105 protein-coding genes, 5 tRNA genes, 3 pseudogenes and 1 riboswitch (2 of these 114 only partly in view) are annotated in these 114,607 nt (G+C 71.8%); of the genes and pseudogenes, 79 read left to right on the forward strand and 34 right to left on the reverse strand.

Going from position 1 to position 114,607, the window contains the following annotated elements; genetic code table 11:
- Positions 1–1,550, reverse strand: partial view of a phosphocholine-specific phospholipase C gene (locus OG982_RS21805; RefSeq protein WP_266784202.1) — the 5' portion only. It extends 478 nt beyond the left edge of the window; 1,550 of the gene's 2,028 nt are visible here — the first part of the coding sequence; its start codon is at positions 1,548–1,550; the stop codon falls past the left edge of the window.
- 119 nt (positions 1,551–1,669) lie between these two features.
- Positions 1,670–2,683, reverse strand: coding sequence for an NADP-dependent oxidoreductase (locus OG982_RS21810; protein ID WP_266949127.1), 1,014 nt, complete (start codon positions 2,681–2,683; stop codon positions 1,670–1,672).
- A 100-nt stretch (positions 2,684–2,783) separates the two neighbouring features.
- On the opposite strand from OG982_RS21810, the gene OG982_RS21815 reads away from it, so the two are divergent.
- From OG982_RS21815 to OG982_RS21835, 5 genes are all read left to right on the forward strand, one after another.
- Entirely contained in the window at positions 2,784–3,683 is a 900-nt protein-coding gene (locus tag OG982_RS21815) for a LysR family transcriptional regulator (RefSeq protein WP_266949128.1), read from the forward strand.
- 261 nt (positions 3,684–3,944) lie between these two features.
- Positions 3,945–4,073, forward strand: a complete 129-nt coding sequence (locus OG982_RS21820) for a hypothetical protein (protein ID WP_266784196.1) — start codon at positions 3,945–3,947, stop codon at positions 4,071–4,073.
- An 80-nt stretch (positions 4,074–4,153) separates the two neighbouring features.
- A complete protein-coding gene (locus OG982_RS21825; protein WP_266949130.1) occupies positions 4,154–5,194 on the forward strand; it encodes a 3-isopropylmalate dehydrogenase in 1,041 nt (346 codons plus the stop codon).
- Positions 5,195–5,423: 229 nt separating this feature from the next.
- A complete protein-coding gene (locus OG982_RS21830; RefSeq protein WP_266784192.1) occupies positions 5,424–6,509 on the forward strand; it encodes a branched-chain amino acid aminotransferase in 1,086 nt (361 codons plus the stop codon).
- Positions 6,510–6,677: 168 nt separating this feature from the next.
- On the forward strand, positions 6,678–7,109 hold the full coding sequence (locus OG982_RS21835; RefSeq protein WP_266784190.1) for a type IV pili methyl-accepting chemotaxis transducer N-terminal domain-containing protein: 432 nt from the start codon (positions 6,678–6,680) through the stop codon (positions 7,107–7,109).
- Positions 7,110–7,185: 76 nt separating this feature from the next.
- On the opposite strand, the gene OG982_RS21840 is transcribed toward OG982_RS21835, so the two are convergent.
- Positions 7,186–8,619 carry a cytosine permease gene (locus tag OG982_RS21840; RefSeq protein WP_266949132.1) on the reverse strand — a complete coding sequence of 478 codons (1,434 nt, stop codon included), beginning with the start codon at positions 8,617–8,619 and terminating at the stop codon, positions 7,186–7,188.
- A gap of 167 nt (positions 8,620–8,786) precedes the next feature.
- On the opposite strand from OG982_RS21840, the gene ureA reads away from it, so the two are divergent.
- The 5 genes from ureA (at position 8,787) to cimA (ending at position 14,939) form a co-directional block, all read left to right on the forward strand.
- Positions 8,787–9,545 carry an urease subunit gamma gene (ureA, locus tag OG982_RS21845; RefSeq protein WP_266784186.1) on the forward strand — a complete coding sequence of 253 codons (759 nt, stop codon included), beginning with the start codon at positions 8,787–8,789 and terminating at the stop codon, positions 9,543–9,545.
- Positions 9,542–11,275: an urease subunit alpha gene (locus OG982_RS21850; RefSeq protein ID WP_266949134.1), complete on the forward strand. Its 1,734-nt coding sequence runs from the start codon at positions 9,542–9,544 to the stop codon at positions 11,273–11,275. The genes ureA and OG982_RS21850 overlap by 4 nt, the downstream gene beginning before the upstream one ends.
- 26 nt (positions 11,276–11,301) lie before the next feature.
- On the forward strand, positions 11,302–12,336 hold the full coding sequence (locus OG982_RS21855; RefSeq protein ID WP_266784182.1) for an agmatine/peptidylarginine deiminase: 1,035 nt from the start codon (positions 11,302–11,304) through the stop codon (positions 12,334–12,336).
- Between the two features lie 30 nt (positions 12,337–12,366).
- Positions 12,367–12,987: a TetR/AcrR family transcriptional regulator gene (locus OG982_RS21860; protein WP_266784180.1), complete on the forward strand. Its 621-nt coding sequence runs from the start codon at positions 12,367–12,369 to the stop codon at positions 12,985–12,987.
- Between the two features lie 326 nt (positions 12,988–13,313).
- Entirely contained in the window at positions 13,314–14,939 is a 1,626-nt protein-coding gene (gene cimA, locus OG982_RS21865) for a citramalate synthase (protein ID WP_266784178.1), read from the forward strand.
- A gap of 12 nt (positions 14,940–14,951) precedes the next feature.
- Here cimA and OG982_RS21870 read toward each other — a convergent pair whose 3' ends face one another.
- Entirely contained in the window at positions 14,952–15,443 is a 492-nt protein-coding gene (locus OG982_RS21870) for a hypothetical protein (protein ID WP_266949136.1), read from the reverse strand.
- A gap of 110 nt (positions 15,444–15,553) precedes the next feature.
- On the opposite strand from OG982_RS21870, the gene OG982_RS21875 reads away from it, so the two are divergent.
- Positions 15,554–16,891, forward strand: coding sequence for a hypothetical protein (locus tag OG982_RS21875; RefSeq protein ID WP_266949137.1), 1,338 nt, complete (start codon positions 15,554–15,556; stop codon positions 16,889–16,891).
- Positions 16,892–16,952: 61 nt separating this feature from the next.
- On the opposite strand, the gene OG982_RS21880 is transcribed toward OG982_RS21875, so the two are convergent.
- Positions 16,953–17,570, reverse strand: coding sequence for a YceI family protein (locus OG982_RS21880; protein ID WP_266784172.1), 618 nt, complete (start codon positions 17,568–17,570; stop codon positions 16,953–16,955).
- A 264-nt stretch (positions 17,571–17,834) separates the two neighbouring features.
- Here OG982_RS21880 and OG982_RS21885 point away from each other — a divergent pair, with 264 nt between their 5' ends.
- Both OG982_RS21885 and OG982_RS21890 read left to right on the forward strand, forming a co-directional pair.
- Positions 17,835–19,418, forward strand: coding sequence for an acyl-CoA carboxylase subunit beta (locus tag OG982_RS21885; RefSeq protein WP_266949138.1), 1,584 nt, complete (start codon positions 17,835–17,837; stop codon positions 19,416–19,418).
- Positions 19,419–19,442: 24 nt separating this feature from the next.
- Positions 19,443–19,646: an acyl-CoA carboxylase subunit epsilon gene (locus tag OG982_RS21890; protein WP_266784168.1), complete on the forward strand. Its 204-nt coding sequence runs from the start codon at positions 19,443–19,445 to the stop codon at positions 19,644–19,646.
- Between the two features lie 201 nt (positions 19,647–19,847).
- On the opposite strand, the gene OG982_RS21895 is transcribed toward OG982_RS21890, so the two are convergent.
- From OG982_RS21895 to OG982_RS21930, 8 genes are all read right to left on the reverse strand, one after another.
- The gene (locus OG982_RS21895; RefSeq protein WP_037792108.1) at positions 19,848–20,429 is read right to left on the reverse strand and encodes an ATP/GTP-binding protein; all 582 of its coding nucleotides are present in this window, start codon (positions 20,427–20,429) and stop codon (positions 19,848–19,850) included.
- Positions 20,410–20,952 carry a DUF742 domain-containing protein gene (locus OG982_RS21900; RefSeq protein WP_266784166.1) on the reverse strand — a complete coding sequence of 181 codons (543 nt, stop codon included), beginning with the start codon at positions 20,950–20,952 and terminating at the stop codon, positions 20,410–20,412. The genes OG982_RS21895 and OG982_RS21900 overlap by 20 nt, the downstream gene beginning before the upstream one ends.
- Before the next feature lie 93 nt (positions 20,953–21,045).
- On the reverse strand, positions 21,046–21,459 hold the full coding sequence (locus tag OG982_RS21905; protein WP_008739857.1) for a roadblock/LC7 domain-containing protein: 414 nt from the start codon (positions 21,457–21,459) through the stop codon (positions 21,046–21,048).
- 10 nt (positions 21,460–21,469) lie between these two features.
- On the reverse strand, positions 21,470–24,670 hold the full coding sequence (locus tag OG982_RS21910) for a nitrate- and nitrite sensing domain-containing protein (protein ID WP_266784164.1): 3,201 nt from the start codon (positions 24,668–24,670) through the stop codon (positions 21,470–21,472).
- Positions 24,671–25,004: 334 nt separating this feature from the next.
- Complete coding sequence (locus OG982_RS21915; protein ID WP_073776607.1) at positions 25,005–25,589, reverse strand: ATP/GTP-binding protein; 585 nt, start codon at positions 25,587–25,589, stop codon at positions 25,005–25,007.
- Positions 25,570–25,962 carry a DUF742 domain-containing protein gene (locus tag OG982_RS21920; protein WP_266784162.1) on the reverse strand — a complete coding sequence of 131 codons (393 nt, stop codon included), beginning with the start codon at positions 25,960–25,962 and terminating at the stop codon, positions 25,570–25,572. The genes OG982_RS21915 and OG982_RS21920 overlap by 20 nt, the downstream gene beginning before the upstream one ends.
- 151 nt (positions 25,963–26,113) lie before the next feature.
- On the reverse strand, positions 26,114–26,527 hold the full coding sequence (locus OG982_RS21925) for a roadblock/LC7 domain-containing protein (RefSeq protein WP_008739864.1): 414 nt from the start codon (positions 26,525–26,527) through the stop codon (positions 26,114–26,116).
- A 9-nt stretch (positions 26,528–26,536) separates the two neighbouring features.
- Positions 26,537–30,301 (reverse strand): sensor histidine kinase, encoded by a 3,765-nt coding sequence (locus OG982_RS21930; protein ID WP_266949139.1) that lies wholly within the window; start codon positions 30,299–30,301, stop codon positions 26,537–26,539.
- 564 nt (positions 30,302–30,865) lie between these two features.
- On the opposite strand from OG982_RS21930, the gene OG982_RS21935 reads away from it, so the two are divergent.
- From OG982_RS21935 to OG982_RS21980, 10 genes are all read left to right on the forward strand, one after another.
- Positions 30,866–31,051: a hypothetical protein gene (locus OG982_RS21935; RefSeq protein ID WP_008739867.1), complete on the forward strand. Its 186-nt coding sequence runs from the start codon at positions 30,866–30,868 to the stop codon at positions 31,049–31,051.
- A 98-nt stretch (positions 31,052–31,149) separates the two neighbouring features.
- Entirely contained in the window at positions 31,150–31,926 is a 777-nt protein-coding gene (locus OG982_RS21940) for a fumarylacetoacetate hydrolase family protein (protein WP_266784158.1), read from the forward strand.
- Positions 31,919–33,394 carry a glutamate--tRNA ligase gene (gene gltX, locus OG982_RS21945; RefSeq protein ID WP_266784156.1) on the forward strand — a complete coding sequence of 492 codons (1,476 nt, stop codon included), beginning with the start codon at positions 31,919–31,921 and terminating at the stop codon, positions 33,392–33,394. Before OG982_RS21940 ends, gltX begins: the two co-directional genes overlap by 8 nt.
- 156 nt (positions 33,395–33,550) lie before the next feature.
- On the forward strand, positions 33,551–34,222 hold the full coding sequence (locus tag OG982_RS21950) for a DUF4241 domain-containing protein (protein WP_266784154.1): 672 nt from the start codon (positions 33,551–33,553) through the stop codon (positions 34,220–34,222).
- A gap of 10 nt (positions 34,223–34,232) precedes the next feature.
- Complete coding sequence (locus OG982_RS21955) at positions 34,233–34,961, forward strand: HAD family hydrolase (RefSeq protein ID WP_266784152.1); 729 nt, start codon at positions 34,233–34,235, stop codon at positions 34,959–34,961.
- Positions 34,962–35,048: 87 nt separating this feature from the next.
- Positions 35,049–35,120: transfer RNA gene (locus OG982_RS21960), tRNA-Gln, on the forward strand.
- A gap of 27 nt (positions 35,121–35,147) precedes the next feature.
- Positions 35,148–35,220: transfer RNA gene (locus OG982_RS21965), tRNA-Glu, on the forward strand.
- A 64-nt stretch (positions 35,221–35,284) separates the two neighbouring features.
- A tRNA-Glu gene (locus OG982_RS21970) sits at positions 35,285–35,357 on the forward strand.
- A 24-nt stretch (positions 35,358–35,381) separates the two neighbouring features.
- Positions 35,382–35,453: transfer RNA gene (locus tag OG982_RS21975), tRNA-Gln, on the forward strand.
- A 22-nt stretch (positions 35,454–35,475) separates the two neighbouring features.
- A tRNA-Glu gene (locus OG982_RS21980) sits at positions 35,476–35,548 on the forward strand.
- 175 nt (positions 35,549–35,723) lie between these two features.
- Here the strand turns inward: OG982_RS21980 and ndgR are convergent.
- The gene (gene ndgR / locus OG982_RS21985; protein ID WP_007266782.1) at positions 35,724–36,440 is read right to left on the reverse strand and encodes an IclR family transcriptional regulator NdgR; all 717 of its coding nucleotides are present in this window, start codon (positions 36,438–36,440) and stop codon (positions 35,724–35,726) included.
- A gap of 119 nt (positions 36,441–36,559) precedes the next feature.
- On the opposite strand from ndgR, the gene leuC reads away from it, so the two are divergent.
- The 4 genes from leuC (at position 36,560) to OG982_RS22005 (ending at position 39,762) form a co-directional block, all read left to right on the forward strand.
- A complete protein-coding gene (leuC, locus tag OG982_RS21990; RefSeq protein ID WP_266784150.1) occupies positions 36,560–37,984 on the forward strand; it encodes a 3-isopropylmalate dehydratase large subunit in 1,425 nt (474 codons plus the stop codon).
- Between the two features lie 3 nt (positions 37,985–37,987).
- Positions 37,988–38,581, forward strand: coding sequence for a 3-isopropylmalate dehydratase small subunit (gene leuD, locus OG982_RS21995; protein WP_266784148.1), 594 nt, complete (start codon positions 37,988–37,990; stop codon positions 38,579–38,581).
- A gap of 137 nt (positions 38,582–38,718) precedes the next feature.
- Positions 38,719–38,946 (forward strand): hypothetical protein, encoded by a 228-nt coding sequence (locus tag OG982_RS22000; RefSeq protein ID WP_008739877.1) that lies wholly within the window; start codon positions 38,719–38,721, stop codon positions 38,944–38,946.
- Between the two features lie 144 nt (positions 38,947–39,090).
- Positions 39,091–39,762 (forward strand): HU family DNA-binding protein, encoded by a 672-nt coding sequence (locus OG982_RS22005; protein WP_266784146.1) that lies wholly within the window; start codon positions 39,091–39,093, stop codon positions 39,760–39,762.
- A gap of 321 nt (positions 39,763–40,083) precedes the next feature.
- Here the strand turns inward: OG982_RS22005 and cofC are convergent.
- Positions 40,084–40,683 (reverse strand): annotated as a pseudogene (gene cofC, locus OG982_RS22010) (2-phospho-L-lactate guanylyltransferase); the annotation flags it as partial.
- A 242-nt stretch (positions 40,684–40,925) separates the two neighbouring features.
- On the opposite strand from cofC, the gene OG982_RS22015 reads away from it, so the two are divergent.
- From OG982_RS22015 to OG982_RS22025, 3 genes are read left to right on the forward strand one after another with little or no spacing between them, the layout of a single operon-like run.
- Positions 40,926–41,678 carry a 1-acyl-sn-glycerol-3-phosphate acyltransferase gene (locus OG982_RS22015; RefSeq protein WP_266784144.1) on the forward strand — a complete coding sequence of 251 codons (753 nt, stop codon included), beginning with the start codon at positions 40,926–40,928 and terminating at the stop codon, positions 41,676–41,678.
- Complete coding sequence (locus tag OG982_RS22020; RefSeq protein ID WP_266784142.1) at positions 41,675–42,685, forward strand: NAD(P)H-dependent glycerol-3-phosphate dehydrogenase; 1,011 nt, start codon at positions 41,675–41,677, stop codon at positions 42,683–42,685. The genes OG982_RS22015 and OG982_RS22020 overlap by 4 nt, the downstream gene beginning before the upstream one ends.
- A 39-nt stretch (positions 42,686–42,724) precedes the next feature.
- On the forward strand, positions 42,725–43,882 hold the full coding sequence (locus OG982_RS22025) for a D-alanine--D-alanine ligase family protein (RefSeq protein WP_266784140.1): 1,158 nt from the start codon (positions 42,725–42,727) through the stop codon (positions 43,880–43,882).
- Between the two features lie 94 nt (positions 43,883–43,976).
- Here the strand turns inward: OG982_RS22025 and OG982_RS22030 are convergent, their stop codons facing one another.
- Positions 43,977–44,468, reverse strand: coding sequence for a DUF3515 domain-containing protein (locus OG982_RS22030; protein ID WP_266784138.1), 492 nt, complete (start codon positions 44,466–44,468; stop codon positions 43,977–43,979).
- A 23-nt stretch (positions 44,469–44,491) separates the two neighbouring features.
- Entirely contained in the window at positions 44,492–44,725 is a 234-nt protein-coding gene (locus tag OG982_RS22035) for an Lrp/AsnC family transcriptional regulator (RefSeq protein WP_030028650.1), read from the reverse strand.
- Between the two features lie 245 nt (positions 44,726–44,970).
- Between OG982_RS22035 and OG982_RS22040 the strand changes: the two genes are divergently transcribed.
- Both OG982_RS22040 and thiD read left to right on the forward strand, forming a co-directional pair.
- Positions 44,971–45,954 carry a thiamine-phosphate kinase gene (locus OG982_RS22040; RefSeq protein ID WP_266784136.1) on the forward strand — a complete coding sequence of 328 codons (984 nt, stop codon included), beginning with the start codon at positions 44,971–44,973 and terminating at the stop codon, positions 45,952–45,954.
- The gene (gene thiD, locus OG982_RS22045) at positions 45,951–46,754 is read left to right on the forward strand and encodes a bifunctional hydroxymethylpyrimidine kinase/phosphomethylpyrimidine kinase (RefSeq protein ID WP_266784134.1); all 804 of its coding nucleotides are present in this window, start codon (positions 45,951–45,953) and stop codon (positions 46,752–46,754) included. Before OG982_RS22040 ends, thiD begins: the two co-directional genes overlap by 4 nt.
- A gap of 161 nt (positions 46,755–46,915) precedes the next feature.
- Here the strand turns inward: thiD and rpmB are convergent, their stop codons facing one another.
- Positions 46,916–47,101 (reverse strand): 50S ribosomal protein L28, encoded by a 186-nt coding sequence (gene rpmB / locus OG982_RS22050; protein ID WP_007266795.1) that lies wholly within the window; start codon positions 47,099–47,101, stop codon positions 46,916–46,918.
- Positions 47,102–47,351: 250 nt separating this feature from the next.
- Between rpmB and OG982_RS22055 the strand changes: the two genes are divergently transcribed.
- The 9 genes from OG982_RS22055 to mutM all read left to right on the forward strand — a co-directional run bounded on the left by OG982_RS22055 (position 47,352) and on the right by mutM (position 56,314).
- Positions 47,352–49,007 (forward strand): DAK2 domain-containing protein, encoded by a 1,656-nt coding sequence (locus tag OG982_RS22055; RefSeq protein WP_266949141.1) that lies wholly within the window; start codon positions 47,352–47,354, stop codon positions 49,005–49,007.
- Between the two features lie 26 nt (positions 49,008–49,033).
- Positions 49,034–51,226: an ATP-dependent DNA helicase RecG gene (gene recG, locus OG982_RS22060; protein WP_266949143.1), complete on the forward strand. Its 2,193-nt coding sequence runs from the start codon at positions 49,034–49,036 to the stop codon at positions 51,224–51,226.
- A gap of 62 nt (positions 51,227–51,288) precedes the next feature.
- Positions 51,289–51,867 carry a 16S rRNA (guanine(966)-N(2))-methyltransferase RsmD gene (rsmD, locus tag OG982_RS22065; protein WP_266784128.1) on the forward strand — a complete coding sequence of 193 codons (579 nt, stop codon included), beginning with the start codon at positions 51,289–51,291 and terminating at the stop codon, positions 51,865–51,867.
- A 14-nt stretch (positions 51,868–51,881) separates the two neighbouring features.
- Positions 51,882–52,361, forward strand: coding sequence for a pantetheine-phosphate adenylyltransferase (gene coaD / locus OG982_RS22070; protein ID WP_266949958.1), 480 nt, complete (start codon positions 51,882–51,884; stop codon positions 52,359–52,361).
- Between the two features lie 103 nt (positions 52,362–52,464).
- Positions 52,465–53,517, forward strand: coding sequence for an ATP synthase F0 subunit B (locus tag OG982_RS22075; RefSeq protein WP_266784126.1), 1,053 nt, complete (start codon positions 52,465–52,467; stop codon positions 53,515–53,517).
- Positions 53,518–53,585: 68 nt separating this feature from the next.
- Positions 53,586–54,296 carry a DUF177 domain-containing protein gene (locus OG982_RS22080; protein WP_266784124.1) on the forward strand — a complete coding sequence of 237 codons (711 nt, stop codon included), beginning with the start codon at positions 53,586–53,588 and terminating at the stop codon, positions 54,294–54,296.
- A gap of 2 nt (positions 54,297–54,298) precedes the next feature.
- A complete protein-coding gene (gene rpmF, locus OG982_RS22085; protein WP_003965982.1) occupies positions 54,299–54,472 on the forward strand; it encodes a 50S ribosomal protein L32 in 174 nt (57 codons plus the stop codon).
- 19 nt (positions 54,473–54,491) lie between these two features.
- On the forward strand, positions 54,492–55,322 hold the full coding sequence (rnc, locus tag OG982_RS22090; protein ID WP_266784122.1) for a ribonuclease III: 831 nt from the start codon (positions 54,492–54,494) through the stop codon (positions 55,320–55,322).
- 131 nt (positions 55,323–55,453) lie between these two features.
- Positions 55,454–56,314: a bifunctional DNA-formamidopyrimidine glycosylase/DNA-(apurinic or apyrimidinic site) lyase gene (gene mutM, locus OG982_RS22095; RefSeq protein WP_266784120.1), complete on the forward strand. Its 861-nt coding sequence runs from the start codon at positions 55,454–55,456 to the stop codon at positions 56,312–56,314.
- On the opposite strand, the gene OG982_RS22100 is transcribed toward mutM, so the two are convergent.
- A complete protein-coding gene (locus OG982_RS22100) occupies positions 56,287–56,700 on the reverse strand; it encodes a helix-turn-helix domain-containing protein (protein WP_266784118.1) in 414 nt (137 codons plus the stop codon). The two genes, mutM and OG982_RS22100, sit on opposite strands and share 28 nt — an antisense overlap.
- A gap of 74 nt (positions 56,701–56,774) precedes the next feature.
- The gene (locus OG982_RS22105; RefSeq protein ID WP_266784116.1) at positions 56,775–57,707 is read right to left on the reverse strand and encodes a CAP domain-containing protein; all 933 of its coding nucleotides are present in this window, start codon (positions 57,705–57,707) and stop codon (positions 56,775–56,777) included.
- A 131-nt stretch (positions 57,708–57,838) separates the two neighbouring features.
- On the opposite strand from OG982_RS22105, the gene OG982_RS22110 reads away from it, so the two are divergent.
- The 4 genes from OG982_RS22110 to OG982_RS22125 all read left to right on the forward strand — a co-directional run bounded on the left by OG982_RS22110 (position 57,839) and on the right by OG982_RS22125 (position 64,678).
- Entirely contained in the window at positions 57,839–58,120 is a 282-nt protein-coding gene (locus OG982_RS22110; RefSeq protein ID WP_008739932.1) for an acylphosphatase, read from the forward strand.
- 349 nt (positions 58,121–58,469) lie between these two features.
- The gene (locus OG982_RS22115; protein ID WP_008739933.1) at positions 58,470–58,685 is read left to right on the forward strand and encodes a hypothetical protein; all 216 of its coding nucleotides are present in this window, start codon (positions 58,470–58,472) and stop codon (positions 58,683–58,685) included.
- A gap of 141 nt (positions 58,686–58,826) precedes the next feature.
- On the forward strand, positions 58,827–63,008 hold the full coding sequence (locus OG982_RS22120) for an AAA family ATPase (protein WP_266949144.1): 4,182 nt from the start codon (positions 58,827–58,829) through the stop codon (positions 63,006–63,008).
- Positions 63,009–63,247: 239 nt separating this feature from the next.
- Entirely contained in the window at positions 63,248–64,678 is a 1,431-nt protein-coding gene (locus tag OG982_RS22125) for a sugar porter family MFS transporter (RefSeq protein WP_266784112.1), read from the forward strand.
- A 48-nt stretch (positions 64,679–64,726) separates the two neighbouring features.
- Here OG982_RS22125 and OG982_RS22130 read toward each other — a convergent pair whose 3' ends face one another.
- Together OG982_RS22130 and OG982_RS22135 are read right to left on the reverse strand one after the other, a co-directional pair.
- Entirely contained in the window at positions 64,727–65,713 is a 987-nt protein-coding gene (locus tag OG982_RS22130) for an LLM class flavin-dependent oxidoreductase (RefSeq protein ID WP_266784110.1), read from the reverse strand.
- Positions 65,714–65,776: 63 nt separating this feature from the next.
- Positions 65,777–67,237 (reverse strand): cytosine permease, encoded by a 1,461-nt coding sequence (locus OG982_RS22135; protein ID WP_266949146.1) that lies wholly within the window; start codon positions 67,235–67,237, stop codon positions 65,777–65,779.
- A gap of 144 nt (positions 67,238–67,381) precedes the next feature.
- Here OG982_RS22135 and ftsY point away from each other — a divergent pair, with 144 nt between their 5' ends.
- Positions 67,382–68,599, forward strand: a complete 1,218-nt coding sequence (gene ftsY / locus OG982_RS22140) for a signal recognition particle-docking protein FtsY (RefSeq protein ID WP_266784106.1) — start codon at positions 67,382–67,384, stop codon at positions 68,597–68,599.
- A gap of 85 nt (positions 68,600–68,684) precedes the next feature.
- Here the strand turns inward: ftsY and OG982_RS22145 are convergent, their stop codons facing one another.
- Positions 68,685–69,353, reverse strand: coding sequence for a bifunctional DNA primase/polymerase (locus OG982_RS22145; RefSeq protein ID WP_266949148.1), 669 nt, complete (start codon positions 69,351–69,353; stop codon positions 68,685–68,687).
- Positions 69,354–69,791: 438 nt separating this feature from the next.
- Between OG982_RS22145 and OG982_RS22150 the strand changes: the two genes are divergently transcribed.
- The 5 genes from OG982_RS22150 to ffh all read left to right on the forward strand — a co-directional run bounded on the left by OG982_RS22150 (position 69,792) and on the right by ffh (position 77,563).
- On the forward strand, positions 69,792–71,276 hold the full coding sequence (locus OG982_RS22150) for a hypothetical protein (protein ID WP_266784102.1): 1,485 nt from the start codon (positions 69,792–69,794) through the stop codon (positions 71,274–71,276).
- 318 nt (positions 71,277–71,594) lie between these two features.
- Entirely contained in the window at positions 71,595–72,941 is a 1,347-nt protein-coding gene (locus tag OG982_RS22155) for an ammonium transporter (protein ID WP_266784100.1), read from the forward strand.
- On the forward strand, positions 72,938–73,276 hold the full coding sequence (locus OG982_RS22160) for a P-II family nitrogen regulator (RefSeq protein WP_266784098.1): 339 nt from the start codon (positions 72,938–72,940) through the stop codon (positions 73,274–73,276). Before OG982_RS22155 ends, OG982_RS22160 begins: the two co-directional genes overlap by 4 nt.
- A gap of 17 nt (positions 73,277–73,293) precedes the next feature.
- On the forward strand, positions 73,294–75,732 hold the full coding sequence (locus OG982_RS22165; RefSeq protein WP_266949150.1) for a [protein-PII] uridylyltransferase: 2,439 nt from the start codon (positions 73,294–73,296) through the stop codon (positions 75,730–75,732).
- Positions 75,733–75,994: 262 nt separating this feature from the next.
- On the forward strand, positions 75,995–77,563 hold the full coding sequence (gene ffh, locus OG982_RS22170) for a signal recognition particle protein (protein WP_266784094.1): 1,569 nt from the start codon (positions 75,995–75,997) through the stop codon (positions 77,561–77,563).
- Here the strand turns inward: ffh and OG982_RS22175 are convergent.
- From OG982_RS22175 to OG982_RS22200, 6 genes are read right to left on the reverse strand one after another with little or no spacing between them, the layout of a single operon-like run.
- Positions 77,553–78,770, reverse strand: a complete 1,218-nt coding sequence (locus OG982_RS22175) for an alanine racemase (protein WP_266949152.1) — start codon at positions 78,768–78,770, stop codon at positions 77,553–77,555. The two genes, ffh and OG982_RS22175, sit on opposite strands and share 11 nt — an antisense overlap.
- On the reverse strand, positions 78,770–79,882 hold the full coding sequence (locus OG982_RS22180; RefSeq protein ID WP_266949153.1) for an aminotransferase class V-fold PLP-dependent enzyme: 1,113 nt from the start codon (positions 79,880–79,882) through the stop codon (positions 78,770–78,772). The genes OG982_RS22175 and OG982_RS22180 overlap by 1 nt, the downstream gene beginning before the upstream one ends.
- A complete protein-coding gene (locus OG982_RS22185; protein WP_266949155.1) occupies positions 79,873–80,922 on the reverse strand; it encodes a phosphotriesterase in 1,050 nt (349 codons plus the stop codon). The genes OG982_RS22180 and OG982_RS22185 overlap by 10 nt, the downstream gene beginning before the upstream one ends.
- A complete protein-coding gene (locus tag OG982_RS22190) occupies positions 80,919–82,265 on the reverse strand; it encodes a YhfT family protein (RefSeq protein WP_266949157.1) in 1,347 nt (448 codons plus the stop codon). The genes OG982_RS22185 and OG982_RS22190 overlap by 4 nt, the downstream gene beginning before the upstream one ends.
- A 6-nt stretch (positions 82,266–82,271) precedes the next feature.
- A complete protein-coding gene (locus OG982_RS22195; protein WP_266784086.1) occupies positions 82,272–82,631 on the reverse strand; it encodes a DUF2620 family protein in 360 nt (119 codons plus the stop codon).
- 49 nt (positions 82,632–82,680) lie between these two features.
- Positions 82,681–83,064 carry a transcriptional antiterminator gene (locus tag OG982_RS22200; RefSeq protein WP_266784084.1) on the reverse strand — a complete coding sequence of 128 codons (384 nt, stop codon included), beginning with the start codon at positions 83,062–83,064 and terminating at the stop codon, positions 82,681–82,683.
- 182 nt (positions 83,065–83,246) lie between these two features.
- Here OG982_RS22200 and ftsH point away from each other — a divergent pair, with 182 nt between their 5' ends.
- Positions 83,247–85,172 (forward strand): ATP-dependent zinc metalloprotease FtsH, encoded by a 1,926-nt coding sequence (gene ftsH, locus OG982_RS22205; RefSeq protein ID WP_266784082.1) that lies wholly within the window; start codon positions 83,247–83,249, stop codon positions 85,170–85,172.
- 4 nt (positions 85,173–85,176) lie between these two features.
- Here the strand turns inward: ftsH and OG982_RS22210 are convergent, their stop codons facing one another.
- Complete coding sequence (locus OG982_RS22210) at positions 85,177–85,851, reverse strand: class I SAM-dependent methyltransferase (protein WP_266949159.1); 675 nt, start codon at positions 85,849–85,851, stop codon at positions 85,177–85,179.
- Between the two features lie 131 nt (positions 85,852–85,982).
- Between OG982_RS22210 and proS the strand changes: the two genes are divergently transcribed.
- From proS to OG982_RS22305, 18 genes and pseudogenes are all read left to right on the forward strand, one after another.
- Complete coding sequence (gene proS / locus OG982_RS22215) at positions 85,983–87,395, forward strand: proline--tRNA ligase (protein WP_266784078.1); 1,413 nt, start codon at positions 85,983–85,985, stop codon at positions 87,393–87,395.
- A 229-nt stretch (positions 87,396–87,624) separates the two neighbouring features.
- The gene (locus OG982_RS22220; protein ID WP_136213352.1) at positions 87,625–88,224 is read left to right on the forward strand and encodes a hypothetical protein; all 600 of its coding nucleotides are present in this window, start codon (positions 87,625–87,627) and stop codon (positions 88,222–88,224) included.
- A 275-nt stretch (positions 88,225–88,499) separates the two neighbouring features.
- On the forward strand, positions 88,500–88,940 hold the full coding sequence (gene rpsP, locus OG982_RS22225; protein ID WP_266784074.1) for a 30S ribosomal protein S16: 441 nt from the start codon (positions 88,500–88,502) through the stop codon (positions 88,938–88,940).
- Between the two features lie 2 nt (positions 88,941–88,942).
- Positions 88,943–89,182, forward strand: coding sequence for an RNA-binding protein (locus OG982_RS22230; protein WP_030011889.1), 240 nt, complete (start codon positions 88,943–88,945; stop codon positions 89,180–89,182).
- Positions 89,183–89,271: 89 nt separating this feature from the next.
- Positions 89,272–89,847: a ribosome maturation factor RimM gene (rimM, locus tag OG982_RS22235; RefSeq protein WP_266784072.1), complete on the forward strand. Its 576-nt coding sequence runs from the start codon at positions 89,272–89,274 to the stop codon at positions 89,845–89,847.
- Positions 89,847–90,668: a tRNA (guanosine(37)-N1)-methyltransferase TrmD gene (gene trmD, locus OG982_RS22240; protein WP_266784070.1), complete on the forward strand. Its 822-nt coding sequence runs from the start codon at positions 89,847–89,849 to the stop codon at positions 90,666–90,668. Before rimM ends, trmD begins: the two co-directional genes overlap by 1 nt.
- A 133-nt stretch (positions 90,669–90,801) precedes the next feature.
- Positions 90,802–91,152, forward strand: coding sequence for a 50S ribosomal protein L19 (gene rplS / locus OG982_RS22245; protein ID WP_008737520.1), 351 nt, complete (start codon positions 90,802–90,804; stop codon positions 91,150–91,152).
- Between the two features lie 44 nt (positions 91,153–91,196).
- Entirely contained in the window at positions 91,197–91,979 is a 783-nt protein-coding gene (gene lepB / locus OG982_RS22250; RefSeq protein WP_266784068.1) for a signal peptidase I, read from the forward strand.
- 313 nt (positions 91,980–92,292) lie between these two features.
- Positions 92,293–93,222: pseudogene (gene lepB, locus OG982_RS22255) on the forward strand (signal peptidase I); the annotation flags it as partial.
- Positions 93,176–94,078 carry a signal peptidase I gene (gene lepB, locus OG982_RS22260; protein ID WP_266784066.1) on the forward strand — a complete coding sequence of 301 codons (903 nt, stop codon included), beginning with the start codon at positions 93,176–93,178 and terminating at the stop codon, positions 94,076–94,078. The pseudogene lepB (OG982_RS22255) and the gene lepB (OG982_RS22260), both read left to right, overlap by 47 nt.
- A 41-nt stretch (positions 94,079–94,119) precedes the next feature.
- Entirely contained in the window at positions 94,120–94,995 is an 876-nt protein-coding gene (gene lepB / locus OG982_RS22265) for a signal peptidase I (RefSeq protein ID WP_266784065.1), read from the forward strand.
- Positions 94,985–95,494 carry an NUDIX hydrolase gene (locus OG982_RS22270; RefSeq protein ID WP_266784064.1) on the forward strand — a complete coding sequence of 170 codons (510 nt, stop codon included), beginning with the start codon at positions 94,985–94,987 and terminating at the stop codon, positions 95,492–95,494. The genes lepB (OG982_RS22265) and OG982_RS22270 overlap by 11 nt, the downstream gene beginning before the upstream one ends.
- A 55-nt stretch (positions 95,495–95,549) precedes the next feature.
- The gene (locus tag OG982_RS22275; RefSeq protein ID WP_005311352.1) at positions 95,550–95,858 is read left to right on the forward strand and encodes a DUF2469 domain-containing protein; all 309 of its coding nucleotides are present in this window, start codon (positions 95,550–95,552) and stop codon (positions 95,856–95,858) included.
- 104 nt (positions 95,859–95,962) lie between these two features.
- The gene (locus OG982_RS22280; RefSeq protein ID WP_266784063.1) at positions 95,963–96,394 is read left to right on the forward strand and encodes a YraN family protein; all 432 of its coding nucleotides are present in this window, start codon (positions 95,963–95,965) and stop codon (positions 96,392–96,394) included.
- Positions 96,394–98,028, forward strand: coding sequence for a YifB family Mg chelatase-like AAA ATPase (locus tag OG982_RS22285; protein ID WP_266784061.1), 1,635 nt, complete (start codon positions 96,394–96,396; stop codon positions 98,026–98,028). Before OG982_RS22280 ends, OG982_RS22285 begins: the two co-directional genes overlap by 1 nt.
- 677 nt (positions 98,029–98,705) lie before the next feature.
- Entirely contained in the window at positions 98,706–99,857 is a 1,152-nt protein-coding gene (gene dprA / locus OG982_RS22295; protein WP_266784059.1) for a DNA-processing protein DprA, read from the forward strand.
- Positions 99,858–100,066: 209 nt separating this feature from the next.
- Complete coding sequence (whiG, locus tag OG982_RS22300; RefSeq protein WP_266784057.1) at positions 100,067–100,903, forward strand: RNA polymerase sigma factor WhiG; 837 nt, start codon at positions 100,067–100,069, stop codon at positions 100,901–100,903.
- Positions 100,904–100,964: 61 nt separating this feature from the next.
- Positions 100,965–101,522: a TetR/AcrR family transcriptional regulator gene (locus tag OG982_RS22305; RefSeq protein WP_266791790.1), complete on the forward strand. Its 558-nt coding sequence runs from the start codon at positions 100,965–100,967 to the stop codon at positions 101,520–101,522.
- Positions 101,523–101,588: 66 nt separating this feature from the next.
- Here OG982_RS22305 and OG982_RS22310 read toward each other — a convergent pair.
- Positions 101,589–102,029 (reverse strand): annotated as a pseudogene (locus OG982_RS22310) (murein hydrolase activator EnvC); the annotation flags it as partial.
- A gap of 251 nt (positions 102,030–102,280) precedes the next feature.
- Between OG982_RS22310 and rpsB the strand changes: the two are divergent.
- From rpsB to OG982_RS22355, 9 genes are all read left to right on the forward strand, one after another.
- Positions 102,281–103,174 (forward strand): 30S ribosomal protein S2, encoded by an 894-nt coding sequence (rpsB, locus tag OG982_RS22315; protein WP_266784055.1) that lies wholly within the window; start codon positions 102,281–102,283, stop codon positions 103,172–103,174.
- Positions 103,175–103,309: 135 nt separating this feature from the next.
- Positions 103,310–104,146 carry a translation elongation factor Ts gene (tsf, locus tag OG982_RS22320; RefSeq protein ID WP_266784053.1) on the forward strand — a complete coding sequence of 279 codons (837 nt, stop codon included), beginning with the start codon at positions 103,310–103,312 and terminating at the stop codon, positions 104,144–104,146.
- Positions 104,147–104,308: 162 nt separating this feature from the next.
- The gene (gene pyrH, locus OG982_RS22325) at positions 104,309–105,088 is read left to right on the forward strand and encodes a UMP kinase (RefSeq protein WP_266784051.1); all 780 of its coding nucleotides are present in this window, start codon (positions 104,309–104,311) and stop codon (positions 105,086–105,088) included.
- A gap of 86 nt (positions 105,089–105,174) precedes the next feature.
- Positions 105,175–105,732 carry a ribosome recycling factor gene (frr, locus tag OG982_RS22330; RefSeq protein ID WP_266784049.1) on the forward strand — a complete coding sequence of 186 codons (558 nt, stop codon included), beginning with the start codon at positions 105,175–105,177 and terminating at the stop codon, positions 105,730–105,732.
- Complete coding sequence (locus tag OG982_RS22335; protein ID WP_266784047.1) at positions 105,732–106,808, forward strand: phosphatidate cytidylyltransferase; 1,077 nt, start codon at positions 105,732–105,734, stop codon at positions 106,806–106,808. The genes frr and OG982_RS22335 overlap by 1 nt, the downstream gene beginning before the upstream one ends.
- 132 nt (positions 106,809–106,940) lie before the next feature.
- Complete coding sequence (gene rlmN, locus OG982_RS22340; RefSeq protein ID WP_266784045.1) at positions 106,941–108,056, forward strand: 23S rRNA (adenine(2503)-C(2))-methyltransferase RlmN; 1,116 nt, start codon at positions 106,941–106,943, stop codon at positions 108,054–108,056.
- Positions 108,057–108,114: 58 nt separating this feature from the next.
- Positions 108,115–108,223, forward strand: a riboswitch (TPP riboswitch).
- Between the two features lie 84 nt (positions 108,224–108,307).
- Entirely contained in the window at positions 108,308–109,408 is a 1,101-nt protein-coding gene (locus OG982_RS22345) for a thiamine ABC transporter substrate binding subunit (RefSeq protein ID WP_266784043.1), read from the forward strand.
- A gap of 53 nt (positions 109,409–109,461) precedes the next feature.
- Entirely contained in the window at positions 109,462–111,078 is a 1,617-nt protein-coding gene (locus OG982_RS22350) for an iron ABC transporter permease (protein WP_266791789.1), read from the forward strand.
- Positions 111,078–112,100, forward strand: a complete 1,023-nt coding sequence (locus OG982_RS22355; protein ID WP_266949161.1) for an ABC transporter ATP-binding protein — start codon at positions 111,078–111,080, stop codon at positions 112,098–112,100. The genes OG982_RS22350 and OG982_RS22355 overlap by 1 nt, the downstream gene beginning before the upstream one ends.
- A gap of 178 nt (positions 112,101–112,278) precedes the next feature.
- Here OG982_RS22355 and OG982_RS22360 read toward each other — a convergent pair whose 3' ends face one another.
- The 3 genes from OG982_RS22360 to OG982_RS22370 form a co-directional block, all read right to left on the reverse strand.
- Positions 112,279–113,193, reverse strand: coding sequence for a hypothetical protein (locus OG982_RS22360; protein ID WP_266784039.1), 915 nt, complete (start codon positions 113,191–113,193; stop codon positions 112,279–112,281).
- A 125-nt stretch (positions 113,194–113,318) separates the two neighbouring features.
- Entirely contained in the window at positions 113,319–114,419 is a 1,101-nt protein-coding gene (locus OG982_RS22365; RefSeq protein WP_266949163.1) for an LOG family protein, read from the reverse strand.
- Positions 114,420–114,445: 26 nt separating this feature from the next.
- A protein-coding gene (locus OG982_RS22370; protein WP_266949165.1) for a hypothetical protein crosses the window boundary here: on the reverse strand, positions 114,446–114,607 show its 3' portion. Its footprint extends 912 nt past the window's final position; only the last 162 of its 1,074 coding nucleotides appear in the window; its start codon lies off the right edge, out of view; its stop codon occupies positions 114,446–114,448.

The raw sequence follows: 114,607 nt of genomic DNA on the forward strand, positions 1-114,607 counted from the left end.
ATCGAGAAGTGCGCCGGCCGCTTGGCCTGCGCGCCCTGGTTGGTCATCGAGAACCAGGCCAGGATCTTCCCCGCCGCCCCGAACTCGAAGCGGTCCAGGTTGCCGTTGACCTGGTACGGGAGCGCCCGCGCCGGGCGCGTACCGGACTCCTGCGCCGGGAGGGCGTTGTCCTGCGGCGCCGGGTTGGGCAGCGGGCCGCAGGTCGCCTGGCCGATGACCTTCGCGGTGGAGGGCAGGCCGGCGGGGACCCCGTAGACGGGGTGCGCGAAGTCGAAGACGCCCGTCAGGTCGCCCACCACCTTGCGCCGCCACTCGCTGATGTTGGGGCAGGCCGCCGGGGTGCCGAGGGCGGTCGTCCAGGTCTCCATGAAGCGCAGCACCGAGGTGTGGTCGAAGACCTCCGAGCTCACCCAGCCGCCGCGGGTCCACGGGGACATCACGAGCATCGGCACGCGGAAGCCGAGGCCGACCGGGATGCCGTCGATGTACTCGCCCTGCGTGCCCGGCGGGGCGATCGGCGGCGGCACGTGGTCGAAGAAGCCGTCGTTCTCGTCGTAGTTGAGGAAGAGGACGGTGGAGTCGAAGACCTCCGGGTTCGCGGCGAGCGCGCGGTAGACCAGGTCCACGAAGTGCGCGCCGTCGCCGGGCGGGGCGTACGGGTGCTCCGAGAAGGCCTCGTTCGCCACGACCCAGGAGACCTGGGGGAGGGTGCCGGCGACGACGTCGGCGCGGATCGCGGCCGCGATGTCGTCCGGGGTGGAGCCGGTGACGCGGGGGACGGAGGCCATGCCCCGGTCGTGCAGCGGGTTGCCGGGGGCGGCGTCCGTGAACTTCTTGAAGTAGGCCAGACCGTTGTCGCCGTAGTTGTCCTGGGCGTTCTGGTAGACCTTCCAGGTCATGCCGGCCCGCTGGAGGGCCTCCGCGTACGTCTCCCAGGTCAGCCCGGACTCCTCGCCGCCGTCCTTGCTGCTCGCGTCGATCTTGCCGCTCCACAGGAACGTGCGGTTCGGGCCGGTGGCACTGAGGGTGGAGCAGAAGTACGCGTCGCAGATCGTGTAGTTGTCGGCGAGGCCGTAGTGGAACGGTATGTCGCCGCGGTCCAGGTAGCCGAGGGTGCGGGCGCTGCCGACGCCGGTGACCCAGTTGTCCATCCGGCCGTTGTTCCAGGCGGCGTGCTGCGAGGTCCAGCTGTGCGGGAGGTCGCCGGTGCACTGGGCCAGGGTCTGGCTGTCGGCCCCGCCCGCCGGCGGCGTGGCGGAGAGCTTCCACGGATACTGGCGGCCGCCCCAGTTGGGCTGGTTGAAGGTGCCCCAGCCGCCGGGGATGTTGCCGGCGGCGCGGTCGCCGAAGCCCCGGACACCCTTCAGCCTGCCGAAGTAGTGGTCGAAGCTGCGGTTCTCCTGCATCAGGATCACCACGTGCTTCACGTCGGTGATGGTGCCGGACGCGGCGGCGGCCGCCGCCGACGTCGGCGCGATCGCGGGCAGGGCCGCCCCTGCCACCAGTCCGGCGCCGATTCCCACGAAACCTCTGCGGCTGATCGGTGTCACTGGCTACTCGCCTCCAACTCAAGTGCCCCGCTGGCACATTGACGGCAAGAGTGGCGCGAGCCCGTCCAAAGGTCTACATCCGTGCGGTAAGAAGTCGGTGAACATCCGGTTGGCTGGATTCAGCCGTCGAGACGGACGAGCATCTTGCCCAGATTGTCCCCTCGGAGCATGCCCAGGAAGGCCTCCACGGTGCGATCGATTCCCTGTACAACGGTGGTGTCGGTACCCACGCGGCCGCTGCGCAGGTGGGGCACCAGGAAATCCTCCAGCTCATCCTGCAAATTGGTGTGGTTTCGAACCAATACCCCTTCCATGCGCAGCGATTTGTGGACGACCTCGAAGAGGTTGCGGGGCGCGGCCGGCGAGCGGTCCCCGTTGTACATCGAGATCGCGCCGACCCAGGCGATCCGCCCGTACTCGCGCAGCGAGTCGATCGCGCCCTCCAGGTGGTCCCCGCCGACGTTGTCCACGTAGACGTCGATGCCGTCCGGCGCCGCCTGCGCGAGCTGCTCGCCGACCGGGCCGTCGTGGTAGTCGAAGGCCGCGTCGAAGCCGAGCGCGTCGGTGAGGTGACGGACCTTGGCCGCCGAGCCCGCGCTGCCGATGATCCGGCGGGCGCCCAGCAGCCGGGCGATGTGACCGGTCGCCGTGCCGACCCCGCCCGCGGCGGCCGAGACGAACAGGTCCTCGCCCTCGCGCAGGACCGCCGTCCGGGTGAGCGCGGCGTACGCGGTCAGGCCGGTGCCGCCGAGGACGGAGAGGTACGCCTCCAGGGGGACGCCCTCGTGGCCGCGCAGCTTGCGGGTGCCGTCCACGCCGAGGGTGACCAGGGCGTGGGTCCGCCAGCCCGCGCGGTGGAAGACCAGGTCGCCCTCGCCGAGGCCCGGGTCGCGGGAGGCGACCACCCGGCCTACCGAGCGTCCCTCCAAAGGGGTGTTCAGCTCGAAGCCGCCCTCGCCGCCGTCCATCAGGCCGCGGTGGTACGGGTCCACCGAGAGCAGGAGGTTCTCCACAAGCGCGGTGCCCGGAGCGGGGTCGGGGACGGGCGTGGGGACGAGGGCGAACGCGGACGCGGAGGGGAAGCCGGTGGGGCGGGCGGTCTGGTGAACGGCGTACGCCGTGCTGGTGCTCATGCCGAGGACGTTAGGAAGGAATCACCGGCCCGGGCAGGGGGTTGCGTTCATGGAAGCCGCACATCCATTAACGCCGCTCATAGAACGAGGTGAGAGCCCCGTGGCCGACCTGCTGCCCCAGGAACTCCGGGTCCTGGTCGCCGTCGCCGAAAGCGGCGGCTTCTCCGCCGCCGCAGTGGCCCTGGGCCTCACCCAGTCGGCCGTGTCCCACTCCGTGCGGGGCAGCGAGTCCAAGGTCGGCTCGGTGCTCTTCGAGCGCGGCCGCGGCGGGGCCACGCCCACCCCGGCGGGGGAGCGGGCCGTCGCCCTCGCCCGCCGGATCCTGCGGATGTACGAGGTCCTCGGCGCGGAAGTCCGGGGCGCGGGCCGCGACACGGTGGCGGGGGTGCTCCGGATCGCCGCCTTCCGCAGCGCGGCGCTGCACCTGCTGCCGCCCGCCCTGGAGCGGCTCACGGCCCGCCACCCCGGCATCCGCCCCGAGGTCCGGGTGGTCCGCGAGATCGGCGCCGGCACCTCGGGGGAGGTGGCCGCGGGCCGCGCCGACCTCGGGATCGCGACGCTGGACCCGGGCGCCGAGGGTGGCGCGGCGGGCACGGCGGGCACGGCGGGCGCGGCCGCCCTGCTGACCGGGGTGCTCCGCGAGGAGGCGTACGCACTGGTCCACCCCGCCGGGCACCCGGACCCGAAATCGCTGCCCCTGCTGGACTGGGACGAGAACTGCGGCTCCTACACCCGGGACTGGTGGCGGGCCCAGGACTGGATCCCCCGGGCCACGGTCAAGGCGGAGGACGACGGGATGGTGCTCACGATGGTCGGCCGGGGCCTCGGGATGGCGATCCTGCCCGAGCTGTCGCTGCGCGAGGCCGGCGACAGCGTGGACATCACCGATCTGGGCCCTTCGAGGCCGGTGAGGCGCGTGGGATACGTCACCACGCCGGAATCGGCCTCCACCCTCGCCGTCAGGGCTCTGATCAGGGAACTCCGCTCCGAAACGGGCTGAACCGGAGCCGTTCGAGAGGGCCTTCCCGGGGGCGGGTCGTCTCAGATAGTAGGAAGCCCGAGTAATTGCGGAGACATACAACGGGAGCTGCCCTAGCTTTGTAGAAGCCGAACGTCTCGCTGATCCGGCGAATGGCGGTCGAGAGCGTGCGCCCTTTGGCAGGCAACCCCTGCGGCGCTCCGCTCCCCGCCTCTTCCGGCGCCTTGAAGGAACCCCTCATCCGTGGCCCCGCCACGCCGTGATCTCAAGGAGTCGATCACCATGAACGCAACCACCGCAGCCCGACGCGTCCGCCACTCCTCCACCGCCGACGCCGACCGCAAGAACGCCGCCGCCGCCCTGCAGCGGGCCCTGGACCGCCGCGACAACGGCGGCTCGACCGGCCACTGAGCAGCCCCGGCCTCGGGCATATTGGTCCACATGGTGGACGGGATATGCCCGAGGGCTGGGACCGGGAGTACGGTTCCGACATGTCGACCAGCATCAATCTCGCAGTGATCCCCGGTGATGGCATCGGCCAGGAAGTCGTGGCTCAGGGCCTCAAGGTCCTTACCGCGATCCTGCCCCAGGATGTGAAGCTGGAGACCAAGGAATACGACCTCGGCGCCCAGCGCTGGCACCGCACCGGCGAGACCCTCCCGGACGCCGACCTCGAGGCCCTCAAGCATCACGACGCGATCCTGCTGGGCGCCATCGGCGACCCGTCGGTCCCGTCCGGCGTGCTGGAGCGCGGTCTGCTGCTGAAGCTCCGCTTCGCCTTCGACCACTTCATCAACCTGCGCCCGTCGAAGCTGTTCCCGAACACGGCCACCCCGCTCGCCGGCCGTCCGGAGATCGACTTCGTCGTGGTCCGCGAGGGCACCGAGGGCCCGTACACCGGCAACGGCGGCAGCCTGCGCACCGGCACCCCGGCCGAGGTGGCCACCGAGGTCAGCGTCAACACCGCCTACGGCGTCGAGCGCGTCGTGCGCGACGCGTACGAGCGGGCCAACGCCCGCCCGCGCAAGAAGCTGACGCTGGTTCACAAGAACAACGTCCTCGTGTACGCGGGCCACCTGTGGAAGAACACCTTCGACAAGGTCGGCCGGGAGTACCCGGAGGTCACCACCGACTACCTGCACGTCGACGCCGCGACGATCTTCTTCGTCACCCAGCCCGAGCGCTTCGACGTCATCGTCACGGACAACCTCTTCGGTGACATCCTCACCGACCTGGCCGCCGCCGTGACCGGCGGGATCGGCCTGGCCGCCTCCGGGAACATCAACCCGACCGGCGCCTTCCCGTCCATGTTCGAGCCCGTCCACGGCTCGGCCCCGGACATCGCCGGCACCGGCAAGGCCGACCCGACCGCGACGATCCTCTCCGTCGCCCTCCTGCTGCGCCACCTCGGCCACGAGACCGAGGCCGCCCGCATCGAGGACGCGGTCACCGCCGACCTCGCGGAGCGCGACGGCACCTTCCGCTCCACCGACGCGATCGGCGACGCGCTCGCCGCCCGAGTAGCCGGCTGACCCGGCAGCTCCACCTCAGGAAGCCGCCGGGTCGCGATCACCGCACCCGGCGGCTTCTCCTGCGCGGCCTCGGGTGCCACCATCTCCCCTGGGCCGCATCACCCCGTTTCACCGAAGCCTGCTCCCGCGCGATAATCGAACGCGAGGCCGCGGAATACGGGGAAGCTCGGACGTCCTAGTACGCCGTGAGCGCGGTCCGCCCTACAAAACCGGTGAAGGACAAGCACTCATGACGACGCCCACGATCGAGCTGAAGCCCTCCTCGAACCCCCTGTCCGACGCGGAGCGCGAAGCGATCCTGGCCAGCCCCGGCTTCGGCCGCCACTTCACCGACAACATGGTGACGATCAAGTGGACCGAGGGCCGCGGCTGGCACGACGCCGAGCTGGTCCCGTACGCCCCGCTGTCGATGGACCCGGCGAACATGACGCTGCACTACGCGCAGACGATCTTCGAGGGCCTCAAGGCCTACCGCCAGCCCGACGGCACCGTCGCCACCTTCCGCCCGCAGGCCAACGCCGAGCGGTTCCAGGCCTCCGCCCGCCGCATGGCCATGCCGGAGCTGCCGACCGAGCTGTTCATCGAGGCCTGCGACGCGCTGATCAAGCAGGACCGCGCCTGGGTGCCGGACTCCGGCGAGGCCTCCCTGTACCTGCGGCCGTTCATGTTCGCGTCCGAGGTCGGCCTGGGCGTCCGCCCGGCCAACGAGTTCCTCTTCATCGTGATCGCCTCGCCCGCCGGCGCGTACTTCCCCGGCGGCGTCCAGCCCGTCTCCGTCTGGCTCTCCGAGGACTACGTCCGCGCCGTCAAGGGCGGCACCGGAGCCGCCAAGACCGGCGGCAACTACGCCGCCTCCCTCGTCGCCCAGGCGCAGGCCGCCGCGCACGGCTGCGACCAGGTGGTCTGGCTCGACGCCGTCGAGCACCGCTGGATCGAGGAGATGGGCGGCATGAACCTGTACTTCGTGTACGGCGACCGCATCGTCACCCCCGAGCTCACCGGGTCGCTGCTCCCGGGCATCACCCGCGACTCCCTCCTCACCATCGCCCGCGACCTCGGCTACACCGCCGAGGAGGGCCGGATCACCACCGAGGACTGGAAGCGCGACAACGAGAACGGCACCCTGACCGAGGTGTTCGCCTGCGGCACCGCCGCCGTGATCACCCCGGTCGGCTCGGTCAAGTCCGAGCGCGCGAACTGGACCCAGGGCAACGGCGAGCCCGGCGAGGTCACCATGAAGCTCCGCAAGGCGCTGCTGGACCTGCAGACCGGCCACACCGCCGACGCCCACGGCTGGATGCACCCGCTCGGCTAGAGCGACGCAGTACGTACGAAGGCCCGCGCCCCGGGATCCCGGGGCGCGGGCCTTCGTACGTGCTCACCCGGGCGGCCCACTGCCCGGCCGTCCGGGAATGCGGCGCCGCGGAGGGCGTGCGAGGTTGGCGGTGTGGCCGGCGCAGGGCCGGCGGAAAGGCGGACCCCCATGAAGCGCTTCGTTGCCTCCGGCCTGCTCTGTGCCGCCGTGGTACTCGGCGCCACGGCATGCTCCAGCGACGACACGACTCCGGAGGAAGAGGCCACGAAGGCCGCCGCCGAGCTGTGTACCAGCCTGACCCAGCTGAAGTCGGACAACGCCGCACTCAAGGCGCTGAACCCGGCCACGGCCACCAAGGACCAGATGAAGTCGGCGTACGACGCCGTCCAGACGGACTGGGAGAACGTCAAGAAGAACACCTCGGCCCTCAAGTCGGCCGAGAAGGACGTTGTCACGACGGCCGCGGAGAACCTCAAGAAGGCCTACGAGGACCTGCCGGGCGACACTACGGGCAAGGACGCCCTGACCCAGCTCCAGCCGCAGATCCAGGCCTTGGACACCGCGGCCACCGAGGCGACGACCTCGCAGAACTGCCGCTAGCGCCTGACGGTCCGACGGCGCGGGCCCCGGGGGACGTCCCCCGGGGCCCGCGCCGTGCGCCCGTCCCGGTCCGCGGTCAGTCGACGGCGACCGCCACCCTGTCCGCCGCGCCGGCAGCGACTCCGGGCGCGGGCACGGCGCGGAACGTCAGCGCCGTGTACACCAGCCCGCCGACCAGGCCGGACAGGACGAACGAGCAGTCCACGCCGCCGGTGACGGCGAGCAGCGGGCCCTCGTAGAACGGGGTGGTCACGGCGAGCAGGCCTACGCCCGCGCCGACCGCCCAGGAGACGGTGGCGGCCACGTTCCAGCCGCGGCGGTACCAGTAGACGCCGCCGACCGAGCGGCGGTTGAAGACCTGGAGGGCGTCGGCGTCGTAGCGCCCCCGGCAGCGGACGTATCCGATCAGGGTGATCACGGCCCACGGGGTGCCGATCGCGGTCAGCACGAGCACGAACGAGGTCATCGCGGACTGGACGTCCCACTCGAAGGAGCCGACGAACACGAAGGCGGTGGCGACGGCCGCGGCGACCAGGGTGGCGGTGGTCCGGGTGGCCCTCGGGACGATCGCGTCGAGGTCGAGGCCCATGGAGTAGAGCATCAGGCCCGCGTTGCCGACCGAGCCGGCCGCGGCGGCGGCGAGCAGCGGGACCAGGTACCAGAAGGGCGCGGCCTCGACGAGCGGTCCGGCGTAGTCGGCGCCGGCCTTGGCGGCGAGCGCGGTGTAGGTCCCGAACAGCTGCGGTATCAGCAGGCCGACCAGCAGACCGAGGGCGGTGGACCACAGCACCTTGCGGGAGCTGTGGCGGCGCGGGGAGATGTAGCGGGTGTAGTCGCCGAGCAGGGTGATGAAGGCGACGGGGCCGCTGAGCCCGGCGGCGACGGCGGCGAGCAGCCAGGTCGGCCAGAAGGAGCCGAGGAGGTACGGGGTCTCCGGCGGCGCGGCGGTGGTGAAGTCGCCGGAGTACGCGAAGACGCCGATGGCCAGCAGCACCACCATGCCGATGGACAGGACCTTGCTCATGCGCAGCAGCAGCCGGTAGCCGAAGACGGCCCCGACGACGGTACAGGCGGCCAGTACGCCGTACATCACGGCCCGCGACACGCCGGTGTCCGGCAGTCCGGTGAGCCGGGACAGGACGCCGACCATCACGTCGCCGCCGATCCACAGGGTGAGCGCCGTGTAGCCGAGGGAGAGCAGCAGGCCGACCACCGAGCCGACGAGCCGGCCGCGTACGCCGAACTGTGCGCCGCTGGAGGTGGAGAGGTTCGTCGCCGTGCGAAGGGACACCAGTGCGAGCGGCGCGGTGAAGGCGATGCCGACGAGGGTGCCGGTCACGATGGCGGTGACCGAGGGCCACAGGCCCAGTCCGAAGGACGGGGGCAGCCAGCCGAAGACGATGACACCGAGGCAGAGATTGGAGCCGAGCAGGATCGAGATCAGGTCACCGGGACCGCTCGTCCGCTCCTCCTCGGGGATGGTGTCGACGCCGCGCTGTTCGATGGGCATGGGGGGACTCCCTTGGCCGGGCGGGGGGTGGCCTAGCGATGGATGCGCAATGTTTGAGCGACACTCAATGTGACCCACGCCCTGGTCCCAGGTCAATGATTCCCAACGGGAAAATGAAGAGTTAGAGTGATGCTCTAACCCATCGACTCAAAAGGTGGTGGATCGGCGTGCGGCTGACCCCTACGGAGCGCGACCGCCTGCTGCTGCGCAGCGCCGCGGAACTGGCCAGGGCCCGACGGGCCCGCGGACTGAGGCTCAACGTCCCCGAGGCCACGGCGCTCATCGCGGACACGGTCTGCGAGGCCGCGCGCGACGGCAAGCGGCTGGCGGAGGCCATCGAGGAGGCCCGCACCGTACTGGGCCCGGACGACGTCCTGCCCGGCGTGGCCGACGTGGTCACCGAGGTGCACGTGGAGGCCGTCTTCGACGACGGATCCCGTCTCGCGGTGGTCTCGTCCCCGATCCAGGGCGCGGTCGGCCTGGGCGACGACGCCCCCGGCGCCGTCGTGCCCGGCCCCGGTGCCCCCCAGCCGGAGCCGGTGGTGCACCTGCGGGTGCGCAACACCGCCTCCGTGCCGGTGAGCGTCACCTCCCACTTCCACTTCTTCGAGGCGAACCCCCGGCTCGACTTCGACCGGGCCGCCGCCTACGGCATGCGCCTGTGCGTTCCCGCGGGGTCCTCCGTACGGTTCGACCCGCACGGCGAGGGCGAGGTCGGGCTCGTCCCGATCGGCGGCGACCGCATCGCCGTCGGCTTCGCCGGTCTGGTGGACGGCCCCCTGGACGCCCCCGGCGCGAAGGCGCAGGCCCTGGCGAGGGCGGCGGCGTGCGGCTACCTGGGCACGGGCCCGGCCGACGAGGCCTCCCCGGCCGCCGGCCATGCGCCCGGCAACGACCTCCCGCGTCCCGAAGGGAACCCGGCATGAGCCGCCAGACCCCCCACAGCGACCACTGCGCGCCGGGCAGCCGGCACATCGACCCGCACGAGTACGCCTCCGTCTTCGGCCCCCGGGCCGGGGACCGGGTGCGGCTCGGCGACTCCGGGCTGACCGTCCGGGTCGAGTACGACGCCCAGAAGCCCGGGGACGAGTTCCTGGCCGGCTTCGGCAAGACCGCCCGCGACGGCCTGCACCTGAAGGCCGCCGCCGTCCGCGAGACCTGCGACGTCGTGATCAGCAACGTGCTGGTCATCGACGCCGTCCTCGGCATCCGCAAGGTCTCCGTCGGCATCCGCGAGGGCCGCATCCACGCCATCGGCCGGGCCGGGAACCCGGACACCCTGGACGGGGTCGACGTCGTCGTCGGCACCGGCACCTCGATCGTCTCCGGCGAAGGCATGATCGCCACCGCCGGCGCCGTGGACACCCATGTCCACCTGCTCTCGCCGCGGATCATGGAGGCCTCGCTCGCCGCGGGCGTCACCACCGTCATCGGCCAGGAGTTCGGCCCGGTCTGGGGCGTCGGCGTCAACTCCCCCTGGGCGCTCAAGCACGCCTTCAACGCCTTCGACGCCTGGCCGGTGAACATCGGCTTCCTCGCCCGCGGCTCCTCCTCCGACGCCGCCCCGCTGGTCGAGGCGCTGGCCGAGGGCGGCGCCTCCGGTTTCAAGGTCCACGAGGACATGGGCGCCCACACCCGCGCCCTGGACACCGCCCTGCGGGTGGCCGAGGAGCACGACGTACAGGTCGCCCTGCACAGCGACGGCCTCAACGAATGCCTCTCCGTCGAGGACACCCTGCGCGTCCTGGACGGCCGCACCATCCACGCCTTCCACATCGAGGGCTGCGGCGGCGGACACGTCCCCAACGTCCTCAAGATGGCCGGCGTCCCCAACGTCATCGGCTCCTCCACCAACCCCACCCTCCCCTTCGGCCGGGACGCCGTCGCCGAGCACTACGGCATGATCGTCTCCGTCCACGACCTCAAGCCCGACCTCCCGGGCGACGCCGCCATGGCCCGCGACCGGATCCGCGCCGGCACCATGGGCGCCGAGGACGTGCTCCACGACCTGGGCGCGATCGGCATCACCTCCTCCGACGCCCAGGGCATGGGCCGCGCGGGCGAGACCATCCGCCGCACCTTCGCCATGGCCGCCAAGATGAAGGGCGAGCTCGGCCCGCTGGCCGGCGACGGCGAGGGCGACGACAACGCCCGCGTCCTGCGGTACATGGCCAAGCTGACGATCAACCCGGCCATCGCCCACGGCCTGGCCCACGAGATCGGCTCCATCGAGGTCGGCAAGCTCGCCGACATCGTGCTGTGGCGCCCGCAGTTCTTCGGCGCGAAGCCCCAGTTGGTCCTCAAGTCCGGCTTCCCCGCCTACGGCGTCACCGGCGACCCCAACGCCGCCACCGACACCTGCGAACCGCTGGTCCTCGGCCCGCAGTTCGGGGCCTACGGCGCCACCGCCGCCGACATCTCCGTCGCCTTCGTCTCGGCCGCCGCCGCGGCCCTCGGCAGCGACCGGATGCCGACCCGGCGCCGCCGCGTCGCCGTCCGCGGCACCCGCGGCATCGGCCCCAAGGACCTCCTCCTGAACTCCCGGGTGGGCGCGGTCGACGTGGACGCGCGCAGCGGGCTCGTCACCCTCGACGGCGACCCGCTGCGCTCCGAAGCGGCCGATTCGGTCTCCCTCAACCGCCTGTACTTCTTGTAAGCCGGAACATCCTTAAGGACCCTGCCATGACCAAGCCCGCCGCCAACGGATTCCGGATGCCCGCCGAGTGGACGCCCCACGAGCGCACCTGGATGGCCTGGCCCAGCCCCAACCCGACCTTCACCAACGAGCGGGAACTCGCCGAGGCCCGCGAGGCCTGGGGCGCCGTCGCCCGCGCGGTCCGCACGTACGAGCCCGTGACCCTCGTGGTCTCGCCCGGTGACGCCGAGAGCGCCCGCGCGATCGTCGGCGATGACGTCGAGCTGGTCGAGCGGGAGCTCGACGACGCCTGGATGCGCGACATCGGCCCCACCTTCGTCACCAACGGCGCGGGCGAGCTGGCCGCCGTGGACTGGACGTTCAACGGCTGGGGCGCCCAGGAGTGGGCCCGCTGGGACCACGACTCGAAGATCGCCCGGCACGTCTCCGACCTGATCGGCACCCGGACGTTCAGCACCCCGCTGGTCAACGAGGGCGGCGCCGTCCACGTCGACGGCGAGGGCACCGTGCTCCTCACCGACACCGTGCAGCTCGGCAAGGGCCGCAACCCCGACTGGACCCGCGAGCAGGTCGAGGCCGAGATCCACGCCCACCTCGGCACCACCAAGGCGATCTGGCTCCCGTACGGCCTGGCCGGCGACTACGGCACCTACGGCACCCAGGGCCACGTGGACATCGTCGCCGCGTTCGCCCGCCCCGGCGTGGTCATGGTCCACAGCCAGCCCGACCCGGCCCACCCGGACCACGAGCGCTGCAAGACCATCGCCGCCATCCTGCGCGCCTCCACCGACGCCCAGGGCCGGCGGCTGGAGGTCGTGGAGATCCCCGCGCCGACCACCCTGGTGGAGGACGGGGACTGGGTGGACTACTCGTACATCAACCACTACCTCTGCAACGGCGGCGTGGTCCTCTGCGCCTTCGACGACCCGCGCGACGAGGAGGCCGCCGAGATCTTCCGCGGACTGTTCCCCGAGCGGACCGTGACGCTGGTTGACGCACGTACGATTTTCGCCGGGGGTGGCGGTATCCACTGCATCACCCAGCAGCAGCCCAAGGTCTGACACCCGGGGCGAACGATGTGAGGAGAGGCCATGGCGGCGGGCGGAGTACGGGCGGCGCGGAAGAACGCGCCGCCGCGCGAGGACGTACTCGTCGCCGCCATGGCCACGATCGCCGAGCGCGGCCTCGACGGCCTGACCATGGCCGGCCTGGGCCGCCAGGTCGGCATGAGCAGCGGCCACCTCCTCTACTACTTCGGCAGCAAGGACGAGCTCCTGCTCCAGACCCTGGAGTGGAGCGAGGCCGCGCTCGGCGCCCGGCGCCGCGCCCTGCTCTCCCGCCGCGGCCCGGCGCGCGAGCGCCTGGGGGCGTACGTGGACCTCTACGTGCCCGACGCCGCCCGGGATCCGCACTGGACGCTGTGGCTGGAGGTCTGGAACCGCTCGCAGAACGCGGGCCCGCAGGAACGCGACCGGCAGGCGGCCATCGAGGGCGCCTGGCACCGCGACCTGGTGGCGCTGCTCGCCGAGGGCATCTCGCGCGGGGAGTTCCGCGCGGTCGACCCCGACCGCTTCGCCGCCCGGCTGCGGGCGCTGCTCGACGGGTTCAGCATCCAGGTCGCAGTAGGCCTTCCGGGCCTGTCCCGGGACGGCATCCTGGACCACGTACGCGAGTTCCTCGCGGACGCGCTCACCCCGCAGAGCCGCGACTGAGCGGGGTCGCGGCCGGCCCGCGGGCGGCGCTGCCCGGATGCTGAGATCCCTGTCCATCCGCGGCAGGCGGTGTGGCACACTGCGAACGTGCCTGCTCAGCTCATGATTATCGGCAGCAGCGCGCCGGTCCGCAGTGACCGCTGAACCGTGGAAAACCTACGGGCAGGCGGCCATCGTGCCCCAGACCCGCGCGCAGACCTCTCGCACCCGCGAGAGGTTTTTTCGTTTCCCGGCCCCATCCCCGGCCGGGGGCGCGCTGCGCGCGATGATGGGGGCAGTGGATCCCGGTTATCCGGAACCACTCATCCGACAGGAGTCAGATCAGCATGACGACGACACCAGAGGCGACAGGGGCAGCAGCGGTCCTCGACGACAGCTTCCACGTCTTCGACACCACCCTGCGCGACGGCGCCCAGCGTGAGGGCATCAACCTCACGGTCGCGGACAAGCTGACCATCGCCCGGCACCTGGACGACTTCGGGGTGGGCTTCATCGAGGGCGGCTGGCCCGGCGCCAACCCCCGCGACACCGAGTTCTTCGCCCGTGCGCGGGCCGAGATCGCCTTCAAGCACGCGAAACTGGTCGCCTTCGGCGCCACCCGGCGGGCCGGCGGCTCGGCCGCCGAGGACCCCCAGGTGCGGGCCCTGCTGGAGTCCGGCGCCCCGGTGATCACGCTGGTCGCCAAGTCCCACGACCGCCACGTCGAGCTCGCGCTGCGCACCACGCTGGACGAGAACCTGGAGATGGTCCGGGACACCGTCTCCCACCTGGTCGCCCAGGGCCGCCGGGTCTTCGTCGACTGCGAGCACTTCTTCGACGGCTACCGCGCCAACGCCGAGTACGCGAAGTCCGTCGTCCGCACCGCCCACGAGGCCGGGGCCGACGTGGTCATCCTCTGCGACACCAACGGCGGCATGCTGCCCGCGCAGGTGACCGCGGTCGTCGCGACCGTCCTCGCCGACACCGGCGCCCGGCTCGGCATCCACGCCCAGGACGACACCGGCTGCGCGGTGGCCAACACCCTCGCCGCGGTCGACGCCGGGGCCACGCACGTCCAGTGCACCGCCAACGGCTACGGCGAGCGCGTCGGCAACGCCAACCTGTTCCCGGTCGTCGCCGCGCTGGAGATCAAGTACGGGCGCACGGTGCTCCCCGCGGGCGCGCTGGCCGAGATGACCCGGATCTCGCACGCCATCGCCGAGGTGGTCAACCTGACCCCCTCCACGCACCAGCCGTACGTGGGTGTCTCCGCCTTCGCGCACAAGGCCGGCCTGCACGCCTCGGCCATCAAGGTCGACCCGGACCTGTACCAGCACATCGACCCCGAGCGGGTCGGCAACACCATGCGGATGCTGGTCTCCGACATGGCCGGCCGGGCCTCCATCGAGCTCAAGGGCAAGGAGCTCGGTGTCGACCTCGGCGGGGACCGCGCGCTGGTCTCCCGGGTCGTCGAGCGGGTCAAGGAGCGGGAGCTCCAGGGCTACACGTACGAGGCCGCCGACGCCTCCTTCGAGCTGCTGCTGCGCGCGGAGGTCGAGGGCCGGGCGCGCAAGTACTTCCGTACGGAGTCGTGGCGGGCGATCGTCGAGGACCGCCCGGACGGCACGCACGCCAACGAGGCCACGGTGAAGCTGTGGGCCAAGGGGGAGCGGATCGTCGCGACGGCGGAGGGCAACGGCCCGGTCAACGCCCTCGACCGGTCGCTGCGGGTGGCTCTCGAACGCTTCTACCCGCAGCTCGCCAAGTTCGAGCTGGTGGACTACAAGGTCCGCATCCTGGAGGGCAAGCACGGCACGGAGTCCACGACCCGCGTGCTGATCTCCACGACGGACGGCACCCGCGAGTGGTCCACGGTCGGTGTGGCCCCGAACGTGATCGCGGCGTCCTGGCAGGCGCTGGAGGACGCGTTCACCTACGGCCTCCTCCACGCGGGCGTGGAGCCGGCCGAGTAGCCCCCCGCCGGGTCAGCACTCGTCCTTCACGTACTCCCGGAACTCCTTGCGGGTCTTGGCCCGGCCGCCGGACCACACCTCGCCGGGCTTCAGCCCGGCGAGGTCCTCGGCGGTGACGTACGACTTCCCGTAGTAGACGCTGCCGTCCCGCGCGAAGAAGCTCACGCTGTACGTGTATCCGGGCAGAAGCTTCTGCGCGCCCCTCAGGTTTGCGTCCCACGACGCGGGGGGCTCGAACAAGGGCAGCGATTCACCCCCGATGCCCGGCTCGAACCGTCGGCTGGCCCAGCCCGAATCCTCCTGTGGCCCGGTCGGATCGCCCGTGCTCCAGCCGGACACCCACACCGACTCGATGTCGTCCTTCCCGCACGGCGCGAGCATGATCCACGGCTTGCCGTCGTCCCCGTTGTACGCGGCGACCAGATCAAGGTGCGGCGGCGTACACCCCGCCAGCAGCCCCGCCGCGGCCAGCACCATCGTCCCCGTCAGCCACGCGCGTCGCATCGGCCCCACCCCCCTGGCGGGAGGGTAGGCGCGGAGGGGCCGCGTCCGGGGCGGGATGACCTTATGTCCAGCTCACACAGGAAAGTACCGGTTCGGGTAGCGTCATGCGTATGAGGACCAGGCTGATATCCGTACTTTCCGGTCTGCTGCTGGCCCTGTTCGGGACCGCCCTCGTGGTCGCCCCGCAGGCATCGGCGGCCACCGGAGTCGCCGCCGTGGGGGAGGCCCTCAAGGACGGGCCGGTCTACGTCGACCCCCGCGCCCAGGCGCAGCTGACCCCGGCGGACGCCGAGGCGCTCGCAAAGAAGATCAAGGACGCCGGGAAGCCGGTCTTCGTCGCGGTGCTCCCCGCGACCGGCGAGTTCCCCGCCGACAAGGTGCTCGGCGCGGTCCGGGCCGAGACCGGGATCACCGGCCTCTACGCGATCCGGCTCGGCGACGGCTTCGACGCCGGGGCCGACCGGGCGGTCATGCCGGCCAACGCCGTACACAACCTCACCGACGCGGTGAAGGTGGGCTCGCCCGACGCGGTGACCCAGCTCAACAACTTCGTCGACCAGGCCCTGCCCCAGACCCGGGGCACCGCCCCGGCCTCCTGGGGCGACACCGGCGCGGACGGCGGCGCCCCGGTCGGCGGGCTGATCACCCTCGGCGTGGTCGCCGCGGTCGGCGGCGGCGGCGCGTACATGCTGGTCCGGCGCAACCGCCGGCAGAAGGAGGAGACCCGTCGCGAGGCCGTCGAGCGGCTGAGGGTGGTCGTGGACGAGGACATCACGGCCTTCGGCGAGGAGCTCGACCGGCTGGACTTCCACCCGGGCGAGGCGGGCGCGGACGACGCCATGCGCAAGGACTACGAGCAGAGCCTGGACTCGTACGAGAAGGCCAAGCAGATCATGGCTTCGGTGCGGTACCCGGAAGAGGTGAAGGGGGTGACCCAGGCGCTGGAGGACGGGCGGTTCGCCCTGGCCTCTCTCGATGCCCGTCGCCGGGGCGAACCGCTGCCCGAGCGCCGGCTGCCCTGCTTCTTCGACCCCCGGCACGGCCCGAGCACCCAGGACGCCGACTGGGCCCCGGCCGGCGGGGCCACCCGTACCGTCCCGGTCTGCGCGGCGGACGCCGTACGGCTGCGCGACGGCCTCGACCCGGCGGTCCGTACGGTCGACACGGAACACGGGCCGCGCCCGTACTACGACGCCGGCCCGGCGTACGGTCCCTGGGCCGGCGGCTACTTCGGCGGCGGCATCCTGCCCGGCCTGCTGGTGGGCACGCTGCTCGGGTCGATGATGTCCAGTCCCGCCTATGCCTCCGACTTCGGCGGAGGCAACGGTTTCGACGGCGGGGACGTCTCGGGCGCCGACTTCAACCCGTCCGACTTCGGCGGCGGGGACTTCGGCGGCGGTGGCGGTTTCGACGGTGGCGGCGGGTTCGACGGCGGGGGCGGCTTCTAGGGGACGCCGTGTCCCCCGCGTGCCGCCCCCGGGTCCGCGCACCGGGTGGTGGTCAGGCCCGTCAGGCCTGCTTGATGGCGGAGATGTCGAAGGTCAGCTTGACCTTGTCGCTGACCATCACGCCGCCGGTCTCCAGCGCCGCGTTCCAGGTCAGGCCCCACTCGGAGCGCAGGATCTCGGCGGTGCCCTCGAAGCCCACGCGCTGGTTGCCGTAGACGTCGGTGGCGGAGCCGTTGAACTCCAGGTCGATGGAGAGCGGCTTCGTCACGCCCTTGATCGTCAGGTCACCGGTGATGCGGTACGTGTCACCGCCCAGCTGGGCCGCCTGGGTGGAGCGGAAGCTCATCAGCGGGAAGGCCTCGGCGTCGAAGAAGTCGCCGCCGCGCAGGTGGCCGTCGCGGTCGGCGATGCCGGTGTCCACGGAGGCGATCTTCACGTCGATGGAGGCGGTGGAGCGGGAGGGGTCCGACCCGTCCAGGTGCAGGGTGCCCTCGTGGTCGGCGAAGCTGCCGCGCACGTTGGTCACCATCGCGTGGCGGACGGTGAAGCCGATGCTGCTGTGGGAGGCGTCGATGACGTAGTCACCGGTGAGCGCGGCCAGGGCCGGGTCCACCTCCAGCGTGCTGACGGCGGTGTTCACGGCGGCGGACTCCTGGCTGCGGCGGGTGAAGATACCCATGACTTCCTCCTCGATAGTGTGCTGCTCGTGGGTCGTGCTGTTGTTGAACTTTCAACGAGACTGACCGTAGACCTATTCCGTTCAAATTTCAACATCTGAGGGCGTGTCGCGCGATTTTGTTGGACCCCCACAACGGGCACCGGCCTGCGCTGGCAGAGTCCGTACATCATTCGGAGGATCTGTTCGGGCCACACAGCGGAACGCGCCGGAGACTGTGCGGATCCAACGGAGGGTTTTCGCGGACCGGCTTCGTAAGGTCAGTACATGACCGTTGTGGATCAGACTTCGAGCGAGCCGACGGATGCCCGCGGACGTGTGGCCGAGTTGCACGACCTGCGTGAGCAGGCCAAGCGCGGCCCCAGTGACCGGGCGACCGAGGCGCAGCACGCCAAGGGCAAGCTGACGGCCCGGGAGCGGATCGCGCTCCTGCTGGACGAGGGGTCCTTCCACGAGGTCGAGCAGCTGCGCCGGCACCGGGCGACGGGTTTCGGCCTGGAGGCGAAGAAGCCCTACACCGACGGTGTGATCACCGGGTGGGGCACGGTCGAGGGCCGCACGGTCTTCGTCTACGCGCACGACTTCCGGATCTTCGGCGGCGCGCTGGGCGAGGCGCACGCGACGAAGATCCACAAGATCATGGACATGGCCATCGCGGCCGGCGCGCCGCTGGTGTCGCTGAACGACGGCGCGGGCGCCCGTATCCAGGAGGGCGTCTCGGCGCTGGCCGGCTACGGCGGGATCTTCCAGCGCAACACGAAGGCCTCCGGGGTCATCCCGCAGATCTCGGTGATGCTGGGCCCGTGCGCCGGCGGCGCCGCGTACTCCCCGGCGCTGACGGACTTCGTGTTCATGGTCCGCGACACCTCGCAGATGTTCATCACCGGCCCGGACGTGGTCCGCGCGGTGACCGGCGAGGAGATCTCCCAGAACGGGCTCGGCGGCGCCGACGTCCACGCCGAGACCTCCGGCGTGGCGCACTTCGCGTACGACGACGAGGAGACCTGCATCTCCGAGGTCCGCTACCTCATCTCGATGCTCCCCTCCAACAACCGCGAGAACCCGCCCGTCCACGACAGCTCCGACCCGGCCGACCGCCGCTCGGACGTCCTGCTGGACCTGGTCCCCGCGGACGGGAACCGGCCGTACGACATGCTCAAGGTCATCGAGGAACTCGTCGACGAGGGCGACGTCCTGGAGATCCACGAGCGCTGGGCCCGCAACATCATCTGCGCGCTGGCCCGCCTGGACGGGCAGGTCGTGGGCATCGTCGCCAACCAGCCCGGCCACCTCGCCGGCGTCCTGGACATCCACGCCTCCGAGAAGGCCGCGCGTTTCGTCCAGCTGTGCGACGCGTTCAACATCCCGATCATCACCCTCCTGGACGTCCCCGGCTTCCTGCCGGGCGTCGACCAGGAACACGGCGGCATCATCCGCCACGGCGCCAAGCTGCTGTACGCGTACTGCAACGCCACCGTGCCGCGGATCAGCCTGATCCTGCGCAAGGCGTACGGCGGCGCGTACATCGTCATGGACTCGCAGTCCATCGGCGCCGACCTCACCTACGCCTGGCCGACCAACGAGATCGCCGTGATGGGCGCCGAGGGCGCGGCCAACGTCATCTTCCGCAAGCAGATCGCGGACGCCGAGGACCCCGAGGCGATGCGCGCGCGCATGGTCAAGGAGTACAAGGCCGAGCTGATGCACCCGTACTACGCCGCCGAGCGCGGCCTCGTCGACGACGTCATCGACCCCGCCGAGACCCGCTCCACACTGATCAGCGCCCTCGCGATGCTCCGCAACAAGCACGCCGATCTGCCGTCGCGCAAGCACGGCAACCCGCCGCAGTAAGCAGCGAAGGAGACCCGCCACCACATGAGCATCACCGCCGACACCCTGCTGAAGGTCGAAAAGGGCAACGCCGAGCCCGAGGAGCTGGCCGCGATCACCGCGATCCTGCTCGCCCGCGCCGCCGCCGCTCCCACCGCCGCCCCCGTGCACCGCATCGGCTCCCAGGCCGGCTGGCGCCGCCTGGAGCGCACCCCGGGCTTCCGGGCCCCGCACAGCTGGCAGGGCTAGCAGCAGCCAGCAGCACACCACGCGAAGAGCGGGTGACGTCGACCACGACGACACCCGCTCTTCGCGTTCCCGGTCCCGGGATCCCGGGAGATCCGGGGCTCCGGGGGATCCGGGATCCCGGGAAGCACCCGAACGAAGGAGGCCCCCGCCAGCCGGCGGGGGCCTCCTTCGTGGTTCCTGCGTCCGCGCGCGGCGGTCCTACTACCGCAGGCGCGCCATGAGGGCGTGCTCGACGAGAGTGATGAGCGCGCTCTTGGCGTCCGCGCGGTGGCGGGCGTCGGTGGTGATGATCGGGGCGTCCGGGCCGATCTGCAGGGCCTCGCGGACTTCCTCCGGGGTGTACGGCTGGTGGCCGTCGAAGCCGTTCAGGGCGATGACGAACGGCAGACCGCTGTTCTCGAAGTAGTCGACGGCGGGGAAGCAGTCGGCCAGACGACGGGTGTCGACGAGGACCACGGCACCGATGGCACCGCGGACGAGGTCGTCCCACATGAACCAGAAGCGGTCCTGACCGGGGGTACCGAAGAGGTACAGGATCAGGTCCTGGTCCAAGGTGATGCGACCGAAGTCCATCGCGACCGTGGTGGTCGTCTTGTCCCCGGTGTGGGTCAGATCGTCGATGCCGGCCGAGGCGCTGGTCATCACGGCTTCGGTGCGCAGCGGGTTGATCTCGGAGACCGCGCCGACGAACGTGGTCTTGCCCACGCCGAAGCCGCCCGCCACCACGATCTTCGCGGAGGTGGTGGAGCGAGCCGCTCCGCCGTTAGAGCTTGCGAAGTCCACTGAGCACCCTTTCGAGCAGTGTCACATCTGGCTGGCCGCCGGCAGACTCGTCGCCGCCGGGCTGGTGAATGGCGACAAGGCCCGCCTCCGCCAGGTCGGCGACGAGGATGCGGGCGACACCAAGAGGAATGGAGAGAAGTGCCGAGATCTCCGCGACGGATTTGATCTCCTGGCACAGGCGGCAGATGCGCTGGTGCTCGGGCAACTGCCCTTGCAGGCGCGCGGGATCCGCCGTGGTACTGACCAGCGCCTCGATGGCGAGCTGGTAGCGCGGCCGGGTACGGCCGCCGGTCATCGCGTACGGACGCACCAGCGGGTTGTGCGCCTTCGGGGCAGTCGGCTGCCGCGAGGCCCGAGGGGGCTGGTGCGGCTGCTGGGGCTGACCGTACGGCTGCTGCTGGTAAGGGTTGTGCTCCGGCACGGGCCGGCTGGGCGCGGAGGGAAAGTTGAAGCGGTTCTGGTCGTGCTGCCCACCCTGCGGCTGCTGCGCGCCGCCATAAGGATGACCTCCGGGTGTTGTCACGTTTCCTCCTCCGACTCCAAGAACGCAGTACTCCCTGTGGAACCGCGCCACCGCACCTTATGGTGCGATGACGCGAAACGCACTGCCTGTCTGCTAGTTGAGAAGACTTCCCTGCAGCTCCGAGCGCAGTTCCGGAGTCAAAACACTGCCGGCTCGGTCCACAAGGAGGGCCATCTCGTAGCCCACGAGGCCGATGTCGCACTCGGGGTGCGCGAGCACCGCGAGGGACGATCCATCGGAGACGGACATGAGGAAGAGGAACCCGCGGTCCATCTCCACAACGGTCTGGTTGACGGCGCCACCCTCGAAGATGCGGGAGGCTCCTGCGGTCAGCGACGTCAGACCGGAGGCCACGGCCGCCAGCTGATCGGCGCGGTCGCGCGGGAATCCGTCGGACATCGCCAGAAGAAGGCCGTCGGCGGAGACCACCACCGTGTGGGACACCCCTGGGGTGTTGTCCACGAAGTTGGTGATCAACCAGTTCAGGTTCTGTGCCGCCTGGCTCATCGGGCTCACACTAACGCTCCTGGTCATAGCTGTTACTTGACTGCTCGGAACCCGCGCTGCGTCCCTGCTGGACACCGCGTCGCAGGTTGCTCAACCTGCCACGGACGTCCTCCGGGGCGCGGGAGACCTGGGGGCCGCCCTGCGGGGTCGTCTCCGCAGCGCCCTCGACCAGGTTGGCCTTGGGCACCCGCCGAGGGAGACCGGACGGGGTGACCCCGCCCGCCTTCGGCTCACGGAGCTTGCCGGCCTGCTGCCAGCGCTCGTCGTTGGCCGAGCGCCAGGCATTGCCGCCTTCCGCACCCTCCGGGGCCCGCTCCGCCTCAGCCGGCTGCTGCTGACGCTGCGGCCGCTGTTCGAAGAGTGAACCGGAGGACTCCGCTTCCTGCTTCGCCGGCTGCCACTGCTGCTGGCTGCCGCGTCGCGGCAGGCCCGCTCCGGTCATTTGGTGACCGGTGTCGGCAGCGGCGCCCGGACGGTCGAAGCCTACGCGTTCCGCGGCGGGTTCGGGAGCGGGCTGGGATTCCGATTCGGTCCCGTAGTCCTGCTGGTAGCCCTCCGAATAGGCGTTCTGGTCCGGCCACTCAGCCTGGTGGGGCTGGGCTTCGTAGCCGCCGTCGTACGCCTGGGCGTCCGGCTGTCCGTCCTGGTAGGAGGCCTCCGGATACTCGTAGCCCTGCTGCGGGTACGCCTGGTATCCCTGCTGACCCTGCTGGTCCTGCGAGGAATCGTACGACGTGTCGTAGCCCTGCTGCGGCTGCTGCTCGTAGCCCTGGTAGTCCTGGTACCCGTGCTCAGGCTGGGGTTCCGGATACTCCTGGGAGGAGTGGCCGGAGTACTCCGCCTGCTGCTCCTGCGGGAAGCTCACCTGGGCGGCCAGCGCGGCCCGGCGCTCCTGCTGTCCCAGCGACCGGCCGACCGGGTTGGCGTCGGCCGCCTCGCCGCCCTGGCGGTCGTAGCGGGAGTCGTCGAAGCCGAGCTCGGCGGCCGTGCGCAGCGGGGCGGGCTGCTGGATCTGCTGCTGCGGGATCATCGACGAGACGGTGAAGTCGTCGTCGGGGATGCCCTCGCCACCGCCACCGTGGGTGATGGCGTCGGGGAGCATGATCAGCGAGGTGGTGCCCGCGGCCTCGCCCGAGGGGCGCAGCTGGACGCGGATGCTGTGGCGGTCCGCCAGCCGGCCGACCACGAACAGACCCATGCGCTGCGAGATCGCGGCGTCCACGGTCGGCGGGTTGGCCAGCTTGTGGTTGATGTCCGCGAAGTCCTCGGCGGTGAGGCCGATGCCCTTGTCGTGGATCTCGACCATCACGCGGCCGTCGGGCAGACGCGTGGCGTTGACGCGGACCTTGGTCTGCGGGGAGGAGAACGTGGTGGCGTTCTCCAGGAGCTCGGCGAGCAGGTGCACGAGGTCGGTCACGGCCTGGCCGTGGATCTCGGCCTCGGAGACGCCCGAGAGCTCGATGCGCTCGTACTGCTCCACCTCGGAGGAGGCGGCGCGCAGCACGTCGACGAGGGGCACCGGCTGGTCCCATCGGCGACCCGGTTCCTCACCCGCGAGGATGAGGAGGTTCTCGCCGTTGCGGCGCATACGGGTGGCCAGGTGGTCCAGGCGGAAGAGGTTCTCCAGCTGGTCCGGGTCGGCCTCGTTGTTCTCCAGGTCGGTGATGAGGGTCAGCTGGCCCTCGATCAGAGACTGGTTGCGCATGGAGAGGTTCGTGAAGATCGCGTTGACGTTCCCTCGAAGGAGCGCCTGCTCGGCGGCGAGCCGGACCGCTTCCCGGTGGACCTGGTCGAAGGCGCGGGCGACCTCGCCGATCTCGTCCTGGGAGTCGATCGGGATCGCGACGACACGGGTGTCGACCTTGCCCGGGTCGGTACGCGAGAGCTGGTCGACGAGCATCGGCAGGCGCTGCTCGGCGATGTCGAACGCGGCGCCGCGCAGGCGGCGCATCGAGCGGCCCATCTGGCGTGCCATGAGGCCCGCCATGATGAAGGCGGCGAGCAGGGCCACGACCACGATGGCGCCGGTGATGATGGCGTCGTTGCGGGCGTCGTCGGAGACGGCGACCGCGTCCTTGAGCGCCTTGTCGAGGAGTTCCTTCTCGACCTCGGCGTAACCGTCGAACTTGGCGGTGGCGGCGGCCTGCCAGGCGGGCGGGGTGACGCCGGCCGCGGCGAACTTGGTGTTCTTGTCGGCGCCGGCTATCGCCTCGGTCATGCCGGTGAGGGCGGAGCCGTTGACGACGGGCGGGGGAACGAACTTCTGGCCAGACTGCTCGGACTGCGACTTGGCGGCGGCGAGCTTGGCGGCGCCCTCGTCCGACTTCTTCCCCATGACCTCCTTGAGGCGGGCCACGTCCTCTTCGGTGCCGGCGGCGACGTACTCGCCGATGGCTATCTCTTCGAGGTAGGCGTAGGAGGAGAAGGCGACCTGCTGGGCCTTGCGGACGTCCTCGTTGGGCGAGGGGCGGACCAGGAGGTGCGTACCGACGGAGCGCTGCAGCGAGTTCGCGGCCTTGGCCAGCTCGATCGCGTAGACCATGCGGCCGTAGCTGGTGACGTTTCCGGTGCCGAGGCCGAGTTCGTTGGAGAACTGCATGAGGTAGTGCTGGACCAGCACGTACTGCTCTTCGGTCGGGATGGGACCGAGTTCCTTGGCGCCGAAGTTCTTCTTGGCCGTCTCCGGAAGGGCGTAGGCGTTCTTGCGGACGTCGCCCAGCTTGGGCTCCTCCTGGCGGAAGAGTTCGAGGCGGCGCTCCAGACCCTGGCCGTCGGGCAGGTCCTTCGCGGCTTCGGCGAACTTGGCCTTGGCCGCGTCCGTCGCCGCGTACGCCTTCACGACCGCGTCGTTCGTACGGTCGTTCTTGAGGAGCGGCGCGGCGCTCAGGTCACGCTCGTTGAGGAGGGCCTGGCCGTATTCGGCGGCCGCCTGGACGATGCGCGCCGTCTTCTCGGCGTCCTTGGCCTCGTTCCAGGTGTCTACGGAGCCCTTCACCTGGAAGCCGCCCATGACCAGGCCCACGAGGGCCGGCACGAGCAGGATGGCGTTCAGCTTGGTGGGCACGCGCCAGTTACGGGGCGCGAACCTGCTGCTGCTGCCGCTCACCGGTGGGTCCACGGGCACGTCGACGGGCGACGCGGCCGCGCGCGGCGGCGGGGTGAAGTTGCCGCGCGCGGGTTCATCCGCGGGGCTCGAGTTGCTTCGCCTCACTCGACCAACAACCTTCCGGCGGTGCTACTAGCTAGTTCGTTGAATTCCAGCACGGCTGACGGCCGTGTTCCAAACAGTTGAAAACGGCGCGTCCCAGAGACTTATGCCTCACATAAATCGGACATAAAGAGCGAGCTGCGGCAAATGCGGGGCGGGTTGTGAGCACAGCGACACCATGTGACCGCATCCTGTGCCCAACTCCCGGCAATTGTCTGTCGAAACGTTATGAACGAGAAGGGCGGACCGTGTCTTAGGACACAGCCCGCCCCTCTCACGTTGTGAAGAACTGGTGCTGCTTGCGTGGGGCCACTTGAGTCACGTGGCCTGAATCGTGTTACTTGAGTCGGGCCATGAGGGCGTGCTCGACGAGAGTGATGAGCGCGCTCTTGGCGTCCGCCCTGTGGCGGGCGTCGGTGGTGATGATCGGGGCGTCCGGGCCGATCTGCAGCGCCTCGCGCACCTCTTCGGGGGTGTACGGCTGGTACCCCTCGAAACCGTTGAGTGCCACGACGAACGGCAGCCCGCTGTTCTCGAAGTAGTCGACGGCGGGGAAGCAGTCGGCGAGACGGCGGGTGTCGACCAGGACGATCGCACCGATGGCACCGCGGACGAGGTCGTCCCACATGAACCAGAAGCGGTCCTGACCGGGGGTACCGAAGAGGTACAGGATCAGGTCCTGGTCCAGGGTGATGCGACCGAAGTCCATGGCGACCGTGGTGGTCGTCTTGTCCCCGGTGTGGGTCAGGTCGTCGATGCCGGCGCTCGCGGACGTCATCACGGCCTCGGTGCGCAGCGGGTTGATCTCGGAGACCGCGCCGACGAACGTGGTCTTGCCCACGCCGAAGCCGCCGGCCACCACGATCTTCGCGGAGGTGGTGGAGCGAGGAGCCGCTCCGCCGTTAGAGCTTGCGAAGTCCACTGAGAACCCTCTCGAGCAGCGTTACGTCCGGCGTGCCGCCGGCCTCTCCATTGCCCGGCTGGTGGATGGCCACCATTCCGGCCTCGGCCAGGTCGGCCACGAGGATCCGGGCGACACCGAGCGGCATCGACAGCAGTGCGGAGACCTCCGCGACCGACTTGACCTCGCGGCACAGCGTGCAGATCCGCTGGTGCTCCGGAAGCATGCCGGAGAGGTGCATCGGGTCGGCCGTGGTGCTGACCAGCGCCTCGATGGCGAGCTGGTAGCGCGGACGGGTCCGGCCACCGGTCATCGCGTACGGACGTACCAGCGGCTGGTCGCCTTCCGAGTACGACGAGTCGTACGCGTCGGAATAGGCGGGGGGCGGGGTCATTGATCCTCCGGGCTGGACAGCAGTGGTCAGCGTGCCGTCTGACGGGGCGGCCGGTGGGGGGACGGTATGACGGCCTGGCGGTGGTACTGGGTTCCGGGGTGGTTACCCCGGTCCCCCGGCCGGAAGTACCGTCCGGCCGGGAGATGGGCGGTCAGATGAGCAGGCTTCCCTGGAGCTCCGCGCGCAGGTCCGGGGTGAGGACACTGCCGGCGCGGTCCACGAGGAGGGCCATCTCGTAGCCGACGAGGCCGATGTCGCACTCGGGGTGCGCCAGTACGGCCAGGGAGGATCCGTCGGACACGGACATCAGGAAGAGGAACCCGCGGTCCATCTCCACCACCGTCTGGTTGACGGCGCCGCCCTCGAAGATGCGGGAGGCTCCGGCCGTGAGCGACGTCAGACCGGAGGCCACGGCCGCCAGCTGATCGGCGCGGTCACGCGGGAACCCCTCGGACATCGCCAGAAGGAGGCCGTCGGCGGAAACCACCACCGTGTGGGACACCCCTGGGGTGTTGTCCACGAAGTTGGTGATCAACCAGTTCAGGTTCTGTGCCGCCTGGCTCATCGAACTCAACTATCGCTCCTGCTGGTATGTGGGGTCGATGTGGTAACTGCCGGTGGCCGGGCCGCTGTTGCCTGCCTGGCGTCCCTGCTGGATACCGCGTCGGAGGTTGGTCAGACGGCCACGGACGTCGTCCGGGGCACGCGAGACCTGCGGACCGGGCTGGGCGTCGGCCTGCTGTTGTGCGGTGCCGGCGACGAGGTTGGCCCGCGGCACGCGCCGCGGCAGTCCGGAGGTGGTGATTCCGCCGGCGGCGGGCTGGCGCACGCGCTCGGCCTGCCGCATCAGCTCGTCGTTCGGCGAGGACCGCCAGCTTACGGTCGGCGTGCTGCCGGTCGTCGCCGGGGCGGACTCCGCCGGCAGCTCCATGCCGCGCGTGGGCAGCGGCTGCTGGATGCGCTGCGGTGCACCGGGGATCTGGTGCTGCGGCCGCGGCTGCTGGGGTACGGCCGGTGCCTGCGCGGGGGGCTGCTGTTCGGCGCCCTCCTCGCGGAACCAGTTCGACTCCAGCGTGTCGAAGATCGGGCTGCGCGCCTCACCGGGACCCTGGGCCGGCGGCAGCGCCTCCGGCTGGTGGGCCTGCGGCAGCTGCGGGGTCTCCGGGCGCGAGGCCGGTACGGGGGCGTAGGCGCCGCCGGACTGCGGAGCCTGCCCCTGCTGACCGCCGGGGCCGCCTACACCGGGACCGCCGGGCCGGGTGGCCGGGTAGTCCGGGCGGGCGAACTGGCCGGTCGACGCCGGGTCGGCGCCGCCGCGCAGCTCCGGGCGCTCGAACTGCCCGGTGCCGGACGGGCTCAGCGAGCCGCCGCGCACGTCGGGACGCTCGAACTGGCCCGTCGAACCGCTGTCGTACGCGGCCGGGGGCTGCGGGGCGTTGAAGTCCGGGCGGGCGAACTCCGCCGTGGAGCCGGGGCCCGACAGCTCGTCGTGGCCGCGCGGGACCTCCTGGCCGCCCTGGCCGGCGCCCCAGCTGGTGGCCTGCGGCATCCCGCCGGGAGCGGCACCCGCACCCGGCAGTTCCGGACGCGGTGCGCCACCGCGCGGCGGCAGCTGCGGCCGGGGGCCGCGCTGGGCCGGCGCCGGGGGCGCCGACTGCTGCTGGGACTGGGGCTGCTGAGCCTGAGCCTGCTGGGGCTGCTGCTGGGGAGCCTGGGGCCGCTCGAAGCCGTTGCCCTGCGGGAACCCGGAGGGACCGCCGGCCGAGGGAGCCGAGGGGGCGCCCGTCGGACGGGGCTGCGGACCGCGGCCCGCCAGCGGAGCGCCGGAACCGAAGGAACCCTGGCCCTGGCCCTGGCCGGTGGGCGCGCCGGGGCCGCCCTGCGGACGGGCGGAGGGACCGCCCGGCTGCTGGGGCCGGCCACCCTGCTGACGCTGCTGGCCGTTGCCGCCGTTGCCGCCGCCCGAGCCGTCCCGACCCGGCAGCGCTGCCCGCTGCCCGCCGCCGGAGACCTGGCCGCGCTGCGGGGCGCCGCCCACGGGGGGACGACCGGCGCCGCCGGGCACGGAACCCTGGGCGGAGGGGGCACCCTGCGCACCGGGGCCGCCCTGGCCGCCCTGACCCGGCATCGGACCCGGCTTCTTGCCGCCCTGGGCGACGTCCACCGGGAGCATGACGAGGGCCGTCGTACCGCCCGAGTCGGACGGGCGCAGCTGGATGCGGATGCCGTGTCGCAGGGACAGGCGGCCGACCACGAACAGGCCCATGCGGCGGGAGACGGAGACGTCCACGGTCGGCGGCGACGCGAGCCGCTCGTTGATCGCGGCGAGGTCCTCGGGGGAGAGGCCGATGCCGGTGTCGTGGATCTCGACGAGCACGCGGCCGTCCGGCAGCGCGTGACCGGTGACCTTGACCTTGGTCTGCGGTGAGGAGAACGAGGTGGCGTTCTCCAGCAGCTCGGCGAGGAGGTGCACGAGGTCGTTGACGACGCGGCCGGCGACGTCGGTGCCGGGCACCGACGCGAGTTCGATGCGCTCGTACTGCTCCACCTCGGACGCCGCGGCGCGGAGCACGTCGACGAGCGGGACGGGGCGGGTCCACCGGCGGCCCGGCTCCTCGCCCGCGAGGACGAGGAGGTTTTCGCCGTTACGGCGCATGCGGGTCGCGAGGTGGTCGAGCTTGAAGAGCGAGGACAGCTGGTCCGGGTCGGCCTCGCGGGACTCCAGCTCGGAGATGAGCGAGAGCTGACGCTGGATGAGGCCCTGCGAGCGGCGCGAGAGGTTGGTGAACATCGCGTTGACGTTGCCCCGCAGGAGGGCCTGCTCGGCGGCGAGGCGGACGGCCTCGCGGTGCACGTCGTCGAAGGCCGCGGCCACCTGGCCGATCTCGTCGCGGGTGTGCAGACCGACCGACTCCACGGACGTGTCGACGTCCTGCGGGTCGGACTCGGAGAGCTGCTTGACGAGCTCGGGCAGACGGTCCTGGGCGACCCGGGTCGCGGTGTCCTGCAGGCGGCGCAGCGAGCGGATCATGGACCGGGCCATGACGAAGGCGCCGACGAGGGAGACGCCGAGGACGAGGAGGATCAGGGCACCGTTGATGATGGCGTCCTGCTGCGACTCGTTCTTGAGCTCGCGGGCCTTCTGCTCCATGTCCTCGAGCAGCGTGAGCTCGATGACCTTCATGGCCTGGAGCTTGTTGTCGTCGGCGTCGTACCAGTCGAGCCAGGAGCGGTTCTTCTCCTTGGCGAACTGGCCCTGGGTGCTCAGGACGCGGCGGGCGTAGTGGTCCGCCTGGCCGATCTCCGGGTTGCCGTCGCCGAGCGCCGCGAGGAGTTCCTCGGGCTTGCCCTGGTAGACGAGTTCGAAGGTCTTCTTGGACTGGCTCTCACCGCGGAGCGCGGAGAGGGCGTACAGCCGGTCGTTCTCCTCCAGCTTGCCGGCCTTGTCCGCGACCGACGGGTCGGGGAGCGAGGCGGCGATGATCGCGCGCTGGATCGAGGCGTACTCCTTGGCGGAGGAGAACGCCGCCAGGGCGCGGGTACGCTTGATCATCTCGGGGTTGGAGGTGGCCTGGGCCATGTCCTGCGAGAGCGAGAGCAGCGAGACGATCAGCGCGTTGTACTCGGTGACGGTCTGCTGGGCGCCGTTCTGGTACGCCTTCTTGCGGATGTCCTCGATGCCGGTGAGCTGGCGGCCGATCTGCAGGATGTTGTTGCGGATCGACTTGAGCGTCTCGTCCTTGTCCTCCGCGCTGTCGACCTTGTCGGTCGCGGCGGTGAAGGACCGGGCGGCCGCGTCCGTCTGCTCGCGGACGCCCTGGACGATGCTGTTGACCTTGCCCGACTTGTCGGCCGACAGCGGACCGGCGGAGTTGTCGCGCTCGGTCTGCAGCATGGCGGCCAGGTTGGTGGCCTGCCGGGTCATCGTCGTCAGCAGCTGCATGTGCTCCAGCTGTGCGATGTCATTGAGCGAGTCGTTGATACGGAAGCCACCGAGCGTGGTGGCCGCGACGACCGGCAGGGTCAGCAGCGACACCAGTCGCGTGCTGATGCGCCAGTTCTGCATGGCGAGACGGGAGCCGGGCCCACTGGGGGCCGTCGGTATCGCCACGTCCAGCTCGGCGGACTGGTCCTTGACCTTGTCCTTGCCGCTGCCCTTGGCCAAGCCCTTGGACTTGCCGCGACCCTTGGCCTTCACCGTGGTGGAGGCGTTGGGGCCCGCTCCTTCGGCAGCCGGCCCGCGGTTCTGGGCGTGCTGGGGCGAGGAGCCACGGTCGATCCCGCCGCGCGGCTCCTGCTCCGCCGCAGCGCTGCCATCCCTCTTGAATCGTCCCTGCACTAGCGTCGCAACCTCTGGACCAGGCGTCTCACCGGGCGACCGGTGGGACGGTGTCGAGTCGTGGGGCACTAACGGCCCCATGGTGGTCGTCGGTGACCGGCGCGTCTCCCTCTCCTTGCCACCGCGCTCGGCGCTGAGTCGCGCCACCTGCGCGCCGGCTGATTCCCGCGGCGGTCCCGCGAATTCCAGCACAGTGCCGGATCTCCAACAAGGTGCGCGTGTCGGCCTTGAGAGTCGGTGACGGCCTGTGACGGGAGTGCTACGCGATGTGGAAGCCCTTTCGGGGTAAACCGGACTTACGCCATCCAAACACCGCTGCTGGCAAGGTGTCCCAGTCGAGATGATCAGGAGCGGAATGGCTCATTCAGTGGCGCAATGTCCGTTTCTTCGGGTGGAATTGACTGTCCGTTATGACCGGTATGGGCGGTCACGGGTGAGCAAACTCACACGGCTGTGGCCATTACTTCCCGGTTCGGTGACGGATTTGGATGTTTAGCCTTGCCTCTTACGAGGTTGGCGACCGTTGACCGAACACCACGAGCGAGCCGAGGGCCCGAGACTCCGATGAAGACGACGATGATGTTCCGCAACATAGCCAACCCGCGCCGCACCACCCTCGCGCACCTGAAGGACGCCGAGGAGCTGCAGGCGGTGGAGGTCCAGGAGCACACCGTCGACCTGCCGGCCCAGACCGCGAACCCGCGCCGCACCACGCTGATGGACGCGCCGGTCGCCGCCGCCGCGCAGTAGGCCCTCCACACAAAGGAAGCGAAGCGCCGCTGCCCGCCGCGTTAGCCTGGAGTCCGCAGACTCCAGCCAGCGGAAATACAGAGGGGCAGACGCAACACGTGCGCATCGCCAGGTTCTCGATCGACGGCAATGTCGCGTTCGGGGCGGTCGAGGGCTCTGCCCCCGACGAGCTCGTCCTCGACATCATCAAGGGCATCCCGTTCGCGGACTTCGAGCTGTCCGGCACGAAGGTTCCGCTGAGCAAGGTCCGGCTGCTGCCGCCCGTGCTCCCGAACAAGGTCGTGGCCATCGGCCGCAACTACGCGGAGCACGCGGCGGAGCTGGGCAACGAGGTCCCCGAGGCTCCCATCACCTTCTTCAAGCCCTCCACCTCGGTGGTCGGCCCGGGCGACCCGATCACGTACCCCTCGTTCTCCCAGGACCTCCACCACGAGGCGGAGCTCGCCGTGGTCATCGGGCGCATGTGCCGCGAGGTCCCCAAGGAGCGCGTCAAGGACGTGATCCTCGGCTACACCTGCGCCAACGACGTCACCGCGCGCGATGTCCAGCAGCGCGAGAAGCAGTGGGCCCGGGCCAAGGGCTTCGACAGCTCCTGCCCCCTCGGCCCCTGGATCGAGACCGACCTCGACCCCGGCGACCTGACCATCCAGTGCACCGTCAACGGCGAACAGCGCCAGCTCGGCCGCACCAGCGACATGGTCCGCTCCATCGAGGACCTGATCGTCCACATCACCGAGGCCATGACGCTGCTCCCGGGCGACGTCATCCTCACGGGGACCCCGGCCGGAGTCGGCCCCCTCAACGTCGGCGACGAGGTCGCCGTCACCATCGAAGGCATCGGCACTCTCACCAACAAGGTGATCAAGCGTGGCTAACGCACCCGTCCGCGTCCGTTTCTGTCCCTCCCCGACTGGCAACCCCCACGTCGGCCTGGTCCGGACGGCTCTCTTCAACTGGGCGTTCGCCCGCCACCACGGCGGCACGTTCGTCTTCCGCATCGAGGACACCGACGCGGCGCGCGACTCCGAGGAGTCGTACGCCCAGCTGCTCGACTCGCTGCGCTGGCTCGGCTTCACCTGGGACGAGGGTCCCGAGGTGGGCGGCCCGCACGCCCCGTACCGCCAGTCCCAGCGCATGGACATCTACGCGGACGTCGCGAAGAAGCTCAAGGACGGCGGCTACGCGTACGACTGCTACTGCACCACCGAGGAGCTGGACGCGCGCCGCGCCGCCGCCCGCGCGGCCGGCAAGCCCTCCGGTTACGACGGCCACTGCCGCGAGCTGACCACCGTGCAGCTGGAGGCGTACCAGGGCGAGCACCGCTCCTCGATCGTCCGCTTCCGGATGCCCGACGAGCCGATCACCTTCACCGACCTGGTCCGCGGCGAGCTGACCTTCACCCCGGAGAACGTGCCGGACTTCGGCATCCTGCGGGCCAACGGCGCGCCGCTGTACACGCTCGTCAACCCCGTCGACGACGCGCTGATGGAGATCACGCACGTCCTGCGCGGCGAGGACCTGCTGTCCTCCACCCCGCGCCAGATCGCGCTCTACAAGGCGCTGATCGAGCTGGGCGTCGCCAAGGCGGTCCCCGAGTTCGGCCACCTGCCGTACGTCATGGGCGAGGGCAACAAGAAGCTCTCCAAGCGCGACCCGGAGTCCTCGCTCAACCTGTACCGCGAGCGCGGCTTCCTGCCCGAGGGCCTGCTGAACTACCTCTCGCTCCTCGGCTGGTCCTTCTCCAAGGACCAGGACATCTTCTCGATCGAGGAGATGGTGGCGAAGTTCGACATCCCGGACGTCAACGCCAACCCGGCGCGCTTCGACCTCAAGAAGGCCGAGGCCATCAACGCCGACCACATCCGGCTGCTGGACCCGAAGGCCTTCGCGGACGCCTGCACGCCGTGGCTGCGGGCCCCGCACGCCAACTGGGAGCCCGCGGACTTCGACGCCGAGGCCTGGGCGGCCATCGCGCCGTACGCCCAGACCCGCGTGACCGTCCTGTCGGACATCACCGCGAACGTTGACTTCCTGTTCCGCAAGGAGCCCGTCGAGGACCAGGCGTCCTGGGACAAGGCGATGAAGGGTGAGCCGGCGGCCCTGCTGACCAGCGTCCGCGCCCACCTGGACACGGCCGACTGGAACGACCCCGAGGCCCTCAAGCAGGCCGTCCTGACCGCCGGCGAGGCCCACGGCCTCAAGCTCGGCAAGGCGCAGGCCCCGGTCCGCGTGGCCGTCACCGGCCGCACGGTCGGTCTGCCGCTCTTCGAGTCCCTCCAGATCCTGGGCAAGGAGCGCTCCCTGGCCCGCATCGACGCGGCGCTGGCGAAGCTCGCCGCGTAGGCGTCACCCGTGTGTCCCGCAGGGGGCGGCGGCCGGAGATCCCCGGCCGCCGCCCCCTGCGGCGTTCTCGCGGGACGACGCTAGGGTCTGCGGAGATCGACTGCCCGTACGTGCGTACGCGCGTACCCGTACCGCCCGCTGTGCGAAGGACCCGACATGCCGATGACCGCCCCCGACTACGCCTGGCACTTCACGCCGGGCAACACCTTCTCCTACGAGGACGGCCCCACCGGCACCCTCGCGGTGGTCGACGGGGGCGAGCTGTGGCTGCCCTCCGGCCGCGTGGTGGCCTGCGACCCGTTCCTCTGCCTCGGCACGGGCGACATACCGCCGTTCACCGCCCGGGTGGCCCCGGGCCGCTACCGGGTGGAGGCCGCCATGGCCACGATCACCACGCCCGAGGAGCCCCCGTCGGACAGCCCGCACCTGCGGATCGCCGCCGTCCGCCTGGTGGTCGCGGACCGGCCGGCCGTGACCTGGGAGCCCGCCCTGCAGGAGGGCCAGGACCCGGCGACGCTGGAGGAGGACGAGTTCTTCGGCTACGGCGTCGACGCGGGCACGGGCTGCTTCTACGACGCCGCGGCCGACGACGCGTTCCCGGACTGCGAGGGCGACGAGGGGCCGCTCTGGGACGCCTTCGAGGCCACCGGGCACGAGCCCGGCCCCTACGTCGTGGCCGGCGAGGACGGCCACAACCTGGTCGCCTTCGGCTCCGGCTGGGGCGACGGCGCGTACCCGACCTGGGTGGGCCGTGACGCCGACGGCGAGATCACCTGCTTCGTCACCGATTTCTTCGTCGTGCCCCCGCGGGACGATCTCCCGGCGTAGCCTCGGCGGTATGCCGATCCGCGCCGTGCTGTGGGACATCGACGACACCCTGTTCGACTACACCGGGGCGGACCGGGCCGGGCTGGCGCGGCACCTGACGGTCGAGGGGCTCGCGGAGCGGTACGGCACCCCCGCCGAGGCGCTCGCCCTGTGGCGCCACCACACCGACCGGCACTGGGCGCGCTTCGGGGCCGGCGAGGTCACCTTCGAGGGCCAGCGCCGGGACCGGGTACGGGACTTCCTCGGCGCGCCGGACCTGACCGACGACGAGGCCGAGGAATGGTTCGGGCGGTACGTCGCGCACTACCGGGCCGCCTGGGTGGTGTTCCCCGACGTGGTGCCCGTACTGGACGCCCTGGCGGCCGGGTACCGGCACGGGGTGCTCTCCAACTCCTCCGTGGCCAACCAGGACCCGAAGCTGCGCGCCCTCGGGCTGCGCGAGCGCTTCGAGGTCCTGGTCTGCGCCGCCGAGCTGGGCGTCAGCAAGCCCGAGGCCGAGGCCTTCCTCGCCGCCTGCGAGGCGCTCGCGCTGCCGCCGCACGAGGTGGCGTACGTGGGTGACCAGCCGGAGATCGACGCGCGCGGCGCCCGTGACGCCGGGCTCACGGCGTTCTGGCTGGACCGCGCCGGAGGGCGCGGACCGGCTCCCTCCGGTGTGCACCGGATCGCCGGGCTCGCCCGGCTCCCGGAGCTGCTGGCCGGGGATACCCGTTTTGGAGCACGGTCAGGCATCCGGTAATGTTCTTTCTGCGCCGCCGGAGCGGGCCGAAAGGCCGGACACGGGGGCGCTAACCAAACGAAAGTACCGCAAGGGCTTGAGTTTTGGTGGGCTATAGTGTAATTGGCAACACGAGGGTTTCTGGTTCCCTTATTCTAGGTTCGAGTCCTGGTAGCCCAGCGCAGTGCAGTAGTAACGCAGTGCTTTGCCCCCGTTGTGTAGCGGCCTAGCACGCCGCCCTCTCAAGGCGGTAGCGCCGGTTCGAATCCGGTCGGGGGTACAGATCCTTCCCGCAAGATCTCCATTTGGGTAGCTCCCGGACGTCTTGATGCAGGATCGCTAGGGCCCCCGTTGTGTAGCGGCCTAGCACGCCGCCCTCTCAAGGCGGTAGCGCCGGTTCGAATCCGGTCGGGGGTACTGTGTCTAGCTGGTCTAGACCTTTGGGCTATAGTGTAATTGGCAACACGAGGGTTTCTGGTTCCCTTATTCTAGGTTCGAGTCCTGGTAGCCCAGCGTAGTACCGCAGTAACAGCTAGCCCCCGTTGTGTAGCGGCCTAGCACGCCGCCCTCTCAAGGCGGTAGCGCCGGTTCGAATCCGGTCGGGGGTACGCACGGAAGAGGCCTTTCGCGATCATCGCGGAAGGCCTCTTCGCTTTGTCCGGCCGGTGGCCCGGCGTACGGGCACGGCAAGTAAGTACGGGCCCGGAGGCGCGTGTTCGGACGTGTGCGGCGTCGTACGCGCCCCCGGACCCGGGGGTGTGTGGTGGGAAAGGGCCGTGCGGGTCAGCCGGAGCGGCGCAGGGCCTCCGTCAGGCGGGCGGCCGCGTCGATGACGGCCTGGGCGTGCATCCGCCCCGGGTGCCGGGTCAGGCGCTCGATCGGCCCGGAGACCGACACGGAGGCCACCACGCGGTTCGACGGCCCGCGCACCGGCGCCGAGACGGAGGCCACGCCGGGCTCCCGCTCGCCGATCGACTGCGCCCAGCCGCGGCGCCGTACGCCCGAGAGCGCCGTCGCCGTGAAGCGCGCGCCCTGCAGACCCCGGTGGAGCCGCTCGGGCTCCTCCCAGGCCATCAGGATCTGTGCTGCCGAACCGGCCTTCATCGGGAGCGTGGAGCCCACCGGCACGGTGTCGCGCAGACCCGACAGCCGCTCGGCCGCGGCCACGCAGATGCGCATGTCGCCCTGACGCCGGTAGAGCTGCGCGCTCTCGCCCGTCACGTCGCGGAGGTGGGTGAGCACCGGTCCGGCCGTGGCCAGCAGGCGGTCCTCGCCGGCCGCGGCGGCAAGCTCTGCCAGCCGCGGGCCGAGGATGAACCGGCCCTGCATGTCCCTCGCCACCATCCGGTGGTGTTCCAGTGCCACGGCGAGGCGATGTGCCGTGGGTCGTGCGAGCCCTGTCGCCGCGACCAGCCCGGCGAGGGTGGCCGGACCGGACTCCAGTGCGCTCAATACCAGAGCTGCCTTGTCGAGAACGCCGACGCCGCTAGAGTTGTCCATGAAACGATATTCACGTCTCACACTGTGAAACGCAAGTTCAATTTTTCCAAGAACCAGCGAGTCTGTATGTACGGGTCCACGAACCACTGGACCCGGGACGGTGAGCCGGAGGGAAAGCGATGGGTAGGACACTCGCGGAGAAGGTCTGGGACGACCATGTCGTCCGGCGCGCCGAGGGCGAGCCCGACCTCCTCTTCATCGATCTGCACCTGCTGCACGAGGTGACCAGCCCCCAGGCCTTCGAAGGTCTGCGGCAGGCCGGCCGCAAGGTCCGTCGCCTGGACCTCACCATCGCGACCGAGGACCACAACACCCCCACCATCGACATCGACAAGCCGATCGCCGACCCCGTCTCCCGCGCCCAGCTGGAGACGCTGCGGGCGAACTGCGCCGAGTTCGGCGTACGCCTGCACTCGCTGGGCGACGTCGAGCAGGGCGTCGTCCACGTCGTGGGACCGCAGCTGGGCCTGACCCAGCCGGGCACCACCGTGGTCTGCGGCGACTCGCACACCTCCACGCACGGCGCCTTCGGCGCGCTGGCCTTCGGCATCGGCACCAGTCAGGTCGAGCACGTGCTGGCCACCCAGACGCTGCCGCTGGCCCGCCCCAAGACGATGGCCATCACCGTCACCGGTGCGCTGGCCGAGGGCGTCACCGCCAAGGACCTGATCCTGGCCATCATCGCGAAGATCGGCACCGGCGGCGGCCAGGGCTACATCCTGGAATACCGCGGCGAGGCCATCGAGAAGCTCTCGATGGAAGCCCGCATGACCATCTGCAACATGTCGATCGAGGCCGGCGCCCGCGCGGGCATGATCGCCCCCGACCGGACCACCTTCGACTACCTGCGGGGCCGCGACCACGCCCCCGCGGGCGAGGACTGGGACGCGGCGGTCGCCTACTGGCAGACCCTGCGCACCGACGACGACGCCGTCTTCGACGCGGAGGTCGTCATCGACGGCGCCGCGCTGTCCCCGTTCGTCACCTGGGGCACCAACCCCGGCCAGGGCGCGCCGCTGTCGGCCAACGTCCCCGACCCCGCTTCGTACGAGGACGCTTCGGAGCGCCACGCCGCCGAAAAGGCCCTGGAATACATGGGGTTGACGGCCGGGCAGCCGCTGCGGGACATCACGGTTGACACCGTCTTCGTAGGTTCCTGCACCAACGGCCGCATCGAGGACCTGCGCGCCGTGGCCGGGATCATCGAGGGCCGCAAAGTCGCCGACGGCGTACGGATGCTGGTCGTCCCGGGCTCGGTCCGCGTCGCGCTCCAGGCCGTGGAAGAGGGCCTGGACAAGGTCTTCAAGGAGGCCGGCGCCGAATGGCGGCACGCGGGCTGCTCGATGTGTCTGGGCATGAACCCCGACCAACTGGCGCCCGGTGAGCGCTCCGCGTCCACCTCCAACCGCAACTTCGAGGGCCGGCAGGGCAAGGGCGGACGCACCCACCTGGTCTCCCCGCAGGTGGCCGCCGCCACCGCGGTGCTGGGCCATCTGGCCTCGCCCGCCGATCTGTCCGACGCCACCGCGACCGCCGGAGTCTGAACCATGGAAGCCTTCACCACCCACACCGGCCGGGCCGTCCCGCTGCGCCGCAGCAACGTCGACACCGACCAGATCATCCCGGCCCACTGGCTGAAGAAGATCACCCGCGACGGGTTCGAGGACGGGCTCTTCGAGGCCTGGCGCAAGGACCCGGAGTTCGTCACGAACCGCCCGGAGCGCGCGGGCGCGACCGTGCTGGTCGCGGGCCCCGACTTCGGCACCGGTTCCTCGCGCGAGCACGCCGTGTGGGCCCTGCAGAACTTCGGCTTCAAGACGGTCATCTCCTCCCGGTTCGCCGACATCTTCCGCGGCAACTCGCTGAAGAACGGTCTGCTGACCGTGGTCCTGCCGCAGGAGACCGTCGACCGGCTGTGGGAGCTGACCGAGGCCGACCCCACCGCCGAGATCACCGTCGACCTGGTCGCCCGCCAGGTCCGAGCGGAGGGCGTCGAGGCGGAGTTCGAGCTCGACGACAACGCCCGCTGGCGCCTGCTGGAGGGGCTGGACGACATCTCGCTCACCCTTCAGAACGAAGCGGACATCGCCACCTACGAAAGCGCCCGGCCCGCCTACAAGCCGCGTACGATTCGGGCCTGATTCCGGCCTGATCAGCGCTTATTCGCCCTTGGGTGATCACAATGCCGACGCTGTGCCCCCCACCTTCCGGTGGGGGGCACAGCTGTGTGTTGAGGCCCCGTGAGGCGACAACTCGCCCCAGATGGCACAATCTGTGCATGGAACGCGACAGTCAACTTGAGCTCTACGAACTCGTCGCGGACCGATTGAAAGAAGCACACACAAGGGTGCGCACGCTGCAAGTCCCGGAGGGCGTAAGGATGGCGCTGTCCCGGAAGCTGTTGGTCGTCACGGCCGCGGCGAAGCATGATCTCGCCGATGCGGCAAGGCGCCTGGACAGGTTGATGAAGGACCTCGACGAGGGTCGATTCCCTGAAGGCGACTGATGCGAAGGAACTCCGTAACGGCCTACATCGTTGCGGCACTAGGGTGATTAGCCCGTTTCGTGTTTGATTTGCGGTATATATCCGCCTAACGTGCGAAATAAGCTTGAACACATTCGTTCTGGCGAAGTCTCCGAAGGGGAAGACGTGAACAAGGCGCAGCTCGTAGAAGCGATTGCCGACAAGCTGGGCGGCCGCCAGCAGGCCGCGGACGCCGTCGACGCGGTACTGGACGCCATCGTCCGCGCGACCGTCGCGGGCGACCGGGTCTCGGTCACGGGCTTCGGCTCGTTCGAGAAGGTCGACCGTCCGGCCCGTTACGCCCGCAACCCGCAGACCGGTGAGCGCGTCCGGGTCAAGAAGACCTCCGTGCCCCGTTTCCGCGCGGGCCAGGGGTTCAAGGACCTGGTCAGCGGCACCAAGAAGCTCCCCAAGGGCGGCGAGGTGTCGGTGAAGAAGGCCCCCAAGGGCAGCCTCACCGGAGGTGCTTCCGCGACGGTCAAGAAGGCCGCGGCCAAGAAGGCCACCACCGCCAAGAAGGCGGCGGCGAAGACCGCGGTCGCGAAGAAGACCGTCGCCAAGAAGACCACCGCGGCCGTCAAGAAGGCCACCGCGAAGACCGCCGTGGCGAAGAAGGCCACGCCGGCGGCGAAGAAGGCCACCGTCAAGAAGGCGGCGGCCACGGCCAAGAAGACCGCGACCACCGCCAAGAAGACCGCTCCGGCGGCCAAGAAGGCCACCGCCAAGACCACCGCGCCCGCCAAGAAGACGACGGCGCGCAAGACCACCGCGAAGAAGACCACGGCCCGCAAGAAGTAAGGCCGACAGTCACACACGCCGGGCCGGCTTCCCCTCGTCTGGGGAAGCCGGCCCGCGGTGCTGTTCAGGGATGATCGCGTCAGGGACGTTCGCGCAGCTCAGAGGGGCTGCGGCTCAGAAGGTCTGCAGGGTGATCAGGGTGATCCGCAGCCCCGCGCCCTCGCCGTCCGTCTCGATCCGGACCCGCTGACCGGGGCGCAGCAGCCGCAGGCCGCCCGCGTCGAACGCCGGGGCCTCGAAAGGCACCGGGGTGCCGTCGTCCAGCAGCACACTGCCGCTTCGGGTCTGGGAGTCGTACGTATACGCGGTCGCCTGCATACGGGCACTGTATCGGGCCGTGTGCCGCCCCACGCCGAGGGCGAGGGCGGTCCGCAGATCCGCCGCCGTGTCCACGTCCCGGCGCACGCTGTCGACACCCGCCAGGGCCATTTCCACCGCCCCCGAGGCGGAATGCCGGGCCCGCGAGGGGCCGCCGAACGAGGGTGCCAATTCCACGTCCGGAGCAGCGGAAAGCAAGGTCGTCCCGATTCCCGCCGCATCCGCCAGAAATGCCCGGGGAAATGCCGAAGCGGTTTCGAGCACGCGTAGCAATTCCGGTGGGCGCAGCGCCGGCAGGTCCGCGTTCATCGCGGCCACGGCGCAGCCCGGGCGGCCCGCCCGTACCGCCCGCGCCCCGTGGGCCAGCGCCGCGTTGAGCCCGGCCCCGGGGACGTCCGGGACGATCCGGGCGCCGAGCCGGGCCAGTTCCGGCCCGGCCAGCGAGTCGTCCGTGACGACCACCACATCGGCGACCGCCGCGCAGGCCAGGGCGCCCGCCACGGTGTCCTGCGCGAACGCCAGCGCGAGCCCCGGACGCCATGCGCCCACCGCCGCCGCGAGACGGCTCTTGCCCACGGCCAAGGGCTTCAGCGGGACCACCAGACTCCATACGGTGCTCGTGACCGACTCCTTCCCCTCCGGCGCGCTCCCGCGCCCGCGTAGACCATGGCCGGGTCATGGCCGGGTCATGCCTCGGCCCATTGTCGCCTTCACCCGGCCCACCCGGGGGTTGGCTGCCACGAGCGGGGCGTACGGTGTTCTCGACAGCGACCGGAATCCGGGGCCACACTTGTCCGGCCGACGAGTGCCCAATCCACACGCCGGTCCTAGAGGAAGGTGTTCGAGTGTCCCGCCGCAGAATCGGCTTCTGGTACCGCCTGGCAGCGGTGATCGCGAAACCGCCGCTGGTAGTGCTCTTCAAGCGGGACTGGCGGGGAATGGAGCACATTCCGGCCGAGGGCGGATTTATCACCGCCGTCAATCACAACTCGTATCTGGACCCGCTGTCGTACGCGCACTTCCAGTACAACACCGGCCGGGTGCCGCGATTGCTCGCGAAGGCCGCCCTCTTCAAGGTGCCTTTTGTCGGCTCGATCCTGCGCGGGTCAGGCCAGATCCCCGTCTACCGGGAGTCCACCAACGCCCTGGACGCATTCCGGGCCGCCGTGGCCGCCATCGAGACCGGCGAATGCGTGGCCTTTTACCCGGAGGGCACCCTCACCCGGGACCCCGACATGTGGCCGATGGCCGGCAAGACCGGCGCCGCCCGCGTCGCGCTGATGACCAGGGCGCCCGTCATTCCGGTGGCCCAGTGGGGCGCGAACCTCGCGATGCCGCCCTACGCCAAGGAGAACAAGATCCGGCTGTTCCCGCGCAAGACCCTCCGGGTGATGGCCGGACCGCCCGTCGACCTCTCCGAGTTCTACGACCGCGAACCCACCCCGGACGTCCTCAGGGACGCCACGGAGGCCATCATGGCGGCCATCACCGCGCTCCTGGAGGAGCTGCGGGGCGAGCGGGCGCCCGAGCAGCCGTACGACCATCGCAAGGCCCGGGCGCAACAGCGGCGACAGGCCGCGGGGGAGGACAGCAAGTGACACGTCCCGTGAAGGCAGCCGTCTACGGAACCGGCTCCTGGGGCACGGCCTTCGGCATGGTGCTCGCCGACGCCGGCTGCGAGGTGACCCTCTGGGGCCGCCGCCAGGAGGTCGTCGACGCCATCAACACCGGCCGGACCAACCCGGACTACTTCCCCGGCGTCGAACTCCCCGCCAACATGCGGGCCACCGCCGACGCCGCCGAGGCGGCCCGCGGCGCCGACTTCGCCGTCCTCGCCATCCCCTCCCAGACCCTGCGCGGCAACCTCGCCGAATGGGCCCCGCTGCTGCCCGCCGACACCGTGCTCGTCTCCCTGATGAAGGGCATCGAACTCGGCAGCGCCAAGCGGATGAGCGAGGTCATCGAGGAGGTGGCCAAGGTCCCCGCCGAGCGCGTCGCCGTCGTCACCGGCCCCAACCTCGCCCGCGAGATCGTCGCCCGCCAGCCCGCCGCGTCCGTGGTGGCCTGCGTGGACGAGGCCGTCGCCCGGCGGCTCCAGGCCGCCTGCCACACCCCGTACTTCCGCCCGTACACCAGCACCGACGTCATCGGCTGCGAACTCGGCGGCGCCGTCAAGAACGTCATCGGCCTCGCCGTCGGCATCGCGGACGGCATGGGCCTCGGCGACAACACCAAGGGCTCGCTCATCACCCGCGGCCTTGCCGAAGCCACCCGCCTGGGTCTCGCGATGGGCGCCGACCCGCTCACCTTCTCCGGCCTCGCGGGCCTCGGCGACCTGGTCGCCACCTGCTCCTCACCGCTCTCCCGGAACCACACCTTCGGCACCAACCTCGGCCGCGGGATGACCCTGGAGGAGACCATCGCGGTCACGAAGCAGACCGCCGAAGGGGTCAAGTCCTGCCAGTCGGTGGCCGATCTGGCACGGCGCCACGAAGTGGACATGCCGATCACCGACACCGTCGTCGACATCGTCCACCACGGCAAGCCCCCACTGGTCGCGCTGAAGGAGCTGATGGGACGCAGCGCCAAACCGGAACGCCGCTGACTCCATTCCGGACGTGTGAGCGGGTATCGTCGTGGCGATATGAGCAGCGAGAACCTCCCCCAGACCCCTGAGCAGCAGGGCCGCAAGCCCCGCGTGGCCGTCGTGTTCGGCGGCCGCAGCTCGGAACACGCCATCTCGGTCGTCACCGCGGGCGCCGTGCTGCGCTCCATCGACCGGTCCAAGTACGAGGTGCTGCCCATCGGCATCACCACCGACGGCCGGTGGGCGCTGACCGCCGACGAGCCGTCCCGGATGGCCATCGCCGACCGGAAGCTCCCCAACGTCGACGACCTGGCCGACTCCGAGGACGGCGCCGTCGTGCTCTCGGTCGACCCCGCCAACCGCGAGGTCGTCTACACCGAGCCGGGCGCCGTCCCCAAGGCCCTGGGCGAGGTCGACGTCGTCTTCCCGATGCTGCACGGCCCGTACGGCGAGGACGGCACCCTCCAGGGGCTGCTGGAGCTCGCCGGGATCCCGTACGTCGGCTCCGGCGTCCTCGCCTCGGCCGTCGGCCAGGACAAGGACTACATGAAGCGGGTGTTCACGTCCTTCGGGCTGAACGTCGGCCCGTACGTCACCATCCGCCCCCGCGAGTGGACCGTCGACCCCGACGCCGCCCGCGGCCGGATCCTGGACTTCGCCGACGAGCACGGCTGGCCGCTGTTCATCAAGCCCGCCCGGGCCGGCTCCTCGATCGGCATCACCAAGGTCGACGACGTCTCCGGCCTGGACGCGGCGATCCACGAGGCCCAGCAGCACGACCCGAAGATCATCGTCGAGGCGCTGCTGCGCGGCCGCGAGATCGAGTGCGGCGTGCTGGAATTCGAGGACGGGCCGCGCGCGAGCGTCCCCGCCGAGATCCCGCCGGTCTCCAGCCACGACTTCTACGACTTCGAGGCGAAGTACATCGACTCCGCCTCCGGAATCGTGCCCGCCCCGCTCACGCCGGAGCAGACCGACGAGGTGCGGCGGCTCGCGATCGAGGCTTTCGAGGCCGCGTCCTGCGAGGGCCTGGTGCGTGCCGACTTCTTCCTCACCGAGGACGGCACCTTCGTCATCAACGAGATCAACACCATGCCCGGCTTCACGCCGATCTCCATGTACCCGCGCATGTGGCAGGAGTCCGGCGTCGAGTACCAGGAACTGGTCGACCGCCTGATCCAGGCCGCCCTGCGCCGCTCCACCGGGCTGCGCTAGCCGCGCGTCCAGCCGTACGACAGCGACCGCCCGCCGGGACATCCGGCGGGCGGTCGCTGTGAGAACGGGGGGCAACGGGCTACGGCCCCTGACGTCAGTAGGACGAGATGCCCTTGGGCACGGCCTCGCCCACCGCGGCGGACAGTCCGACGAGCAGGCCCGCGTCCGTGCCATGCTCCTTGTCGACCTGCACCTCCGTGTACGCCAGCCGCAGCCCGGTGGTGAAGCGGGCACCGCCGTCGGGCAGCCGCTCCACCAGCCAGCTGACCCCGTTGACCTCCAGGCCGTCCAGATCCGGATCGGCCATCTTGGGGGGCTTGGGGATACCGCACCGCAGTACGATCGCCGAGCCGCCCCACGCGGCCGTCAGATCCGACGCGGGCCGGGTGGTGGTCCGCGCCAGGCCGGCCACCTTCTCCGGGAGCTTCTCGTGCAGTGCCGCACAGAGCCCCGCGACGTCGGCGGGCGGCGTGGGCGGCGGATCCACCCGGGCCTCGGAATCGCCCGGGGCACAGCCCGCGAGGGCCAGGACGGCCGCCAGGGTGGGCAGGGCGAGCAGACGGAACGGCCGGCGGTGGAGGGACATCACCGGCCAAGAGTAGACGGGGGCTACAGATGGACCACCGGGCAGGTCAAGGTGCGGGTGATCCCCTCCACCTGCTGGACCTTGGCGACCACCATGCGGCCGAGTTCGTCCACGGTGTCGGCCTGGGCGCGGACGATCACGTCGTACGGGCCCGTCACGTCCTCCGCCTGGATCACCCCCGGGATCTGGCCGATGGACTCGGCGACGAACGACGCCTTGCCCACCTCGGTCTGGATAAGGATGTACGCCTGTACCACGGAACCTCCAGGGCGGCCACGAGGATCATTTCCCCTAACCTTCGGATGGGCCCAGGGAGATCACGCGGGCCCGGGGAAGAAGGGACGCCACGGTACCGCGTCGCCGAGCGCCGCGGGGAGACCCGGGGGCCCGGCGCCACGCACGGCGGGGCGTACGAAGAGCAGAAGTTGACGTATCTGTTGACGGTACCCAGAGCTGTGACGGCTCGCGACCGCAAGCGGACTGGGCAAGAAGGGGCACAGCGATGAAGGGCACTGTGGGCGAGCTGGGGGAGTTCGGGCTCATTCGAGAGCTCACCTCACGGCTCACCACCACCCCGGCGGTCCGGCTCGGACCCGGCGACGACGCCGCGGTGGTGTCGGCCCCCGACCGGCGGGTCGTGGCGAGCACGGACATCCTGCTCGAAGGCAGGCACTTCCGCCGCGACTGGTCCACCGCCTACGACGTCGGCCGCAAGGCCGCCGCGCAGAACCTCGCCGACATCGCCGCCATGGGCGCGGTGCCGACCGCGCTGCTGCTCGGCCTCGTCGTCCCGGCCGAACTGCCGGTCACCTGGCCCACCGAGCTGATGGACGGCCTGCGCGACGAGTGCCAGGTCGCCGGCGCGGCCGTCGTCGGCGGCGACGTCGTCCGCGGCGACACCATCACCGTGGCCATCACCGCCCTCGGCGACCTGCGCAACCACGAGCCCGTGCTGCGCTCCGGCGCCCAGCCCGGCGACGTCGTCGCCGTCACCGGCTGGCTCGGCTGGTCCGCCGCCGGTTTCGCGGTGCTCTCGCGCGGCTTCCGCTCACCGCGGGCCTTCGTCGAGGCGCACCGGCGCCCCGAGCCGCCGTACCACGCCGGCCCCGCGGCCGCCGGACTCGGCGCCACCGCCATGACGGACGTCAGCGACGGCCTGATCGCCGACCTCGGGCACATCGCCGAGGCCAGCAAGGTACGGATCGACCTGCGCTCGGCCGCCGTGGACATCCCGACCCAGATGCACGACATCGGCCAGGCCGTCGGCGTGGACCCGCTCCAGTGGGTGCTCACCGGGGGAGAGGACCACGCGATCGTGGCGACCTTCCCGCCCGACGTGAAGCTCCCGGCCCGCTGGAAGGTCATCGGGGAGGTGCTGAACCCCTCCGCGCAGCCCCAGGTGACCGTGGACGGTGCTCCCTGGCACACCACCGGCGGCTGGGACCACTTCGGCGCCGACCCGGCCCCCGAGGACGCCCCCCGGTGACCGCCGCCCCGCCGCTGTGCCTGACCGTCGCCGGATCCGACTCCGGCGGCGGCGCGGGCATCCAGGCCGACCTCAAGACCATGCTGGCGCTCGGCGTCCACGGGATGAGCGTGGTGACCGCCGTGACCGCGCAGAACTCGCTCGGGGTGAAGGGCGCCTGGGAGCTGCCGGCCGAGGCCGTCAGGGCGCAGTACCGGGCCGTGGTGGACGACATCGGCGTGCGGGCGGTGAAGACCGGGATGCTGTCATCCGCCGTGCTGGTCGAGACGGTCGCCGAACTGCTCGCCGGCACCCCCGCCCCCGCCGTCGTGGACCCCGTCGGCGTCTCCAAGCACGGGGACGCGCTGCTCGCCTCCTCGGCGCTGGAAGCCGTACGCAAGGAACTGCTGCCCCGGGCCACCGTGGCCACACCGAACCTGGACGAGGTCGCCCAGCTCACCGGGGTGGCCGTGGAGAGCGAGGACGACATGCGGCGGGCCGCCGACGCGGTCCTCGGGTACGGGCCCCGCTGGGCGCTGATCAAGGGCGGCCACCTCGCGGCGCACGGGAGCGAGGCCGTGGACCTGCTGACGGACGGGGCCGACGAGCTGTGGCTGCGCGCGCCCCGGCACGACAACCGGCACACGCACGGCACGGGCTGCACCCTGGCGAGCGCCATCGCGGCCGGCCTGGCCAAGGGCCTGGAGGTCCCGGCGGCCGTCACGGCGGCCAAGGAGTACGTCACGGGCGCCATCGCCGCCGGCTTCGCCCTGGGCGGCGGCATCGGGCCGGTGGACCACGCCTGGCAGTGGCGCCGCTGAGCGCCGGCGGGACGGAAAAGACCACCGCGTCACGTGACGCGGTGGTCTCTCTCGGGTCCTCGCCGTTCGGGCAACGCCGTTCGGGCAAGGCAAAAGGCCGGTCCACCAGGGTGGACCGGCCTTCTTGGCAACCGGAAGGGGCTGCGCTACGACGGGTGGCGTCAGCGCGAGACCTTGCCGGCCTTGATGCACGAGGTGCAGGCGTTGAGGCGCTTCGGCGTCCCATTGACCACGGCACGGACGCGCTGGATGTTCGGGTTCCAGCGACGCGAGGTGCGGCGGTGCGAGTGGGAGATGTTGTTGCCGAAGCTCGGCCCCTTGGCGCAAACGTCGCAGTTGGCAGCCACAGGTCACTCCAAAGACTTCAGATGCACTTACAGTGAAATCCGGCGCACCGGATCAGAAGTCTGAGGAAGTCTGAGTGGTTTGCCGGGGGAATGGCCCGACTCTCGTCGGGCAACCGGAGCAGCATACAACGACTGCGTCCGTCCAAGAAAACTACCATGACCGCCGCCGACCCCGCCCCGGGGTCCCGGGGTGCGGGCCGCCCTTCGTTACCCTGCGGTGAACCCCGGCCCGCACAAGGAGGAACGCCCGGTGCCGCACGAGCCTCAGCCGCACACCCTCGACGCCGAAGCGGTGCGCACCTGGAGCTCGCTCGCCCTGGCCGCACTGGGCCGGGCCCGCGAGGACATCGACGCGATCAACGTCTACCCGGTCGCGGACGCCGACACGGGCACCAACCTCTACCTGACCGCCGAGTCCGCCGACCGCGCCCTGGACGCCGCCTTCGGGCACGGGTCCGCGGACGTGAGCGACGCCACAGCCCGGCCCTCCCTGTCCGAGGCGGTACGGGCCTACGCGCACGGCGCGCTCATAGGCGCCCGGGGCAACTCCGGGACGATCCTGGCGCAGCTGCTGCGCGGGGTCGCCGACGTGCTCGGCGCCGAGCCCGAGGGGCGCGGCCCCGGCCCGCTGCTCGCGCAGGCGCTGACCCGGGCCGCCGAGGAGGCTTACCAGGCCGTCGCGCACCCGGTCGAGGGCACCATGCTCACCGTCGCGGGCGCCGCCGCGCGGGCCGGCGAGGCCGTCGGGAGCGCTGCCGGGACCGCCGCCGACGTGGCCCGGGCGGCCTACGACGGGGCCCGCGCGGCCCTGGCGGAGACCCCGGGGCAGCTGGCCGCGCTGGGGCGGGCCGGGGTGGTCGACGCCGGGGGCTGCGGGCTGGTCGCCGTACTCGGGGCGCTGTGGCAGGCGCTGTCCGGGCAGGAACCCGAGCGGGAGCCCGTACGCGGGCGGGCCGTGTCGGTGCCGCGGGCGCCGGAGCCGTGCGCCGAGGAGCAGGGCGGACCCGCGTACGAGGTGATCTACCTGCTGGAGGCCACCGAGGCGGCGGTGGGGGCGCTCCGCGCCCGGCTCGACGGACTCGGCGACTCCCTGGTGGTGGTCGGCGGCGACGGGCTCTGGAACGTCCACGTCCACGTCGACGACCCCGGCGCGGCGGTGGAGGCCGGCGTGGTCGCCGGGCGGCCGTACCGGATCCGCATCACCCACTTCGGCGACGAGCGACGCCGCGGCCGCGGCGAGCGCGCCCAGCGGGCCGTGGTCGCCGTGGTCCCCGGCGAGGGGCTGGCCGGGCTGTGCGCCGAGGCGGGCGCCACCACCGTGCTCGCCCGGCCCGGTGAGGTCCCGGCCGCGGCGGAACTGGCCGACGCCATCCGGCGGGCCCACGCCCGCGAGGTGGTGCTGCTGCCGGGCGGCGCCGACTGGCGGGCGGCCGCCGGTGCCGCCGCCGAACAGGCCCGGGCCGACGGCGTGCGGGTGGCCGTGATCCCGACCCGGTCCGCCGTGCAGGGGCTGGCCGCGCTGGCCGTGCACGACCCGGAGGGCAGCTTCGACGAGGACGTGGTCGCCATGACCGCCGCCGCCGGCGCCACCCGGTACGCGGAACTGGCCGTCGCCGAACGCCAGTCGTTCACCTCCGCCGGGATCTGCCAGGCCGGGGACGTCCTCGGCCTGATCGACGGGGACGTCGCCGTCATCGGCGCGGGCCTGGCGCAGACCGCCGAGGCGGTGCTGGAGCGGATGCTCGGCTCCGGCGGCGAACTCGTCACGCTGGTCCTCGGACCGGAGGTGCCCGACGCCCTCGCCGAGCACCTGGAGGCCTACGTACAGCACGGGCACCTGGCCGTGGACACCGTCACCTACCGGGGCGGGCGGTACTCGGCGCCGCTCCTCATCGGGGTCGAATAGCCGGGTTGTCAGCGCCATGGTGTGCAATGGAACACGTGCCCGCGCTCGACGAAGACCTCAAGAAGACGCTCGGCCCCGCCACCGCCAAGGTGCTGGCCGAGCAGCTCGGCCTGCACACGGCCCTGGACCTCCTCCACCACTACCCGCGCCGGTACGCGGAGCGCGGTGAGCTGACCTCGCTGGCCGAGCTCGCCGACCAGCTCGACGAGCACGTGACGGTCGTGGCCCAGGTCGCGGACGCCCGGATCCTCACCTTCAACGGCGGCCGCGGCAAACGCCTGGAGGTCACCATCACCGACGGCAACGGCCGCCTCCAGCTGGTCTTCTTCGGGGCCGGGGTCCACAAGCCGCACAAGGACCTGTTGCCGGGCACCCGCGCCATGTTCGCGGGCAAGGTCGGCATGTTCAACCGCAAGCTCCAGCTCTCCCACCCCGCCTACGAGCCGCTCGGCGCGGACGCCTCCGACCGGGACGCCGCCACCGCCTTCGCGGGCCGGCTCATCCCGATCTACCCGGCCTGCGCCAAGCTGGAGTCCTGGAAGATCGCCAAATGCGTGGACGCCGTCCTGCCCAGCGCCCAGGAGGCCGTGGACCCGCTGCCGCCCGCCCTGCGCGAGGGCCGCGGACTGGTCCCGCTCACCGAGGCCCTCCTCAAGATCCACCGCCCGGGCACCAAGGCCGACATCGAGGACGCCCGCCAGCGCCTGAAGTGGGACGAGGCCTTCGTCCTCCAGGTCGCACTGGCCCGCCGCCGGCACGCCGACTCCCAGCTCCCGGCCGTCCCCCGCCGCCCCACCCCGGGCGGCCTGCTCGACGCCTTCGACGCCAAACTCCCCTTCACCCTCACCGAGGGCCAGCAGACCGTCTCCAAGGAGATCTTCGACGACCTGGCCACCGAACACCCCATGCACCGCCTCCTCCAGGGCGAGGTGGGCTCCGGGAAGACGATGGTGGCGCTGCGGGCCATGCTCGCCGTCGTGGACTCCGGCGGGCAGGCCGCGATGCTCGCTCCCACCGAGGTGCTCGCGCAGCAGCACCACCGGTCCATCACCGAGATGATGGGCGAGCTCGCCGAGGGCGGCATGCTCGGCGGATCGGATCAGGGCACCAAGGTCGTGCTGCTCACCGGGTCCATGGGGATGCCCGCGCGCCGCCAGGCGCTGCTCGACCTGGTCACCGGCGAGGCCGGGATCGTGATCGGCACGCACGCGCTGATCGAGGACAAGGTGCAGTTCCACGACCTCGGCCTGGTCGTCGTGGACGAGCAGCACCGCTTCGGCGTCGAACAGCGCGACGCGCTGCGCTCCAAGGGGAAGCAGCCGCCGCACCTGCTCGTGATGACGGCGACCCCGATCCCGCGCACGGTCGCGATGACCGTCTTCGGCGACCTGGAGACCTCCGTCCTCGACCAGCTGCCGGCCGGGCGCTCCCCGATCGCCACCCACGTGGTGCCCGCCAAGGACAAGCCGCACTTCCTGGCCCGGGCCTGGGAACGGGTCCGCGAGGAGGTCGAGAAGGGGCACCAGGCGTATGTGGTCTGCCCCCGCATCGGGGACGGGGAGGACGACCCCAAGAAGAAGGCCGCCGAGGACGACGGCGACAAGCGGCCGCCGCTCGCCGTCCTGGAGATCGCCCAGCAGCTGACGCGCGGAGCGCTGGCCGGGCTGAGCGTCGAGGTGCTGCACGGTCGGATGGACCCCGCCGACAAGGACGACGTCATGCGCCGGTTCGCCGCCGGCGAGGTCAAGGTGCTGGTCGCCACCACCGTCATCGAGGTCGGGGTGAACGTCCCCAACTCCACCGTCATGGTGATCATGGACGCGGACCGGTTCGGCGTCTCCCAGCTCCACCAGCTGCGCGGCCGCGTCGGCCGGGGCTCCGCGCCCGGCCTGTGCCTGCTGGTCAGCGAGATGCACGAGGCCAGCCCCGCCCGGGCCCGGCTCGCGGCCGTCGCCGCCACCCTGGACGGCTTCGAGCTCTCCCGGATCGACCTCGAACAGCGCCGCGAAGGCGATGTGCTGGGCCAGGCACAGTCGGGCGTGCGGTCCTCGCTGCGGATGCTCGCCGTCATCGAGGACGAGGAGGTCATCGCCCAGGCCCGGGAGGAGGCCACCCGCGTCGTCGCCGAAGACCCCGAACTGGAGCGGCTGCCCGGCCTGAAGCTGGCGCTGGAGGCCCTGCTCGACACCGAGCGCGAGCAGTACCTGGAGAAGGGCTGATCGGCACGACCTATCGTGGAACCCCTGAACGTGTCCCCGCCCTCCCCACCGAAGGACCCCAGATGACCCGCGTGATCGCCGGCAGCGCCGGCGGGCGACGGCTGACCGTGCCGCCCGGCACCGGCACCCGGCCGACCTCCGACCGGATGCGCGAAGGGCTCTTCTCCACCTGGGAGTCCCTGCACGGCGTGGAGGGCGCCCGGGTGCTCGACCTGTACGCGGGCTCCGGCGCGGTCGGCCTGGAGGCCCTCTCCCGCGGCGCCGACCAGACGCTGCTGGTCGAGCCCGACGCGAAGGCCGCCAAGGCCATCCGGGACAACATCAAGGCGGTCGGCCTGCCGGGCGCCGAGTTCCGGGCCGGGAAGGCCGAGCAGATCGTCGCGGTCCCGGCGCACGGGGAGCCGTACGACATCGTCTTCCTCGACCCGCCGTACGCCGTGGACCACGAGGAACTGCGGGAGATCCTGCTCACACTCCGGTCCAATGGCTGGCTCACGGACGATGCACTGGTCACCGTGGAACGCAGCACCAGGAGCGGCGCCTTCCCGTGGCCCGAGGGGTTCGAGCCGCTCCGTGCGCGGAAGTACGGCGAGGGCACCCTTTGGTACGGCCGCGCCGCCTCCACCAGCGAAGACTCATGAACGAGGGAGTTCAGTTGCGCCGCGCCGTCTGTCCGGGGTCCTTCGATCCCATCCACAACGGACACCTCGACGTCATCGGACGCGCCTCCAGGCTGTACGACGTCGTGCACGTCGCCGTGATGATCAACCAGTCGAAGCAGGGCCTGTTCACCGTCGAGGAGCGGATCGAGCTGATCCGCGAGGCGACCGCCGACTACGGCAACGTCGAGGTCGAGGCCTTCCACGGCCTGCTCGTCGACTTCTGCAAGCAGCGGGACATCCCGGCCATCGTCAAGGGCCTGCGCGCGGTCAGCGACTTCGACTACGAGCTCCAGATGGCCCAGATGAACAGGGGCCTGTCGGGCGTCGAGACGCTGTTCGTCCCGACCATCCCCACCTACAGCTTCCTGTCCTCCTCCCTGGTCAAGGAGGTCGCGGCCTGGGGCGGGGACGTCGCCCACCTGCTGCCCGCGCACGTGCACACGGCGCTCGTCGAGCGACTGAGCCGGAAGTGACGGTCTGACGGGACGTCAGTCGGTGTCGGGCGATCGCCCGGTGGCCTTAAAGTCGTCCCGTCCGTCTCAGGAACCGCCTGAGGCCGAGAGAGTGCGAGCCCCCATGGACGTGCAGAAGAAGCTCGACGAGATCGTCGCGGCCGTCGGCGGCGCCCGGTCCATGCCCATGTCGGCCTCCTGCGTGATCAACCGCGCGGAGCTGCTCGCCCAGCTCGAAGAAGTGCGGGGCGCCCTGCCCGGCTCGCTCGCGCAGGCCCGGGAGCTCATCGGCGACCGGGAGCAGATGGTCGAGGAGGCCCGCCGGGAGGCGGACCGGATCATCGAGTCGGCGCACGCCCAGCGCGGTTCGCTGATCTCCGACACCGAGGTCGCGCGGCGCTCCCAGGACGAGGCGGACCGGATCCTGGCCGACGCCCGCCGGGAGGCCGAGGAGATCCGTGCCGAGGCCGACGACTACGTCGACAGCAAGCTCGCGAACTTCGAGGTCGTCCTCAGCAAGACCATCGGCTCGGTGGACCGTGGCCGCGAGAAGCTGCTCGGCCGCGGCCCGGGCCTCGACGACCAGGGCTACCCGGACACCGACGCCCCCGAGCGCAGCCACGACCCGCAGACGCAGCGCGAGCAGGCCGACGCCTACGTGGACACCAAGCTGGCCACCTTCGAGGCGGTGCTCTCGGCGACCCTGGAGGCCGTCGGGCGCGGCCGCCAGAAGCTCCTCGGCCGGGTCCCGACGGACGACCTCGGCGCGCACATGGCCGCCCAGGACGCGGCGGGCGTCCAGCAGTCCCGCTCGGCGAGCGACGCGGACTTCCTGGCGGGCCTCGCGGAGCCGGAGGCGCCCGTCGCCCCGCTGATCCCGGCGCAGGCCCACCCGGAGCCGGTGTACGACGCGTACGGCTACCAGCAGCCCCAGCACCAGCAGGACCCGTACTCCTACCAGGACTCGTACGGCGGCTATCCGCAGCAGGCGCAGCAGCCCGACCCCTACGCCGCGTCCTACGAGCAGCAGCCGGATCCGTACGCCGCGTACGGCCGGCAGGTGCCGCACCCGCAGCAGCCCCAGCACCCGCAGCAGCCGGCGCTCGACGAGACCAGCTTCTTCGACACGAGCATGATCAACCTTGATCAGCTGCGCCAGTACGAACAGGGCCGCTAGACCGGATTGGGCTCAGAGCGAAGCGCCGGGTATCCTGGCTCTTCGGTCGCGCGTATGCACCGCGATCCATGCTGCCCTTCAGCGGCAGCATATTTGATCTTCAGCGATCTGTGAAAGCAGGAACGGCCCTGAATACCCGCCTCGACCACCGCAACCCCCTCGTGTTCGACACGCACGAGCTGGGTCGGCGTCCTGGTGCCATGCAGCGGCTGTCCCGTGAGATCGCGGCACCGGCGGACCTCGGTCTCGCCGATGTCATCGGGGTTCCGGAAGGCGCCCCGCTGAAGCTCAACCTCCGTCTTGAGTCGGTCATGGAAGGGGTGCTTGTCACAGGCACCGTCCGTGCGTCGGCGACGGGGGAGTGCGTAAGGTGTCTGGAGTCCGTCGAGCGCGAGCTCAAGGCGGACTTCCAGGAGATGTTCTCGTACCCTGACGCCGACGACCGGGGCCGCGCCAAAGCGGAGCCGGCCGACGACGCCGAGGACGACGAGGACACGCTCTACCTTGAGGACGGCTTGTTCGACCTCGAACCCGTGCTGCGCGACGCGGTGGTGCTCGCACTGCCGCTGCAGCCGGTGTGCCGGGAGGACTGTCTCGGACTGTGCCCCGATTGCGGGCTCAGCCTGAACGACGACCCGGACCACCACCACGACGCCGTCGACATCCGTTGGGCGGCACTGCAGGAACTCGTCGTGACCGATCAGGACGACGAGAAGGACAACATGAGCGGCACTGCATCTGACGACGTTCAGAGCGCCGCCGAGAAGCAGGAGAAGTAGCCGTGGCTGTTCCGAAGCGGAAGATGTCGCGCAGCAACACGCGCCACCGCCGGTCGCAGTGGAAGGCTGCGGTCCCCACCCTGGTTTCGTGTGAGCGTTGCCAGGAGCCGAAGCTCCAGCACATCGCGTGCCCGAGCTGCGGCACCTACAACAAGCGCCAGGTCCTCGAGGTCTGAGCGGCTGGTGAGAGGCGCAATGTCTGAGCTGTCCAACGCTGAGAAGCAGGCAGACAGTAACAACGCGGCCTCGTCCCACACGCTTCTGGAAGGGCGGCTCGGGTATCAACTCGAGTCCGCCCTTCTGGTGCGTGCGCTGACCCACCGTTCGTACGCGTACGAGAACGGCGGTCTGCCCACCAACGAACGGCTGGAGTTCCTCGGGGACTCCGTGCTGGGCCTGGTGGTCACGGACACGCTGTACACGACCCACCCCGACCTGCCGGAAGGCCAGCTGGCCAAACTGCGGGCCGCTGTGGTCAACTCGCGCGCACTGGCGGAGGTCGGCCGCGGCCTCGAACTCGGCTCCTTCATCCGGCTCGGCCGGGGCGAAGAGGGCACGGGCGGCCGGGACAAGGCCTCCATCCTCGCCGACACCCTTGAAGCGGTGATCGGCGCGGTCTACCTCGATCAGGGCCTCGACGCGGCCTCGGAGCTGGTCCACCGGCTCTTCGACCCGCTCATCGAGAAGTCCTCGAACCTCGGGGCCGGCCTGGACTGGAAGACCAGTCTCCAGGAGCTGACGGCAGCAGAAGGCCTTGGTGTACCGGAGTACCTGGTCACCGAGACCGGACCGGACCACGAGAAGACCTTCACCGCTGCCGCCCGCGTCGGTGGTGTCTCGTACGGCACCGGCACCGGCCGCAGCAAGAAGGAAGCGGAACAGCAGGCTGCGGAGTCCGCGTGGCGCGGGATCCGTACCGCCGCGGACGAGCGGATCGCGGCGGCAGCCGCGGCCGCGGCCGCTCCGGCGGCGCAGGCCGAGGACGACGGGGCGCCGATGCCCGCCGATCCGACGCCGGGCGTCTGACCCTTCCTTCGCCCTTCCCATCGGGATACCCGCCCGCCCCTGCACAGCAGGGGCGGGCGGGCCCGTTTCCGGGGCAGGGGCGGCCGGTAGGCTCGGGCGGAAGAGACCCGCGCCCCCTCCGGAGGAACACCGTGCCCGAGCTGCCCGAAGTCGAAGTCGTCCGGCGCGGTCTGGAGCGCTGGGTGGCCGGGCGGACCATCGTGGACGTCGAGGTGCTGCACCCGCGCGCCGTACGCAGGCACCCCGCCGGGGGAGCCGACTTCGCCGCCCGGCTGCGGGGCGAGACCTTCGGGGTGCCCCGGCGGCGCGGCAAGTACCTGTGGCTGCCCGTCGAGGGGCGGGACCTGTCCGTGCTCGGCCACCTCGGCATGAGCGGGCAGCTGCTCGTGCAGCCGGCCGACGCCCCGGACGAGAAGCACCTGCGGATCCGGGTCCGGTTCGACGACGCCACCGGCACCGAACTCCGCTTCGTCGACCAGCGCACCTTCGGCGGGCTCTCGCTCCACGAGAACACCCCCGACGGGCTGCCCGACGTCATCGCCCACATCGCGCGCGACCCCCTGGACCCGCTGTTCGACGAGGCCGCCTACCACCTCGCGCTGCGTGCCAAGCGGAGCACCGTCAAGCGGGCCCTGCTGGACCAGTCCCTGATCAGCGGCGTCGGCAACATCTACGCGGACGAGGCGCTGTGGCGCGCCAAGCTGCACTACGAGCGCCCCACCGCCACCCTCACCCGCCCCCGGAGCGCGGAACTCCTCGGCCACGTGCGGGACGTGATGAACGCGGCCCTCGCCGTGGGCGGCACCAGCTTCGACAGCCTCTACGTCAACGTGAACGGCGAGTCCGGGTACTTCGACCGGTCCCTCGACGCCTACGGGCGCGAGGACGAGCCGTGCCGGCGCTGCGGTACGCCGATGCGGCGGAGGCCGTGGATGAACCGGTCCAGCTACTTCTGCCCGCGCTGTCAGCGGCCGCCGCGCGTGGTGTCGTAGGCCGCTCGGGCGGTCAGCACCTGCGGCATGCTGCCCTCCAGGAGGTCGATCAGCGCGCTCAGCCGGTCGGCGACCTCGCGGCCGAGCGGGGTCAGCTCGTAGTCGACGCGGGGCGGGTTCACCGGCTGGGCCTCGCGGTTGACGATGCCGTCGCGCTCCAGCGCGTGCAGGGTCTGGGAGAGCATCTTCTCGCTCACGCCCTCCACCCGGCGGCGCAGTTCGTTGAACCGGCACGGGCCCTCGCGCAGGGCGCCCACGGTGAGGCTGCCCCAGCGGCCGGTGACGTGCTCCAGGGTCTCGCGGGACGGGCAGGCGCGCGCGAAGACGTCGAAGGGCGGGTCGGCCTCGGCGGGGGCGACGGCTTCGGTGCCGGCAGGAGTCTCCATGGCGAAAGCGTACTCCGTGGCGCTAACCAGGGGAGTGCGCTCTCCCATGGTTAGTGATCATCCTGCCGTGCGCCTCAGAAGCCGAAGTCCTGGGTCCACCACGGGCCGCCGTCGGCGACGTACACGCCGACGCCCAGGGTGCGGAACTCGCAGTTGAGGATGTTCGCCTTGTGGCCCGGGCTGTTCATCCACGCCTTCATCACGGCCTCGGCGTCACCCTGGCCCCGGGCTATGTTCTCGCCGCCGAGGCCCGCGATGCCGGCGTTCTGCGCGCGGGTCCAGGGGGTGTTTCCGTCGGGGTCGGTGTGGTCGAAGAAGCCCCGTACGGCCATGTCCTTGCTGTACGCCGCGGCCAGCGCCGCGAGCGGCGGGTTCGCCCGGACCGGACCGCAGCCGGCCTGTGCCCGCTCCTGGTTCACCAGGGTGACCACGGCGGCTTCCTCGGCGGAGTGGCCGTCATCGGGCGTGGGGGCGGTCGTCGGTGCGGCCGTCGGGGCGGTCGGCTTCGCCGGCGGCGGGGTCGGCTTCGGCTTCGGCTTCGGGGCGGCGGTCTTCGCCGGGGCCTCGGCGGAAGCGGCCGGGGACGGCGTCGCGGCCGGCTTGGGCGAAGCCGCGGCGGAGGCGGAGGTGGTGGCGGAGGCCGAGGGGGACGGGGCCGGGGAGGCCGGCTTCGAGGGCGACGCGGAGGGCGAGGGCGAGGCCGACGGGGAGGCGGTGCGCGGTACGGGGACGGAGGAGGCGCGGCCGGACAGGTTGGCGAGGCCGTTCTGCTGCGGCTCCATCCTGTCGGCGCTCGGCGAGAGCTTGGCCACGGCCTTGGTCTTCGCCTCGGTCCCGCCGTCGGCGCCGGGGCCGACGTACGGGAAGGCGCTGCCGACCGGCACCAGCCCGGTGGTGACGGCCGCGGTGCCGAGGGCCACGGCCACGGAGACGCCGAGGAGGCTGTTGCGCACGACGGCGCGCTTGCCGGCGCGGCGCGGCGCGGCGTGGAGTCCGTGGCGTCCCATGGAGGCTCGTCTTTCCTTGCAAGTGCGGATGTTGCTCGCCCGAAAGGGTGAGCTCATTGGAGCGCGACTGTAGCCCATGGGGCCCGGGGGGCGATGTGTCCGGAATTTGTTTGCCCGGTTAGCGTTCACGCATGAATGCAGATGTCCGCATGACCGCGTGGGTACGCGGCCGTGTACAGGGAGTGGGGTTCCGTTGGTTTACCAGGGCCAATGCTCTGGAGATCGGCGGGGTCGTCGGCTTCGCGCTCAATCTCGACGACGGCCGAGTGCAGGTTGTGGCGGAAGGTCAACGTGAGAATTGCCACCGGCTGCTGGAGTGGCTGACGTCCGCCGACACGCCCGGACGAGTGGACGGGGTGACAGAGATCTGGGGCACACCGCGCGGTGGCTATGACGGGTTCGCGATCAGGTGACCGATCGACTGATCATGCCCTGATCAGATCTCTCTATGGTCCGCACATGGTCGGATCTGCGCATTCATCCCCGCGGCGTTGCCGGCGGGGGCGATTCGTGGAAGGCTCGGAACCGAGGATGATCTCCACGCCCCTTGCGGGGCCCGGGCTGCCCGCCGATACGGGGCGTGATCGTGTTGACCGTCAAACTTTTTGGTGAGACGCTGGAAGCCCCGCGCACCTGAGCTGTTTGGCAGCGCTGGCAGTAGTCAGCGCAGTGACTGACAGTCGCTGTCGGACATCCGCGGGTGCGATTCCCTCACGACCCACACCGCTTCGGTCGGTCACTCAGTGTGGAGGACCATCCATCATGGCAAAGGCGCTTCTCGGTTACGTCGGCGGTTCCGATCCGCGACTCCTCGCCGAGATGCGACGGCTTCAGCAGCGCGTCCAGGACCTTGAGTCCGAGCTCGTACGGATTCAGTCCGAAAACGACGCGCTGAACGCGGCCGCCGCTCAGCACGGAGACTCGCTGCTGGACAGCATCGGCATCGACGTACCCCAGGCGGAGCCTGCGCTCACCTGATCCGCGCTCAACTCGTTGCTCGACTCCAGCCCCGCATGATCTGCAAGGGACGCCTCGGCGTCCCTTCTTTCTTTCCCGGCTCTCCGGTTCGGCGCCGCTTTTAATGGGTGAAACCGAACGCGAAAGGTAGAGTCCGGCGGCGTGCACCTCAAGTCCCTGACCCTGCGCGGATTCAAATCATTCGCTTCCGCAACGACCCTGCGATTCGAGCCGGGCATCACGTGTGTCGTCGGCCCGAACGGCTCGGGCAAGTCCAATGTGGTGGACGCGCTGTCCTGGGTCATGGGCGAACAGGGGGCCAAATCCCTGCGCGGCGGGAAGATGGAAGACGTCATCTTCGCCGGCACGACCGGGCGTCCGCCGCTCGGCCGGGCGGAGGTCTCCCTGACCATCGACAACTCCGACGGCGCGCTGCCCATCGAGTACGCCGAGGTCACCATCACGCGGATCATGTTCCGCGGGGGCAGCAGCGAGTACCAGATCAACGGTGACACCTGCCGCCTGCTCGACATCCAGGAGCTGCTCTCCGACTCCGGCATCGGCCGCGAGATGCACGTCATCGTCGGCCAGGGCCAGCTGGACTCCGTACTGCACGCCGATCCGATGGGCCGCCGCGCGTTCATCGAGGAGGCGGCCGGCGTACTGAAGCACCGCAAGCGGAAAGAGAAGGCGCTGCGGAAGCTCGACGCGATGCAGGCCAATCTCGCGCGCGTGCACGACCTGACGGAGGAACTCCGGCGCCAGCTCAAGCCGCTCGGGCGGCAGGCGGCCGTGGCCCGGCGGGCGGCCGTGATCCAGGCGGACCTGCGCGACGCGCGGCTGCGGCTGCTCGCCGACGACCTGGTGACGCTGCGGGGCGCGCTGGACGCGGAGATCGCGGACGAGGCGGCGCTGAAGGAGCGCAAGGAGTCGGCGGAGGCGGAGCTGGCGGCCGCGCTGCGGCGGGAGGCGGAGCTGGAGGCGTCCGTACGGCAACTCGCGCCGCGCCTCGCCCGGGCCCAGCAGACCTGGTACGAGCTGTCGCAGCTGGCCGAGCGGGTACGGGGGACCGAGTCGCTGGCGCAGGCCCGGGTGAAGTCGGCGTCGGCGGCGGATCCGGAGGACGAGCGGCGGGGCCGCGATCCGCAGGACATGGAACGGGAGGCGGCGCGGATCCGCGAGCAGGAGGCGGAGCTGACGGCCGCGCTGGAGGCGGCCTCGCGGGCGCTGGAGGACACCGTCGAGCACCGAGCGGAGCTGGAGCGCGCGCTGGCCGAGGAGGAGCGGCGGCTGCGGGACGCGGCGCGGGCCATCGCGGACCGGCGCGAGGGGCTGGCGCGGCTGACGGGGCGGCTGGGCGCGGCCCGCTCCCGCGCGGGGGCGGCGCAGGCGGAGATCGACCGGCTGGTGACGGCGCGGGACGAGGCGGAGTCCCGGGCGGGGGCCGCGCAGGCGGAGTACGAGGCGCTGGCGCAGGAGGTCGGGGGGCTCGACGACCCGTCGGTGGAGGGGGAGTACGAGGCGGCGCGGGCCGCGCTCGCGGCGGCGGAGGCGGAGCTGTCGGCGGCGCGGGACGGGCTGGCGGAGACGGAGCGCTCGCGCGCGGCGGTCGCCGCGCGGCGGGACGCGCTGGCGTTGGGGCTGCGGCGGAAGGACGGCACCGGGGCGGTGCTGGGTGCGCGGGAGCGGCTGGAGGGGCTGCTGGGGCCGGCGGCGGAGCGGGTGTCGGTGGCGGCGGGGTACGAGGTCGCGGTGGCGGCGGCGTTGGGGGTGGCCGCCGACGCGGTGGCCGTTGCCACGGTGGGTGGGGCGGTGGGGGCGATCCGGCACCTCCGCACCGCCGACGCCGGCCGGGCCGCGTTCCTCATCGCCCCCACCTCCGACCCCACCGTCCCGGGCCCGTCGGGCGAGCCGCTGTTCCCCGGCCAGGCCTCAGTCGCCGCCCGCGGCGCGGCCCCGGTGGGCCTTCCGGGCGAGCCCGGACTCCCGGGGCAGGCCCCGTCCCCGGACGGCGGCGGCGGGGCGTCGGGCGAGCCCGTGTTTCCCGGCCAGGTCTGCGACGGCGGCCGAGGCGCCGTCCCGGGCGGCCTTCCGGGCGGCCTCCTGGGCGGGGCCGAACTCCCGGGGCCGGCCCCGTCCCCGGACGGCGGCGGGGCAGGGGGCGCTTTCCCCCACCCCGCCCCTTCCCGAAACCGGGGCTCCGCCCCGGACCCCGCGCCTCAAACGCCGGCGAGGCTGGAAAGGGTGGGCCGGGACGATCAAGCCCCGCCGGCGATTGAGGCGCGGAGGTTCGGGGGCGGAGCCCCTGGCGGCGCAGCCGCAGGGCCGGCCCCCGCCGTGGCCTCCGGCGGGGGAGCCGCAGCGCAGGCCGCCGATGTGGCTTCCGGCGGGGGAGCCGCAGCGCAGGCTGCAGAGGTGGCTTCCAGTGGTGGCGCCGCAGGGGTGGCCCCCGCCGTGGCTTCCGGTGGCGAAGGGACGGGCACGGGCACGGGCGGCGCGGGCCTGCGCGGGGCTTTCGGAGAGGTGGGTGTCGGCATTGCCGACGGGGTGCCCGCCGGGGAGTTGGTGAGCGGGGAGGACGGTGTGGTGCGGGCCCTGCGGTGGGTCCTGCGGGATTGCGTCGTCGTGCGGGGGCTCGAAGAGGCGCAGGCGCTGGTCGCGGCGCGGGCCGAGGTGGTGGCCGTGACCGCCGAGGGGGATGTCCTCGGGGCGCACCTCGCGCACGGGGGGTCCGCCGGGGCGCCGAGTCTGATCGAGGTGCAGGCCGCCGTGGACGAGGCCGCGGCCGAGCTGGAACGGCTCGACGCGCGGCGGGAGACGGCGGCGGGCGAGCGGCTGGCCGCGCAGGCGCGGCGGGACGAGGCCGGCGCGCTCGTCGAGGAGCTCGGGCGTCGCCGCCGGGCCGCCGAGCAGGCCAGGGCCGGGCTCGCGCAGCAGCTCGGGCGGCTCGCCGGGCAGGCGAAGGGGGCCGCCGGGGAGGCCGAGCGCGGCGTCACCGCCGCCGCCAAGGCGCAGGACGCGCTGGAGCAGGCGCTCGCCGAGGTGGAGGAGTGCGCCGAGCGGCTCGCGATGGCCGAGGAGATGCCCGTGGAGGAGGAGCCGGACACCTCCGCGCGGGACCGGCTCGCCGCCGACGGGGCCAACGCCCGCCAGACCGAGATGGAGGCGCGGCTGCAGCTGCGTACGCACGAGGAGCGGGTCAAGGGCCTGGCCGGCCGGGCCGACGCCCTCGACCGGGGGGCACGGGCCGAGCGCGAGGCCCGGGCGCGCGCCGAGCGGCGCCGGGCCAGGCTGCGATACGAGGCCGAGGTGGCCCGGGCCGTCGCCGACGGCGCCCGGCAGCTCCTCGCGCACGTCGAGGTGTCGCTGCTCCGCGCCGAGCAGGAGCGTTCGGCCGCCGAGTACGCCAAGGGCCTGCGCGAGCGCGAGCTCGACGGCGCCCGCGGACGCGGCCGCGACCTCAAGGGCGAGCTCGACAAGCTCACCGATTCGGTCCACCGCGGCGAGGTGCTCGGGGCCGAGAAGCGGCTGCGGATCGAGCAGGTCGAGGGCCGCGCGCTGGAGGAGTTCGGCGTGGCGGCCGCCGCTCTCGTCGCCGAGTACGGCCCCGACCAGCCGGTCCCGCCGAGCCTGCCCGCCGAGGGCGAGCAGCTCCCGGAGGACCCGGAGCACCCCCGCAACCAGCCCGGCCCCTTCGTGCGCGGGCAGCAGGAGAAGCGGCTCAAGGCGGCCGAGCGCGCGTACCAGCAGCTCGGCAAGGTCAACCCGCTCGCGCTGGAGGAGTTCGCGGCGCTGGAGGAGCGGCACCAGTTCCTGAGCGAGCAGTTGGAGGACCTGCGCAAGACGCGGGCCGATCTGCTTCAGGTCGTGAAGGAGGTCGACCAGCGCGTCGAGCAGGTCTTCACCGAGGCCTACCGGGACACGGCCCGCGAGTTCGAGGGCGTGTTCTCCCGGCTGTTCCCCGGCGGCGAGGGCCGGCTGATCCTCACCGACCCGGACGACATGCTGGCCACCGGCGTGGACGTGGAGGCCCGCCCGCCCGGCAAGAAGGTCAAGCGGCTGTCGCTGCTCTCGGGCGGCGAGCGCTCGCTGACCGCCGTCGCGCTGCTGGTGTCCATCTTCAAGGCCCGGCCCAGCCCGTTCTACGTGATGGACGAGGTCGAGGCGGCGCTCGACGACACCAACCTCCAGCGGCTGATCCGGATCATGGAGGAGCTCCAGGAGAGCTCGCAGCTGATCGTCATCACGCACCAGAAGCGGACGATGGAGGTCGCCGACGCGCTCTACGGGGTCTCGATGCAGGGAGACGGTGTCTCCAAGGTCATCAGCCAGCGGCTGCGTTGACCCGAGTCTCCTCGTATCTCTTCATGTAGTGAACACATGGTGGTGTCGGCCCTGGGTCGACTCTGTGCGCAATCGGGGCCATCCGCACTCTTGACTTCAGAAAGTGAAGCCATAGGCTCTGCTGTGCCGTGTTGACGTTCAGGTGGTGGCGAGCAGTTTGCTGTGCGCCACTAGAGGAACACGAGCAACGACGAAACCCCCACACAGCCCGCCGTCGCCGCCGGGCCCAGGAGCGCACCTTGACCAGCACAGCGAACGCACCCGCGTCAGGCGGTGGAAACGCGGCCCAGCCCGACCACCTCGGCCACGTCATCTTCATCACCGCGGCCGCTGCCATGGGCGGCTTCCTCTTCGGTTACGACAGCTCCGTCATCAACGGCGCCGTGGAGGCCATCCGCGACCGCTTCGACGTCGGCTCGGCGGCGCTCGCCCAGGTGATCGCCGCCGCGCTGATCGGCTGCGCCTTCGGCGCGGCCACCGCCGGCCGCATCGCCGACCGGATCGGCCGAATCCGCTGCATGCAGATCGCGGCCGTCCTGTTCACCGCGAGCGCCATCGGCTCGGCCCTCCCCTTCGCCCTCTGGGACCTCGCCATGTGGCGGATCGTCGGCGGCTTCGGCATCGGCATGGCCTCCGTCATCGGCCCCGCCTACATCGCCGAGGTCTCCCCGCCCGCCTACCGAGGCCGCCTCGCCTCCTTCCAGCAGGCCGCCATCGTCATCGGCATCGCCGTCTCGCAGCTGGTCAACTGGGGCATCCTCAACCTCGCCGACGGCGACCAGCGCGGCGAGATCGGCGGCCTGGAAGCCTGGCAGTGGATGCTCGGCGTGATGGTCGTCCCGGCCGTGCTCTACGGCCTGCTGTCCTTCGCCATCCCGGAGTCCCCGCGCTTCCTCGTCTCGGTCGGCCGCACGGAGAAGGCCAAGGAGGTCCTTCGCGAGGTCGAGGGCTCGGGCATCGACGCCGACGCCCGCGTCCGCGAGATCGACCACTCGATGCGCTCCGAGCACAAGTCCACCTTCAAGGACCTGCTCGGCGGCCGCTTCGGCTTCCTGCCGATCGTCTGGATCGGCATCGGCCTCTCGGTGTTCCAGCAGCTGGTCGGCATCAACGTGATCTTCTACTACAGCTCCTCGCTGTGGCAGTCCGTCGGCATCGACCCGAGCGACTCGTTCCTGTACTCCTTCGAGACCTCCGTCGTGAACATCATCGGTACCGTGATCGCGATGGTCTTCGTGGACCGGATCGGCCGCAAGCCGCTCGCCCTGATCGGCTCCGTCGGCATGGCGCTGTCCCTGGGCACGGCCGCCTGGGCCTTCTCGTACAAGACCGGATCCGGCGACAACATCTCCCTGCCGGACACCCAGGGCGTCGTCGCCCTGGTCGCGGCCAACCTGTTCGTCCTCTTCTTCGCGCTCTCGTGGGGCGTGGTGGTCTGGGTGCTGCTCGGCGAGATGTTCCCCGGCCGCATCCGCGCCGCCGCCCTCGGCGTCGCCGCCGCCGCCCAGTGGATCGCCAACTGGGTCATCACGGTCACGTTCCCGTCGCTGTCCGACTGGAACCTGTCGGGTGCCTACATGATCTACACGTTCTTCGCCCTGCTCTCGGTCCCCTTCATCCTCAAATGGGTGCCGGAGACCAAGGGCAAGGCGTTGGAGGAGATGGGGTAACCACCCCCGCCAACACCCCCTCTCCTCTACGACAGGTGCTGCCCCGGCTCATTCCTCGAGCCGGGGCAGCACCTGTTCGCACAGGAGCTGGAGGCTGCGCCAGCCCTCGTCGACCGGCATCCCGCCGCACAGCGGGTGCAGGACCAGATTCCCGGCCTCGCCGGCGCCCCTGGCGTACGTGAGGGCCTCCTGCGGGGTCAGGACCCGGTACACGCCCTCCGCGCGCAGCTCCGCGACCGAGCGCGCCGTGGACCGTACGGCGCTGCGGATGTCCTTGGACTGCCAGGAGGCGTACATCCCGGCCTCGTGCAGGAACCGGTCGCCGTACTCGGCCCACACCCGGTCGGGGTCCTCCGCGATGTGCAGCAGCGGGGTCTCGGCGGCGGGCATCATGCAGAAGCCCTCCGTCCCGTACTCCGCGAGCCGCTCCTGGTAGTACGCCTCCAGCTCGGGCAGGTGCGCGCTGGGGAAGAAGGGCAGCCCGAGCCGGGCCGCGCGGCGGGCCGCGGCCCGGGAGCTGCCGCCGACCAGCAGCAGCGGGTGCGGACGGGTGAACGGGACCGGGGTGACCCGTACCGTACGGCCCCGGAACTCGAAGGGCTCGCCGGTCCACGCCTTCAGCAGGGTCTCCAGCAGCTCGTCCTGGAGCCGGCCGCGCCGGCCCCACTCCACGCCGTGCTGCTCGTACTCCTCGGGCCGGTAGCCGATGCCCGCGACCGTGACGAGCCGGCCGCCGCTGAGCAGGTCGAGGACGGCGATGTCCTCGGCCACCTTCAGCGGGTCGTACAGCGGGCCGATGATCGCCGAGACGGTGACCGCGATCCGCCGGGTCGCTCCGAAGACCGCGCCCGCGAAGGCGAACGGCGAGGGCAGCCAGTTGTTGGCGGTGCCGTGGTGCTCCTCGGTCTGGATGGTGTCGATGCCCCGGTCATCGGCGTACCGCGCCATCTCCAGCGCGGCCTTGTAGCGGGCGGAGAGGGTCTCGGGGGTGCCGTGCGGGTCGACAAGGTTGAACCGGGCCACGGTGATGGGCATGGAGGAGTCCCCCTTCGCCGGATGTGGGTGGGCGGGCGAAGGGGGACGTTAGCTGACGCAGCGTCAGTTGCCCAGGGTTCCCACGAGCGCCGGTTCCCCGGCCTCGTCCCGCGGCCCGGGGGTGGGGGCGGTGCGGGGGAGCGCGGCGTACAGGGCGGCGGAGGTGAGGATGCCAGCCGCCCAGCCCAGGCCGTTCTTACCGATCCAGGTCGAGGCGAGCGGGCCGCCGAACCAGTCCACCTTGGTGAACAGCAGACCCACCAGCAGGGCCAGGCCCCAGGCGGTCATCGCCTGCCAGGCGAAGCCGCCCCGGTACCAGTAGGCGCTGGCCGGGGTGGTGTCCAGCAGCGCGGGGCCGTCGTAGGTCTTGCGGCGCAGCATGTCCACGCCGAAGACGCCGATCCAGGCGGAGAAGGCCACCGCCAGCAGGGTCAGGAAGGAGATGAACGAACCGAAGAAGCTGGTCGCGACCACCATCAGCAGGAAGCCGAAGACCAGGCTGATGACGGCGTTGACGCTGACCGCCCAGGCGCGCGGGACCTTGATGCCGAGGGTCTGCGCCGTGAACCCGGCCGAGTACATGGACATCGAGTTGATCAGCAGCATGCCGACCAGGGCGATCAGCAGGTACGGGACCGCGAGCCAGGTCGGCAGCAGCTCGCCGATGAAGGAGACCGGGTCCTGCGCCGTGGCCAGGTCGGGGGTGCCGACGGCCATCACCGCGCCCATCAGGACCATCGGCAGGACGACCACGCTCGCACCGCCGATCGTCGCGCCGACCAGGCCCTTGGAGGACGCGGTGCGCGGCAGGTAGCGGGTGAAGTCCGGGCCCGACGGCACCCAGCTGATGCCGCCCGCCGCGATGGTGCCGATTCCCGCGATCATCATCGCCGTGGAGCCGGCCGGCTTGCCGAAGACGTCGGACCAGTCGGTGGTGGCCACCAGGTAGCCGAGCACCAGCACGCTGAAGCCGCCGAAGAGGTACGTCGACCACTTCGAGCAGACGCGCAGCGCGTTGATGCCGAGCCCCGACACGACGAAGGTGCAGCCCACGAAGAACAGCAGCGTGACCACGATCAGCGGGGTGTTCTTCCTGACGCCGAAGAGCAGGTCCAGGACGGTCAGCACGGCGTAGGCGCCGCTGACCGCGTTGATGGTCTCCCAGCCCCAGCGGGCCACCCAGATCAGCGCGCCCGGGAAGAGGTTGCCGCGCTGCCCGAAGACCGCCCGGGAGAGCGCCATGCCCGGCGCGCCGCCGCGCTTTCCGGCGATGGAGATCAGGCCGACGATCCCGTACGAGACGACGGGCGCGGCGATCGCGACGACGAGCACCTGCCAGATGTTGAGCTTGTTGAAGATCACCAGGCCCGCGCCCATGGTGAGCAGCAGCACGCTGATGTTGGCGGCGACCCAGGTCGGCACGAGCTCGCGGACCCGGCCGCCGCGCTCGCTGTCCGGTACGGGCTCCAGGCCCCGGGTCTCTATCGCGGTCTCCACCGCCGCGTCGGCGGGCTCGGCAGGCATGCGGTTCTCCGTGGGGGAAGCGGCAGGGGGGAAGTCGCCCATCATCGTAGATGTGTCGGTAAAACCACAAATAGGGCCGTAGGGCCTGATCGCAACCTCGGAGGTCCATGGTCTGGGGCGGCCGTGGCCGATACTGGACGGGTTATGGACATCCTCATCCTTGCTGTAGTCATCGCCCTGGTCGCGGTCGGCGCGATCAGCGGGCTCGTGGTCAGCAGCCGCAAGAAGAAGCAGCTGCCGCCCACGGCGCCGTCGAGCACGCCGACCATCACTGCCCCGCCCGCCGAACCGCAGGTGGGGGAGGACGCCGCACCGACGGTTGAAGAGCCGCGCCGCACGATCGAGGAGGTCGCCCTCCCCGAGGCGGAGGTCGCGGAACCCGCCGCACCGCCGGTCGTCGAGCCGGAGGTGCCCGCCGCCCCCGCGATCGAGGTGCCCGAGCCCACGGCCGGCCGCCTCGTCCGGCTGCGCGCCCGGCTCGCCCGGTCGCAGAACTCGCTGGGCAAGGGGCTCCTCACGCTGCTCTCCCGCGAGCACCTCGACGAGGACACCTGGGAGGAGATCGAGGAGACCCTCCTCATCGCCGACGTCGGTGTCGTGCCGACCCAGGAGCTGGTGGAGCGGCTCCGCGACCGGGTCAAGGTGCTCGGCACCCGCACCCCGGCGGACCTGCGCGCCCTGCTGAAGGAGGAGCTGCTGACCCTGGTCGGCACAGACTTCGACCGCGCCGTGAAGACCGAGGGCGGCGCCGACACCCCGGGCGTCGTGATGGTCGTCGGCGTCAACGGCACCGGCAAGACCACCACCACCGGCAAGCTGGCCCGGGTGCTCGTCGCCGACGGCCGCAGCGTGGTGCTCGGCGCGGCCGACACCTTCCGCGCCGCCGCCGCCGACCAGCTCCAGACCTGGGGCGAGCGCGTCGGCGCCCGCACCGTGCGCGGCCCCGAGGGCGGCGACCCGGCCTCGATCGCCTACGACGCGGTCAAGGAGGGCATCGCCGAGGGCGCCGACGTGGTGCTCATCGACACCGCCGGCCGCCTGCACACCAAGACCGGCCTCATGGACGAGCTCGGCAAGGTCAAGCGCGTCGTCGAGAAGCACGGCCCGCTGGACGAGGTCCTGCTGGTCCTGGACGCCACCACCGGGCAGAACGGCCTGACCCAGGCCCGGGTGTTCGCGGAGGTCGTGGACATCACCGGCATCGTGCTGACCAAGCTCGACGGCACCGCCAAGGGCGGCATCGTCGTCGCCGTCCAGCGCGAGCTCGGCGTCCCGGTCAAGCTGATCGGCCTCGGCGAGGGCGCCGACGACCTGGCCCCGTTCGAGCCGGAGGCGTTCGTGGACGCCCTGATCGGCGACTGAGCGGGCTTCCCGCGGAGCTCCCCGTAGCGCGCCTGTGCCCCCGTGTCCGGCCGGACACGGGGGCACAGGTCTTTGACGACACTCCCTAGCGGCGGAAGCGGTGGCAGAGGTACGCGAGGGTGCCGAGCAGCAGCCGGGCCTCCGGCGGGCCGCCCGCCGAGTCCAGCGCCGGCGGCCGCAGCCAGCTGACCGGGCCGAGCCCGGCGAAGTCGGACGGCGGCGCGGTGACGAAGGCGCCGAGGCCGAGGGCGCGCAGGTCGAGGTCCGCGTCGTCCCAGCCCATCCGGTACAGCAGCTGCGGCAGCTCCGCCGCGGCGCCCGGGGCCACGAAGAACTGCGCCCGGCCGTCCGGGGTCGCGGTGACCGGGCCGAGCGGCAGGCCCATCCGCTCCAGCCGCACCAGCGCGCGCCGCCCGGCCTCCGCGGAGACCTCGATGACGTCGAAGGCGCGGCCCACCGGGAGCAGCACCGCAGCGCCGGGGTACTCGCCCCAGGCCTCGGTGACCTCGTCCAGGGTGGCCCCGGCCTTGACGGTGGGAGCGAAGTCCAGCGGATGCGCCCCGGGCGCGCCGCAATTCATATGACCGCAGGAACAGTCGCGGGCGGGGGCCGCGGCGCGGGCGCCGGGGACCGCGTCCCAGCCCCACAGCCCGGTGTACTCCGCCACCGCCGTGCACTCCGAGGTCCGGCCGCGACGCCGAGTGCCGGAACGGAATTCCCTGGTGCTGCGACTGCCGCCGATCGTGAAGCCCATGCCCATGCCCCCTCCAACGGGTCGGACGCGCCGGTGGTTACGACGTAGGCCTGACCGGATGAGAGCCGTGTGCCGAGGGGTCCCCGCCCGGCGCACTCCTCGCCGCGCGCGCCCCGGCGCACTCCTGTCCACCCGATCCGTTTCGCCTTGGTGTCAAGTGAATCGCGCCTGGCCGGTGGCTAGTTCATTCGAAGGGGTGGCGAATGGTGGCGTTTCTGGAATCGACCTCGCGGCAGGGGTGATCGTAGGATTACTTTCAGTGCACGAACCCCAATGGCGGACCCGACCGTGGGTATGCCGGAGGCAATGCGTGGAGGACCTGTGAAGGTCCATGGCGGCGCCTGCCGTCCGAGCCAGGGTTTCGTGTGGAGAAGCTGAGCGGATGGGGGCGTTCCTGTGGGCGGCAACGGCGCAAGCGGAACGAGTGCGGAGTCCGAAGTGTCGCCTGAGTCGGAAGTGCCGTCGGGAACCGCCGACCGCAACGAACAACTGACGTCGTGGTTCGTGCGCAGCGGCTGGTCCAAGGGCGAGCTCGCCCGCCAGGTCAACCGCCGCGCCCGCCAGATGGGCGCCCACCACATCAGCACGGACACCTCCCGGGTGCGCCGCTGGCTCGACGGCGAACAGCCCCGCGAGCCCGTCCCGCGGATCCTGTCCGAGCTGTTCTCCGAACGCTTCGGCTCCGTCGTCCCCATCGAACAGCTCGGGCTGCGCACCGCCCACCAGACGCCGTCGGTCTCCGGCGTGGACCTGCCCTGGGCGGGGCCCCAGACCGTCGAGCTGCTCGGCGAGTTCTCCCGCAGCGACCTGATGCTGGCCCGGCGAGGGTTCCTAGGAACCTCGCTCGCCCTCTCCGCCGGCCCCGCCCTCATCGAGCCCATGCAGCGCTGGCTCGTCCCGGTCCCGGCCGCCGACCCCGGATCGCGCACCGAGGGCGGGCCGGCGGGCTCCGCGGGACAGCGGCCGCCCCGGCTGTCCGGCCCGGAGCTCGACCTCCTCGAAGCCACCACCGTGATGTTCCGCCAGTGGGACGCCCAGTGCGGGGGCGGACTGCGCCGCAAGGCCGTCGTGGGGCAGCTGCACGAGGTCACCGACCTGCTCCAGGAGAACCACCCGGCCCCCGTGAAGAAGAGGCTCTTCAAGGTCGCCGCCGAACTCGCCGAGCTGGCCGGCTGGATGAGCTACGACATCGGCCTGCACCCCACCGCGCAGAAGTACTTCGTGCTCGCGCTGCACGCCTCCAAGGAGGCCGGGGACAAGCCGCTCGGCTCGTACATCCTCTCCAACATGAGCCGCCAGATGATCCACCTCGGCCGCCCCGAGGACGCCCTGGAACTCATCCACCTCGCGCAGTACGGCAGCCGCGACTGCGCCGGCCCGCGCACCCAGGCCATGCTGTATGCGATGGAGGCCCGCGCCTACGCCAACATGGGCCAGCCCAGCCGCTGCAAGCGGGCCGTCCGGATGGCCGAGGACACCTTCGAGGACACCGCCTTCGCCGGCGAGCCGGAACCCGACTGGATCCGGTTCTTCTCCGAGGCCGAACTGAGCGGCGAGAACTCGCACTCCTACCGCGATCTGGCCTACGTCGCGGGGCGCAGCCCCACGTACGCCTCGCTGGCCGAACCCATCATGGAGAAGGCCGTCGAACTCTTCGAGAAGGACGAGGTGCACCAGCGCTCCTACGCCCTGAACCTCATCGGCATGGCCACCGTCCACCTGCTCCAGCGCGAGCCCGAGCAGGCCGTCGTCCTCGTCGGACGCGCCCTCGACGTGGCCGGAAAAGTGCGGTCCGAACGGGTGAACACGCGGCTGCGCAAGACGGTGGACACCGCCGCGCGTGAGTACGGCGACGTCGCCGAGGTGGTCCGGCTGACCGACCACCTCGCCTCCCGGCTCCCCGAAGCCGCGGAGGCCGTCTGACGGCCCGCGCGGCCACCCCCAAGGCCCCGGCCGCGGCAGTCACCCCGTGAAGCCCGATCAGGCTCCCCCAGCCAGGTCTCCTAAGGGTCCTGCCGCGGCCGGCCCCATGAACGAGCTGTTCATGGACGTGTAACACGTACGCCCTCTTCGTCATCGGCGTGAAACACCCAGCGGCGCCGCCGGAAACCGGCCTGCGCGAATCTCAGGGCCAATAACCGGCCAGTCCCCAGGCGAGGCCCTCCCCAGGCCCCACGCCTTGCGCCGCTCAGGTTTTCACGATCGCCCGCACGCGAACGTACCGACGACGAGGAGACGCCGATGGCATCAGCCATCACGACCCTCGCGGCAGACGCCCCGACGCTGTCTGCCGCGAACACCGGGTTCATGCTCATCTGCTCCGCCCTGGTCATGCTGATGACCCCGGGACTCGCCTTCTTCTACGGAGGCATGGTCCGCGTCAAGAGCAGCCTCAACATGCTGATGATGAGCTTCATCAGCCTCGGGATCGTCACGATCCTGTGGGTGCTCTTCGGATTCAGCCTCGCCTTCGGCACCGACTCCGGCTCCCTGATCGGCTGGAACTCCGACTACGTCGGCCTCAGCGGCATCGGCATCACCGAGCTGTGGGACGGCTACACCATCCCGGTGTACGTCTTCGCGGTCTTCCAGCTGATGTTCGCCGTCATCACCCCGGCCCTGATCAGCGGCGCCCTCGCCGACCGCGTCAAGTTCAGCGCCTGGGCCCTGTTCACCGCGCTGTGGGTCACCGTCGTCTACTTCCCCGTCGCCCACTGGGTCTGGGGCGCCGGCGGCTGGCTCTTCGAGCTCGGCGTCATCGACTTCGCGGGCGGCACCGCCGTCCACATCAACGCGGGAGCCGCCGCCCTCGGCGTCATCCTCGTCATCGGCAAGCGCGTCGGCTTCAAGAAGGACCCGATGCGCCCGCACAGCCTCCCGCTCGTGATGCTCGGCGCCGGTCTCCTCTGGTTCGGCTGGTTCGGCTTCAACGCGGGCTCCTGGCTCGGCAACGACGACGGCGTCGGCGCCGTCATGTTCGTCAACACCCAGGTCGCCACCGCCGCCGCGATGCTCGCCTGGCTCGGCTACGAGAAGCTGCGCCACGGCTCCTTCACCACCCTCGGCGCCGCCTCCGGCGCGGTCGCCGGCCTCGTCGCCATCACCCCCTCCGGCGGCTCCTGCTCCCCGCTCGGCGCGATCGCCATCGGCGCCATCGCCGGCGTCGTCTGCGCCATGGCCGTCGGCCTCAAGTACAAGTTCAACTTCGACGACTCCCTCGACGTGGTCGGCGTCCACCTCGTCGGCGGTGTCATCGGCTCCCTCCTCGTCGGCTTCTTCGCCACCGGCGGCGTCCAGTCCGACGTGGCTGGCCTCTTCTACGGCGGCGGCCTGGAGCAGCTGGGCAAGCAGGCCATCGGAGTCTTCTCCGTCCTCGCCTACTCTCTGGTCGCGTCCGCGCTGCTCGCCTTCCTCCTCGACAAGACGATCGGGATGCGGGTCACCGAGGACGACGAGGTCTCCGGCATCGACCAGGTCGAGCACGCCGAGACCGCCTACGACTTCAGCGGAGCCGGTGGCGGCGCCTCCTCGCGGAGCACCGCCGTCCCCGTCACCGTCGCCGCCGCGAGCAAGAAGGTAGACGCATGAAGCTGATCACCGCGATCGTGAAGCCGCACCGGCTGGACGAGATCAAGGACGCCCTCCAGACGTTCGGGGTCCAGGGCCTCACGGTCACCGAGGCCAGCGGCTACGGCCGCCAGCGCGGCCACACCGAGGTCTACCGCGGCGCCGAGTACACCGTGGACCTCGTACCGAAGATCCGCATCGAGGTCCTCGTCGACGACGACGCCGCCGACGACGTCATGGACGTCATCGTCTCCGCCGCCCACACCGGCAAGATCGGTGACGGCAAGGTGTGGAGCGTCCCCGTGGACTCGGTGATCCGGGTCCGCACCGGCGAGCGCGGCGCCGAAGCGCTCTAGGCGACGGGAGCTCCCGGGTGACGAGCGTCGAGAACACGACCACGGATCCGACCGATCCGGCCGACTCGGGACCCGGCGGCTACGCCGCGGCCCGGCTGCGACTCCTGCGGGAGGAGTCGCGGTCCGGGCCTTCCCGGCGTTCCGCCCTGGCCGGGCTGACCGACGACTGGCTGGGCGCGCTGTTCGCGACGGCCACGCGGGAGACGGGCGTACGGGGTGCGGCCCTGGTCGCCGTCGGCGGCTACGGGCGGGGCGAGCTCTCCCCGCGCAGCGACCTCGACCTGCTGCTGCTCCACGACGGCAAGGCCGACCCGCGGGCGCTGAGCACGCTCGCCGACCGGCTCTGGTACCCCGTCTGGGACCTGGGCGTGGCCCTGGACCACTCGGTCCGGACCCCCGCCGAGGCGCGCAAGACCGCCGCCGAGGACCTCAAGGTGCACCTCGGACTGCTCGACGCGCGGCCCGTCGCCGGGGACGCCGGGCTGCTCGCGAGCCTGCGGACCTCCGTCCTGGCCGACTGGCGCAACCAGGCCGCCAAGCGGCTGCCGCAGCTGCACTCCCTGTGCCGGGAGCGGGCCGAGCGGGCCGGGGAGCTCCGGTTCCTGCTGGAGCCCGACCTCAAGGAGGCCCGGGGCGGGCTCCGGGACGCCACCGCGCTGCGGGCGGTCGCCGCGTCCTGGCTGGCCGACGCCCCGCGCGAGGGCCTGACCGAGGCCCGGCGCCGGCTGCTCGACGCGCGGGACGCGCTGCACCTGGTGACGGGCCGGGCCACCGACCGGCTCGCCCTCCAGGAGCAGGACCAGGTCGCCGCGCGGCTCGGGCTGCTGGACGCCGACGCGCTGCTGCGGGAGGTGTACGAGGCCGCGCGGGTCGTCGCGTACGCCGGCGACGTGACCTGGCGGGAGGTGGGGCGGGTGCTGCGCGCCCGGTCGGCCCGGCCGAGGCTGCGCGGGCTGCTGGGGAACCGGGGCCCGGCCGCGGCCGAGCGGGCGCCGCTCGCGGAGGGGGTCGTGGAGTCCGACGGGGAGGCCGTACTGGCCCTGGCGGCGCGGCCCGACCGGGATCCGGTGCTGGTGCTGCGGTTCGGGGCGGCGGCCGCGCAGGCGGGCCTGCCGGTGTCGTTGCACGCCGTACGGCGCCTCGCGGCGCAGGCGAAGCCGCTGCCGGTGCCGTGGCCGGCGGAGGCGCGGGAACAGCTGGTGACGCTGCTGGGGGCGGGGGAGCCGACGGTCGCGGTGTGGGAGGCGCTGGAGGCCGAGGGGCTGATCACGCGGCTGCTGCCCGACTGGGAGCGGGTGCGGTGCCGGCCGCAGCGCAACCCGGTGCACACCTGGACGGTGGACCGGCACCTCGTGGAGACGGCGGTACGGGCCTCCGCGCTGACCCGGCGGGTGGGCCGGCCGGACCTGCTGCTGATGGCGGCCCTGCTGCACGACCTCGGCAAGGGCTGGCCCGGGGACCACGCGGTGGCGGGCGAGACCATCGCGCGCGACGTGGCGCTGCGGATGGGCTTCGACGCGGAGGACGTCGCCGTGCTGGGAGTCCTCGTACGGCACCACCTGCTGCTGATCGACACCGCGACCCGGCGCGACCTGGACGACCCGGCGACCGTGCGGTCGGTCGCGGAGGCGGTGGGCTCGCCGGGGACGCTGGAGATACTGCACGCCCTGACGGAGGCGGACGCGCTCGCCACCGGCCCGGCGGCGTGGAGCACGTGGCGGGGCTCGCTCGTCGCGGACCTCGTCGCGCGGGTGGCGGCGGTGCTGCGGGGCGCGGCCCCGGCGGCGCCGGAGGCCGGGGCCACGACGACGGAGCAGGAACGCCTGGCGGTGGAGGCGCTGCGGACCGGGGAACCGGTGCTGGCGCTGCACGCGCGGCAGGAGGAGGACGACGCGGTCGGGGTGGAGCTGGTCGTCGCGGTCCCGGACCAGCCGGGGGTGCTGCCGGCGGTGGCGGGCGTCCTGGCGCTGCACCGGCTGACGGTCCGCGCCGCCGACCTGCGCTCGCTGGAGCTGGCGGACCTGCCGGGGGAGGTGCTGGTGCTGCGGTGGCGGGTGGCGGCGGAGTACGGGGCGCTGCCGGAGGCCGCCCGGCTCCGTACGGACCTGATCCGGGCGCTGGACGGCTCGCTGGACGTCCCGGCGAAGCTGGCGGACCGGGAGGCGGCGTACCCGCGCCGGCGGGGGGTGGTTCCGCCGCCGCCGCGGGTGACGGTGGTCCCGGACGTCTCCTCGCTGGCCACGGTCCTGGAGGTCCGGGCGCCGGACGCGGTGGGGCTGCTGCACCGCGTCGGGCGCGCGCTGGAGTCCTGCGGGGTCCGGGTCCGCAGCGCGCACGTCTCGACGCTCGGCGCCAACGCGGTGGACTCCCTGTACGTGGTCGACCCGGACGGCAAACCCCTCCCGCCCGCGGCGGCCTCGACCCTGGCCGCCACCGTGGAGGCCGCCCTCCGCTGACCCCGCGGCCCCAGACCCGCGCCTCAACGCCGGCGAGGCTGGATCTTCCAGCCCGCCCGGCGTTGAGGACCGGGTCCGGGCGGAGCCCGGGGAACGGTGGAAGGGCGGGCCCGGGACGGCCCCGCGCAGCGGCGGCCACCGCGCGCGGCCTCGGGCACGGCCCCGGGCGCGGCCCCGGGAACAGGCGGGTCCCCGGACAGGGGAAGGGCCCGATACCCTGGGGGGCGACCACACGCCCCCGACCCGAGGAATCGCGACCACCGTGTTCGATACGCTTTCCGACCGCCTCAGCGCGACCTTCAAGTCCCTCCGGGGCAAGGGCCGCCTCTCCGAGCAGGACATCGACGCTGCGGCGCGGGAAATCCGTATCGCCCTCCTCGAGGCCGACGTCGCCCTCCCCGTCGTCCGCTCCTTCATCGCGAACGTCAAGGAGCGCGCCCGCGGCGAAGAGGTCTCCAAGGCCCTGAACCCGGGCCAGCAGGTCCTCAAGATCGTCAACGACGAGCTCGTCTCGATCCTCGGTGGCGAGACGCGTCGCCTGCGCTTCGCGAAGACCGCGCCCACCGTGATCATGCTCGCCGGTCTCCAGGGTGCCGGTAAGACCACCCTCGCCGGAAAGCTCGGCCTCTGGCTGAAGGGGCAGGGCCACACCCCGCTCCTCGTCGCCTGCGACCTCCAGCGCCCCAACGCCGTCAACCAGCTCAGCGTCGTCGCCGAGCGCGCCGGCGTGGCCGTCTACGCCCCGCAGCCCGGCAACGGCGTCGGTGACCCGGTCCAGGTCGCCAAGGACTCCGTCGAGTACGCCCGTACCAAGCAGCACGACATCGTCATCGTCGACACCGCCGGCCGCCTCGGCATCGACCAGGAGCTGATGCAGCAGGCCGCGGACATCCGCGACGCCGTCAGCCCGGACGAGATCCTCTTCGTCGTCGACGCCATGATCGGCCAGGACGCGGTCAACACCGCCGAGGCCTTCCGCGACGGCGTCGGCTTCGACGGCGTCGTGCTCTCCAAGCTCGACGGCGACGCCCGGGGCGGTGCCGCGCTCTCCATCGCGCACGTCACCGGCAAGCAGATCATGTTCGCCTCGAACGGCGAGAAGCTCGACGAGTTCGACGCGTTCCACCCCGACCGCATGGCGGGCCGGATCCTCGACATGGGTGACATGCTCACCCTCATCGAGCAGGCCGAGAAGACCTTCAGCCAGGCCGAAGCCGAGAAGATGGCGGCCAAGCTGGCGAAGGGCCCCAAGGAGTTCACGCTCGACGACTTCCTGGCCCAGATGGAGCAGGTCCGGAAGATGGGCTCCATCTCCAAGCTGCTCGGCATGCTGCCCGGCATGGGTCAGATCAAGGACCAGATCAACAACATCGACGAGCGCGACGTGGACCGCACCGCCGCGATCATCAAGTCGATGACCCCGGCCGAGCGCCACGACCCGCACATCATCAACGGCTCGCGCCGCGCCCGTATCGCCAAGGGCTCCGGCGTCGAGGTCAGCGCCGTCAAGAACCTCGTCGAGCGGTTCTTCGAGGCCCGCAAGATGATGTCCCGCATGGCCCAGGGCGGCGGGATGCCCGGCATGCCCGGCATCCCGGGCATGGGCGGTGGCCCCGGCCGGCAGAAGAAGCAGGTCAAGCAGGCCAAGGGCAAGCGCAAGAGCGGCAACCCGATGAAGCGCAAGGAAGAAGAGGCCGCTGCCGCCGCCCGGCGCGAGCAGGGTCCGCAGGCCGTCGAGCCCGCCGCCGGCAACCCGTTCGGGCTGCCCGCCGGCGGCCAGGCCGGCCAGGACTTCGACCTTCCGGACGAGTTCAAGAAGTTCATGAAGTAGCGCGTGAGGAGGAAGGGCCCCGGCCGTCGTGACGGCCGGGGCCCTTCCCGTACGCCCGGCCGAGCGCGTCGTACTGGCCCACCAGCCGCGCGGACCCGCCGGACAGCCCGGCGACGACCGCGACCCGGCTGCGGGTGACGAACATCTGGGTCCGGAAGGCGAGCACCACCGTGTCCCCGGCCCGCGCCGATCCCGCCGCGGGGGCCGCCAGCAGGCGGTAGTAGTCGATGTTGCCGGGCGGCGCGTCCTCGACCGCCAGGCGTGCGCCGGTACGCGGCAGCAGCGCGCCCCGGATCACCGCGCGCGGGTAGAAGCCGCCCCCGTACACCGCCGGCCGGCCGTCGGCCAGCGTGTGCGCGACCTCGGACACGTACACGTACGCGGGCCGCTCCGGCTGCCGGCCGTCCACCGCGTGCAGCGGCGTCGTCCCCGTCAGGGCGTGCCCCGGCTCCCCGTGGGTGGCCCCGTTCGCCGCGAGCAGCGGCAGCGCCGCCACCGACGTGGCGCCCGGCGCGCTCAGCTTCAGCCCGGCGTGCCCGCGCGCGGCCAGCGCCCCGCGCGCCGCGACCGCCCGCGCCAGGTTGGCGGTCGGCCGGGGCACCCCGGACGCGGTGTCACACACCACGCACGGGAAGGCGGTCACTCCCGCGATCCGGATCCCGGGCAGCCGCTCCAGCCTCCCGGCGCACTCCTCCAACCCCTCCGGCGCCACGCCGCCCTCCTGCCCGGGGAACCCGGTCCCCTCGGCCGCCTCCAGACGCACCAGCACGTCCTGTACGAAGCCCAGCGCGCGCGCCGCGTCGGAGACGGCCCGCGCGTTGTCGAGGTCGAACACCGTCACCGCCTCCGGACGCCAGGCCAGCAGCTCCGGCAGCGCCCGGCGGGGGATCTGCACGAGGTGCCCCAGGTTCCCGGCCCGTACCCCGGCGGCCCGCAGCGCCCGGGCCTCCGCCGGGTCGATGGCCGCGAAGGCCGGCAGGTGCCGGGCGACCGCCCGGATCAGCTCCGGGTTGCGCCCGAACTGCTTGGTCACGCACCACAGGGCCAGCCCGTGCCGCCGCGCCCCGGCGGCCAGCACGGCCGCGTTGGCCTCGACGGCGTCGAGGTCCAGCACGTACGTGTCGGGCGGGATCGCCCCCGAGCCGTGCAGGGCGGCGGCCGCCTCGACGAGGGCCGGATTGCGCCGGAGCACCGTGTCCAGGAACATCAGCGGCCTTCGCCCAGCTCCGCCAGCGAGCGGCGCAGGATGCCGACGACCAGATCCGCCCCGGCCCGCATCGGGTTGATCCGCACCGTCCGGTCCGCGAGCCCGGGGGAGTCCGTCAGCGCCGACCCCGACAGCCGGTAGAAGAGCGGGGCGATCTCGTACCGGGAATCGCACCCCACCGGATACGACGCCGCCCCGAACCGGGCCGCGACGGCGGGCAGCACCCGCGCCACCGGCCGCTCCAGCCGCACCAGCAGGCAGCGGTCCTGCGCGTTCGCGATCCGGACCTCGGCCACCCCCGGCACCTCCCCGGCCGCCAGCCGGGCGGCGACCTCCGTCGCCACCTGCGACTGGAGCGCCCACATGACCGGGACGTGCGTGAGCGCGCGAAGGGCGTCCAGCGCCTGATGCCCCTGGACCTGCCCGCCGCCCGAGTAGTTGTCGGCCCGGACCCGCCCGACCAGGTCGCGGGCCCCGGCGACCACCCCGACCCCCTCGGGCCCGTGCAGCTTGAACAGCGAGAAGCAGGAGGCGTCGGCGCCCAGCTCCACCCCGCACGCTGGGACCCGCAGCACGGCGTAGTTGTCGTCCACGACCGTCCGCACCCCGGCGGCCGCGCAGGCGGCGAGCACCTCGCCCGGATCGTAGGAGTCGCCGAGCCGCTGCCGGGTGTGCTGCACGTAGGCGAACCGGAACCGGCCGCCCGCCAGCGCCTCCTTGAGGTCGGCGGGCCGGTTGAAGTCGGCCTCCACGCACCGCACGCCCAGCCCGCGCAGGGTGACGGCGGTGCTCCGGTACACCGGCGCCCGGTGGATCAGCAGCGGTTCCCCGGCGCTCACCGCCGCCCCCAGCGCGGCCCGGATCGCCCCGGTCCCCGCGCCCTGGACCAGGGCGGCGTCCTCGGCCCCGAGGAACGCGGCGAGCACGGCCTCGACCCGGGCGGTCGTCCGGGGCCGCCCGAGCCCGGGCACCACCCCGGAGTCCGCCTCGAACAGCTGGGACCCCTCGAAATGCGCCGCCGTGCACTCCAGCAGCCGGAACTGGCGGGCCACGGCGTCCGCGAGCGGAATCGTGGCCAGCGGAAACGTCTCGGGAAGCCGCGTCACCGGCACTCCTCCTCCACGGGAACGGGAACGGGAACGGGCACGGGCACGGGATCGGCGTCGGCCTCGGCCCCGGCTCTGGCCCCGGCCTCGGCCCCGGCTCCGGCGTCGGCGCCGGTCAGGAACCGGAGCACGTTGCGCCGGGTCATCAGGTCGATCAGGTCCTCGCCGACCCCCGCCGCCCGCAGTCGGGGCAGGAACGCGCGGAACAGGTGCCCGTACCCCTGGCCGCCCCGCGCCACCAGGTACCCGCGCCGGGAGACGTCGCAGCTCAGCAGCGCCCGGTCGGCGTGCCCGGCCTCCAGCAGCGCCAGCAGCAGCCGCAGCCGTACGGTGTCGCTCTGGTAGGCCTCCTTCCCGACGGTGTCGAACGCGACGTACGCCCCGGCCGCCGCCAGCTCCCGGTGCGCGGCCGGGTCGTCCAGCAGGTCCTGGTGCCCCACGCAGATCCGGTGCGGAGCCAGCCCCGCCCCGGTCAGCAGCTCCAGCTGGGCCCGCCCGCCCCGTCCCATCCCGGCGTGCGTGGCGACGGACAGCCCGGTCGCCGTCGCGGCCCGCGCGGCCGCCCGCAGCGAGCGCGCCTCGGGCTCGCTGGGCCGGTCCCCGTGGCTGCCGACCTCGCCGATGACCCCCGGGCGGATGCCGGTGGCGCCGATTCCGCCCTCGATCTCGCCGATCAGGGTCCCGGCCAGCTCCGCCACGCTCGCGCCCCCGATCTCCGCCGGGTGGAACCCCTCGTGGTACCAGCCCGTGCCGGCCACCACCGCCACCCCGGAGTCCGCCGAGATCCGGGCCAGTGCCCCGGCGTCGCGGCCCATGCCCCGGCAGGTCAGCTCCACCACCAGGGAGAGCCCGAACTCCGCGCGCAGGGCGGCGAGCTCCCCGGTGACGGCGGGCCCGTCGGCAGCCGGGTCCAGGGCCGCGGCCCCGTCGTCCGGCCGGCGCAGATCGAGTACGAGGTGCTCGTGGGCCAGCGCGGGCCCCCGTACGGCCGTGGCGGCCAGCGGTCCCAGCACGGTCCGCAGCGGGGGCACGGCGACGGCCGTCACGCCGGACCGCCCGTCACCGGGGCGAACAGGCCCAGCCAGTACAGGCCGTTGAGCGCGACACCGCCGACGAGGACGGCGGCCGGGGCGGCGGCCATCCGTACCACCGGCCGCCCCATCGCCTCGTTGAGCAGGTACAGCCCGCCGCAGATCAGGATCCCGAGGCCGCCGCCCATCGCGTTGGCGGCCATCAGCGAGCCGAAGAGGATGGCGAGCCCCAGCGCGTCCCCGATGGCCGCGCGCAGGTGCTCCGAGCAGTCGCGGACGCTCGGGAGCCGGCCCAGGGCCCGGCCGACGGAGGACAGCGCGAGGACTTCCAGGGCGAAGACGAGCGCCCCGACGGCTGCGGCGACCAGCGGGTTCGGCAGCAGGTACCCGATCGGGTACACGAGGGTGAAGCCCGCGATCCCGTACGCGCCGGAGGCCAGGGCGGTCGTCGCGATCAGCGGGAGGAAGCCGAACACCCGGTAGAAGTCCACCTGCGCGGCCTCGGTGTAGTGGCCCTTCGCGATGAGGAAGCTGGTGGCCTCGCCCCCGCCGAACACCTTCATCTGGGCGAGTACGCACACGCCCGCGCCCAGCGCCATGAACAGCGGCAGGTGGCGTCGCAGCCGGGCCGCCCCGGCACTGAACAACGAGGCCATCGGATCCTCGGCGCCCTCGGACCCCGGCGGGGCCGGGGCCGGGGGCGTCCGTACCGCCCGTACGTCGGCGGCCACCGCGAAGCCGATCAGCATCAGCACGCCCGCCGCCATCGCGGGCGCGCCCGCGAACACCCCCGGCCACACCCGCATGGTCAGGACCACCAGCCCCAGTTCGACGGCTCCGGTCAGCCCGCCCCGCAGCCGCCCGAACTGCTTGGTCACCGCCAGCGCCGGGAAGAGGGCGAACAGGAAGAGGATCGGCGTGGACATCTGCCGCATGGCCGTCAGGAAGTCGACCGGCAGCCCGTGCGCCAGCTCGTTCGCGCCGCCCAGACCGAAGACGACGACCGCGCCCCAGGCCGCGCCGAGCAGCGGGGCCAGCCACGCGCGCGGGGCGAGGATGCCGAGCACGTCGGTCGGCAGGAACAGCAGCCAGGGGTTGAGCACCCCGGTGGAGAGCGCCATCGGCGCCCCGAGGCCGAAGACGAACCCCGCCGAGAGCCCGAAGGACACCGCACCGGTCGCGTTGCGGGTGGTGCGCCCGTGGATGAAGTCGAGCATGAACGGGCGTACCCCGTCGTTGAAGACGGCCAGCGCCAGGTGCGCGACGGTCGCGGTCAGCGCGCACACCCCGACGACGAGCAGTTGCTGGGCCGGCGAGAAGGCGAGAGCGGCGTCCGCGGCGGCGAGGGCGGTGCCCACGCGGGGTCAGACGGCCCGGGCGGCGATGGCGCGGGCCATCAGCGGGGCGACGGTCTCGATCCGGTCGAGGGCGAAGCCGAAGACCCGCTTGCCGTCCGCCAGCAGGGCCGTGACGTCGGCCTCGGTGGGGACCGAGCGGCCGAAGGTGTGGCAGTCGGCCTGGCCCAGCAGGCCGACCAGGACACCGAGGGAGGCGCCGGCGCCGGTGTGGCAGGTCCCGAGGAAGTAGTCGGCCCGGCCCGCGCGGAGCGCCGCGGCCGCGTCCATGTCGTTGGAGACGGCGATCTCGATGCCGTCGATGCCGAGGCCGGTGACGGCGGTGGCCACCTCGGCCTTGCCGACGCCACCCGTGAGGATCTTCGCCATGGTCGTACTCCTTCTTCGTGCTCTCTACGACGCTCTACGACACGACGCTCTACGCGACGGGGCCGGCGGGCCGGACGGCGAGCGCGGCCAGGTGCAGGCCCAGGAAGGTGACCTCGGCGGCGGGGAGCGGTGCCCCGAGGGAGCCCGCCGCGCGCCCGGAGATGGCCCGGGCCCGCTCGACCGCCTCGGGGTGCCCGGCCAGCTCGGCGCTCACCCGCTCGTCGGCGTCGCGGGGGTCGACCGGCTCGCCGTCCAGCACCCGGGTCAGGGCCAGCAGCAGATGGCTCGTCAGCATCCCCGCCGTGGCCTCGGTCACGATCCGGCCCTCGGCCGCGAGCGCGCCGAGCTCGGCGGTGACGAACGCGGCGACCTCGGGGCGGACCCGGCCGCTGTCCCGGAAGAGCCGGATGCGGAGTGCGAGCTGATCGTCCACGGGGGCCAGGATGGTGGATCCGCGCCCCGACGCCGGCCCCGACGCCCCGGCGACCCGGCGCGGACCCGCCCCGCGGCACCCGGACTCACCCGGTCGGCCGCGTCCGAGGACGGAAACCCTGCGGGCGCGATGCCCCGTTACATCCCTTATCGTCGGCCGGGAGGACGGCAGAAGGAGGCCCCGTGCCCACCCCTACCCCCGTGCCCCCGCGCGAACGGGCCGACACGCCCTGGCGCTCGGAAGGCGCTCCGCCCAGCCCGCCGCCGAAGAAGCGGATGCCCGGCTGGCGGTGGCTGGTCCTCGCCGCCCTGATCGTCTACCTGGTGACCAACCTCGTCCTGTCCTTCTTCAACGAGGGCGACGAGCCGGTCATCTCGTACACGGAGTTCAGCAAGCAGGTGGCCGACGGCAACGTCTCGAAGATCTACTCCAAGGGCGACGCCATCCAGGGCCAGCTGAAGGCCAAGCAGCCCCTCCCGGACGGCGACAAGGGCGACTACACGAAGTTCGTCACCCAGCGCCCGGCCTTCGCCGACGACCAGCTGTGGGCCAACCTCAGCAAGCACGACGTCACGGTGACGGCCTCACCCGTCGTCGTCCAGCGCAGCTTCCTGGCCAACCTGCTGCTCTCGCTGGCCCCGATCCTCGTGCTGGTCCTCCTGTGGGTCCTGATCGCCCGGCGCATGGGCGGCATGGGCGGCATGGGAGGGCTGGGCCGCAAGGCGCCGCCCAAGCCCGTCGAGCTGGAGGGCGGCCGGCGCACCACCTTCGAGGACGTGGCCGGAATCGACGAGGTCAAGGGCGAGCTCAACGACGTCGTGGACTTCCTCAGGAACCCGCAGCAGTACCGGAAGATGGGGGCCCGGATGCCCGGCGGAGTCCTGCTGGCCGGACCGCCCGGCACCGGCAAGACCCTCCTGGCCCGCGCGGTCGCAGGCGAGGCCGGGGTGCCGTTCTTCTCCGCCTCCGCCTCCGAGTTCATCGAGATGATCGTCGGCGTGGGCGCCTCCCGGGTCCGCGAGCTCTTCTCCGAGGCGCGCAAGGTGGCCCCCTCGATCGTCTTCATCGACGAGATCGACACCATCGGCCGGGCCCGCGGCGGCGGCGCCGCCATGGGCGGCCACGACGAGCGCGAACAGACCCTCAACCAGATCCTCACCGAGATGGACGGCTTCTCCGGCTCGGAGGGCGTGGTCGTCCTGGCCGCCACCAACCGGCCCGACGTCCTGGACCCGGCGCTCACCCGCCCCGGCCGCTTCGACCGCACGGTGTCGGTCTCCCCGCCGGACCGGCCCGGCCGCGAGGCCATCCTGCGGATCCACACCCGTGACATCCCGCGGGGACCCGACGTCGACCTCGACCAGGTGGCCCGCACCACCCCCGGCATGACCGGCGCCGACCTGGCGAACCTCGCCAACGAGGCCGCCCTCCTCGCCGTGAAGCGCACGCAGGACCGGGTCACCCAGGCGGACTTCATGGACGCCCTGGAGAAGGTCCAGCTGGGCGCGGCGCGTTCGCTCGTCATGCCGGAGGAGGAGCGCCGCCGCACCGCGTACCACGAGAGCGGCCACGCGCTGCTGGGCATGCTCCAGCCGGGCGCCGACCCGGTCCGCAAGATCACGATCGTCCCGCGGGGCCGGGCGCTCGGCGTCACCCTCTCGACGCCGGACGCGGACCGGTACGCGTACACCGAGGACTACCTCCGCGGCCGCATCATCGGCGCCCTGGGCGGCATGGCGGCCGAGCAGATCGTCTTCGACGTCATCACCACGGGCGCGGAGAACGACCTCGAACAGGTCACCAACCTCGTGCGCGGCATGGTCGGCCGCTGGGGCATGAGCGAGCGCGTAGGCCGGCTGACCGCGATCCCGGCGGACGCCCAGAGTCCGTACGGGCTCTCCGCCGCCCCCGCAACCCTCGACGTCGTCGACCACGAGATGCGGCGCATCGTCGACGAGTGCTACCAGGAGGCCGTCCGGCTGCTGGGCGAGCACCGCCCGAAGCTGGACGCCCTGGCGCAGGCGCTCCTGGCCAACGAGACCCTGGACGAACCGGCCGCCTACGCCGCCGCCGGGATCCCGCGCCTGACCAAGAACGCCGACTCCTAGCCCGTCACGCCACCCGGGCGATCACGTACCGAAAGATGTTCGGCAGCCACACGGCGCCGTCGCCGCGCTCGTACGGGTGAAGCGCCTCGGCCAGCTCCTTCTCCGCGAGCGCGGGATCGGCGCACCGGTAGAGGCCCGTCGACAGCAGCCCCCGCACCGCGCTGTCCACGTCCGCGTACCCGAACGGGCAGAACACCCGCCCCGACCCGTCCGGCACCAACCCCGCCGACGCCACCACCGCGTCCAGGTCCCGCGCCACCGGCCCGCCGCCCAGTACCTGAGGCACCGTGCACCGCTCCGCCGGGCCCCAGTCGGCCAGCACCACCGCCCCGCCCCGCCGGACCGCCGGCAGGGCCCGGGCCAGCTCGGCCGGGCGCGGCGAGAAGGCCAGCAGCACGTCGTACGGGACCCGGGGCGCGGGGGGAGCCGCCATCACCTCCAGCAGCCGCTCGCGGGCCAGCGCCCTGCGGGCCGGATCGGCCTCCACACCCGTGGCCAGGGCTCCCCGCCCCGCGGCCAGCAGGAGGGGCAGCCCGGCCCCGCATTCGAGGCCCAGCAGCCGGTCGCCCGGCCCGACCTCCAGCCGGTCGTAGACCGCTTCGTACAGCGGTACCAGCATCCGTTCCTGGATCTCCGCCCAGTCCCGGGCGACGAGCGTCGCCGTCGGCGTCGGTGTCATCGAAAGAGCGCTCCTGATTCCTTGTCGCCCCCTTGCCCCCGTTGCCAGGGAACTCCCCATTCGCCCCCGCGTCCAGAGGAGTGCGCCACCCGATTCACGCTCGGTGCGCCGGGCGCCGTACCATTCGCGCCATGGCAAAGGCACCCGTTCTCACCCCCCAGGCGGAGGATTTCCCCCGCTGGTACCAGGATCTGATCAACAAGGCCGAGCTGGCCGACAACGGTCCGGTACGCGGCACCATGGTCATCCGACCGTACGGCTACGGGCTGTGGGAGCGGATGCAGCAGGAGATGGACGCGCGCATCAAGGACGCGGGCGCCCAGAACGCGTACTTCCCGCTGTTCATCCCGCAGTCGTACCTGACGAAGGAAGCCGAGCACGTCGAGGGCTTCGCCCCCGAGCTCGCGGTCGTCACGCACGGCGGCGGCAAGGAGCTCGAAGAGCCCGTCGTCGTCCGGCCCACCTCCGAGACGATCATCAACGACTACTTCTCCAAGTGGGTCCAGAGCTACCGGGACCTGCCGCTGCTGATCAACCAGTGGGCCAACGTGGTCCGCTGGGAGATGCGCCCGCGCGTCTTCCTCCGTACGAGCGAGTTCCTGTGGCAGGAGGGCCACACGGCCCACGCCACGTACGAGGACGCCCGCGACTACGCCGCCCGCATCCACACGGACGTGTACGGCGACTTCATGACGAACGTGCTCGGCATCGACGTCGTGCTCGGCCGCAAGACCGCCAAGGAGCGCTTCGCCGGCGCCATCAACACCCTCACCCTCGAGGGCATGATGGGCGACGGCAAGGCCCTCCAGCTGGGCACGAGCCACGAGCTCGGCACCAACTTCGCCAAGGCCTTCAACACACAGTACCTGTCGAAGGAAGGCAAGCAGGAGCTCGTCTGGCAGACCTCGTGGGGCGTCTCGACCCGCATGGTCGGCGGCCTGATCATGTCCCACGGCGACGACAACGGCCTGCGCGTCCCGCCGCGGCTCGCGCACGTCCAGGTCGTCGTCATGGCGATCAAGGGCGACGAGGCCGTGGCCAAGGTCCGCGAGCTGGGCGCCCAGCTGAAGGCCGCCGGCCTGCGCGTGCACGTCGACGACCGCGTCGACACCCCGTTCGGCCGCCGCGCCGTGGACTGGGAGCTCAAGGGCGTACCGGTGCGCATCGAGATCGGCCCGCGCGACCTGGAGAACGGCACCGCGATGCTGGCCCGCCGGATCCCGGGCGGCAAGGAGGCGGTGCAGATCTCCGCGCTGCTCGACCTGCTGCCCAAGGTGCTCGACGAGGACCAGGCGCAGCTGCTGCGTGAGTCCCGCGAGCGCCGTGAGTCCCGTACCTCCGACGTCTCCACCATCGAGGAGGCCGCCGAGGCCGCCATCGCCGGTGGCTGGGCGCGGATCCCGTGGGCCGACCTCGGTCCCGAGGGCGAGGCCAAGCTGGCCGAGCAGGCCGTCTCCGTACGCTGCCTGATCGCCGCGGACGGGTCGGTTCCGGAGGCGGACGACGCCCCCGGTACGCTCGCCATCGTCGCGCGCTCGTACTAGTCGGCACCCGCCGGCACCGCTTGTCTTCCACGCCCCGGCGTGCGGCCCGCGCCGCGCGCCGGGGCGTGCGCCGTGTCGGTCGGTTTGGTCGACGTTACGTACCGACTCCTCCTGAGATCGGCGCACCCGTCCTCGTCAGGACACATGAGACTGAACTGACTGGTACGTGCAAAAAATTTGGAATGGCCCGGAATCGGAACACCTGGGCACTCCGGCTCGTTGTCACGACGTGAGCACGACACCACCTGTTCTCGCCGCAGAGCTGGCGCAGGCGTGGGCCGACATTCAGCGGTACCACCCCGAGCTGCCTGACCTTGCCGCGCCCGAGTCCCTGATCGGAGAGTCCTCGTCCGCCTGTGGCGCCGAGCTCTCCTTCGAGCGACTGCTGCACGAGGCAGTCCACGGCATCGCCGCCGCCCGCGGAGTCCGAGACACCTCGCGCGCCGGCCGCTACCACAACCGCAGATTCCTCGCGATCGCCGAGGAGATGGGGCTGGACCACTCGGAAGAGCCGCACGCCAGCAGCGGCTTCTCGCTGGTCTCGCTCAGTCCCGAGGCGAAGAAGCGCTACCGCCCGACGATGGAGCGGCTCCAGCGCGCCCTCAAGGCCCATACGGTGGCCACCGCCGCCGACACCAAGCGCAGCTTCCGCGGCCCGGCCGCGCGGCACGGCTCGTCCGGCGGCGGGGTGCGGGTCAAGGCGGTCTGCGACTGCGGGCGCAACGTACGGGTCGTGCCTTCCGTGCTGGCCCAGGCGCCGATCGTGTGCGGCGGCTGCATGAAGCCGTTCCGCATCCCCGAGGTGGCCGTCTCGGCCGCCGCCTCCTGAACCCGGCCCCCGGGGCGGGGTCAGGGCGCGACGGACGGGTGGGCAGGCCAGGTGTGCTCCGGTGTGCTTGGCGTGCTCCCGCGCGCCCGCGGGCGCTGATCGCCGCTCCCCCGCGAGAAGCGCCACAGGCATGTGGCACAATGGCTAGCTGTACTCGACAGTCGCATAGGACCCCTCTCTCCTCCGGCTGACGCGTCCATCGGGCACCCGAGTACCGCAACCCCACGTGGCATCTCATGTGCCCAACCACGTCAAGTTCAGGAGACACCACTCCAGTGGCAGTCAAGATCAAGCTCAAGCGCCTCGGCAAGATTCGCCAGCCGCACTACCGCATCGTCGTCGCCGACGCCCGCACCCGCCGGGATGGTCGCGCGATCGAGGAGATCGGTATCTACCACCCGACCTACAACCCGTCGCGCATCGAGGTCAACGCCGAGCGTGCGCAGTACTGGCTGTCCGTCGGCGCCCAGCCCACCGAGGCTGTGCTCGCCATCCTGAAGCTGACCGGTGACTGGCAGGCCCACAAGGGTCTCCCCGCCCCCGCGCCGCTGCTGCAGCCGGCGACGAAGGAGAGCAAGCGTCGCTCCTTCGACGAGTTCGCCAAGGCCCTCGAGGGCATCGGCGAGACCAAGGGCGAGGCCATCACGCAGAAGGCGAAGAAGGCCGACAAGAAGGCGGACGAGGCTGAGGCCGCCGCCGAGTCGACCGAGGCCTGAGCATGCTCGAGGAGGCTCTTGAGCACCTCGTGAAGGGCATTGTGGACAACCCCGACGAAGTGCAGGTCGCCTCGCGCAACCTGCGCCGCGGACAGGTGCTCGAGGTCCGGGTTCACCCGGACGACCTCGGTAAGGTGATCGGTCGCAACGGCCGCACCGCACGTGCACTGCGTACCGTCGTGGGCGCCATCGGCGGCCGGGGGATCCGCGTCGACCTCGTCGACGTGGACCAGGTCCGCTGAGACTTGGTTCATTTGAATCACCGGCACGGGCCGGGGAGGGCATTCGTGCCCACCCCGGCCCGTCGTCGTCTGAACAGGAGAAACACACAGTGGAGCTGGTAGTCGCGCGGATCGGCCGCGCCCACGGGATCAAGGGTGAGGTCACCGTCGAGGTGCGGACCGACGAGCCGGAGCTGCGGCTCGGGCCCGGTGCCGTGCTCCTGACCGAACCGGCGTCGGCGGGTCCGCTGACCATCGAGACGGGCCGGGTGCACAGCGGAAGGCTGCTGCTCCGCTTCGAGGGCGTCAAGGACCGCACGGGCGCCGAGGCGCTGCGCAACATCCTGCTGATCGCCGAGGTGGACCCCACCGAGCTGCCGGAGGAGGAGGACGAGTACTACGACCACCAGCTGATGGACCTGGACGTGGTACTGGAGGACGGCACCGAGATCGGCCGGATCACCGAGATCTCCCACCTCCCCTCGCAGGACCTCTTCATCGTCGAGCGGCCGGACGGCACCGAGGTGATGATCCCCTTCGTCGAGGAGATCGTCGCCGAGATCGACCTGGAGGAGCAGCGCTGCGTCATCACCCCGCCGCCCGGGCTGATCGACGACCGCGCGGAGGTCGTGTCCACGCGTGACGACGGGGCCGAGGCCGAGGCCGGGGCCGAGGAAGAAGCCTGATGCGGCTCGACGTCGTCACGATCTTCCCCGAGTACCTGGAGCCGCTGAACGTCTCCCTCGTCGGCAAGGCGAGGGCCCGCGGCCAGCTCGACGTACACGTCCACGACCTGCGGGAATGGACGTACGACCGGCACAACACCGTCGACGACACCCCGTACGGCGGCGGCCCCGGCATGGTCATGAAGACCGAGCCGTGGGGCGAGGCCCTCGACGCGGCGCTCGCCGACGGCTACGAGGCCGGCGCGCACGGGCCGGTCATGGTCGTCCCCACGCCCAGCGGCCGCCCGTTCACCCAGGAACTCGCCGTCGAGCTCTCCGAACGGCCCTGGCTGATCTTCACGCCGGCCCGCTACGAGGGCATCGACCGCCGCGTCATGGACGAGTACGCGACGCGGATGCCGGTGTACGAGGTCTCCATCGGCGATTACGTCCTGGCCGGCGGCGAGGCGGCCGTCCTGGTCGTCACCGAGGCCGTGGCCCGCCTGCTGCCCGGCGTCCTCGGCAACGCCGAATCGCACCGGGACGACTCCTTCGCGCCCGGCGAGATGGCGAACCTGCTGGAGGGGCCCGTCTTCACCAAGCCCCCGCAGTGGCGCGGGCGCGGCATCCCGGACGTGCTGCTCAGCGGGCACCACGGGAAGATCGCGCGCTGGCGCCGGGACGAGGCCTTCCGCCGGACGGCGCGCAACCGCCCCGACCTGATCGAGCGGTGCGAGGCCTCCGCCTTCGACAAGAAGGACCGCGAGATCCTGAGCCTGCTCGGCTGGACGCCCACGTCCGACGGCCGATTTTGGCGCAGGCCGCAGAGCGTGGAAGAATAGGCGGCTGCTGTGTGCTCGCGTGCGCCCCTGCCACAGGGGGACCGTCGCCCGCCGAGTGACCCGGCTCCCGAATTCTCTCCGGAAACCCGCACCGGCGACCTGTGGCGTCGTGCGAAGAAAGCAGACGAACAACATGTCTCACCTGCTCGATGGCGTCAACGCCGCCTCGATCCGCTCCGACGTCCCGGCCTTCCGCCCGGGTGACACGATCAACGTGCACGTCCGCGTCATCGAGGGCAACCGCTCCCGTATCCAGCAGTTCAAGGGCGTTGTCATCCGTCGCCAGGGCTCTGGCGTCTCCGAGACCTTCACCGTTCGCAAGGTCTCCTTCAGCGTCGGCGTGGAGCGCACCTTCCCGGTGAACTCCCCGATCTTCGAGAAGATCGAGCTCGTCACCCGCGGTGACGTGCGTCGCGCCAAGCTGTACTTCCTCCGTGAGCTCCGCGGCAAGGCCGCGAAGATCAAGGAGAAGCGCGACCGCTGATCTCCTCTCCGGGTCCAGGGGGTGGCCGGATAGGCTCGCCCCCGATGGACACCGAAGCAGAGCTCACACGACGCGGCCACTCCTCTCCCGAGCAGGGGGAGGAGGGGCCGCGTTCTGCGTTCTCCGGGAGGACGCGCGTGCTGACCTGGCGGCGGGCCGGAGTGCTCGGTGTGGTCTGCACCGTCTTCCTGCTGCTGCTCAGCAACTTCGTCGTACAGCCCTTCCTGATCCCGAGCAGCTCGATGGAGCCGACGCTGGGGGTCGGGGACCGGGTCCTGGTGAACAAGATGGCGTACCGTTTCGGCGACCAGCCGAAGCGCGGGGACGTGGTCGTCTTCGACGGCACGGGCTCCTTCGTACAGGAGCACGCGGGGGCCGGAGACAACCCGGTCGGTGAGGCCCTGCAGGGCGCCGGCTCGGCGCTCGGGCTCGCGGAACCCTCCGACACCGACTTCGTGAAGCGGGTCGTGGGCGTGGGAGGCGATGACGTGGTGTGCTGTGACGCCGACGGGCGGATCAAGGTCAACGGGGTTCCGCTCGACGAGCCGTACCTGTACCCCGGTGACGTTCCCTCGAAGGCCCCCTTCCGGATCGTGGTGCCGCTGGGGACCCTCTGGGTCATGGGTGATCACCGTTCCCACTCGCGGGACTCCAGGGACCACTTGGGCTCTCCTGGCGGGGGGATGGTGCCGGTGGAGAAGGTGATCGGGCGGGCCGACTGGATCGGCTGGCCGGTGTCGCGCTGGGGCACGGTGGGTTCGGGTTCGGGTTCGGGTGCGGGCTCCGGTTCCGGTTCCGGAGCGACCGTCGGTGGCGGTCATGGGTAGCCGGGGCCGGCCCAGGGGCGGGCGGGAGCCGGAGCCCCGGCCCGAGCCTGGGCCCGCGGCTCGGCCCGAACCCCGGCGCGCGCCCGAGTTCTGGCGCGCCCCCGAGACTCCGGGCGGGCCCGCGCCTCGGCCGGAGCCCGCGCCGGAGCCGGAGTACCGGCCTGAGCGGGAGCCGGAGTACCGGCCTGCGCCGGAGCCGGAGTACCGGCCGGAGGCGGAGTTCAGCCCGGAGCCGGAGTACCGGCCGGAGCCCGAGCGTGAGCCCCGGCCGCGGCGCGGGGCCAAGCAGGAACCTCCGGTGGCGGAGGGCGGCCGCGCCGAGCGGCGCCGGCTGGCACGCCGGGTCAAGCGGCGCCGCCGCACCCGCCGGGCGGGCGAACTCCCGCTGCTGGTCGTCGTGGCGCTGTGCATTGCCCTGGTCCTCAAGACCTTCCTGGTGCAGGCCTTCTTCATCCCCTCCGGTTCGATGGAGCAGACGATCCGGATCGGCGACCGGGTACTCGTGGACAAGCTGACCCCGTGGTTCGGCTCCAAGGTCGAGCGGGGCGACGTCGTCGTGTTCAAGGACCCCGGCGGCTGGCTCAAGGGCGAGGCCGCCCGGCCGGCCCCCGACCCGGTCGGGATCAAGCAGATCAAGCAGACCCTGACCTTCATCGGACTGCTGCCCTCCGCCGACGAGCAGGATCTGATCAAGCGGGTCATCGGCGTCGGCGGGGACACCGTCAAGTGCTGCGACGCGCGCGGCCGGGTCACCGTCAACGGGTCGCCGCTCGAAGAGCCGTACGTGAACCCCGGCAACACCCCCTCGGACATCCGCTTCGAGGTGACGGTGCCGAAGGGGCGGCTGTTCGTGATGGGTGATCACCGTGCCAATTCGGCCGATTCCCGCTACCACCTCGACGAGGCCTTCGAAGGCACCATCGACGAGCAGGGAGTGGTCGGGGAGGCGGTGGTGATCGCCTGGCCGTTCGGGCACTGGGCCAAGCTGGAGACGCCGGCCACCTTCCGCATGGTGCCGGATCAGGCACGGACCGGACGGCGCGGCCCTGGCAGGCGCCGTAGGAGCGCACGGTTCGCATAGTGTGTCCTCGGTCTCCCGAGCCCTAGGGAACTCCCGCTCGTTAAGGGAGGGGAGGGCCCGTGTCCGATCCGGACCGGGCGGCGATTTTCCAAATGAAGGAGTGGATGTGGGGGATGTGGCGGTAGGCGCACGATCCGGACGCGACGAAGGCGAGGAGCGGCCGGACGATGCCGTCGAGCGCGACGCCGAGGAGCAGGAGGGCGAGGACGAGGCACGTCCGCACCGTTCCTTCTGGAAGGAGCTCCCGCTCCTCATCGGTATCGCACTGCTGCTGGCCCTGCTGATCAAGACGTTCCTGGTCCAGGCGTTCTCGATCCCCTCGGAGTCGATGCAGGACACCCTGCAGAAGGGCGACCGGGTCCTGGTCGACAAGCTGACCCCGTGGTTCGGATCTGAGCCGGAGCGCGGCGAGGTCGTCGTCTTCCACGACCCGGCCGGCTGGCTGGACGGGGAGCCCACCCCGCAGCCCAACTTCGCGCAGCAGATCCTCAGCAAGATCGGCCTGATGCCGTCGGCCGACGAGAAGGACCTGATCAAGCGGACCATCGCCATCGGCGGGGACACGGTCGAGTGCAAGAAGGGGGGACCGGTCGTCGTCAACGGCAAGGAGCTGGACGAGCCGTACATCTACCCCGGCAACACCCCTTGCGACGACGCCCCGTTCGGGCCGATCACGGTGCCCAAGGGCAAGATCTGGGTGATGGGCGACCACCGCCAGAACTCCCAGGACTCCCGCTACCACATGCAGGACAAGAACCAGGGCTTCGTGCCGGTCGACAAGGTCGTCGGCCGGGCCGTCGTCGTCGCGTGGCCGCTCACCCGCTGGTCCACCCTGCCGGTGCCGGACACCTTCGACCAGCCGGGCATCGGCGACCAGAAGAAGGCGGGTGCGCTGGGCCTCGGCGCCGCCGGTCTGGCTCCGGTCGGGCTCGGCCCGGCCGCACTCGGAGTGACCGGCGTGGTGCCGCTCGTGATGTGGCGCAGGCGGAGGCTGACCCGGGGCCGTACCGCCGGGTAGGGTGCCGCCCAGGTCGACGGTCCGGGTATGGGGGCGCTGCAATGGGCGGAACACAAGCGATACGCGCGCAGAAGGATGGCCGCGGCGGCCTCGGCAATGTGCTGTCGGGGATCGCCGTGGCCATCGGCTTTGCGCTCTTCCTGGGCGGTTTCATCTGGGGGGCGGTCGCGTACCAGCCCTACACGGTGCCGACCGACTCGATGATGCCGACGGTGAACCCCGGGGACCGGGTGCTGGCGCAGCGCATCGACGGCGCCGAGGTGCGCCGGGGCGACGTGGTCATCTTCAATGACTCCATGTGGAGTGACTCGCCCATGGTCAAGCGGGTCGTCGGCATCGGCGGCGACACCGTCAAGTGCTGCGGCCAGGGCGGCAGGCTCACGGTGAACGGCAAGGAACTCGACGAGCCGTACGTCGAGCGGCCCAAGGCGGGCGGGGCGGGCTCCTTCGACCAGTCCTCGGGCACGGCCGGCACGACCGGCACGACCGGCGCGACCGGTGCCGGCGGCGCGTCGAGTGCGCCCGGGGCCCCGGACGCGACGGGTGCGGTGCCGGGCGTGGCGTCCGACACCCCCTTCGAGGTGACCGTGCCGGAGGGCAACCTCTTCCTGCTGGGCGACCGGCGGTCGGTCTCGATCGACTCCCGGGCGCACCTCCAGGAGGCGGGGAAGGGGACCGTGCCCCGGTCCGCGGTCAGTGCCCGCGTCGACGCCCTGGCCTGGCCCTCGATGAAGATGGTGAGCCGGCCGAAGACCTACGCGGCGCTGCCCGGCGGCATCTCGCGGCCCGGGCCGCTGAGGCTGCAGGCGGCCGCGGTGCTGGCCGGCGCCGTCCTGGTGGTGCTCGGGGCCGCGTACGGGCCGCTCGTACGGGTTCGCGGGCGCGCGCGGCGGCGGGAGCCGGCCGGTGTCAGCTGACCCGGCTGCGGCCCCCCGCAGGGTGTCCCGGGTGATCCTGCTGGACCCCGAGGACCGCATCCTGCTGCTGCACGGCTTCGAACCGGACGACCCGGCCGACAGCTGGTGGTTCACCCCGGGCGGCGGGCTGGAGGGCGCGGAGACCCGCGAGGAGGCCGCGCTGCGGGAGCTGGCCGAGGAAACCGGGATCACGGACGTGGAGCTGGGGCCGGTGCTGTGGCACCGGTACTGCTCCTTCCCCTTCGACGGGCGGCGCTGGGAGCAGGACGAGTGGTACTTCCTCGCCCGGACCGGGACCGTCCGGGCCGAGACGGGGCTGGGCGGCGGGCTCACCGAGCTGGAGCGGCGCAGCGTGACCGGGGCCAGGTGGTGGACCTCCGAAGAACTTCTCGCGGCCCATGAGACGGTGTACCCGACCAGACTCGCCGGACTGCTCCGGACGCTGCTCGACGACGGTCCCCCGGCTGTGCCGGTGGTCCTCGCCCCGGAAATCGTTTAGGGGCGTGGGGCCCTGGCGCACAATAGGGGGACGCACGGCTGAAGGGGAACATGCCATGAGTGCCGAGGACCTCGAGAAGTACGAGACCGAGATGGAGCTGAAGCTCTATCGCGAGTACCGCGACGTCGTCGGGCTGTTCAAGTATGTGATCGAGACCGAACGCCGTTTCTACCTCACCAACGACTACGAGATGCAGGTGCACTCGGTCCAGGGCGAGGTGTTTTTCGAGGTCTCGATGGCCGACGCGTGGGTCTGGGACATGTACCGGCCGGCCCGGTTCGTGAAGCAGGTGCGGGTGCTGACCTTCAAGGACGTGAACATCGAGGAGCTCAACAAGAGCGATCTCGAACTTCCGGGCAGCTGATTCACCCGCCGGGGTGACGGGGTTGTCCACAACCGCCTGGTTGTCCACCAAGATCCACAAGGTGGGCGGGGACGCGGGATCGTCGGTGCCGGAGGTGGTGCCGGATGAACGCGAAGGGCGTGGCACAGCAGGGACCGGCCCGGCAGGGACCGACACAGCAGGGCGCGGCCCGGCAGGCGTTGGCGCAGCGGGCCTTGGGGCGGTACGGCGAGGAGCTGGCGGCTCGGAGGCTGACCGAGGCCGGCATGACCGTCATCGCGCGGAACTGGCGGTGCCGGAGCGGGGAGATCGACATCGTCGCGCGGGACGGGGACGCCCTCGTCGTGTGCGAGGTGAAGACCCGTAGGGAGGGCGAGTTCGAGCACCCCATGGCCGCCGTCCGGCCCGGCAAGGCCGAGCGGTTACGGCGGCTGGCCGGGCGCTGGCTCGCCGACCACGGGGGACCACCCCCGGGCGGCGTGCGCATCGACCTCGTCGGAATCCTGCTGCCCCGGCGCGGTGCGCCCGTGGTGGAACACGTCAGGGGGGTGGCCTGATGGGGTTCGCGCGAGCCTGCTCGGTCGCCCTCGTGGGTGTCGACGGCGTGGTGGTGGAGGTCCAGGCCGACCTGGAGCCCGGGGTCGCGGCCTTCACCTTGGTGGGGCTGCCGGACAAGACCCTGGTCGAGAGCCGGGACCGGGTGCGGGCGGCCGTGGTGAACTCCGGCGCGACCTGGCCGCAGAAGAAGCTCACGGTCGGGCTCAGCCCGGCCTCCGTGCCCAAGTCGGGCGCCGGCTTCGATCTCGCCGTGGCCGCGGCGGTGCTCGGGGCCGCCGAGGTGGTCGACCCCGGAGCGATCGCCGATCTCGTACTGATCGGGGAGCTCGGCCTGGACGGCCGGGTGCGTCCCGTCCGGGGCATCCTGCCGGCGGTCCTCGCGGCGGCCGAGGCCGGGTACCGGCAGGTCGTGGTCCCGGAGCAGTGCGCGGCCGAGGCCGCGCTGGTCCCCGATGTGTCCGTGCTCGGGGTGCGCAGCCTGCGGCAGTTGATCGCGGTGCTGACCGACGGGGTGGTGCCCGAGGAGGATCCGCCGGAACCCGCCGGGCGACCGGATCCGATGCTGGCCGGCCTGGTCGTGCCCGGCGCCGGACTCGGCACCGGACTCGCCCGGGGCGTGGGGGGCGAGGGCGAGGCCCCGGACCACCCCGATCTCGCCGACGTCGCCGGACAGTACGGCGCCCGCCGGGCCCTGGAGGTGGCCGCCTCCGGGGGACACCACCTCTTCCTGAGCGGGCCACCGGGCGCGGGCAAGACGATGCTGGCCGAGCGGCTCCCGTGGATCCTGCCGCCGCTCACCCGGCAGGACTCCCTGGAGGTCACGGCCGTCCACTCGGTCGCGGGAATCCTTCCGCCCGGCGAACCGCTGGTGGGCAGGCCCCCGTACTGCGCCCCGCACCACTCGGCCACCATGCAGTCCCTGGTCGGGGGCGGGGCCGGAGTGCCCAGGCCGGGGGCGGTCTCCCTGGCTCATCGAGGCGTGCTCTTCCTCGACGAGGCCGCCGAGTTCAGCACCAAGGCCCTGGACGCGCTGCGCCAGCCACTGGAGTCGGGGCACGTCGTCATCGCCCGGGCCGCCGGGGTGGTACGGCTGCCGGCCAGGTTCCTGATGCTGCTCGCGGCGAACCCCTGCCCGTGCGGGAGGCACAGCCTGCAAGGGGCCGGCTGCGAATGCCCGGCCTCCGTCGTGCGGCGCTACCAGGGGAGGCTGTCCGGGCCGCTGCTCGACCGGGTGGACCTGCGGGTGGAGGTCGAGCCGGTCACCCGGTCCGACCTGCTGGGCCGGGGCGGCCGCGGGGAGAGCACGGCGACCGTCGCCGACCGCGTCCGCGAAGCCAGGGACCGGGCCGCGGCGCGGCTCGCGGACACCCCGTGGCGGCTCAACGCGGAGGTGCCGGGGCACGAGCTGCGGACCCGCTGGCCGGCCGGCCCCGGAGCGCTGGCCCAGGCCGAGCGGGACCTGGAACGGGGGCTGCTCACCGCGCGCGGGCTGGACCGGGTCCTACGGGTCGCCTGGACCGTGGCCGACCTGCGGGGCCGGGACCGCCCCGACGCGCCGGACGTGGCCGTAGCCCTGGAACTCCGCACCGGCATCGCCCGCGGTGCCACCCTCCCTCCGGGAGCCGGATCATGACCCCCACCAACCAGCGCCCACCGGAGCCCGAGCGCGCGCAAACCCTGGCGCACACCCCGCCCCGGGATCCGACCCCGGACCGACCACCGGGGCACGTCCCGCCTCGGGATCCGGCCCTGAGCCAAACACCGGGGCACGCCCCGCTTCGAGAGCCGGAGTTGGGGCGGTCACCAGGCCATGAGCCCGGGCTCGCAGCAGAGCCGGGCCTTGTGCCCGAGCCAGGTCCTGCGCCGAAGTCCGGGCCGGGGCCCGGGCCTGGGCCCGCCCCGACCCCTGGGCCGGTGGAGGAGTGGGAGCCGGCACCGGAGCCTGGACCCGGGCGTGCGTCCGAGCCCGAGCCGGGGGCAGAGTCTGCGTCCGAGCCTGGGCCCGGGGCGGGGCCGGAGTTGAAACGGGCATCCGTGCCCGCGCCTGGACTGGCACCCGGTCCCGGGCCGGTACCCGGACCACGGACTGGCTTGGTGTCCGGCTTCGCGCCCGGACCGGAGTCCGGGCACGAGCCCGTGCCCGGGCCGGAGTCGGAGCCGGAGGCGGGGTCTGGGACTGCGTCGAAGCCGGGGCCGGGGCCGGGGCCGGGACCCGGGCCTGGGGGCGGGGCGCGGACGTGGACGGGAGTGGGGCCTGGGGCCGGGCCGAGCGGTGGGTCGGGGGAGCAAGGGCGTGAGGTCGAGGGCGAGGTGTTGGCTCGGGTTGCGTTGACCCGGGTGTTGGAGCCCGGGGAGGAGCATGGGGGGCGGTGGCTTCGGGTGTTCGGGGCGGTTGGGTTGATGCGGTTGCTGACCGGGGCTGAGGTTGAGGCCGGGACGTTGACCGGAGTGGGGGCCGAGCGGCTTGCCGGGTACCGGAGGCGGGCCGTGCTTGCCGACCCGCGGCGGGATCTCGCCGCGGCCGCCGCGTCGGGCGCGCGGTTCATCTGCCCGGGGTCGCCGGAGTGGCCGAGCCAGTTGGACGACCTGGGCGACGCGCGGCCCGTCGGGCTGTGGGTCCGGGGGCGGCCGAACCTGCGGACCTGGGCGTTGCGCTCCGTCGCCGTGGTCGGCGCGCGGGCCTGCACCTCGTACGGGGCGCACATGGCGCAGACCCTGGCCGCCGGGCTCGCCGAGCGCGGCTGGGTGGTGGTCTCCGGAGCGGCGTTCGGGATCGACGGCGCCGCGCACCGGGGCGCCCTCGCCTCCGGCGGGGCCACGGTCGCGGTGCTCGCCTGCGGGGTGGACGTGGCCTACCCCCGCGGACACGCCGGGCTGCTCGGCCGGATCGCCGGCCAGGGGCTCGTCGTCGGGGAGCTGCCACCGGGGAGCCACCCCACGCCAAGCCGGTTCGTGCTGCGCAACCGTGTCATCGCCGCCCTCACCCGGGGGACGGTGGTGGTCGAGGCGGCCCACCGCAGCGGCTCGCTCGTCACCGCCCGCCGGGCCCAGCGGCTGGGCCGGCTCACCATGGGCATTCCCGGCCCGGCCACCAGCGGGCTCTCCGCCGGGGTGCACGAGCTGCTCCGCGGCGAGGCGGCGCTGGTCACCGACGCCGCCGAGGTGATCGAACTGGTCGGCGGCATCGGTGAGCTGGCTCCCGAGCGGCGTGGGCCCGTCCTCGCCCGCGACCTGCTCGACCCGGAGACGGTCCGGGTCCTCGAAGCCCTCCCGGCCGGCCGCCTCGCGAACGTGGCGGAGGTGGCCCTCGCCGCAGCCACCGGCACCGATGAAGTCATCGGCAGACTGTACGAACTTCACTCTCTGGGGTTCGTCGAACGGCAGGGCGACGGCTGGCAGTTGACCAGGCAGACACCTGGAAGAGGCATACAAACGGACACCCCCCGGCGAGGCGGTCGTTGACCTGGGGCGTTCCGGTGAAAGAGTGAAGCCGATGAGAGACGCGGTCTTCCCGGTGGCGGTCGCCGGGACCGAGCGCCAGGCGCCGGTCCCGGGTCGTCCGCGCGAGTCCGGACGCCCCTGCACCCCCGCGCGATCCCGTACTCTTCGCGCACCGCGACACTTCCGTCACGCTACGCTCCCAAGGAATCCCGCTCCGGCAAAGGCGAAGCATGCCCCAGCACACCTCAGGGTCTGACCGCGCTGCGGTGCCCCCCGCTGCCCGCGGCAGCGTGCGGTCCACCGCGCCCTCGTCCCTGGAGGCACTCTGGCGCTCGTACAAGGAATCGGGTGACGAGCGGCTGCGACAGCAGCTGATCCTGCACTACTCGCCCCTGGTGAAGTACGTGGCAGGCCGGGTCAGCGTCGGTCTGCCGCCCAACGTGGAGCAGGCCGACTTCGTCTCCTCCGGGGTCTTCGGGCTGATCGACGCCATCGAGAAGTTCGACATCGACCGCTCCATCAAGTTCGAGACGTACGCGATCACCCGGATCCGGGGCGCGATGATCGACGAACTGCGCGCGCTGGACTGGATCCCGCGCTCCGTCCGCCAGAAGGCGCGGGCCGTGGAGCGGGCCTACGCCACGCTGGAAGCCCAGCTGCGGCGCACGCCGACGGAGTGCGAGGTCGCCGACGAGATGGGGATCGCCGTCGAGGAACTCCACACCGTCTTCAGCCAGTTGTCCCTCGCCAACGTGGTCGCGCTGGACGAGCTGCTGCACGTCGGCGGCGAGGGCGGAGACCGCCTGTCGCTGATGGACACCCTGGAGGACACCGCCGCCGACAACCCGGTGGAGGTGGCCGAGGACCGCGAGCTGCGCCGGCTGCTGGCCCGGGCGATCAACACCCTGCCCGAGCGCGAGAAGACGGTGGTGACCCTCTATTACTACGAGGGGCTCACGCTGGCCGAGATCGGCAACGTGTTGGGCGTCACCGAGAGCCGGGTCAGCCAGATCCACACCAAGTCGGTGCTGCAGCTGCGGGCGAAGCTGGCGGATGTCGGCAGATGACGGCCGTTGGTCTTGCGCACGTCCGTAGAGTGGACGTGTGCCCAGGATTCGAGCGGCCTCCGTGGCCGAGCACCGGTCGATGCAGCGCGGCGCCCTGTTGGACGCCGCGCGTTCCCTGTTGTCCGAAGGCGGTACGGAGGCGCTGACCTTCCCCGCCCTCGCGGAGCGGACCGGCCTCGCCCGGTCGTCCGTGTACGAGTACTTCCGCTCCCGCGCGGCCGTGGTCGAAGAGCTGTGCGCGGTCGACTTCCCCGTCTGGGCCGCCGAGATCGAGGCGGCGATGGAGGCGGCGCAGTCGCCGGAGGCGAAGATCGAGGCCTATGTGCGCAGCCAGCTGGCACTGGTCGGGGACCGGCGGCACCGGGCCGTGGTGGCGATCTCGGCGAGCGAGCTGGACGCCGGGGCGCGGGAGAAGATCCGCGCGGCGCACGGCGGGCTGGTCGCGATGATCGTCGAGGCGCTGGGGGCGCTGGGCCGGCCGGAGCCGCGGCTCGCGGCGATGCTGCTGCAGGGGGTCGTGGACGCGGCGGTCCGACGGATCGAGCTGGGCGCGGCCGAGGACCCCGAGGTCGTGACGGAGACCGCCGTCTCCATGGCCCTGCGCGGCGTCACCGGATAGTCCCGGCCATCCCGCGGAGGCGGGTACCGGAGCCGGTGCCGACGGCAGCAGGCGTGGTGTCGGGCGGGGGAGCAGCGCCAGCGGGTTGAGATAGGTGTCGCCCGCCAGCAGGCCCCAGTGGAGGCAAGGCTCGGAGCAGTGGGCGCCCTCGGCGAGGATCCCGACGACCTGGCCCGCCGCCACCTCCTCACCCTCCGCGACGAGCGGCCGGACCGGTTCGTACGTGGTGCGCAGGCCCCCCGGGAGGGTCAGGGAGAGCACCCCGCGCCCCGCCACGGGACCGGCGAAGTACACCCGGCCCGGGCCGACGGCGCGGACCTCCGCGCCCACCGGGGCCGCCAGGTCCACGCCGCGGTGCCCGGCGGCGTACGGCCCGGGCGGCGGGTCCCACCACCGCACCACGGCCAGCGGCGCGGGCAGCGGCCGGACCCCGGGCGAGTCGGCCGGGGGCTGAACCCCGGGCAGGGCGGTCAGGGTCAGGAGCAGGCTGAGCAGCAAGGTCGTCATGCCCCTCAGCGTCCCGCCCCGGCCCGTCGGCGGACCCTCGCCTGTGGACGGACCGGCCGTTGTGGACAAGCGCGTCACCCGGCATACCGCCGGGTCCCGTACACTTCTTGTGGCGATCCGGGTCACCGGGTCGACTTCGCACGCCCCAGCAGCAGCCGGTCAGGCCGCGTGCCAGCGTCTCTCGGTCCCCTTTTCGGGGGCAGGACGCAGCGGGGCGTCAGGAACCAAACCGAGAAAACAAGGAGATGGCCATGGCCGTCGTAACGATGCGGGAGCTGCTGGAAAGCGGCGTCCACTTCGGTCACCAGACCCGCCGCTGGAACCCGAAGATGAAGCGCTTCATCTTCACGGAGCGCAACGGCATCTACATCATCGACCTGCTCCAGTCGCTGTCGTACATCGACCGCGCCTACGAGTTCGTGAAGGAGACCGTCGCGCACGGTGGCTCCATCATGTTCGTCGGTACCAAGAAGCAGGCCCAGGAGGCCATCGCCGAGCAGGCGACGCGCGTTGGCATGCCGTACGTCAACCAGCGCTGGCTCGGTGGCATGCTCACCAACTTCTCGACCGTCTACAAGCGCCTTCAGCGTCTGAAGGAGCTTGAGGCGATCGACTTCGAGGACGTCGCCGCCTCGGGTCTCACCAAGAAGGAGCTCCTGGTCCTCTCCCGCGAGAAGACCAAGCTGGAGAAGACCCTCGGTGGTATCCGCGAGATGTCGAAGGTCCCCAGCGCCGTCTGGATCGTCGACACCAAGAAGGAGCACATCGCCGTCGGTGAGGCGCGCAAGCTCCACATCCCGGTCGTCGCGATCCTCGACACCAACTGTGACCCCGACGAGGTCGACTACAAGATCCCGGGCAACGACGACGCGATCCGCTCCGTCACCCTGCTCACCCGCGTGATCGCCGACGCCGTCGCCGAGGGCCTCATCGCCCGCTCCGGCGCCGCGACCGGCGACTCGAAGCCGGGCGAGAAGGCCGCCGCCGAGCCGCTCGCCGAGTGGGAGCGCGACCTGCTCGAGGGCGAGAAGAAGGCCGACGACGCTGAGGCCGCCCCGGCCGAGGCCGCCGCCGAGGCCCCGGCCGCCGAAGCTGTCGAGGCCCCGGCCGCCGACGCCCCGGCCGCCGACGCCGAGCAGGCCTGACCCACTGAGAGCGCCCGGCGTTCACGCGCCGGGCACTCACAGCACGGACGATGACGGCGGGGGAGCCGCGCCACAAGCGCGTCTCCTCCGCCGTTCACCCGTAGATCTACGACTTCGAGAGAGAATCACAGACTCATGGCGAACTACACCGCCGCTGACGTCAAGAAGCTCCGCGAGCTCACCGGCGCCGGCATGATGGACTGCAAGAAGGCCCTGGTCGAGTCCGACGGCGACGTCGACAAGGCTGTCGAGGCCCTGCGCATCAAGGGTCAGAAGGGCGTCGCCAAGCGCGAGGGCCGTTCTGCCGAGAACGGCGCCGTCGTCTCCCTGATCAGCGACGACAACACCTCCGGTGTTCTGGTCGAGCTGAAGTGCGAGACGGACTTCGTCGCCAAGGGTGACAAGTTCCAGGCCGTCGCCAACCAGCTGGCCGCGCACGTCGCCGCCACCTCCCCCGCCGACATCGAGGCGCTCCTCGCGTCCGAGATCGAGGCCGGCAAGACCGTCCAGGCGTTCGTGGACGAGGCCAACGCCAACCTCGGCGAGAAGATCGTCCTGGACCGCTTCACGCAGTTCACCGGCGGCTACGTCGCGGCGTACATGCACCGCACCATGCCCGACCTGCCGTTCCAGATCGGTGTCCTCGTCGAGCTCGACAAGGAGAACGCCGAGGTCGCCCGCGGCATCGCGCAGCACATCGCCGCGTTCGCGCCGAAGTGGCTCTCCAAGGAAGACGTCCCGGCCGAGGTCGTCGAGTCCGAGCGCCGCGTCGCCGAAGAGGTCACCCGCGCCGAGGGCAAGCCCGAGGCCGCGCTCCCGAAGATCGTCGAGGGTCGCGTCAACGGCTTCTTCAAGGACAACACGCTCCTTGGCCAGGCGTACGCCCTGGACGCCAAGAAGTCCGTCCAGAAGGTTCTGGACGAGGCCGGTGTCACCCTGACGCGCTTCTCGCGCATCAAGGTCGGCATCTGAATCCGTCCGTACGCGACGGACACCGGACCCCGGTAGGGTCTGAAGCAGTCGTCCGCGCTCGCGCAGGACGACCGCAGATCTGACGAGGAGGCCATTGCCGCAAAGGGAACCGCAAGGACCCACCGGCAATGGCCTTCTTCGTATGTGCACGAGGAGATCTCCATGAATCAGGGCGTAGACCCCCACACCGCTTCCGACGACAAGAGCGACCACGAGAAGAAGGGCCGCCGCTTCATGCTGAAGCTGTCCGGCGAAGCCTTCTCCGGCGGTGGCGGCCTGGGTGTCGATCCCGACGTCGTGCACGCCATCGCCCGTGAGATCGCGGCCGTGGTCCGCGACGGCGCGGAGATCGCGGTCGTCATCGGCGGCGGCAACTTCTTCCGCGGCGCCGAGCTCCAGCAGCGCGGCATGGACCGTGCCCGGTCCGACTACATGGGCATGCTCGGCACCGTCATGAACTGCCTCGCGCTCCAGGACTTCCTGGAGAAGGAGGGCATCGACAGCCGCGTCCAGACCGCCATCACCATGGGCCAGGTCGCGGAGCCGTACATCCCGCTGCGCGCCGTGCGCCACCTGGAGAAGGGCCGCGTCGTGATCTTCGGCGCCGGCATGGGCATGCCCTACTTCTCCACCGACACCACGGCCGCCCAGCGTGCCCTGGAGATCGACGCCGAAGCCCTGCTCATGGGCAAGAACGGTGTCGACGGGGTCTACGACTCCGACCCGAAGAAGAACCCCGACGCGGTGAAGTTCGACGCGCTGGAGTACAGCGAGGTGCTCTCCCGCGACCTCAAGGTCGCCGACGCCACCGCCATCACGCTGTGCCGCGACAACAAGCTGCCGATCCTCGTCTTCGAGCTGCTCGCCGAGGGCAATATCGCCCGCGCCGTCAAGGGTGAGAAGATCGGCACGCTCGTGAGCGACCAGGGCACCAGGGCCTGAGCAGTCGGTTGGCCGGGCTCGGCCCTGCCGGGTCGAGCCCGCCCCGCCCGCCTGAACCATCCATTCAAGACATGCAGGAGCACGTGGTGATCGAAGAAATCCTCCTCGAGGCCGAGGAGAAGATGGAGAAGGCCGTCGTCGTCGCGAAGGAGGACTTCGCCGCGATCCGCACCGGTCGTGCGCACCCGGCGATGTTCAACAAGATCGTGGCGGACTACTACGGTGCCATCACGCCCATCAACCAGCTCGCCTCGTTCGCGGTTCCCGAGCCGCGCATGGCCATCGTGACGCCGTTCGACTCGTCCGCGCTGCGCAACATCGAGCAGGCCATCCGCGACTCCGACCTCGGCGTCAACCCGAGCAACGACGGCCGCATCATCCGGGTGACGTTCCCCGAGCTGACGCAGGACCGCCGCAAGGAGTACATCAAGGTCGCGCGCACCAAGGCCGAGGACTCCAAGGTCTCGATCCGCGCCGTCCGCCGCAAGGCCAAGGACGCCCTCGACAAGCTCGTCAAGGACAAGGAAGCCGGCGAGGACGAGGTGCGCCGCGCCGAGAAGGAGCTCGACGACACCACCGCCAAGTACGTGGCGCAGGTCGACGAGCTGCTCAAGCACAAGGAAGCCGAGCTCCTCGAAGTCTGATGAACGACTCTTCCTGGCAGCCGGAGCCGGTTCCGGCGGGTCCCGCATACGATGCGCAGGTGGGCCCGCACACTCGGCCCATGCCCATCGTGCCCGATGCCGCCGGCCGTGACTTCGACGACCGGGAAGCACGCGATCGGGGGGCCGCCTCGGACGGCGGCCTCCTCTTCCGCGACGAGACGCCGCCGCAGGAGCCCATGCCCAGCCCCCCGCCTCCGCCCTCGCAGGCACCGCAGAACTCAACGCCACCCCCGCCGAAGAAGCGGGCGGGGCGGGACCTGCGGGCCGCCATAGGGGTCGGCGTCGGCCTCGGCGCGGTGATCTTCGCCTCCCTGTTCATCGTGAAGGCGGTGTTCGTCGGCGTCATCGTCGTCGCCGTCGTCGTGGGCCTGTGGGAGCTCACCTCCCGGCTCCAGGAGAAGAAGGGCATCAAGGCCCCGCTGGTCCCGCTGGCCGTCGGCGGCGCTGCGATGATCATCGCCGGGTACGTCCGAGGGGCCGAGGGCGCCTGGATCGCCATGGCGCTCACCGCGCTGGCCGTGCTCGTCTGGCGGATGACCGAACCGCCCGAGGACTACCTCAAAGACGTCACGGCGGGAGTCTTCGCCGCGTTCTACGTGCCGTTCCTGGCCACCTTCGTCGCGATGCTGCTCACCGCCGACGACGGCCCGCTGCGGGTGGTCACCTTCCTGGTCCTGACCGTGGTCAGCGACACCGGGGCCTACGCGGTCGGCTGGCGGTTCGGCAAGCACAAGCTGGCGCCGCGCATCAGCCCCGGCAAGACCCGCGAGGGGCTCTTCGGGGCCGTGGCCTTCGCGATGGCGGCCGGCGCCCTGTGCATGGAGTTCCTGATCGACGACGGCGCCTGGTGGCAGGGCCTGCTGCTCGGCCTCGCGGTCGCTGTCAGCGCCACCCTGGGCGACCTCGGCGAATCGATGATCAAGCGGGACCTCGGCATCAAGGACATGGGCACGCTGCTGCCGGGCCACGGCGGCATCATGGACCGGCTGGACTCCCTGCTGCCGACCGCCCCGGTGGTCTGGCTGCTGCTGGCCGCTTTCGTCGGCACCGGCTGACCGCACCCGGTCGGGTTATCCTGGAGGGCGCGCCGCGTATGCGTGGCGCGCCCTTTCCGTCCAGCGGCCGAGCCGCGGACCGGCCCTGCACGCGCGGGGTGACCCCCACCTCGTCGCACTGAGGAGTACCGCATGGCCCCCCGTCCCGCTCCGGGTGAGCTCACCTTCGTCGCACCCCGCGGAGTGAAGAAGCCGCCCCGGCACCTGGCCGACCTGACCCCGGCCGAGCGCCGCGAGGCGGTCGCCGCGATCGGTGAGAAGCCGTTCCGGGCCAAGCAGCTCTCGCAGCACTACTTCGCCCGGTACGCGCACGACCCGGCCGAGTGGACGGACATCCCCGCGGCCTCCCGCGAGAAGCTCCAGCAGGAGCTGCTGCCGGACCTGATGAACGTCCTGCGGCACATCTCGTGCGACAACGACACCACCCGCAAGACCCTGTGGAAGCTGCACGACGGCACGCTCGTCGAGTCCGTGCTGATGCGCTACCCCGACCGGGTCACCATGTGCATCTCCTCGCAGGCCGGCTGCGGCATGAACTGCCCGTTCTGCGCCACCGGCCAGGCCGGCCTCGACCGGAACCTGTCCACCGCCGAGATCGTGCACCAGATCGTCGACGGCATGCGCGCCCTGCGCGACGGCGAGGTCCCCGGCGGCCCGGCCCGGCTGTCGAACATCGTCTTCATGGGCATGGGCGAGCCGCTGGCGAACTACAACCGCGTCGTCGGCGCCATCCGCCGCCTGACCGACCCCGAGCCCGACGGCCTCGGCCTGTCGCAGCGCGGCATCACCGTCTCCACCGTCGGCCTGGTCCCGGCCATGCTGCGCTTCGCCGACGAGGGCTTCAAGTGCCGCCTCGCCGTCTCGCTGCACGCCCCGGACGACGAGCTGCGCGACACCCTGGTGCCCGTGAACACCCGCTGGAACGTCCGCGAGGTGCTGGACGCGGCCTGGGAGTACGCGGAGAAGTCCGGCCGGCGGATCTCCATCGAGTACGCCCTGATCCGCGACATCAACGACCAGGCCTGGCGCGGTGACCTGCTGGGCAAGCTGCTCAAGGGCAAGCGGGTCCACGTCAACCTCATCCCGCTGAACCCGACCCCGGGCTCCAAGTGGACCGCCTCGCGCCCCGAGGACGAGCGCGCGTTCGTCGAGGCCATCGCCCGCCACGGCGTGCCGGTGACCGTACGGGACACCCGCGGCCAGGAAATCGACGGCGCGTGCGGCCAGCTGGCGGCCTCGGAGCGCTAGATTCCGGCCGCGATCGGCCCTATTCGGCCACGGGGTACCCTGTGGCCGAACCAATTGCATATTCCGACAGGGGAGCGCCACAGCGCTGAGAGTGCGGGACCGTCATCCGCAGACCCTCTGAACCTCGCCCCGGTCATTCGGGGTAGGAAGTTCGGTCATCACTCAAGCTGTTGCGCCATGCCCGGCGTCCGCTCGATCAGAGCGCCGGGCATGGCCGCGTCTTCTCCTGGACATCCCAGGAGGAATCACCAGTGAGCACCACCAAGAAGATCGCGGGTGCCGCGCTCGCGGCCGCGATCGGCGTCACCACGCTCAGCGCCTGCGGCGGCGGTGACGCCAAGGACAAGCCGGCGGGCGCGAGCGACGCCCCCAAGTCCAAGACCGTCACCCTCGTCTCGCACGACTCCTTCAACGTGACCGACACGGTCCTCAAGGAGTTCGAGCAGCAGAGCGGCTACACCGTGAAGGTGCTGAAGTCCGGCGACGCCGGCGCGGCGCTGAACCAGGAGATCCTGACGAAGGGCTCCCCGCGCGGCGACGTCTTCTTCGGCGTCGACAACACGCTCCTCTCGCGCGCCCTCGACAACGGCATCTTCACGCCGTACGAGGCCAAGGGCCTCGGCGAGGTCAAGCCGGAGTACGTGCTCGACAAGGAGCACCGGGTCACCCCGGTCGACTCCGGCGACATCTGCGTCAACTACGACAAGCAGTACTTCGCGGACAAGAAGCTCGCCCCGCCGCAGACGCTGGACGACCTGATCAAGCCGGAGTACAAGAACCTGCTGGTCACCGAGAACGCCGCGACCTCGTCGCCGGGCCTCGGCTTCCTGCTCGCCTCCGTCGGCAAGTACGGCGAGGACGGCTGGAAGGACTACTGGAGCAAGCTCAAGGCCAACGGCGTCGAGGTCGTCGACGGCTGGGAGCAGGCCTACAACGAGCGCTTCTCCGGCTCCGCGGGCGGCAAGAAGGCCAAGGGCGACCGCCCGCTGGTCGTCTCCTACGCCTCCAGCCCGCCGGTCGAGGTCCTGTACGGCGAGCCGAAGCCGGCCGAGGCCCCCACGGGCGTCTCCACCGGCACCTGCTTCCGTCAGGTCGAGTTCGCGGGCCTGCTCAAGGGTGCGAAGAACGAGGAGGGCGGCAAGGCGCTCCTCGACTTCCTGGTGAGCAAGAAGTTCCAGGAAGACATGCCGCTCCAGATGTTCGTGAACCCGGTGGTCAAGGACGCGAAGCTGCCGGAGCTGTTCACGCAGCACGGCGTGGTCATCGAGAAGCCGGAGAACGTGGCCCCGCAGACCATCGCCAAGAACCGTGACCAGTGGGTCAAGGCATGGTCCTCGCTCGTCGTGAAGTAGTACGGAAGAGCCCGAAGGAGACCGTGCGGGCCACGGCCGTCAGGCTCGCCCTGATGGCCGTCCCGCTCGTCTTCTTCGGGCTGTTCTTCGCCTACCCCGTCGCCGCGATCGTCGGGCGCGGGCTCAAGACGCAGGACGGCTGGCAGTTCGGCCGCATCGGCGAGGTGCTGACGCAGCCCGACATCGCCGACGTCCTCTGGTTCACCACCTGGCAGGCGCTCGCGTCCACCGTGCTCACGCTGGTGATCGCGCTCCCCGGCGCGTACGTGTTCGCGCGCTTCGAGTTCCCCGGCAAGCAGCTGCTGCGGGCGGTGGTCACCGTTCCGTTCGTACTGCCGACCGTGGTCGTCGGCACCGCCTTCCTCGCGCTGGTCGGACGGGGCGGACTGCTGGACGAGGTGTGGGGCGTCCGGCTCGACACCACCGTGTGGGCGATCCTGCTCGCCCACGTCTTCTTCAACTACGCCGTGATCGTACGGACGGTCGGCGGCCTGTGGGCGCAGCTCGACCCGCGCCAGGAGGAAGCCGCCCGAGTGCTGGGCGCCGGGCGGTTCGCCGCGTGGCGGCGCGTGACGCTGCCCGCGCTCGCGCCGTCGGTCGCCGCCGCCTCGCTGATGGTGTTCCTGTTCACCTTCAGCTCCTTCGGCGTCGTACAGATCCTGGGCGGACCCGCGTACTCCACCCTGGAGGTGGAGGTCTACCGGCAGACCGCCCAGCTGCTCGACCTGCCGACGGCCGCCGTCCTCACCCTGGTGCAGTTCGCCGCCGTCGGCATGATCCTCGCCGTGCACGCCTGGACCGTACGCAAGCGGGAGACCGCGCTCCGTCTGGTGGACCCGGGCCGGACCGCGCACCCGCCGCGCGGCTGGGCGCAGCGGTCGCTGCTGGGCGGGGTGCTGCTGACGGTGGCCCTGCTGATCGTGGCCCCGCTGGCCGTGCTGGTGGAGCGCTCCCTCGACGCGCCCGGCGGGTACGGGTTCGGCTTCTACCGGGCGCTCCAGGACGCGGGCGCGGGCGGCGGAACGTTCCTGGTGCCGCCGCTGGAGGCGATCTGGAACTCCCTCCAGTACGCGCTGGCCGCCACCGCCATCGCCCTGCTGATCGGGGGGCTCGCGGCGGCCGCCCTGACCCGGCGCGCCGGCCGGTTCGTGCGCGGATTCGACGCGCTGCTGATGCTCCCGCTGGGGGTGTCGGCGGTGACGGTCGGCTTCGGATTCCTGATCACCCTGGACGAGCCGCCGCTGGACCTGCGGACCTCGTGGATCCTGGTGCCGCTGGCGCAGGCGCTGGTGGGCGTGCCGTTCGTCGTACGGACGATGCTGCCGGTGCTGCGCGCCGTGGACGCCCGGCTGCGGGAGGCGGCGGCGGTGCTCGGCGCGTCCCCGCTGCGGGCGTGGCGGGAGGTGGACCTGCCGCTGGTGCGGCGGGCGCTGCTGATCGCGGCCGGGTTCGCCTTCGCGGTCTCGCTGGGCGAGTTCGGGGCGACGGTCTTCATCGCGCGGCCGGACCGTCCGACGCTGCCGGTGGCCGTGGCGCGGCTGCTCGGGCGGGCCGGGGAGATGAACTACGGGCAGGCGATGGCCCTGAGCACGATTCTGATGCTGGTGTGCGCGGTGTCCCTGCTGGTGCTGGAGCGACTGCGACCCGACAAGACCTCGGGAGAGTTCTGATGACGCTGCTTCGGCTGGAGGAGGTGTCGGTCCGCTTCGGGGAGCGCGCGGTCGTGGACGCCGTGGACCTGTCGGTCACCGAGCACGAGATCGTGTGTGTGCTCGGGCCGAGCGGGAGCGGGAAGTCCACGCTCCTGCGGGTGGTCGCCGGGCTCCAGCCGGTCTCGGCCGGGCGGGTGCTGCTGGGCGGCGCCGACCAGGCCGGGGTGCCGGTGCACCGGCGGGGGGTGGGCCTGATGTTCCAGGACCACCAGCTGTTCCCGCACCGGGACGTCGGCCGGAACGTCGCCTTCGGCCTCCGGATGCGGGGCTCGGCCCGGGGGTCCCACGAGGCCCGGGTCGCGGAGTTGCTGGAGCTGGTCGGGCTGCCCGGCGCGCAGGGCCGCGCGGTGGCCTCCCTGTCGGGCGGTGAGCAGCAGCGGGTGGCGCTGGCCCGGGCGCTGGCGCCGTCGCCGCGGCTGCTGATGCTGGACGAGCCGCTGGGACAGCTGGACCGGGGGCTGCGGGAGCGGCTGGTGGTGGAACTGCGGGCGCTGTTCTCCCGGCTGGGGACCACGGTGCTGGCCGTCACGCACGACCAGGGGGAGGCGTTCGCACTCGCCGACCGGGTCGTGGTGATGCGGGACGGGCGGATCGCGCAGGCGGGGACCCCGCTGGAGGTGTGGCAGCGGCCGGCCTCGGAGTTCGTCGCCCGGTTCCTCGGCTTCGAGAACGTGATCCCGGCGGTGATCTCCGGAGGGGCGGCGGCGACCGCTTGGGGCAAGGTCCCGGTGCCGGCCGGGTCGCCGCAGGGGGAGCGGAGCGTCCTGATCCGGCCAGCGGGGGTGGTGCTGGCGGAGGCGGGGCTCGGGTGTGAGGTGCTGTCGCGGACGTTCCGCGGCACCCATGTGGCGTTGCTGCTGCGGCCGGAGGCGGGGCCGGTGCTGGAGGCGGAGTGCGGGCTGGCGGGGGCGCCGGCGGTGGGGGACCGGGTCGCGGTGACCTTCGCCCCGGCCGAGGTGGTCGTGCTCCCGTCGGCGTGAGCGCTGCCGTGGCCGCTGCGCGGGCCGGTCCCCTGCCCGCCCTTCCACCGTTCCTCGGGGGCTCCGCCCCGAACCCCGCGCCTCAAACGCCGGCGGGGCTGGGTTGGGCGGGGCTGGGCCGGCGCCCAACCCCGTGCCTCAGACGGCGGCGGGGCTGGGCCGCCTCGGGCCCCGTGCCTCAGACGGCGGCGGGGCTGGGGGCTTCCTCCGGGGCCTGCGCGGGAGGCTCGGCGCCGTCGTGGTTGCCGTACCAGGCCACCGCGACCGCGCCCGTGACGGCCAGGACGAAGCCGAGGACCGCCAGCCAGGCCAGGCCCGGGCGGGAGGCGTCGCCGAGCCAGAGCACGCCGATCGCGCCGGGGAGTACCGTCTCGCCCACGACCAGGGCCGCCGTCGCGCCGTTCACCGAGCCGATCTGGAGCGCGACGGTGTGCAGGTACATGCCGCCGACACCCGCCACCACAATGGCGTAGAGCGCCGGGTCGGACAGCAGGCCGCCGAGGCTGAACGGCTCGACACCGTTGAGGATGCGGACGCCGACTCCGAGCGCGCCGAAGGCCAGGCCCGACAGCAGGCCGGCCAGGATCGCCGCCCGGGCGCCGAGGAACCGTACGGCCACCGTGCCGCCCACGATGATCAGCAGCGTCACGCCGAGCAGCCACCAGTGGGTGGACATCGGGGCGTGGTGCCCGCCCTCGTGCCCGGCGGCCGTGGCCAGCAGCACCAGCGCCGCGCAGACGACCCCGATCGAGGTCCACTCCTTGCGGGTCAGCCGGATGCCCAGCATCTTCACGCTCAGCACGGCCGTGATCACCAGGTTCGCGCTGATCACCGTCTGGGACAGGAACAGCGGAAGCAGCCGGGCTGCGAGCGCGCCGAGGCCGAACCCCACGAAGTCGAGGATCGTGCCGACGATGAACTCCCAGGTCATCGCCGCCTTCGCGGTGGAGGACAGGTTCGGTCCGCCGTGCTGGGTCACCCCGGCGGCGGCCGGGGACATCCGGGCCGCCCGACGGGAGCCCACGGCTTGCAGGACGGACCCCGTGCCGTAACAGATGGACGCCGCGATCGCGGTCAGCAGGCCTATGAGCACCGAGGGCTCCGTTCACGTCTGGCAGGTTTTGCGGTTTGATTACCTATGGCAGACGTGGGATCGGGCCGGGAAGTTGCCTCCCCGGCCCAACGGCCTCATCTCATTCGGCGCTCAGCCGGCGCACGTCACCCGGCCCGGCCCATCGTGGCGAGCGCCTCGGGGACCTCCGCCACCGAATCGACCAGCGCGATCCGCGACTCCATCCCCCGGCCCCGCGCCAGCGCCCGCAGCAGCGGCCAGGCCGGCAGGTGCTCGGTCCAGTGGTGGCGCCCGACCAGCACCATCGGGGTCGGCTCGCCCCGCGACTCGTAGTAGTTCGGCGTCGCGTTGTCGAAGATCTCCTGCACCGTGCCCGCCGCGCCCGGCAGGAACACCACGCCCGCGGTGGACCGGGCCAGCAGCCCGTCCTCCCGGGTGGCGTTCGCGAAGTACTTGGCGATGTGGCCCGCGAACGCGTTCGGCGGCTCGTGCCCGTAGAACCAGGTCGGGATGCCCACCGAGTCGCCGCCGGCCGGCCAGCGCTCCCGTACCGCGAAGGCCGCCTGCGCCCAGTCGGACACCGAGGGGGTGAAGGACGGGACCTTGGCCAGCAGTTCCAGGGCCTCCGCAAGGGCCGCGTCCGGCGCCGGGGCCAGGTACGCGCCGAGGTTCGCGGCCTCCATCGCGCCGGGTCCGCCGCCGGTGGCCACGGTCAGGCCCGACCGGGTGAGGGTGCGGCCGAGTTCCGCCGCGCCGCGGTACTCCGTACCACCGCGGGCCATGGCGTGGCCGCCCATCACGCCGACGACCCGGGCGCCCACGAGGTGCTCGTCGAGGGCGTCGGAGACGGCGTCGTCGTGGATGGAGCGCAGCATCGAGGAGAAGACGTCGCCGTCGGCCTTGGTCTCCTGGAACCAGGCGTAGGCCAGGGCGTCAGGGGTGGCCCCGTAGCCGTCGGCGAGTCCCGTGAACAGCTCGTCCGCGGTGTAGAGGAGGCCGCGGTAGGGGTTGAACGGCAGGTCGGGGACGGGCGGGTAGACCAGCGCGCCGTCCGCGCGGACCTTCGCCGACGCGTCGGGCTCCATGGCGCAGCCCAGGAACACGGCCGCCGAGGTGTCGGCGGACAGCAGTGCGAAGGTCCGCTCCAGCAGGTTGACCGACTGGATCCGGTAGCCGCTGAGCGAGCCGCGGGCCACGACCTGGTCGAATTCGGCGAGCGTCTCGATCTCGATGTCTGGGTTGACCATTCGGCCCACCCTAAGGGCTGCCCGCGTCAGCGGGTCAGTGCCAGCGACGTCAGCTGTGCCACACCCCAGCTGAGCGGTACGCACACGATCACCAGCGCGGTCGCCCGCAGCGTGGCGGCCGTACGCAGGACCGCGCCCGGGGTTCCCAGGCCCAGCAGCGTCTCCCGGGTGGCGGAGCGGGCCTGCCT

Origin of the sequence: Streptomyces sp. NBC_01551 (assembly GCF_026339935.1) — a bacterium.
Lineage (GTDB): Bacteria > Actinomycetota > Actinomycetes > Streptomycetales > Streptomycetaceae > Streptomyces.

Coding starts and splice junctions, on each gene's coding strand:
- rsmD (WP_266784128.1), top strand. CDS start 51,289: ATGACCCGCGTGATCGCCGGCAGCGCCGGCGGGCGACGGCTGACCGTG.
- OG982_RS22195 (WP_266784086.1), bottom strand. CDS start 82,631: ATGGCGAAGATCCTCACGGGTGGCGTCGGCAAGGCCGAGGTGGCCACC.
- OG982_RS21905 (WP_008739857.1), bottom strand. CDS start 21,459: ATGAGCCAGGCGGCACAGAACCTGAACTGGTTGATCACCAACTTCGTG.
- recG (WP_266949143.1), top strand. CDS start 49,034: ATGGAACACGTGCCCGCGCTCGACGAAGACCTCAAGAAGACGCTCGGC.
- ndgR (WP_007266782.1), bottom strand. CDS start 36,440: ATGGACAACTCTAGCGGCGTCGGCGTTCTCGACAAGGCAGCTCTGGTA.
- OG982_RS22105 (WP_266784116.1), bottom strand. CDS start 57,707: ATGGGACGCCACGGACTCCACGCCGCGCCGCGCCGCGCCGGCAAGCGC.
- OG982_RS22075 (WP_266784126.1), top strand. CDS start 52,465: ATGGACGTGCAGAAGAAGCTCGACGAGATCGTCGCGGCCGTCGGCGGC.
- OG982_RS21850 (WP_266949134.1), top strand. CDS start 9,542: ATGAGCCGCCAGACCCCCCACAGCGACCACTGCGCGCCGGGCAGCCGG.
- OG982_RS22160 (WP_266784098.1), top strand. CDS start 72,938: ATGAAGCTGATCACCGCGATCGTGAAGCCGCACCGGCTGGACGAGATC.
- OG982_RS21890 (WP_266784168.1), top strand. CDS start 19,443: ATGAGCATCACCGCCGACACCCTGCTGAAGGTCGAAAAGGGCAACGCC.
- OG982_RS22145 (WP_266949148.1), bottom strand. CDS start 69,353: ATGGGCTTCACGATCGGCGGCAGTCGCAGCACCAGGGAATTCCGTTCC.
- lepB (WP_266784068.1), top strand. CDS start 91,197: ATGGACACCGAAGCAGAGCTCACACGACGCGGCCACTCCTCTCCCGAG.
- rlmN (WP_266784045.1), top strand. CDS start 106,941: ATGGCCCCCCGTCCCGCTCCGGGTGAGCTCACCTTCGTCGCACCCCGC.
- OG982_RS21935 (WP_008739867.1), top strand. CDS start 30,866: ATGAAGACGACGATGATGTTCCGCAACATAGCCAACCCGCGCCGCACC.
- pyrH (WP_266784051.1), top strand. CDS start 104,309: ATGAATCAGGGCGTAGACCCCCACACCGCTTCCGACGACAAGAGCGAC.
- OG982_RS21825 (WP_266949130.1), top strand. CDS start 4,154: ATGTCGACCAGCATCAATCTCGCAGTGATCCCCGGTGATGGCATCGGC.
- proS (WP_266784078.1), top strand. CDS start 85,983: ATGGCAAAGGCACCCGTTCTCACCCCCCAGGCGGAGGATTTCCCCCGC.
- OG982_RS22115 (WP_008739933.1), top strand. CDS start 58,470: ATGGCAAAGGCGCTTCTCGGTTACGTCGGCGGTTCCGATCCGCGACTC.
- OG982_RS22135 (WP_266949146.1), bottom strand. CDS start 67,237: ATGCCTGCCGAGCCCGCCGACGCGGCGGTGGAGACCGCGATAGAGACC.
- OG982_RS21840 (WP_266949132.1), bottom strand. CDS start 8,619: ATGCCCATCGAACAGCGCGGCGTCGACACCATCCCCGAGGAGGAGCGG.
- OG982_RS21855 (WP_266784182.1), top strand. CDS start 11,302: ATGACCAAGCCCGCCGCCAACGGATTCCGGATGCCCGCCGAGTGGACG.
- OG982_RS21875 (WP_266949137.1), top strand. CDS start 15,554: ATGAGGACCAGGCTGATATCCGTACTTTCCGGTCTGCTGCTGGCCCTG.
- OG982_RS21835 (WP_266784190.1), top strand. CDS start 6,678: ATGAAGCGCTTCGTTGCCTCCGGCCTGCTCTGTGCCGCCGTGGTACTC.
- OG982_RS21820 (WP_266784196.1), top strand. CDS start 3,945: ATGAACGCAACCACCGCAGCCCGACGCGTCCGCCACTCCTCCACCGCC.
- OG982_RS22285 (WP_266784061.1), top strand. CDS start 96,394: ATGGGGTTCGCGCGAGCCTGCTCGGTCGCCCTCGTGGGTGTCGACGGC.
- OG982_RS22280 (WP_266784063.1), top strand. CDS start 95,963: ATGAACGCGAAGGGCGTGGCACAGCAGGGACCGGCCCGGCAGGGACCG.
- OG982_RS21880 (WP_266784172.1), bottom strand. CDS start 17,570: ATGGGTATCTTCACCCGCCGCAGCCAGGAGTCCGCCGCCGTGAACACC.
- rplS (WP_008737520.1), top strand. CDS start 90,802: ATGTCTCACCTGCTCGATGGCGTCAACGCCGCCTCGATCCGCTCCGAC.
- OG982_RS22365 (WP_266949163.1), bottom strand. CDS start 114,419: ATGGTCAACCCAGACATCGAGATCGAGACGCTCGCCGAATTCGACCAG.
- OG982_RS22030 (WP_266784138.1), bottom strand. CDS start 44,468: ATGTCCCTCCACCGCCGGCCGTTCCGTCTGCTCGCCCTGCCCACCCTG.
- OG982_RS22130 (WP_266784110.1), bottom strand. CDS start 65,713: ATGCCCATCACCGTGGCCCGGTTCAACCTTGTCGACCCGCACGGCACC.
- ftsY (WP_266784106.1), top strand. CDS start 67,382: ATGGACATCCTCATCCTTGCTGTAGTCATCGCCCTGGTCGCGGTCGGC.
- OG982_RS22210 (WP_266949159.1), bottom strand. CDS start 85,851: ATGACACCGACGCCGACGGCGACGCTCGTCGCCCGGGACTGGGCGGAG.
- lepB (WP_266784065.1), top strand. CDS start 94,120: ATGGGCGGAACACAAGCGATACGCGCGCAGAAGGATGGCCGCGGCGGC.
- OG982_RS22230 (WP_030011889.1), top strand. CDS start 88,943: ATGCTCGAGGAGGCTCTTGAGCACCTCGTGAAGGGCATTGTGGACAAC.
- OG982_RS21870 (WP_266949136.1), bottom strand. CDS start 15,443: ATGCGACGCGCGTGGCTGACGGGGACGATGGTGCTGGCCGCGGCGGGG.
- OG982_RS21925 (WP_008739864.1), bottom strand. CDS start 26,527: ATGAGCCAGGCGGCACAGAACCTGAACTGGTTGATCACCAACTTCGTG.
- OG982_RS22350 (WP_266791789.1), top strand. CDS start 109,462: ATGGCCGTCCCGCTCGTCTTCTTCGGGCTGTTCTTCGCCTACCCCGTC.
- OG982_RS22155 (WP_266784100.1), top strand. CDS start 71,595: ATGGCATCAGCCATCACGACCCTCGCGGCAGACGCCCCGACGCTGTCT.
- OG982_RS22025 (WP_266784140.1), top strand. CDS start 42,725: ATGAGCAGCGAGAACCTCCCCCAGACCCCTGAGCAGCAGGGCCGCAAG.
- OG982_RS22100 (WP_266784118.1), bottom strand. CDS start 56,700: ATGGAGACTCCTGCCGGCACCGAAGCCGTCGCCCCCGCCGAGGCCGAC.
- OG982_RS21955 (WP_266784152.1), top strand. CDS start 34,233: ATGCCGATCCGCGCCGTGCTGTGGGACATCGACGACACCCTGTTCGAC.
- OG982_RS22040 (WP_266784136.1), top strand. CDS start 44,971: ATGAAGGGCACTGTGGGCGAGCTGGGGGAGTTCGGGCTCATTCGAGAG.
- tsf (WP_266784053.1), top strand. CDS start 103,310: ATGGCGAACTACACCGCCGCTGACGTCAAGAAGCTCCGCGAGCTCACC.
- leuD (WP_266784148.1), top strand. CDS start 37,988: ATGGAAGCCTTCACCACCCACACCGGCCGGGCCGTCCCGCTGCGCCGC.
- OG982_RS22355 (WP_266949161.1), top strand. CDS start 111,078: ATGACGCTGCTTCGGCTGGAGGAGGTGTCGGTCCGCTTCGGGGAGCGC.
- OG982_RS21860 (WP_266784180.1), top strand. CDS start 12,367: ATGGCGGCGGGCGGAGTACGGGCGGCGCGGAAGAACGCGCCGCCGCGC.
- OG982_RS22175 (WP_266949152.1), bottom strand. CDS start 78,770: ATGTTCCTGGACACGGTGCTCCGGCGCAATCCGGCCCTCGTCGAGGCG.
- OG982_RS21950 (WP_266784154.1), top strand. CDS start 33,551: ATGCCGATGACCGCCCCCGACTACGCCTGGCACTTCACGCCGGGCAAC.
- OG982_RS22335 (WP_266784047.1), top strand. CDS start 105,732: ATGAACGACTCTTCCTGGCAGCCGGAGCCGGTTCCGGCGGGTCCCGCA.
- trmD (WP_266784070.1), top strand. CDS start 89,847: ATGCGGCTCGACGTCGTCACGATCTTCCCCGAGTACCTGGAGCCGCTG.
- rnc (WP_266784122.1), top strand. CDS start 54,492: ATGTCTGAGCTGTCCAACGCTGAGAAGCAGGCAGACAGTAACAACGCG.
- OG982_RS21885 (WP_266949138.1), top strand. CDS start 17,835: ATGACCGTTGTGGATCAGACTTCGAGCGAGCCGACGGATGCCCGCGGA.
- whiG (WP_266784057.1), top strand. CDS start 100,067: ATGCCCCAGCACACCTCAGGGTCTGACCGCGCTGCGGTGCCCCCCGCT.
- OG982_RS22080 (WP_266784124.1), top strand. CDS start 53,586: ATGCTGCCCTTCAGCGGCAGCATATTTGATCTTCAGCGATCTGTGAAA.
- cimA (WP_266784178.1), top strand. CDS start 13,314: ATGACGACGACACCAGAGGCGACAGGGGCAGCAGCGGTCCTCGACGAC.
- OG982_RS22275 (WP_005311352.1), top strand. CDS start 95,550: ATGAGTGCCGAGGACCTCGAGAAGTACGAGACCGAGATGGAGCTGAAG.
- OG982_RS21810 (WP_266949127.1), bottom strand. CDS start 2,683: ATGAGCACCAGCACGGCGTACGCCGTTCACCAGACCGCCCGCCCCACC.
- OG982_RS22000 (WP_008739877.1), top strand. CDS start 38,719: ATGGAACGCGACAGTCAACTTGAGCTCTACGAACTCGTCGCGGACCGA.
- OG982_RS22110 (WP_008739932.1), top strand. CDS start 57,839: ATGAATGCAGATGTCCGCATGACCGCGTGGGTACGCGGCCGTGTACAG.
- OG982_RS21830 (WP_266784192.1), top strand. CDS start 5,424: ATGACGACGCCCACGATCGAGCTGAAGCCCTCCTCGAACCCCCTGTCC.
- OG982_RS21920 (WP_266784162.1), bottom strand. CDS start 25,962: ATGACCCCGCCCCCCGCCTATTCCGACGCGTACGACTCGTCGTACTCG.
- rpsB (WP_266784055.1), top strand. CDS start 102,281: ATGGCCGTCGTAACGATGCGGGAGCTGCTGGAAAGCGGCGTCCACTTC.
- leuC (WP_266784150.1), top strand. CDS start 36,560: ATGGGTAGGACACTCGCGGAGAAGGTCTGGGACGACCATGTCGTCCGG.